Here is a 115,343-nt window from a genome sequence, read left to right on the forward strand (position 1 = left end):
CACTTGCACTATACGTTGTTCTTTTGATAGCGTTGAAAAGCTTGTTGCCTTGAACGCCCTGAGCAAAAATATTGAAATCAAAATCCTTATAATTCGCATTAAAGCTCAATCCATAGGAGAAATCCGGGTATGCACTGCCCGCAAAATAACGATCTTCAGGTCCGATTGAACCATTGCCATCGATGTCTACAAATTTGAAATCTCCTGCTTTTGCATTCGGCTGAATTTTTTGTCCATTGGCGTTTTTGTAATTATCAGCTTCGGCCTGACTCTGGAAGATACCATCTGTTTTGAGCACATAGTAGCTGTAGAGCGGTTGACCGACGGTAATAGAGAGCGGAGCCAATTCATTTCTGAAATTAGTACCCACAGCAATGGTGTTCAAGCCCGGTGCTAATTCTTCAACCTTGTTGTTTAATTTGGTTAAGGTTGCATTGATGGAATATGTAAAGTCGGAATTTCTTGAACTATTATAGGTCAATCCTAGCTCGATACCCCTGTCTTTGACTAAACCCGCGTTGATCGTTTGACTATTTAAGCCTGCTGTACCTGGTAGTGAACGGGTTAAGATCATTTTATTTGTTTCCTTAATAAAATAATCGGCGACTAAGTTAAAATGGTTGAAAATTCCCAAATCTAAACCTATATTAGTCTGTTTACTTTCAGCCCAAGTGAGGTTCTTGTTGGCCAGAATCGTTTGTACGTATCCTTTTTGTAAGGTCGGTGTTTGACCGAAATAACTTTGTGTCGATGCTAGTAGCGGGTTGACAGCTGCAGCTGACAAACTACCGAGATTACCTAAAATACCATAGCTACCGCGTAATTTTAATTGATCTAACCAGGTTACTGATTTTAAAAACTCTTCTTTGCTGATTACCCATCCTGCTGATGCAGAAGCGTAGTTTTTAAATCTATTTTCCTTTGTCAACATGGATGACCCATCGCGTCTACCAATCAACGATAATAAATATTTATCATTGTAACTGTAGTTTGCTCGTAAGAATAGCGAGGATATTGCTGTTGAAGCGTAGCCACTTTCTGAAGGTTGAATGGTATTGGCATTTGTTAAATAACGGTATTGTTTGGACTCATCGTCAAAACCTGCTCCGGAAGTATATAGATAGGTGTTTTTTGTCTTTTGAAAGGTATAACCACCGGTTAGGTCAAGTTGATGCTTGTCGAAAGAAGTTTTGTAATTTAAAACTTGTTCTGCTAGGATATCGTTTGCATCATCAGCTCGTTCAACCAGACTATTGCTCAAAACGGGTTTGCCTATTTCCGGACGTCGTGGTGTAAAACTTTTATATCTAGCGTTTGATTTAGTAATACTTAAGTTGGATCTGAATGTTAAGCCTTTTGCCAATTGGATGCTCGCATAAGGATTGACAACAAGGACATTGACCGGATTGTTGATGTCGATGCGCATCAGTTCGGCAACAGGGTTAATGATATCACCGTAATCGCCCGGGAATGGCCCTGGTAGACCGGCAAAGCTGCCATCAGCATTGTAAGGGGTTCCATTGGTTGGATAATAGATAGCCGATAATAGCGCTCCTGTATAATCGCTGCTCGTATTGGCACCATTTCCATTGGTACTGCTGTAGGATAAGTTTTCACCAACTTTCAACCAGGGGGTAAGTTGATGTTCTGAATTTATACGGAAGTTATAACGCTTGGTTTTCGTATTTAGGACAATACCTTCGGCGTTGCGGTAATTGAAACTGAGGTAAAAACTAGATTTTTCGCTACCACCATTAATTGCAGCATTGTAATCCTGTAGTGCTGCATTTCTAAAAACTTCATCCATCCAGTTTGTTTTGGTCACTAGACCCTCCGGGTATTTGGTCGGATCAAAAGCAGGTAGGATGGTCGTTCCACCATTTTTTGCAGCTGTTGCAGCGACTTCGGCACGTTGTTCGGCATTTAGCGGCTGTAATTTTCGCCAAGCGCTTTGTTGGCCTAACTTGGCATCAACGCTAATTTGCATCTGCCCTTTTTTTCCTTTTTTAGTGGTGATCAACACCACACCACCAGAAGCTCTGGCACCATAGATTGCTGCAGAAGCATCCTTTAATACAGAAATAGACTCAATGTCGTTGGGATTTAATTGTGGCGTACCTAGGAAAATGGAACCATCAATAACATAGAGTACACTTTCACCATTTATACCACCAGCACCGCGGATATTGATACGGGGTGAAGCAGTTGGGTCACCACCTTCGTTTGTGACAATAACACCTGGCGATTTTCCGGCCAATACTTCGCCAACGCTGTTGACAGACCTAGACGATAATTTGTCAAGTGAAACCAAGCTTACAGCGCCCGTTAATGTCTCTTTTTTCTGCGTTCCATAACCAACAACAACAACTTCGGATAGGGTCGAACGTTCTTCGCTTAGCGTTACATTAATAACTTCATTTTCGCCAACTGCGACTTCCTTGGAATGGAATCCGACCATCGAAAAAGAAAGTACAGCTTGCGGTCCTGCCTCGATTCGGAAGGCTCCTTTTGTATCTGTTGTCGTTCCAACCTGCGTACCAACTACTTTTACAGAAACACCTGCGATTGCAGTTCCCAATGTGTCCCGTACAAAACCTGTCACGATACGATCTGCCTTCATGTTTGCTTGTGTGTTCAAGATCACATAGTCCTCTTTTTCCACCGCATTGATTCCAAGCTTATTCAAAAGAGAGCGAACTGGTTCAGTTTTAAAACTGCCGCTTAAGACCGTGTTACGTTCTTGCAATAGATCAGGATTGTAAACAAAATGAAGGCCTGAAAGACTCTCGATTTTGTGTAGAATCACATCGAGTTTCTCGCCCTTGCTTATTTTGATGTTTACACTGCTTTTGTCCAGACGTTGGGCCATGCTTGGGGAGGCCATCAATGAACTGCAGAATACCGAAGTAATCGAAAATGCGATGCAGGGATACTTCATGATCCGATAAAAAGAGAATTCTCTTTTGAATGCAGGTGTTTTCATTTTTTTGTAATGATTAGGTAATGAATTACGCATGGTGACTAAGATGTTTTAGGTAAATTTTTAGACATTATTTGTGGACTTTAAATATTTTATCCTTTTCAATCGTACTGTACTTGAGGTGATGTAGGCTGCAGATGATATCCAGTATTTCTGCCGGATTTTGTGTGCTATTGAATGTGGCTGTTGTTTTTAAAGGCGAAAGTGAAGTGTCTTTTAAGATAATTTCGATGTTGTAGACATATTCCAGTCTTTTTACCACCTCCTTAAGTGGTGTTCCATCAAACGCAATGGCTACGGCTGTATTTTTTTCTACTAGGTTGCGCGATGATTGTTTGGTCTCTTTATCATAGCGTAGACTTTGGTTTTTGGTTAATATGCCGAGGATCTTATCATTTTGCTCCACAGCAACCTTACCCGTAGCGACGGTGACTTCGACTTGATCGGAAGCCTGATAGGCTTTTATCCGAAAAGAGGTTCCTAATACTTTAACTGCTAGCTTCGATGCAAGCTGTACCTGAAATGGATGCTTCTCGTCGTGGGCAATGTCAAAGAAGGCTTCCCCCTCAGTAAGTGCTATTTCACGGATATTGCCCTTGAATTTACTTGGATAGCTGATTTTTGAAGATGGTTCGAGGATAATTTCCGAACCATCTGCCAAGACAATCTTTTTATGTTCCCCTGCAAGGGTTGTTGTGACGATCTGCGCAGATGCTGTGATAGGTTGATTATTTACTTTCCAATAAAGAAGTCCTATGGAAGCAATCATTAAAATAGCGGCTGCTATTTTGAATACAGGTGAATACAGCAGGGAAGGTCGTTTACTTCCCTTTTCTGAAATACTGGACTGAATATTGGCCAATAATTGTTCGCGCAGTGCAGCTTTTCGTTCCTGCGGAACTTTTTTTGCAGCCTTATCCAGTTGGGCGTACCAATCTTCGACTTGCTTAATCTCGGCGGCGGTAGCCTCTCCATTTAAATATTTTTGCAGTAACTGCTTTGCTTTTTCTTCCCTCATTTGAATACATGTCACTTCAAATGGGAAATGGTACTAGTCGAAAATATTAGGAGTATATTAAATTATTGTTAACACTCAAAAAAAATGGAGGAACTGCCTAAGAGAGGCTTTTTTTGAGCAGTTTCATGGCCGAGGTAATTTGATTCTTGACAGTTTGTACGGAGACATTCAACTCGCTCGCAATTTCCTTGATAGACTTTTCTTGTTTTCGGCTCATGGTGACGACCAGTCGCATACGTTCGGGAAGCAGCATCAAAGCTTCTTCAACTTTTTGCTGCGCGTCTTTTAGGATCAGTAGGTCGTCCGCTGAATCCGCATATCGTTGGTTCATTAAAGTCGCTAGTTCGGCTTTATGTCCATCTTTAACTGTCGTATTCCGAAAATGGTTGATTACTTTGAATTTGACAGCTCCATGTAGATAGGCTGCAAGACCACCAGATATGATGACCTGCTCACGGTGTTCCCACAGCGAAATGAAGATTTCCTGGGTAATGTCCTGAGCCACATTTTCGTCGCCTATTTTCTTAAAAGCTGCATCAAATATGGCTTCCCAGTACAGATTAAAAATCTGTTCCATGGCAAAGTGGTCACCTCGCTTTAATGATGCTATCAATAATTCGCTCACAAGATCAGTTTTAATTGGACAAAGCTAATAACTCAGTATTCCTTTAAAGTTAATAAATCTTAAAGAGTATATTTTGTCTGTTATAAATTAATCTTGGGAATTATTGCTGAGATTGAGCGGTATATTTTTATTCTTTATATTCCTTGCCCGTAGCAATGTCAATAAAATAGCCGTCGTCCCGATTGCACTCATTTTTATATTGTACCCACCCGTTGGGATTGATGGTCATGTAGCTTTTGTTGCCGATTCGTTGTTTTGTCTTGTTGTTGTATAAAGTATAGCGACCATCTTTATGCTCCTGTAATGCAAAGATTTGTCGTTTACCATCTAAGGTTTCAATATGTTCGAAATCGGGGTTTATATCCCAAGTCTTTGTACTTGAATTCCATAGGCCTTTTGTAGGTTCTAGATCACCTCGTTTTACATCAATTAAATAAAGATCTTCTGATGAATCGATGTACTTTATTTTTCCGGTCTTCCAATTCTTTTCCAGGGCATTCGAGGTGAGTAACATGTGTTTGTCTGGCCAGACCAAATTACCCACCTGATCCAGGATATAGAAGTTCGGGGCTTTGATGGTGTCCAATAAGTTGCCATCTTTATCCATATATAACCAATCATAAGCCCAGATGGCATGATCGTAGTTAAATCTGCCTAGAATAAAATAGGGCGAATTAGTCACCGAATAAACTAAGGATATTTCTTTTAGAAAGGCAATCTGTGTCGCATTGGCTTGTCTAATTTGTTTTGGAAAAGCTTTGTCGTATTGTGGAAAGGCATATATGCTGCCTGTATTATTGTCCTTTAGTAGTTTGGGGATTGCTGGGCTGTAGCGCTCCTGATTGATAGAATCGAGCTGTATGGCCTCATTTTTCCAAAGAAGGTCTATTTTGTCTATGCCTGTCAAAGCGGATAAAACCGGTTTTTTGCTTCGGATATCAAGGATGGTAAAACTGTTTGCTGATGCTGGAATATAACGTCCGTTTTCCAAGGGCATTTCAATGTGTTCTTCTATTTTCTTAAGTTTTTGATCTTTTAGCAGATACAGGTTCCCATTGAGGATCAGATGCTTGTCGTTTAAGGGGTAAGTTGCAAGGTTATATTCGTTCTCATCGTAAGGAATATCTTTTTTCAGCAGAATCTGATTACTTTCCAATACCCGTATTTCAAGCTTGACATAAGTAGCTGTTTTCTTGATATAACTGCTTAGGATATTCCAGTCCCATTTCCAGAAGGGCAATTTCTTTTCATATTCCTGGCGTTTCATCAGAAGAGTCAGCTGCTTGAGGTCTAAGAGCTGTAAATCTGTGTCGGAATAATGTTCGATAAATTCACCTTCGCTGTTAATGATCCCCGTTTGATCCTTTTCATTGGCTACCAGTGCATATCCTGTGGACGTGAAAGGCTGAGCCCAATGGAACTCTTGGGATAGCTTCTTCTGGAATGCGCTGTCGACATAGACAAACTGCTTGTTTTTGGTTTGATAGGGAATCCATTTAACCCGGTCATTTTTTGTGATTATGGCGGATTCCTGTGCACATGCTGTGATACATAGCATAGTTGTTATACTTAGCAATAATGATTTGATCATCCTTTTTTCAATTAATTGAACCTGGTTGTTTGCAGCTCTCATGTTGTTGCAGTTGCTCGTGTTGATTGAGTCCGAATTGCAAATCGTACACGCTCTGAACCCCCTTGGTTTAGAAACTAAAGTAGTGGAAAACAGGCTTTGGAAAAATAGCCGATTTCAGTGATTATCTTGATGATTCAAAAGGAATGTAATTTTTCTTTTGCTGGACTCATAGTTATATCATCCAAGGATGTCAATATTGCGTATGCTTTTTTCTTTGAGCCGATTAATTTGGCTAATCGGCTCAAATTTTGTTTATATTTGAGCCGATTATAAGTTTAAATCGGCTCAAATTATGTATAACTGGCAATATAAAGAGTGGCCTAATTTCATTTATAGGCTTGAAGAGATTCAACCCATAGCGGTTGCATTTGCGCAAGAAATGGGGGCAATACATGGTTTATTAACAGGACTGAATGAAGAACTAAAACAGGAAGCATTTGTAGAGGTACTTATATCTGAAGCTATGAAAACCTCGGAAATTGAGGGAGAATATATGAGTCGAGAAGATTTAATGTCTTCAATTAAGAGAAATCTCGGTATTCAGGGCGATGTTGTTGTTCGTGATCGCAGAGTTGCAGGGATTGCAAAATTAATGACAACAATAAGAGATAGTGCCAATATTGAACTGACTCTCGATGTTATACTGAGATGGCATGCTATATTAATGGCGGGGTTTCCTCAAGTTAACGCTGGAAAGTGGCGTGTGGGGGAGGAGCCTATGCAGATAATTTCAGGTTCATATGGCAAAGAAACCGTTCACTATGAAGCTCCCCCGTCTGCTAACGTTCCAAAAGAGATGGAGCAAATGATTAACTGGTTTAACTCATACGAAGTTAAGGAGTCAGAATATATAATTGCTGCATTGGTCAAGACGGCTATCATTCATCTTTACTTTGAGTCAATTCATCCTTTTGAGGATGGCAATGGGCGAATAGGCAGAGCATTGGCCGAATATACGCTGTCGCACACATTAAAGTCTCCAGTCCTGTTGTCGATATCAAAAACTATTGAGAAAAACAAACAAGTTTATTACGATAATTTAAAAATTGCGCAGGCTAGTTTAGATATTACAGGGTGGATTAGCTACTTTACCAAAGTAATTTTTGAGGCACAAAAGGAAACCAGAGAGCTCATTGAGTTTACTGTAAGAAAAGCAAAATTTTTTGATAGAAACCGTGATCTATTGAATGATAGGCAAATGAAGGTTATCAATCGGATGCTCGAGCAGGGAATTGAAGGTTTTATTGGCGGGATGACTGCAAAAAAATATATTTCTATTACACGGACCTCAAAAGCTACTGCGACTAGGGATCTGCAAAGGTTGCAGGAACTGGGGATAGTTGAACAGTTGGGACATGGGAGATCTGTACGGTACGAACTCATACTTTCTTAACCCCGGGCATAAAGTCCTCGGTGCTTCTATTACTTTTTAGTAACCGGAACCAATAGGACCTGTCCTTTATTGGTTTGATACCAATATCTGTTGCCAAGGTCATCTTCGAAATCATAGTTCACCCGGGATTTATCAACCTTTTTGAAACTTTTTACATCTGGTCCGTTGAATATTTTATTGCCAATGAAAATATGTTTGGCATCCTTGGCGACGGCAAACTTGAGGACCTCAAAAGTCTTTGGATCTGCTTCTGAAAATATCTGTTGCTCATAATAGACATGATTTTTGTCGCGTGACCAGCGGGCTTTTCCGTTTGCTCCTTCCAATAGCTCGAAGCTATCTGCATCAACCTCTGAGTATCCAAATTTCTTACCCGAGATAATCACCAATTGGTCAATGATTACCATTTTCTCATTGAGGAATTTTATGTTGTTTGACGAAGGGAGTTCGATTTCCAGTATACCGATGCCTTGATAAGGCTCGTAGTAAAGCAGTGTATGGTTATCCAGTAGTACATATGCCGCATTGAGAGCCTTAACGTGAGCTGTTTTATAGTGGAGCGAAAGAATACCTTTGTTGGTGACTACCGAAAGCTGATTTTTATCTTTTACAAAGTTGTTGTTGACAACGCTGAAAGTCGCATAGTCGACGTGAAGGGGTTGATACTTATAAAAGTAATGTGCTTTGTCTTTAGCTAGTGCCGGCAGTTGATCATATAACGTCGTAAAAGTTGCCGGATCGGCTCCATCAATAATGGTGAGCTGGTTTTGGCTGCAATCGGAAGTAGCCGAAGCAAAACCTTCAAACTTGAATACGTGTTGTTGATCGACAGGAATCCTGTTTTTCAGTTGAAAGGTCTTTACGTCGACGAGTTGTTGGGGGCAGCCCATGAAATAGAGGTGATCTTTATCGCGGGCATAGACATCTTTAATCACTGAAAAACTAGCTACATCGGCAACGGTCTTTCTCGACCCTCTTTCAAAACCATTGCCGCCCGGTATAAAATAAATCGCGCCGTTCTTTTTATAGTAGTCTTCAGATAAAGGACTGACCTGCTCCTTGCAGGAAAGGAGTAGACTTATCAAAGCACTTAGGATTCCCATTTTTAAACTACTGTTCATAACTGTAAATGCTATGTTCTATAGCAATTATTAAAGATCTATTCCGCTAAAGATAACGGAAATATATAAGTAATCTGTCGATTGTTTACAATTCGCTTCTCGCTATTTATAATTCGTGTATTTAAAGCTCTATTGGATTTACTTATTGGCTATTTTTAAACATACACAAGTGAAATCTAAAAAAATAATTTGTTTTTAAATTGTTAATTTATATATTTGTATATATTAACTATATAATTGTATTGTTATTGTTTTTCTTGTAATTGAATTACAAAGTGTTTTAGTTATCAAATTACCAGCGGTAGCTCATCACTTTTTCACGAAATGAAAGTTTCGATACATTTTTAATTGTGGTGCTGGTATTTCCTAAAAAGCCAAGGGGCGAACGTCTATCTAATAAAACGTGTTGACCCTATGTAGTCTCCTTGGATATTATACTATCTTTTTTACAAATTAAGTATTGATTATTTGCAATAATGGTCTTTAACAGTTTGATCTGTTGGTCTGTTTTATTGCGCCGATTTTTTAACCTTAAATCATTTAGTATGGAAATTAATAGCCAATTAATTATTGATCGGCTTTCCCAGCGTATGGATCTCGATCGTGCCTATGTCGTTAAATATCAATTTCTCGATCAGGAATCGCATCATTTAGTTTTAGCGCTTAAACCCGTGAGTGGACTTTCACACAAAGTGCTAAAACCTATTGTGGAATTGTGCTTGATGGATCAGGAGAACATTTCATTTGAATTGATTTTTGCGCCAGAATTGAAGAATAAAATAAAGCTTGGGAGCTTATTTTATTGTTATGCGATCTTGCCTCAGCATGAGATTTTTAGTAGTACACGAAGTAGTTCTCTCATCATTAAAGGTAAGGAAATACGTGGCATATTGGATCTCTCGGAAAAGTATTATGAGAAGGCGACTGCTGTATCCGCGGAGTTTTTACAGGGAGCACAAACATTTGCAGAAATAGCCAATTATCCGCGTGCCTTATTTATGGTTCACCAAAGTTTGGAAAGTCATCTGAAACTGCTTCAAGTAATGGTAGAAGGTAAGGGAAATAATGTACATAGTTTTGACAGTCGAATTCGGAGCCTGCATACGCATTTTCCGATGTTCAAATCGGTCTTTATGGGAGAGGCAGACGAAGATAAGATGCGTTTTGCATTACTGGATAATTCTTTTAATGCCGTTAATCAAAATAGAGACCTGGATATTTCAGCCGTAGATGCTTCGCAACTATATGATCGTTGTCTCGTATTGCAGGCTGCAATAGAAAAGTTGTTCCGCTACTTTACGGAAGCCTTGCAGGCCGTATACGATGCGCTTGTGGCCGCAGAGGGCGCTGCTCAAGCGGCGCTAGAAAAGAGCAAGTTGGCTAAAATGAAGGAACAAGAGCAAGTTGAAGCTGGTGCAGACTTTCATAGTTTCCCTTGGCCAGCGCAATATCAGAGCGATGTACAGGAGTTGTTGCATCAGATCCACCAGGAAAATAACCCCGAACAAATGATGTTGCTCAATTATTATGTCAGCGATGCCCATGGAAAAGGGCTGTTTGATTTTCCTCGTCAGGAAAATGGAAAAACAGAAATCTACCTTGTTGTGATAAAAAAGAAATTGGGTCACTGTCACTTTCGAAAAGTCGCTTACGGTCAAGTTACTGCAGTTGTAGCTTTTATTAGCACAGATTTTCTGGCAACAAAATTGGATCTGGGTAGCCGTTTCTCTCATACCATCTGGAATGAATCTGTTGTTCTCTATCGCCATCCGCGTTATAAACCGACTTACTCGGTTGTACCTGTTGATTGGCATAGTACCTTATTTAAGACCTCAATTTCATGGGTGCGGAATTCAAAACTCATGCAGAATCTTTTGGCTGTTTTTTCTTCTGAAGGCCTTTCTAGTGCTCAATTGGCTGTATTATTTTTAAATCAGTTGACTTCTATTGGACTATATAGTTATCTATATCTCCGAATCGGTTATGCGCCAATGAATGTCACCATTGCAGATCTGGTGGATTGGACATGTATCTGTGATAAAAAGGTGAAAGAATTTTTTACAGCAAGAAATGAGGTGGAGGAAATATTGAATGCAGAGCTGTTAAAACAAATGAAAGGGCGAGTCTATGAGCTTCCTTCACCATTGGCTCAGCTTGATATGGACTATTTTAGGTCAAAAGCGAAGGAAATTACGGATTTCTTTGTCGATCTCTGCGATCAGAGCATACGGTATATGGAGCTGAAATCGGAGGTTAATTTCAATAAGCAATAAAAAAGGATTTATGGGAAATAGTGTTGAAAATCTGGGGCTATCAACAGATGTTGCTCCGATTATACCTGACAAAGAGAGGAATAGCTTTATTATTCCTTGGGAAAATCAAGAGGATCTTTATATTTCATCAAACTACTTTCTTAAGCTCTATAAAGGAGAAATACCACTGGAAGATTTCCACCTTTATAGTTACAGCGTTAGGATAATCAAAGTCAACAAGTTTAAATGGTCATTTTCTCTAAGAAGAGATGGAAATTATAAAAGCAAATATCTCAAAATTGATCTCGAGATCAAAGAAATCGGATTGAAGGTTAAGTGCGATTGTAAAAAGCGTCATGATAGTCTGTGTGATTATGTAATTATTGGACTTTATCGTAAGTTTTTACTCAGTAATAAATTCTTAAATGATTTATATGCAAAAGATATTGCCCTCCTACCCGAAAGTCAGCATAAGTTCTTTCAATTGGGTATTTCAAGGCTATATTACCGCAATGATAAGGTTTGTATTGAAAATCATAATCAATTTGGTCAGGTATATAATTACTTCGACCACCAGGAACTTGAATCGGAATTACTAGATGTAGCATCTGAAAACCAATGGCTAGGAAAGCTTGGGGCGCCTTTTCCGGACTTTATGTATGTTGTTCCTAGAGAGCGTCAGTTGGACGGACTGCCCTTTTTAATACCTTTTGAAATAGACAGTAAGATAAATTATTTAGGAGAATTTGGTAATGAGTTGGCGAATTTTGCTGATAGCGATGTTTTAAAAATCGATTTATGTCGTAAGATTCTAGCCTTTTCCAAAAGTCCACAAAGACAATTAGGGGATAGGGAAAAAGAAGACGTGCGAAATGACTTTAATCGTTTGGAGAAGGATTTTATCATCAGTGCTTGGCGTAAACTTTTGGAAGGAAAATCGGATCAAAGATTACGTGTTGCCTTTGTCGATAGAAATAATTTAAAAACTACAATTGAAAACTTCAAATATCCATCCAAATATCGTACAACTTATCGGAATGTGATTTTGGCGGGCGATGATCTTAGTGTGAAATTTCATTTGAAAGAAAGCAGCGATCACCTGCTTCTATCGTTAATTCTTGTCTACAGTGGAGAGGAGTTGAAAGACTATACATCCGAATGTCGGTCCAATTTCTTCTTTATCAATTTGAACGAAGATGAGTGTCTTTTTGTTGATAATCTTCAAAAGGAGTTTCTATTACGTTTCTTTTACAGTATTTCTACTAAAATCACGGTGTTAAAGAAGGACTATGAGGATTTCTTTACACATTTATTGATACCACTGTCAACATCGTTTCACATAGACCTTGAACCTTTAAACAAGGATACAGTTTTTATTTCTAATACCGCTCATCATGTGCCTCAATTTAAGGTTGTGGTGGAGAAAGACGACGATGATCATTTAAATTTCGAATTGAAAGCTACGCTGAGTGAAAAGGAAGAATATGTAATTCCATATGGAGGAAACTTGATTTTAAAACCGGAAAATGGAATCTGCCTGTATACGGAGAGAGATCTTGTTGGCGAGCATGAGTTTAATACCTTTATTGAAGCACAGTTGCCAAATTTGAAAAGCTGCACCAATAGAATGGTTAAGCGCTTGGAATGGCAGGCGCATAGCAACAGAAATAGACTGTATGAATTTATAAAAAAATGTAAGAGCAAGGGGTACAAAACTATTCTGAACAATATTTCAAAGGGAGCTTATTTGCTGCCACACCAACTGAAATGGGAAGTATTGGATATTCGTCAGGACAATAATGTATTTTCCATTTACATGATTTTCAAATTTGGAACAACGGCCTATTTACCGGGAGAGTTTGAAGAAAAGATCATAAACGACTACAGTAGCATCCAATTGGCAGATAAATCTTTCGGATATATTAAAGCCTCAGATAAAGCATTATTTGATGTGCTGTTTAATTATGCGCTGGTTGAAACCGACTGTCTTAAACTCACTTCAGCCCAATTGCTATCTTTCCAAACACGGCTGGATCGAATTGATCCCCGTATTATTCAAAATAGCCTAGCTGAACGTCGAAAGAAACTGTTGGATACGGATGAAATAGCCCTGTTGGATGTTCCAAAAGCGATCCAGGCAGAGTTGCGTCCTTACCAACAGGCAGGGTTTAGCTGGATGGTATTCTTAAGCGATTTTCAATGGGGCGGTATCTTGGCTGATGATATGGGATTAGGGAAAACATTACAGGCAATAACGCTTTTGGAATATTTCTATCAAAATAATCCAAAGGCAGCCCCCTCAATTATTATTGTACCCAATTCCCTACTATTCAATTGGCTGGCTGAATTCAAGAAATTTTCTCCAAATCGTCGAACATCTATTTATCATGGACAAAAAAGGAGGGAAGTCACGGAAATAGAGAACGAATCCATCTTGATTACAACCTATGGAACAGTTATGATGGAGCTTGACTTTCTTAAATCCCAGTCCTTTAGTTACATGATTTTAGATGAGTCGCAGGCGATAAAAAATCGTCATTCAAAAAGATTTAAATCGCTAACTGAGCTAAAGTCCTGCTATCGAATAGCGATGACTGGAACACCTATTGAAAATGGGGTGGAAGATATCTACGCACAAATGAGTATGGTCAACCCTGGTTTTTTTGGAACTTATGGCAGTTTCAATAACACTTATCGAGGGATCAAAGATGAAAATACAGCGCAAACAACTATCCTTGGGCTTCAAAAGATGATCCAACCTTTTATTCTTCGGCGTACAAAAAAACAGGTTGCCTTGGATCTTCCTGAAAAGACCGAGACAATTCTGTATATGGATATGCTTCCGGAGCAAAGAAAGATATATGATAAGGTCAGAAAGATATTCAAGGGGGAGATTGAAAGTAATCTGAATAGTGCCGATTCCACAAAATCCAAATTTTTGGCGATAGAGGCGCTGCAAAAACTACGACAGCTGTGCAATTCGCCCATGCTGATGAAAGATGGTGGCTTCGGTCATGATTCGATCAAATTGGATTTTATTGATGAGATCATGGATGAAGTAGCTCCGAATCATAAGATTCTTCTCTTTTCGGCGTATACGTCCATGCTAAAGCTCGTGGCACAACGAATCGAAAATAAGGGTATAGCGTATGCCTATCTTGATGGTAAAATGAATCAGGATCAGCGGCAAAATGCGGTCGAAAGATTTCAGAACGAGAACGGATGCCGTGTGTTTTTAATCAGCCTCAAAGCCGGAGGAACAGGCTTGAATCTGACCGCAGCTGATTATGTTTATATTTTGGATCCCTGGTGGAATCCCGCTGCCGAAGCACAGGCAATAGATCGGTGCTACCGCATTGGTCAGGACAAGCATGTCATGGCTTACAAGATTGTTTGTCGGGATTCCGTTGAGGAGTACATCTTAGCACTCCAAGAAAGTAAAAAACGAATATCCGAAGGACTTATTTTAGATGAAACGAATCTGATGAAATCGATCAGTAAAGAAGAGCTGCTTAAATTATTTGAATAACCAATTACAAAATAAATTATGAAAACAGAATCTATTCTAAAAACTTCCTATTCGGGAATGATGTATTCACACGATTTTCAGCTTTGGTACACCTATCTTAAGCGGCGTATTCAACAAGAGTGGAGGCCGGAGGAACTGTCGTTTTTACTGGGGAAAGCCGATCACGCTTATTTGGATTTTGAGAAAATGTATCAAGTTCGAAAATTTTTAATACAAGAGTCCATCCTGCTCGACCGCATCTATGCAAGTTCCTGCATAGAAGCGATGGAATTCCACCGTGAAAAATATGAAGTTTCCGAAGAGCGTCTCGTGCGCCTACATATCGAAGAGGATGAGGTAAAATGGAGTTATACGCTCGAATTACCTTGGCAGTTTGTAGCTGGAGATAATAAACCCGCTGCTCCAAAATTACAATTTGAAGAATGGAAGGCTGAAAAGGACCTTCAGATAGAATCGGATGCAATGTTGCATGTACGACAGAAAATTAACCTCCTTTTGGATGTGGATTTCTTCAGATCGGGGGCTTCTCCCTATCAGTTGTTTCGGAAAGTTAAGGATACGGGATTGGCTCACCTCCGGATTTATCCAAGACATTTGAAAAATGTACTGTATGGACTCATTCAGCAAAATAAATTGGTCATCATAAATGTGGAAGGAAGGTATTCTTTTTATCCAGTTGATAGAAAGGGAGAGCATGCAATATTTAATTAGTGGTGGTGAGAGATAAAACAACGTACACAGCATAACGCTATGTTAAGTTTGATCAACTTTGTAAAATACGACGATCAAAATGTGTAGACCTAGCTAGTCACTGGCAAGGTACCTATAGTGATTATAACATGCAATCAAAATGAATCGCTATATTTAAGCATGCACGCAAAACCCGAACAACGTAAAACATCAATAGTGCCGACATTATACAACGTCCTTGTTGGTACTATTGGTGTTTTTGCTATTTTGACAGTTTGTTTCTATCATAATGATCTGGACGTCGACGGTAATTTAACCGTAGGATTTCCCTGGATATTCTTTCGGAAAGGGAGTGGCTATAGCCTGGATCTTAATGAGCAGGTCGGATACCACGAATTTGAACCTCTAAAATTGATCGGCAATATTCTTTTTTCTGCAACACTGGCTCTGATGATCTTCTGGATATATCGCGCCACCATAGGAAAGCGCTAGAAATTTTATAAATTTCATAAAGAATGCCAAGAATACATTCGCTAGTTTCAGGCTCCTTGACTACAATAAATTATTCTCCTTAATAAGGTTTCTGTAATACTGTAAACTCTCCTCTAAATAAGAAATATAACTCTCTTTGTCGCGTAAAAGCTGCTTTTCGTTTGCTAAGGGTAATTTTTCTTGCTTTAACTGAGCTGTCGGAGAATTGATCAGACTATTCATATCCGTGTTTAATATATCCGCAATTTGCTGTAAACGCTCAATGTCTATCTTCGTTGTTCCGATCTCAAGATTCTGATAGGCTTTTAATGATATATATAATTGTTCAGCCATTGCCCGTTGGGAAATCTTGAGATATTTCCTACGCTCTTTAACGGCTTTGATAATTTCTTGTGATGTAACATTGCTCATGGTTAATAGAATGCAAATTAATGTGAATACAGGGTTTGGTATAAACAAAGATAAGTATTTTGAAAATATAATCTACTTATGTGGTAGTCTTTATTTTTATTTATTTAAAAACCACTGCTATCCTCCTCGTAAAGCCTTCTTCGTAAAGGCGTATTAAATCTTCATAGCACCATTTAATATAGGAACATTTTCTACCTAACTGTTGGAAATGAATAGTCAAACCACTTATTTTTGAATAGTCTACTTATTTGGTAGTTTTTATAAAATAATAAACATATGACTAAAGTATTTACATTGATTGCATCGCTCACTTTCTCTACAGCGATTATGGCGCAGCATAAAACTGTTCTGTTAAACGGTCAAGTGACTGGCTATACCGCGCAGGACAAAGCTTTTCTGAGCTATCGGAATGGTACACAACGTGTCGTAGATTCCGTCAACATTGGTTCAAATGGAACATTTCAATTCAGTTATACGATTGCTGATCCGACAGTAGCCAGCCTAGCGGTAGGTAAGACACTTGCCCTGGCTCAACGTTCAAAAAATCTAACACTTTATCTTGAAAACACAGCGATCAAGGTTCAATCCACCGATTCATTAAAAAATCCATTGATCCAGGGAGGGAATACAAATAAGGAGCTTAGCCAATTGAAGAAACGGCTGGAACAAATTGCTCCTTTGCGTGATGCGTTGAATACAAAATATTTTTCGGCGAGCCCAGAGCAACGAAATTCCCCAGAATTCAAAAAAGAAATTGAACAGCTCAGTGAGCATTATCAGCTTGAGAATAAGAAAATTCTGGAAGCCTTTATCTCAGAGAATCCTAATTCTTTCGTTAGCTTAGACCGGATTGCAGAAGTTGTTGGCTATGCTCCTGAGGCTGACGAACTAGACCGATATTTCAAACAGCTCAGTCCAGAAATACGTCATTCGGAAAAAGGAAAAGCTTTTGCACTACAGATTGATCAAACCAAGGCGACATCAATCGGACAGATTGCTCCGGCTTTTACCCAGGCTAACCCGGATGGGAAAAATATCTCCCTTGCCGATTATCGGGGTAAATATGTGTTATTGGATTTCTGGGCAAGTTGGTGTGGCCCCTGCCGTCAGGAAAATCCCAATGTCGTAAAAGCTTATCATGCCCTAAAAAATAAAAAATTTACCGTGCTCGGCGTATCTTTAGATCAACCTGGCAAAAAGAACAGCTGGCTAAAAGCTATTGCAGATGATAAATTAGAATGGGATCAGGTTTCGGACCTTAATTTTTGGGATAACCAGGTCGCTAAGCTTTATAATATCCGATCGATTCCTCAAAATTTTCTGATCGATCCCAATGGAAAAATTATTGCCAAAAACCTTCGTGGTGAAGATTTGGAACTCCAACTTTCTAAATATATCGTTGATTAAACGGTAAACATGCAGAATTTATGAAAAGACAGTTATCGATTTTATCCCGTAAAAAAAACATTTCCTCAACGACGGTCATTGTTGTTGACGAAAAATGGAAAGTGATTTTTATGCTACAACAGCTAACCTCAGCCTATATTTCCCAAGCACGAATGTGCATGCCTATTCCATATATGTAGGTCTAAACTACTCCCGCTATTTTATTCATTGACGATATGGGGTTTACCTCATGTTGTTCTACTTTTTTGTCGCAATAAGGGATGCCGAGCAAATGCCCCTAGGGTATTGCTTTGTCCCTGTGTGACATGCTACACTTTTATTAATCGAAAATTACAATGAAACAAAAATTAATCTATTTTTTGTTGGGAATCCTCTTTGTCACCCATGTCCAGGCACAGTCTGCTCGTAAAGTCAGCGGAATTGTATCTGCTGCGGATGGCACGCCTTTGGCTGGAGTTTCTATCCGGGTAGAGAACACAAAAGAAGCCACACAAACAGGTAGAGATGGTCAATATAGCATCCATGTCGCAGCTTCTGAAAAACTGATATTTAGCTTCATAGGCTATCAGGTCCGTCACATTGATTTAAAAGGACGATCAACGTTGGATATTGTGTTACTGAAAGAGGAGTCTGTCTTGGATGAAGTTGTGGTATCGGCAGGAGGAATTCTCCGAACTCCACGCGAGCAGGGCTATGCAACCACACAGGTTACCGGCGAAAACCTCACCCAGGGAAAATCACCGACTATTGCCGGAGGACTTCAGGGCAAGGTCCCAGGATTACAGATCAATCAGATCAGCAGTGGCGTAAATCCCAACTACAGGTTGGTGCTTAGAGGAAACAGATCTTTATTAGGAGACAATACGGCTTTGATCGTATTGGACAATGGGGTTGTAAGTAGCGATTTGCTCAACAATATTAATCCCGCCGATGTAGAGAATGTACAGGTCTTAAACGGCGCTGCCGGTGCAGCAGCATATGGGGCCGAAGGATCCAATGGAGTGCTTATCATTACAACAAAGAAGGGGCAGGCGGGACGTACCGCGATCAACTTGAGTAATACTTTTACGTTGGAAGAAATCAGTTTCTTCCCGAAGTTACAGGATAAGTTTGGCGCAGGGTCCACTTCGGGTGCACAGATCTACAACCCCGAAGAGAACCAACAGTATGGTCCAGCCTTCGACGGGTCTACGGTTGCGATTGGTAACCCGCTGGAAAATGGTGAACAGCAATACGGCATATATTCTCCGCGCAAAGATCGTTTTGATTTTTGGAATGTCGGCCGCAATAACCAAACCGATCTTTCAATCTCCTCCGGAAATGATAAATCTTCTCAATACATTGCCGGGCAATATCTTACCGGTAGAGGAACAACCCCTGGCGATAAATACAATCGGATCTCTTTTCGTTTGAACGGTACAAGAGCTTTTTATCCCAATCTGACCCTGGATTATTCAGCGAGTTATGTCGAGAACTTTTATGATATTACCTCAGCCACAAGCTCCATTTATACACAGTTAACACAGACTCCAGCCAACATTCCATTATTGAGTTACAAAGACTATGTCAATAATCCTTTTGCAACACCTGATGGCTGGTACAATCCCTGGTACTTAAATCCGTATTGGACAGCGGATAATTACCGATCGAAAACAAAAAATAGCTATTTGACGGCCAAAATTGAACTGAAGTATCGTCCGACAACTTGGTTGGAGTTTACCTATAGACCCTCAATTTCCAACCGATGGTATGATTCAAAATCTGTTTCACCCAAACAGACATACTCGAGCTATTCTGTCAATACCATTGGACGTACCAATTTAGCGGGAGGTGTTTCGGATACTGAATATAACAGTGCCCGTATCAACCATGATCTTCAGATAGGCATAAAAAAGGATGTCAATGATTTCTCTTTCAATTTTAATCTGACCGGTACTGCCATTAGTCGACGGTATAAATCGGTGGCTGTTTCGGCATCAGGTCTTGAAATTCCGGGGCTTTACAACGTGTCCAACCGAATCGGGGAAGCTGGCGCCAGCGAGTCGAATACACTGGCGCGTACATTTGCGGTATGGGGTGATCTCCTGGTTGGATACAAGGATTATCTTTTCTTACATGCTACAGGCCGTAACGATTGGACATCCGTACTCAGCAAAGCAAATAGGTCTTATTTCTACCCTTCTGTAGACCTGTCTTTTATTCCAACAGATGCCTTCAAGCAATTAAAAGACAACTCGATTGTCAATTACTGGAAGTTGAGAGGTGGTCTGTCGCGCACTGGCTATGTCAACGTGGATCCTTACTCGCTGGTACCTACCTTCTCCTCAGTTACAGGATATAGTAGCGGAACTTTCTTTTCTCAGGGAAGCCGGATTATTTCATCTAATTTAAAACCGGAGATTACAACAGGGGTAGAGTTTGGTACCGATTTTAGGTTGTGGGATAACCGCATTGATGCAAATATCACGTACTATCATACCGGAACAACAGGACAGGCGATTCCTGCCGGGATAGCAATTTCTTCCGGCTATTCTCAATTTTATGTCAATACGGGTAAAGTCACAAACGAGGGGATTGAAACTGCTCTGCATATCACGCCTTTTCGTAGCAGAGACTTTCAGCTAACGGTTGGGGGAAACTATACGCACAATAAAAATATTTTACAGGATCTTTACCCTGGACTAGATCGTATTTCCATTAATGGAAGTAGTGTGATATATGCACAGAAGGGCTACGAGCTGAATCAGATTATTGTTTCAGATTATTCCCGTGATGAGCAGGGCCGTGTCATTGTCGACTTAAATACGGGTTACCCTTCCGTGGCTTCTGAAAGCAAAATACTTGGCAATACCACACCACGTCACCGCTTGGGTCTTGATCTGTCTTTACGTTGGAAGGATTTCTCTTTCAGCACCCTTTTTGAATATCGTGGTGGATACAAATTTGCCGCTATAGACCTCGGTAGTACGCTTGATTTTGGCGGTTCATCGGCTCGAAGTGCCTACTACAACCGGGAGCAGTTTGTCTTTCCAAACTCTTCTTATTTAGATGCCACAAGTGGTCAATATGTGGCCAATGATCATATTACAGTTTCAGATGGCGGAGCTGGATTTTGGACTTCGGGTACATATAACAGAGGTGTGTACAGCAATTATGTGATTTCTGGAAATTATTGGAAGTGGCGCGAGGCCTCGCTTTCCTACCGCTTACCGCAGCATATCATTTCCCGCTTAAAAGGGGTGAAAGCTGCTTCAGTCAGCATCCAAGGGCGCAACCTATTGTTATTTGCCCCTAAGTCCAACGAATATACCGACCCTGATTACAGTGCCAATGATAACAATGCAATAGGAGTCTCGACAACAGGACAGACTCCACCGACACGCTATTTTGGGGCTACACTATCACTTACTTTTTAACTAGTGAACAATCATATACTTATTCTCAATGAAAAAATTACATTTGAAAAATATATTGTCCCTGGGGATCATCATTGCACTATCTTCTTGCTCACAATTGGATATCAATGAAAATCCCAATGCGGCAACCGAAGCAACAATAACACCCGACCTGGTATTGACCCAGGCGATTGCTGCCACGGCATCCAATATCGTTAGTTATCATTCATATGGAGCCTTTTTGGTGGGATATCAGCTTCCCGGTGGCGGGATTGGCGGGTATGGAGATACGTACACGTATAACATCACATCCAATACCAATGTGGGATTGTGGAATAATGTGTTCAACAATCTTCGCGATTACCAATTTATTATCAACTACACACAAAAAAGCCCCGAGTATAAATTCTTTGGCGATATAGCGCGCATTTTTAAAGTGTTCAATTATCAGCTGCTCGTCGATGCCTACGGGGATGTACCTTACACAGAAGCGCTGCAGGGGGATAATAACTTGGCGCCCAAGTTTGACGATGATGCAGTGGTTTATCAGGCATTGGTTACCGAACTCGATGCGGTTATTGCGGATATTAAGCAGTATAAGGGTGATCTAAGTTACCGAAGTCTAACGAAAAAGACCGATCCGGTGTTTGCTGGTAACTTGGACAACTGGATTAAGTTTGCCAACAACCTTAAGCTGCGTCTTTTGGTGCGAGCAAGGGGTACTTCTATTGACAGCTTTGTCCAATCGGCTTTTAGTAAGTTCTCGACGGATGGATTTCTGATCGATGATGTACTCGTCGATCCCGGATATCAGGCCACGGCAACACAGAACCCTTTGTTTGCAAGTTTTCATAGCTCAACTGCTGGTTCAATTTCAACGGCCGCCAATTATTATGTGCCTTCTAAATACCTGTTTACGTTCTATGACGGTCGTAAAATAACCGATGAGAAACGTGGCAAACTTACGTTCCGAAATTTTCCCAATACATCCATCGGTCAGCTTGGCGACGAAGTCAATAACCCCAATTCTGATGACTATGTGTGGTATGTTGGAACAGGAAGTGCAGATGCCCTAGGTGTATTGAAAGGACGTACTGCAGGTTTACCGATATTTCTTGCTTCGGAAACATATTTCTTATTGGCCGAGGCGGCCTTATATGGGCACGAGCTTAGTAGCTCGGCATCAAACAACTTCGAAAAAGGAATTTTAGCTTCATTTACTTATCTGGAAAAGAATGCGACCAACGCATTGGCAACAGGACAGGTGCCTGCAACTGATGCCGCGAATTATAAAACAGATAATAGCACAAATTATCTAGTCAATTATGCGTTAGCGACCTCGACCGCACAACGGTTGGAGGCTATCATCACGCAGAAATATATTGCCTTGAATTTTTTCCATGGTCATGAGGCCTGGAACGAATTTCGCCGCACAGGATATCCAAAAATTGTCAATGGTTCGCAAGTTGCCACGGAAACATTTGCATCGGTCCAATCGGGTTCGCCCCGCGCGGATAAACTTCCAATACGAAATCTTTATCCACAGACTGAAATAAATTTAAATGTGAACGTTCCCAAATTGACGAATGGATTTTCGGATCCAATCTTTTGGGATATCAATTGATCAACATCATCAACTAAAGCTTGAAAATCAATGAAAATAAATAAAAAATCAGTATTAGGCCTGACAGCGGTCACCTTGAGTATGGCGCTCTGGGGCTGTGTAAAAGAAAAAGGTGTCTTTGAAGATGGTGGAAGCTCAGGCATTGTGCAGCTTGTACTTCCTGCACGGACAAGCAGTACGGCAATTGCCCGTGCTGTAACAACTGTTTTTGAAGCCCTTGACGTGGTGACTCTTCCTGTAAAAGTTCAGTTGACAGGTGCACAGGGTGCCCCAGAAGACCTGAAGCTAACCTTAAAAATAAACGACAGCTCTGTTGATAAATACAACCTGGCCTGGCAATCTAAATACGAAGCATTACCTACGCGTTTATATGCCGTCGACACCTATGATGTTACTATACCCAAAGGGGCAAAAGAAGCTGTTTTAAATGTTAAAATTTATCCTCCACGTTTTACAGCTACCGATTTTACCAAGTCCTATGCGCTTGGCATCCAGATACAGACCGCGACAGGTGGAAAGATCAGCGGAAATTATGCCGAAGGGATCTATGCTGTATCGATAAAGAATAAATACGATGGTGTTTATGAGATCACAGGAACCTACCAGGACTATGTCAATGCTGCCTTTAAAGGAATTTATCCACAGACCGCAAATCTGGTTACACTCACAGGTAATACCACTGAAATTAATTATACAACCTTCAATAACGGTAGTTCTCCGCATTCCTATTATTTTAACGCGGGGGGATCAAATTCTTATTTCGGCAATTGGAGCCCGATATTCACGTTCGACAATGCAACAAATAAGGTCACAGCAGTGACAAACTATTATGGACAGGGTTCCAATAGTAGTGGACGGTATGGCGAGATCGACAATACGGCAAATAACTATTATGACCCAGCAACGAAAACCATACATGTGACGTATTATCTTGTCCAGCCTTCGGGACGTCGGGGAAAATTTACAGAGATCTATACGTTCAAGAAAACGCGTTAGTCCATACAATTACCAAAGCACTTTTTCAATATATTTATAGCAATTTTGCGCGGCGGCTGAGTACACAGCCGCCTTTTTAGTATTACCTTTTTGTTAAGTCTCGTCAGTTTGCTAACCCGGTTTAGTTAAAAACTGTTAATGTTTTGTTGACCCTGCCTTCATATAGCATTTGTAATCTTGTACCCATAAATCAAATGCGCTACTTATGAAATTTAAAGCCAACAATGTCTTTTGGTTGTTATGTACCATTGCAGCGAGCTCACCCGCTGTTCAAGCCAAACCGTTCACACTAACCACCTCGCAATTTACGTATGCACAGGGGATCGTCAAAGGCCGTGTCCTAGACGCCCAAGGAAACGCAATCGCAGGAGCAACCGTTCAAAATTTGAAAAGTAAAAAATCTGTTCAGTCTGACGAAAGAGGAAATTTCCAGATCGAAGCTGAAATGGGCGATAACCTGAGTATTTCCTTTATTGGATATAGCAGACTCGTGCAAGCTGTCAGCCAATCCAATGGGCAGATCTTTTCTCTAAAGACCGATGAAAACACGCTGGAAGAAGTGACCATCTCTATCGGTTATCAGCGGATCAGAAAGTCGGATGTCACTGGCGCAATCGCTAGCGTTAAGGCGGAAGAACTCAATCTGAGCGCACCAAAATTATCCCAGGCATTGGTTGGTAAAGTAGCAGGTGTACAGGTGATGCAGACAAGTGGCGCTCCATACGATGGGACCAAAATGCGCGTCCGCGGAATGGGATCGATCAATGCTGGTTCGGATCCATTGTACGTTATTGATGGATATCCAGCAGGAAACAATTTAAATATCAACCCCAATGATATTGAGTCTATCGATGTGTTAAAGGATGCCGCTTCTGCAGCGATCTATGGATCTCGTGGTGCTGGCGGTGTTGTATTGATTACAACCAAGCGGGGCAAGGAAGGTAAGAGTAATGTGGACTACGAAGTATTGGGTGGTTTCGGTCAGCTTTCCAAGAAAATCGATGTTTTAAATTCGGAACAGTTTATTGATCTCCTGATTGATGGTCGTAACAATTCGTATAAGGACCTTCTGGCTACGAAGGGGATTGCCTGGAGCGATAGTAGACGCTTTGATGATAATAAAACACGTATCGCCAATGTCGGAAATGCCGGCTCGGTGAGTATTCCCGAAGACTACTATGACTTCGCATCTGGTACAGCAAAAAAAGCGAAATATGATACGGATTGGCAGGACGCCTTGTACCGTAATGCACCTTTCCAACGTCATAATCTATCTACCTATGGCGGTAACGAAAAAAATCGCTATTTCCTCAGTGGATCTTATCAGAATCAACAAGGGATCATGCTCGGGACGGATCAAAAGGTCTTTAATTTCCGCGCCAATATCGATAGCAAAGTCAGCAAGAGATTGACCGTTGGTGCTAATGTTTCCTTCACGTATAACGACAATAATGAGGTGACTACTGGGCGCTACGATAGAAGTCCGTCTATGGCAGCATTAATCTATCTGCCGACATTGCCAGTTTATAATGATGATGGAACCTATGCTAAATACCTGATGGCTGATCTTTCGGCGAACAATTACGGTATCCAGAATCCAGAAAATCCACTGGCTTATGTTACAGAGATTAAAAACAACCGTCGTGGAAAAAGGGGGCTATACAACGCCTTTGCAGATTTTTCCATTATGGATGGCCTAAATCTAAAAGTAAACGGTGGACTGTCTACTTATGACGAAAAATATGATTATTTCCGTCCGACAAGTATATCCGATGGGAATAACAAACCGTTTTCACCGCAAGCGGTATCTGCAGCCTATGCAGATGCCAAGACAAAAAATGAATTGGACAAATTGCTGGAAACAACGCTAAACTATAACAAGACCTTTGGTGGTAAACTTCAGGTATCCGCTTTATTGGGCTATTCGGCTCAACGAACAGATTACGATTATCAAGGTGTGAGAGCCAATGGTTTTAATAATAATGCAATTGGGGAAATTACAGATAAAGGAGCCGATCCTTCTAATTTCCAATTGCTAAAAGACGATACGTTCAAACGCATTACAACGCTCCAGTCATATTTTAGCCGTGTAAGCTATAGCTTTGATTCCAAATATTTCCTTTCAGCTTCCATTCGTACCGATGGATCATCACGTTTCGGGCCAAATAACAAATGGGGAACCTTCCCATCGGTTTCAGGTGGTTGGACCCTCTCCAAGGAGGAGTTTTATACGGATTGGTTAGGACAACAGTCAACGGTCAAACTAAGAGCGAGCTGGGGACGTAGTGGAAATAATAATATTGGTGATTATCGCGCGTTATCCGTTATCAACTCGCCAGCAGGAGTTATTCTTGGCGATAAAGTGGAGACTTCCTATACAGCAAGTGATCTGTTCGATCCAAAATTGGGTTGGGAATCAACCTCGCAATACAACGCTGGCGTTGATCTCGGTTTGTTAAAAGGACGACTCAACATTATGACCAACTTCTACCTGAGCCGTTCCTTCAATTTATTATTCAATCAGCCACTATCCGCTGTATCCGGATCAACAACAATCTTGACCAATCTGCCAAATTCAAAGGTGCAGAACAAAGGTTTTGATTTGCAGGTTGATGCCACACTGATTCGCAAAAATGAATTTGAATTAGGATTCAGTGGGAATATCAATGTCAACAGAAATAAAGTGCTCGATCTTGGTGGGGCTTCTACCATCTTGACGAATGGTGCTGAACGCTCCTACTTAACGCATATTACACAAGAAGGAAGTCCAATTGGTATGTTCTACGGCTTTAAAGTTTTGGGTGTTGCCACGGAGGAAAACTATAAAACTGTCGCACCTTCCGCAGCTTCAACAACTCCGCTACAACCTGGAGATCTTTATTTTGAAGATGTTGACGGCAATGGTATCGTCAATGATGCCGATAAACGTGTGATCGGCAATCCGCATCCTAATTTCACCTATGGCTTTGCCGTCAACGCACGCTATAAGGCATTTGATCTACGCGCATCATTTAATGGCTCCCAAGGGAATAAAGTGCTGGATGGCTATGATTATTACCTCTACAATATGGAAGGTTCCGGCAATCAATATGCGGATGTCGCACATCGCTACCGTTCGGCTCAAAATCCGGGAAATGGTAAAGTATACCGTGCATCGCGTGGCGGTACGCAAAGTAACAGTACACGTCTTTCCGATTTTTACCTGCAGGACGGTTCATTCCTGCGTATGACAAATATTGCTTTGGGTTACAATCTTCCCAAGAGCCTAGCAGAAAAACTAACACTTTCTGGTGTAAGGGTCTACGCTACAGTGGACAATCCATTTACGATTTCTAAATATAAAGGCTACAATCCGGAACCGGATTATAACCAACGCGGCAACTTAACTCCAGGTGTGGATTATGGACTTTATCCATTGGTGCGATCGTATAACCTTGGTGTGAAAGTAACGTTCTAATTGCAGGATCAAGGAGCTATTATGCGTGGGAATATCAAGGAAACCTTCGTTTTGATAGCTCTAGTATTGTAAAACTAATCCTACGAACTGCGATTTGCAGTTACGTAGGCTGATGAAAAATAAAAAAATAACAGGATGAAAAAAAGATATATATTACCCTTTGTTTTGTTGGCATTGTCTTCATGTACCAAAGATTTCTTAAATCAGAAAAATCCCAATGCCGTCACGATCGATGATTACTTCAAGTCGGAAAATGATGTGCTTTTGGCTGTCAACGGCCTCTATCAATCACTTCGTTCGGGAAGCACGATCGGGGAATCGAGTACATTATATAACGAAGAACGTTCGGATAATTCAGGACGTAATGATAACCAATCCAATGCTGGGGAGCCTTTTCAATTCAATGACTTTTCGTTGCTGCCGAGTAATACCTATCTCAAGACACATTGGTCTGCTATGTATGCGGCAATCAGCCGCTGTAATGTGGTTCTGTCACATGTCGACGATGTGACTTTTACAAGTGCTGAATTAAAAGGACGGTATATTGCGGAAGCGAAATTCGTTCGTGCATTATTATATTTCCATCTGGTACGTAAATTCGGAGATATTCCATTATCTACCGTACAGGTGACCAGTAAAGAGCAAGCAAATGAATTAGCTTTTCGGCAAAAAGAGTCGATTGTGTACGAACAGATCATTAAGGATTTAACGGAGGCGTTGTCCAGCAATCTTCCCAATACACAAAAAGATTACGTTATCGGCAGAGCATCTAAATCGGCCATCAATGCAATTTTGGGGCAAGTATACTTAACTTTGGGTGCAACGCAGACATCGGGAAGTGCAGAAAATTTTGCGAAAGCAGAACAGTACCTCAATGCGGCCTACCAAATGCGAACTTTTGGTAAACTGAACGAAATCCCCTATGCGGATGTTTTCGATGTGACCAAGAAAAATAGCTGTAAAGAACTCGTTTTTCAGATTCAGTATAAACAGGGAGACCAAAACTATAGCTCAAGTATTGCCCGTAATTACCAGGCGCGAGGAGAAACCATCAATTCACGCTATAACTCGACCGGTGCGGGTGAAGTGGCAAAACTAGATTTGGTTAAAGATTACGAGCAAAGCGATATCCGAAAAGATTTCTCTGTGAAGTTTGCAACAAATGCCCAGGTTAACGATTGGTTTGTAACCAAATTTAGGGATAACAGTGACGCTGCCGGTACCAATGGTTGGGGCGGAAACGACTGGATCTTGATCCGTTACGCGGATGTGATGCTGTTGTTGGCCGAGGCCAAGTATCATCTGGGTAAGGATGCGGAAGCTATCGCGCTGTTAGATCAAGTACGTGAACGTGCCGGATTGCCTTCCTATGCTGCTTCCATGTTGAATACGGCTTACCGCAGTAAATATCCAACTTTAAAGGAGGCTATATTGCATGAACGCCGTGTGGAACTGGCATTTGAAAACCAACGTTGGTTTGATCTCATCCGTAATTACAATGCACAGGAACTGGTGACTTATTTCAAAACGAAAAGCCAGGCTGATTATGGAAATGCTAAAATCTCCAATATTTCGACAAAAGATCGATACTATCCAATTCCTTTTGATGAATATAAGCTGGATCCGACACGTATGTATCAAAATCCAGGTTATTAATCTGTTATCGAATGGATATGATAAAGAATATCAGAAAAATCTTGTTACTTGTCTTGGGAATATGCTGTATGCATATTTCCAAAGGTCAGGTAAACAATATGCCTATTGGTCCACAGGATTGGCTGATCAAGAAGAATTATTATGCATCCTATTTGCTTTTAAAAGATTCTGCCCTTATACAGGAGCTCGTCAGCTCCAAGCCGATAGCACAGGTATTGGAAAAACGGTTCGAACGTTTTAACAACAGCGCTAGCTGCGCCGATCTCATGTGCTATTTGAATGCTTTCAAATGGCAGGATAACGAAATCGACCTGTTGGCAGAGCAGCTGGCGGAGCAAATTGGTCATAACAAGAAGTTGGACCAGCTTGTTCAGGCGAGTCTTATTCCATCAATGACCTATGGTGTGTTGCATCATGAAACGGCAAAGGCCTATTTTACGAAAGCCTTGAAACAGGATTTAAAGGCAATGAATTATGTCGTGGACGTCTATGGAGGAGGTAAAAGTCCCAATTACCCCAAAATAGATTCGATCTCTTTCGATGTAAAACGTACGGCCTACCTTCACCTTTTGGACGATGTTCGCCAAGACATCCGAAAAGATATTCCAACGCATAAAACGGCATTTTTTATGACCATGATGACTGCTGTACGCTTGTTGGAAATTAATGAGCGGTGGGACGCGGCACAACTTGAGCCGCTGATTGAACTCGAAAACAAGAAAGCTTATGAAGCGGTCAAAAATACCGATTTCTCAAGCTATACCTATAGTCTGTTACTGACCTTAGGTGCAGGCCCCGAGCTGTATGGACAGCCTATTAGTCCTGGTGGAATGTTACGTGCGCGGATGGCAGCCCGAAGCTACTTTGAAAAATTGGCCCCTTTTATTGTGTTGTCTGGCGGTAAAGTACATCCCTATAAGACGCACTTTATTGAGGCAATAGAAATGAAAAAGTATCTGATTGAGGTAATGGGAGTACCTGAAGCGGCAATATTGATTGATCCACATGCAAGACATACCACGACAAATTTGCGTAATACAGCACGTATCCTGTTAAATTATGGTTTTCCGAAAGATAAATACGCCATCGTTAACAGTAGTAAAGCGCACATTGATGCGGTGGAAAAGATGGGCGATCGTTGCATGCGTGAATTGGGGTATATTCCCTATACATTGGGTAGACGAATTTCAGATGTGATCATCGAGTTCAAGGCAAAAGAAGAGGCTTATACGATCGATCCAGATGAACCCTTAGACCCCTAGCCGACTAACTGGGCCAGCTGTTGGTCTATTAACTGAACAGATCGGCTTTGTCTATTGCCTAATGGCAGTGCATGAAAAAGGCCCGTAGCAGTGCAAGCTACGGATCTTTTTTATTTTAATAGAATGGACTTCCCTTCTTTAGCCGAGCGTTTTGCCGCTTCCAGGATTTCGACTACCGTGACATTATTATGGATCGATCCAAGATCGTTTTCCGGCACCATAGCATCTTTCAGGACCTGTTCCAGATAGGCAATATGGTTCTCAAAATAGGAGACCGTAGTCGGTACATTCGTAGGATCATTCTGTTGTTTGTATTTGAAGAGCTCTTTATCATTTTTGGCGTAGAGCTGAGCCCTTGTGCCAAACACCTGCAGATCTTTAACACTGTATGGCCAAGCCCAAGAAGCTTGAATAATGCCCGTGCTGCCGTCACGGTAGCTCAGTATGATGGTGGCGTTGTCGTCTACCTTTGGATAAACCTCGGGTTTGAGCTGTTGTGTAAAGGCCGTCACTGAAATTGGCCTTTCTCCATTTTTGAGCCAGGTCATCAGATTGGCGCCATAACAACCAAAATCCATGATTGCACCGCCACCATTTTTTTTCGGATCAGTAAGCCAGTCGAGGAAGTAATTGCTACAGCCGATTTCTTTAGGTCCTTCGTGCCCGTCTTTTACAAGTATACGTGTGATTTTTCCAATTTCACCCTTGTCGACCAGCTGCTTCAGTTGTTGATTGCTTTTATACCAGGTCGTTTCGTAATTTACCAAAAAGGGTGTTTCGAACTGTTTGGACAAAAATGCAATACGTTTTGCGTCAGAAAGAGTCGTCGCAAGAGGCTTTTCTACCATGACAGGGATCTTGAGCGGGAGACAGGTCTCTGCGACGTCGATATGCTCATTGGTTGGATTGTAGGCAAGAACCGCATCCGGTTTGACATGTTTCAATAAACTGGGCAAGTCTTGATAAAAGATTGCGTCCGGTAAATTATACTGCGTTCGGATTTTGTTTGATAAAGCTGCATTCGGTTCAGCTATGCCGATAATATCGACTTTTTTATCCTTATATAAATTTAAAAGCAAGAATACGTGATCATGGTTGAGCCCTGCAACAGCCACTTTAAGTCGTTCACTGGCCAGTGCGGTTTGCTGGAAGAATAGGAGCAGGAAAACTAGGCGGATAAGATGCTTCATATGTTAAGTTTAGTCATTATAAATATACCGATTTGTTCTGAGGATATCCCTTGTAAACCCAGGTTACTTTGCGGTGCGATCGGATGATATCGGCAACAATGTCAAAATAGGTTTCTCCACGGCCAGCTTTTAGCTCATCGAGTTTCTTTTGAAAATGCGTTTGATTGAATGGTGATTGTGCGCCAAGCTTTCCCTGATAATAGGCCAAAGTTGTTTCAAGGCCCAATGACGTCCTGCTATGTGCAATATCCTTCCAAACAATGCAATGTGAAGCTGCGTCTTTGAAGGTCCCAAATCCACCGTAAAGCAGGTCGTCAAAGCCGTCTAGGCTTCCTATCTTCCAGCTTTCGCTGGACATGTAGACGGCATTAATTTCATCGTAAAAACTTGCAATATCGTTAATGTTACAGCCATCAACCACAGCCACGCCGAGATCGGGATTGCTTCCCGCAAGTTGCTTGAAATCCGTCCATAGATCCTTCGCAGGAAATATTAAGCCATCCTCTTTATCCTGCCATTTGCTTAACAATTGAACGAGTTCGGTTCTAATGGTACTGGGGGGATAGGTCAATGAAGACAAAAATGACCTTAATGCAGTGCTATCCGAATCACTGACCAAAAAATGCGCAAGTGTACCGACCAATTTTTTTTCAGCTGTTTTCATCACTGACCTTTATTTTTAATCTTCTAATAATAGTCTAACGAAATCGTTTGCGGTTTTTTAACAAAAAATCCTATACATTTAACGATACATTTAAGGATAAATCTAATGTTATGTTCTACCGATTTACGTGCTATAGTATATTAACCCTTGTGAATATACTCTTTACGTTTGGGATTCCTGTATTTGGGCAGCAACATTCTAACGTTATTGTCATCTTGAGCGACGATGGAGGTTATGATGATTTTGGTTGTTACGGCGGCAAGGAGGTCTACACCCCAAATATTGATGCACTTGCACAAAATGGGGTGCGTTTTCAGTCGGCATATGCCTCAGCGTCGGTGTGCGCCCCTTCTCGCGCGGGATTACTTTCTGGCCGATATCAACAGCGTTTTGGTTTTGAACATAATATTTCCAAACGTCCAACAGCGGGTGTCGCACCAGAGGACATCGGGATGGATACACAGGTAGCCACCATCGCCGACTTTATGAAGTATAACGGCTATAAAACTGTGGCCATTGGCAAATGGCATCAGGGGGATGGCCCACAATTTAATCCGCTTAAACGTGGATTTGATCATTTCTATGGTTTTATTGGCGGCGACCGTCCTTACTTCCCAATCCAGGGAGCCGTTAAGCCAACGCAGCTGCTTTATGACGATCAACGTGTAGTCCCCGAAGATTCGATTCGTTATTTGACAGAAACATTGACTGATAAAGCAATTTCGTATGTTCATCAGTATAGAAGCCAGCCTTTTTTTATGTATTTAGCATTCAATGCTGTGCATACACCCGTCGAAGCACCCCTGAAGACCATTGAAAAGTATAAAAATGTAGCCGATCCATTGCGACGGGCTTATCTGGCTATGTTGGACAATATGGATGAAAATATTGGACGTCTGGTCAACCATTTAAAGCAAGAAGGACTTTATGAAAACACCTTAATCATTTTTATGAATGATAATGGTGCGGCAACAAATAATGGTGCAGACAATGGGCAATTGCGTGGTTTAAAGGGATCAAAATGGGAAGGTGGAATTCGGGTTCCCCTTATTATGCAGTGGCCAGCCAAGCTACCGAAAGGGATAACATCCGATGCCATGGTATCGGGTATGGATATTTTACCCACGAGCATCGAGGCAATAAAAGGTAAGAAAATCCCTAGGCAGCAAATCGATGGCATCAGTTTGCTATCTTCCTATAAGGATGTGAAAAATGGGCACGACTATTTATTCTGGCGTCGAGGGATTGCACGTGCTGTGCGACATAGAGAGTGGAAACCGATTGTGGTTAAAGATGATCCGATATTATTGTTCAATCTTAGGGATGACCTTCGGGAACAGCACAATCTGGCCACGAAGTATCCTGAGCGTGTAAAGGAGATGCTGCATAAACTGACGGAATGGGAAAAGGGACTGGAGAATCCAAAATGGCTAAGCTCTGTATTGGACAATGATCAAAATCAACTGATGAAACACCGGATGGATGTCGTCGGACGAGCCGCAGAACGACAATATCCTTAAGTAAAGAATACTAAAAACAGATGAAAGGACTAATCCTATTTTTATTGTCCTTTGCCTTAGTTATGGCAAAGGCGCAGAACAGCGATATGTTTGTGCGTATTAAAAAGCATATATACGATGATGAATTAAGTGGCCCATTGCCCGGTGCAGATAAAACACGAAGCCTATGTAATCAACTGCGTGCGGACGGTACCTGGGCAGATATCGATTACAGCAGTAAGTCAATATCGCTTTGGCCTCCGGGAGAACATTTGGATCGATTAAGGACACTTATTGTTGCCTATGTGTCTCCGCAAAGTGCATCTTATCAGCAAAAATTACTTTACGATAAAATCCTGCTTGCGGCACAATATTGGGCGAATAATCGTTTTGAATCTTCGAATTGGTGGCATAACGAAATCGCTTCTCCAAAGGCCATCGGTGTTTGTCTGATCCTGATGAAATTTGGAAAGGAAAAAATTCCTACTACACTAGAGACTCCACTTGTTGAGCTGATGAAGCGTGGTGATCCTTACACAAAAACAGGAGCGAATAAAAGTGATATTGCCATGCACTATTTTTATCGTGCATTGATCTTGGAAGATGAAAATCTTTTAGCTGCTGCTATGGAGCAGCTGCTTTTTCCGATACAGCTTGTGAATGGCAAGGAAGGACTGCAATATGATTTCTCTTACTTACAACATGGCCCTCAATTATACATTGCAGGCTATGGGGAGGAATTTCTGAAGGGGATCTCAAAAGTTATGGCTTATGTGCGCGAGACACCGTATGCTGTTGATCAGAAAAAACTGGATCTTTTTGAACGTTTTCTCACAGAAACATATTTACCAATTATACGTTCGCGTTATATCGATTTTAATGTACATGGCCGTGGGATCTCACGCCCCAATATCTTGGAAAAGACACAGGAGACTGCCATATTAAAACAAATGAAGCTGATCGATCCAGCTAAAAATGCTGTTTGGAATAAAGCGCTGGCAAAATTGGATAGTGTGCAGCCTTTTGACGCCGAAAATATCGAGGCCCACCGTCATTACTGGAAAGGTGACTACACCACTCATTTACGTAAGCAATTTCATTTTAATGTTCGATTGGCCAGTAGCCGTACCAATAAATCGGAGTCTGGAAATGGAGAAAATATGCTTGGTCGTAATATGTCAGATGGTGCGACCAATATTCAGGTGTTTGGACCGGAATATTATAACATTATGCCTGTATGGGAATGGGATAAAATTCCTGGAACGACAACGCGCGATTATCCGGGCGACCTGGAGCTGAAAGAACAATGGGGAGCACTTGCTGCAAATAACTTTGCAGGCGGCGTAAGCAACGATAAGACAGGGGCTTCAGCTATGTCGGTCGATTACGACGGGGTCAAGGCTCAAAAAGCCTGGTTCTTTTTCGATCGGGAAATTGTTTGTTTGGGGGCTGGGATTCATTGTGCAGCGCCAGAAGCTGTGGTAACAACCTTAAACCAAACCTGGCTTAATGGACCCGTTGTCTGGAATGGAAAGGAAACGTCGATGCTCGATTCAGTACAGCGAATTGTCAAAAAAGGCGAATTTATAACCCATAATAATGTCCTGTATTATTTTCCAACAGCGATGAACGTTGGATTGACAACAAAGGATCAGGTCGGCTCCTGGTATCGTATCAACCGTTCCCGTTCCAAAGATGCTGTACATGGAAAGGTCTTCAAGCTCTGGTTTGATCATGCTGTTGCTCCGAACAATGCGAGCTATGCCTATATTGTTTTGCCTGGCACCAAAACTGTTGATAAAAAAGTAATGCAGCGCATAAAAATTTGGCAGAATACTCCGGATATACAGGCCGTGGAGCATAAAGGGAGCGGGATTCTACAGCTGGTTTGTTATCAAGCGGGAACGTACCAAGTTGGCGATTGGTCTATTAAGCTCGATCAACCTGCTATCATGCAACTGAACCTGCTGGAACCTAAAAAGATTCAGCTTGATATAGCAGACCCACTGCAAAAAGCCAAAATAGTGAAGGTTCAGCTTGTCAATAAACAGCTTCGAGTAAATCAATCTTTGGAGCTTTCGCTTCCACAGGGCGAGTACGCTGGAAGTACTGTAAGCAACCGAATCACTATCGGGAAGAAATAATCCGAATACAATTGGAAAGCTTATAAAAATACCAAGGGGAGATGTTAAATATCTCCCCTTGGTATTTTTTATTTTTTGAGTTGTTCCAACCGTGTCAAACCTTCCAGATAATAATAATCTGCATAGGTCAGCGGAACATCGATTTCCGAATGATGGGGTAAGCTTCCGACGCTATGTTGCAGTAAGAAACCACCATTGGTCGCATATTTGGCAAAATAGGTGCTTCCTGATAATGTTTGCAGGCTTTCCTGAGCAAATGTCAAATAGGATTTGCTTTCGGTGCCCGTGGTCAATGTTGAGAGTTCAATCAGTGCAGACGCAACAATGGCTGCAGCTGAGGCATCGCGCGGAACAAAATTCAATTTCAAGGAGGAAAAATCGGCATCCGATTTATAGCCTGGCTTTCCGGCATTAAAGTCCCAATACGGAATTTTATCTTTTGGAAGATTCGGATGGGTCATGTAAAACTTTGCCGCCGCTTTTGCCGTTTTAAGAAATTCTGGTTTTTTGGTCTCCCGGTACATCATGGTAAATCCATAAATAGCCCAAGCTTGACCGCGTGCCCAGGTTGAATTGTCGGCATAGCCTTGGTTGGTCTGTTGATGGATAGCATGGCCATTGCCATCGTAATCGACAACATGGTAAGTACTGTAGTCTTTACGAAAATGGTTTTTCATGGTTTGGGTGGCATGACTGATGGCCGCATCCTTGTACTTGGCATCTCCCGTCAAGTCGGACACATAACACAGCATTTCCAGGTTCATCATGTTGTCGATAATGACTGGATATTTCCATAGGGTCTTGCCGTCCCAAGATTTTTTTTCGTTCCATGATTTGATGACGCCCACCTGCGGATTATAACGCTTGAGCGCAGTATTAGCGGAATGGATGAGGATATCCTTGTAAGCGGCAACCTTTTTGGGATCGTTGAGGTATTTGATGGCATTGCCATAGGAACAATACATCACAAAACCAATATCATGATGTTGATCAAGGTCTTTGGCTTTTTCAAGCGCCTCCGTCCATTTGATCGCAGCAGCTTCGGTTTCTTTGTTATGGGTGTGGTTGTAGATATACCACAGTGATCCTGGGAAGAAACCGCCGGTCCAATCCCATTCGTCTGTGCCTACCAATTGTCCCGAAGGGCTCAATGTACGCGGGAACTTGTGCTGCTTTTCTGCTGCTTGTTCCAAGAACTGATATTGCTTTTCTGCTGCTTTAAAACTTGTGTCAATAAAGCTTGGTTTTTGATCCGTAAAGCTCAATGCGATCAGACTAGAAGCGATAACAAAAAGCGCTTTTAGACCAGGTTTTCTTTTTTTCATAACGGCTTATATTCTTAGTAAGTTACATAATAATTTCGATTCCTTTTATTTTATAGCCTTTTGGCGAATCGTAAAGGTGTATTTTCCAGTAGATTTGATGCTTTTAGCTGTGAGCTTGATGCGATAAAGTTCCTTACCCCAGACTTGACTCAAACGCGGGTCATCCTGAGGAATGACATCGTAGCTCGCTGTGAACTGACCCGCATCAAAGTGCAAGGTGGCGTGCCCATTATTGAGGAGGATTTCCCCTTTGCCAATTTTTGGTTCCTGAGCAACCAGAAAATGAATGATATTGGCCTGCTTAGGACCTGTGATTTTAAACTCATCCTGAATGTCCAGCCCATTTTGTACGAGGGTATAACTTCTATTCCAGTGCTCAACATTGGCCGACTTCGGATATGCTTTTCCAATATCAAGCTGGAATTTATTTTGTGCAGGCAGAAATGCCACATGTTCAGCTTTATATTCCTTTCCAAAAGATTGGTCGGCTCCATTGATCATCGGAACATTATGGTAAGCACTCTGCATCGTCCAGATACTGTATCTGTCATCGCTAAATGTTTTCTTTGTATAGGTGCCAACACCGGCATCAATGAACAGTGGTTGTTGGTCCTGGTATAAGATAAAACTCCCGACATCGTTATGGTTGTGACTTTCATTATTGAAACCACCTTTGGCGGCAAAGAAAAACGGACCCTTTTTTAGATATATAAATTGTGTTTCCGGATACCACTTCGCATTATTTTGAGGGAGCGCAGCGGTAACGTTCTCTAATTCCGGATAGCATCTCAGGTCCTCGAAGGCACGGAAAATATCCCTTGAAGGTTTGAAATTTGCAGTTTTGTCGCCGGTATTTTCCATATATCGGGCAAATTGCATCATCTCACTACTATTGACATCCTGTCCATAACGGTAGATCAACAGCGGATCGCCGCCACCTTTTGCCGAAGCATCGGCAAAATTAACGACCCATTTATCGCCGCCAATATAGGATTGTGCGATGTACTCGCCCATATCGCGAATTACAGGTTTATCAAAAATATTGATCTTACCCTTGGTGGCCAGCGAAAGTATTTTCAGATAATCGTACAGCTTACCCGCAGCATGTCCCCAATAGGAGGGGCCCTCTTCGCAGGCACCGTCTGTCTTAACATAGTTGATAAAGCGATCCACAGAAGACATCGTCTTATAAATCCCCGCCAGTTGAATATCGGGATTGTCTTCAATCAAAAGCAAGGCCGTAAGGACATTAAAGTTACACCATGGATTCCAGTTGTTGACCAGCTGTGTTTCCTTGAGTTCAAATGCCTGCCACCACATATCGTTGCGGTCTAGGTAGGGCTGTATAATGCGTTGTTGAATCTGTTGTTTAAGACGGATACTGATTTCGGGGTTTATTGTATTGAATGTATCGCGAAAGAAATAATGAACCCAGGAGAGGAGGGAGCCTACATCACCGGCCATCAGATCGACCACTTGTGTTCGTTCTTGCGGCAATGATCGCTTACTGGACTGAAAGGCCCCAAGGTGTGCCGAGAGCGACCATGTTGCCATTTCCGTCAATTGCCAACTACCATTTAGGATTTGGTCAACAAAGCGCCCCTGTCCTTCTGCAAGCTCCGCCAACAGTAGGTTGGTCAGTGCAGTACAATTTTCATTCATGGGTTTTTCCATGATGCTGCGGTTGCCTGAACGCTCATATTCGAGATAATCTGTTGCTTTAACGACTTGCCATTGGTAGCTAAGGGCCTCATTTCCCTTTTTGATTATACGGTCTTTAAAAGGAGCCATCAGCTTATCCCAGGCCGCCCGATCCGAATAAGCCGGATAGGGGACCCACGATTTGTCATTTCCTAGACTCGCTTTCAGGTTATCCTGCTTAAAGGCGCCAGTCAGGAGGTTCAGATCTTTCCCAAGCAGTCTTTGGGAAGAAAAACTGCTCAGGAAAAGAAATAGAATTACATACATTCTCATGATTACCAATCTTGATTTTGTGGTAGTAATGCCGGGTTCATTTCAATCTCTTGTCCTGGTATTGGCCAAAGCTTATGACGGCTTTGGTAACCCCGGGTGACGAGATTGTCTCCGGTAATACTTTTTTCGATGTAGTCTTTGGAAACGCTTTCTAAGAGGTTCCAGCGCTTAAGATCAAAATAACGCCATCCTTCACCTGCTAGTTCTACGGCCCGTTCGTGCTGGATACGTTTACTCATATCTGCTTTACTACCGACTGCCAAAAATGAACTGCCACTATTTAGCGCCGGCATTTTTGAACGGGTACGTACTTTGTTAAGCTCAGTAATCGCTTTGTCCAATTGATTGGACTCGTTGTACGCTTCGGAAAGCATCAAAAGTACATCGCCCAAGCGTATGATAGGGAAATTGATCGGTGTATGTGCGCGATCGGTAATGGCGCCTTTTAGGTTCCCTTCAGGAACAAATTTCCGCCATAAGTAGGTGTACCAACCCCGATTGTTGCGGATCTGACCAAAGTTTTCGTTGACTCCGGTTGCCAAAATCAACTGCATATCTCTTTCTTTATTGGCATTCCATCCTAAGTAATGTGAATAAGGTACGATAAGTGTTTGATTCATACGAGGGTCGCGGTTGGCATAGATCTGACGTAATTTCGCCGTATCAGGTACTTTGGTTAGCGTTCCACCTGATTGTGTCGACTCCATCGCCTGTTTTTTAACCGCATTATCCGTTGTATAGTTGGGGAAATAATCATTCCAGTTAAAGGGGCTTCCATCGCGGTTTTCGTAACGGTCTGCAAGGCGTGTGCTCGGCATACAGTTGTTCCAGTCACTACCAAAGGTTGAACGCGTTCCCATATAGAAGGCCATGGGCATACCATAAGGGAAACCCGTACCACCCATATTCTGAATGGCAAAAATCATCTCCGGCGATTGATCGCCATCCATGGTGAATAACGCGGAATAGCTTGTATTTAAACTGTAACCATAGGTGTTGGTCTTGTTGTAAACAATCTCTTCAAAATCCCGGATTGCTCCAGCCCAATCTTTATTGTAAAGGGCTACTTTCCCTCTCAAAGCATACGCAGCTCCTTTGGTGACCCGGCCATAATACTTGGCATCATAGCTTACCGGCAATTTCTCAATTGCATAGTTCAGGTCATTGAGGATAAACTTATTGACATCTTCTACAGAAGAGCGACTATTTTTAAGATCAGCGAAATCTTTGTTCAAGTCGACAGTTTCATCGTATATTGGTAAGGCGCCATAGAGATTGGTGAGCTGGAAGTACATCAGCGCACGTAAGAACTTCGCTTCCGCAATAAAGCCCTCCTGTTTGGCCTTGTCTATGGTCATGGGCTGGATATGCGCGATTGCATGATTACAGCGTTGGATCAGATCGTAGGCTGCTTGCCATCTATCCACAATAATAGATGAACGGTCGGTGAACGTTCCGCTGATCACCTCGCCCAAGCCCGGAGGATCATAGCCCAGGCCAATATCGGTAAGTCCATCGTAAGAAAATTGTAAGCCGAAGGTGGCTTCTTTTTTTAAGTCATTATAACAGCCCAGTACGCCAGCTAAGGCCTGGTCTTCATTTTGCCAGAATGTGCTAGCACTTACCTGACTATATGGTGTCGTGTCAAGCTTATAACAAGATGATAAAGCAATGCATCCGGCTATGAGTAGTGAAATCTTTTTCATGAGGTTTAATTAATTAAAAGCTCTTTTCAACTTTTGTTCATAATTTATCTGTTACAGGTCGGGAACATATCCTCTGTCGCACACCTTTCTCCTTAAAAGGATAAACTCACACCAAAAACAGCCTGTTTCATGGTTGGATAGTTGGTGCCGCTAACCTCCGGATCGAAACCCTTATATTTGGTTATGGTCCAGAAATTTTCAAGCGATGCAAAAACACGTAGATTTTGCACCTGTATCCGCTTCGTAATATCGTTTGGAACTGTATAGCCCAGCTGGATATTTTTTACACGGACGAATGCCTTATTCTGTAACCAGAAATCGCTGTTTTTGGTATTTCTTGTATCTGTATAAGGCAGCAATCGTGGGAATTTAGCATCTGTAGCACCTTCAGTCCATCGGCCATCAGCAATTTCCTGATTGATCTGGTAGCCCCAGCGAACAGTAGGTGTGTAATAGCCATCCGTCCAGACCACTTTGTTGCCCGCGTTACCTTGCAAGAAGACCGAGAAATCAAATCCTATATAATCGAATCCCATGTTAAAACCATAGGTCATGCGAGGCGCTGTACCATGGCCTACCGGAACCCTGTCATTGTCGTTGATGACGCCATCACCATTGGTGTCTTTATACAAAAGATCTCCTTTTTTAGGTGTACCATAGGATGCGAATGGATTGACTTTTTGATTGGTATTCGGATCGATTGGCGCATTATCGATCATCTGCTGTACGAGCTGCATATCAGCATCCGTCTGTAATATGCGATCGGTTAACAGGATATATTGGGTATTGATGGCATAACCTTCTTGAAGCAAATTGGAACCACTGATAGACTTGTCATTGCCTTTAAACTTGACTACTTTATTGTCAATAAAGGTAAAGTTGCCGCCAATATTGAATTTAAAGTTATCGCCAATTTTATCGCGGTAAGTTAAATTCAGCTCGACACCATTATTACGTACTTTGGCCGCATTGGTGCGTGGTATTGTTGCATTTCCGACAACCAACGGAGCGGGAAGATTGATTAAGATATTGTCCGTTACTTTGTTAAAGACATCGATCGAGCCGCCCAGTTTGTAATTGAATAGGTCAAAATCCAAACCAGCATTCAGGATATAGGTATTTTCCCAGGTCAAGAAAGGATTACTCAGCACTGTTTGCGCAAAGCCCACATAGAGCTGGTTATTTAATACATAGTTTGTGGGATTATAAAGCGCCAAATATTCATAATTGTTAATGTCGGCGTTTCTGCGGAAAGAGTCATCAGTGGTTCCATTATTACCCAAGGCACCATACGATGCGCGGAATTTCAGGTTGGGCATCCATTTGATGTCATAGAAGTCTTCTGAGGAAACCTTCCAGCCAAAGGAAGCCGAAGGGAACGTTCCCCATCTGCTTTTTCCGCTCATGAAACGCGATGAACCGTCTGTACGCAGATTGGCTTCCAAGAGATATTTGTCATCCCAGGACAGGTTGATCCGGCCAAAAAACGACCGCATAGCCCAGTCGGTCATATTGCCAGAAGCTGAGGCATCCATTGTCGCCGCGTTGAGAACAGTCAGGGATGGATCTACAAGATCGAGTTTGGATGCTGCAAACCAACCGTCCTTAAAATACTCCTGGCTGGCACCAACCATGACTTCATAGTTCAGTTTCTCAAACAGTTTGTTCTTATATTTAGCAATTCCGTCCATGTAATAGCGGTACGATTTGATCGATTCGTTGGTTACCGAAGAACGTCCTGTGCCAGCTGTTGCAACTGTATTGGTTAGAAAGTTCCAGCGGTCATTAAACACGGGTTGCGAATAGACGAAATCATCATCATAGGTATACGTGTAAGAACCCTCAATGGAAAGGCCTTCTATCGGTTTCAGTTTTCCGTAGAATCGTGATACAAAGCGGTTTTTGTTGATGTTACCTTTCTGCGCATACAAACGGTGGAGTACGTTGTTGGACTGTGGGTCGTCTTCCGGATTATTTGGTGAACCAAATCTGCCATCTGGCGCACGCAGTACCATGCCCGGAGTGCTTGCTGCAGCAAAGGTAAATACATCATTGATGATATTGGTGCCGATATCGGTTTTGGAAACGACCCCATTGATGTTGGCTCCCAAGGTTAACCAGGGTTTCACATCCGCTTCTAGATTGATACGGCCGGTATGACGTTTGTACGTTGCCTGTTCAATGATTCCAGGGTTGTCGAGAAGACCATAGGAGCCAAAGAACTTGATTTTGTCACTACCACCCGTAAAGGAAAGGTTATGGTTTTGGCTGATTTTGTTCTGGAAAAGCTCCGAAACCCAGTCTGTGTTGGGGTATTTCAATGGATCCTGACCCGCGTTCTGACGCCAGAGATCGATTTTTTCCTGCGAAAATATGGGCTTGGCATTTGGATCGCCGTTGCGATAGCCTTCATTGATCAGCTCCATATAGTTAGCATAGTTGGAAACCATTCCAATGGTGTTGGATGGTTTTTGACTTGAGAAATAATTGTTGTAAATAACTTTAAATTGCTCTGATTTACCTTTTTTCGTAGTAATGAGGATAACGCCATTTGCGGCTCTTGAACCATAAATTGACGCTGAGGCAGCATCTTTCAACACCGATATGCTTTCTACATCTTGTGGGTTGATTAGGTTCATGTCGCCAATAACGCCGTCGATCACGACAAGTGGGTTGGCATTATTGAGTGTTCCCTGTCCACGAACACGCAGTGTTCCCCCATCACTTCCCGGTCTACCTGAGCCCTGATTAACATATAATCCCGGCGCCTGCCCAGCTAGGCCAGCTGACAAGGAGGTTACAGGTCTGCTTTCTACCACCTCAGACATCTGGATGGAAGAGACCGAACCGGTTACATTCTCTTTTTTCTGTGTACCAAAACCGACAACAACAACCTCGTCAAGTCCCTTGGATTCATTTTCCAAGGTGATTGTAAGGGGGCTGCCGGCTTGCGCCTTAGTCTCGATACTTTTATAACCGACGCTGGTGAAAATTAATATTGCATCGTTCTGTTGACTTTTGAGTTCGAATGAACCACTTGCATTGGTCGATGTTGCTAGATTCGTTCCTTTAATCTGAACGGTGACATTGGCAATGCCTTTGCCGTCTTTGTCTACAACCTTACCCCGAATGGTTGTCTGCTGCATGGCCAGTGAAAGCTTGCTGTTTGTTTTAACAGGTGCAAATGGAGTCGCTTGTGTTGTCAGGCTAGATACGACCAACAAGCAGGATAATGGTATTGCCGGATACATCCAACGATTCTTCGAAACGGATGCGTTTTTGATCTTGATCATAGGCTTTTAGATTTAATTGGTCTGAAAAATAAATTTTCTATGAAGTGAATTTACAGTATTGGCAGAAAACAATAAGCACGTTTTCTCGCAATCGTTTTCGTAACAGCGCGCCGAAAAACCGAAAGATTTTTGGTTAATATTTGTTTAAAAATGTATGACTGCCGGGAGTATTTTGGATCATTAGTTCAAAAGTCGGTGTAGCGTTTAAAAGTAATTATCGTTAAATAAGGAAATTATGTAAACCTATTTCTTTCGTATGATGAATATCAAAAAAACCGCGTTATTGTTGTGTCTGTCACTTGGAGCATATACAGGCTATGCGCAGACAAAATGGAATGTAAAAGCTGGAGTTGCCTTTTCAAATGTGGATGCTAAAAATAAAGCGGGCGATAAGGCTAGCACGGCCGCGGTTGCAGGCCTGTATTTGGGACTCGGCCCGACATTACGCCTCAGTGAGTATTTCTTTTTAGAACCGGCCCTTGTATTCGCCAAACGGGGATTTGAACGAAATGAGGGAAATGTTATAGGCTGGGGTAAGGATTTTAAAGCACATACGTCTTATATCGAAATGCCTATCGATGTTGTTTTTAATGCTACGATTGGTGCAGGTAAACTGGAGGTCGGTATAGGCCCTTATATCGGTTATGGATTAGGTGGGAAATGGAAAACCTCAGGCCCTGTCCACTTAGGTGATATTGCCATTGGTGAGGAGGGCGATATTAAATTTACGAACGATGCCAGTGAAGGTGAATATGGAAGCTATAATCTTGGGAGACCTTTTGATTACGGCGCTCGTGCAAAAGTGAATTATCTTTTTAGGGAACATTATCTTGTCGGCATAGAAGTTCAGAAAGGAATTGCCAATTTGGAATCCAAATGGGGGGATTATAAATCTGGAGATGCTATACGTAACCGCTCTTTGGGTATTTCAGTTGGCTATCGGTTTTAGTGACTTGAAAACGGCGAATAATTAGTTGACGTTGTAGGAAGCATGAGCGCGTCTCATCAATCCAGTCGTTTGCCTTCAGCGCCTGCTGTCTGGAGACAAACGACTGGAAATAAATCTTTCCGTTGTACTTGCTACTCTTGCGAATTAGAATTCAATCCGGTAGTTAATGGTTGGAATAATACCAGTCCATTTTTGGGGTTCAATGATGCGTTTGCTGAAATTATAGTGCATGCCTACCGTGTTCTCTCTATTAAGTAGATTCTGAATATCCAAAATAAACAGATGGCTTACTTTTTTGCGATTAACCCGATAGCTCGATGAGAAATCAACACGTACGTAGGGATCGGCAGTCAGGGTATTGATGCGATCTTGGTCAATAACTTCTTCGTCTAAACGAAGCGATTCTTCTTCCAGAACAGGGGAATATTTTCTTCCGCCGGCATAAATAAATTTGGCATTCAGACCGAACAGATTATTTTTATTCTTTCCCACGGTCCATTCTTTCCCCATCAGCAAATTTCCTACATAACGTGTGTTGAATGTGGTATTGTACTCTTTACCATTAAGCGCCTTGAACTTCGAGTCAAAAAGGGAGGTTGTTGCCATGAAGTAATAGCCCTTGCTCAAAGACTTCTCAAGCGTGAGCTCAATGCCGTAGTTTTTACCGGTACCTTTATTGATAAGCTGACGGTAGCTTGATGTACCAATGGCTGCAATATCCGATACATTGAGTAAGGAGAAGTTGATGTCGGAATCGGTCGATACTGGGACATCATAAAGATGTTGATAATATATTTCTGTCTTAAATCGGAGTGTTCTGCTGAGGTTCTTTTCATAGCCAATAACAGCCTGGGCAGATTTGGTTGGCGAGAGAGTCTTGTTTGGTTCAAGGCTTGTTTGATCGCTACCCTTGGCAAAATAATAAGCCAAGGGCTCCAGTCGGTTATATAAGCCGGTTCCAAAGGAAATCGTTTGGTCTGTGGCAACATGCCAGGTAAGGCCAAATCTTGGCTCGATAGACCAGCTCTTGCTCAGCGCAAAGTAATTTGTATGTACGCCGGTGTTGAGCGTCAATTTTTCGTTTAATACTGTTTTTAACTGTGCAAAAGCATCATAAGTACTTGTATTTCCAGTCTCATTAATCCGCTCTGTCAATGCCGCTAGCTCGGTGTCGTAGGACAGCGCATAGAGGTCATAATGTAATAAACTTGCATTTAAGCCCGCTCTAATTGTGTTTTTATTGTTGGCACGATAGTTTAATGTACCTGCATAACGAAGAGCCGTATTCGTAAATTTGTCCTTGTGATATAGGCTGGAAGTATAGTCCCGTGTTAATGTATCGGTGCTATTGGAATTACGGCTAAGGGACATGGAAACAATGTTTGTAAAATATAATCTGTCGTTCGCAATGTACTGATGTTTTACTCCGGCACTTCCGGCATTAAATTTTACATCCAGATCCTGGGCATCTGTCCGTTCCTCCCATTTTTCGTAATTACGTTCAGCAGTTTGTTGGAGTTTTCCTAAGCCGCCTATACCGAATAAGGAAAAAGTTCCAGCCTTTTTTGTGGGAAATACAAAATTAAAAGAAAGATCCTGATATTTTGGGACGCCTGTGTCTGAAACTTTTACACCTACTTTTTCCAGGAGGCTCAAGGAAGAATAGCGGTAACTAATTAAATAGGAGGCGTCACTTCCTTTTTTGAAAGGCCCCTCTAACGTTGCTCCTACGCCCAGGACTCCGACGTTGAACGTGTATTCGCGTTTGTCTGTATTTCCTTTACGAAACCTCAGGTCAAAAACACCAGCCGTTGCATTGCTGTATTCCGCTGCAAGTCCACCGGTATAGAAATCAGACTTTCCCAATACCATGGTATTGAGCATACTGATTCCGCCGCCCGCAGCGCCTTCGGCCCCAAAATGATTGGGATTTACAATTTCGATACCTTCAAGTCGCCATTGTAAGCTTTTGGGGGAATTTCCGCGAACAATAATTTCATTGTCATCGCCGCCGGCAGCGACACCTGGAAAACTCTGTGCCATACGGGCGGGATCAAAAAAAGCTCCTGCATAACGATTTGTTTCCTCAGGAGAAAAGGAACGTCCACTCGTCATTGCCATCTGATTGAGCGGTTGTTTCCCTGCATTGGCGTAGACGATAGCCTCAGCTAATGCATTAGTTTGTGTCTCCATTTCCACATTAACCATATTCTCCCGGCCACTGGTGATAAGTAATTCCGTAAATTCTTCTGGTTTGTATCCGGCCATGCGAACTTGAAGCTGTTGACGCCCAACCGGAACTTGCTGCAGCCGAAATATGCCCTGTGCATCAGTACTTACAGACTTTGTCCCATCGCTGGATGAAATAACAATTGTGGCACCTGTAAGCGGTAATCTGGTATTTTTATCTATCACGGTTCCTTTGACAGTTTCGGTCACAACCTGATTTTTTTGCTTTGGTGATGCTGGTTGCTGGGCTAATGTAATCCCTGCTTGAAGCGATAATCCAATGAGTAAGATTGGCGATAGTTTCATAAAAGATTAGTTTTTATCTTTATGACAGCTGGCTTTCAATTTACCCTTAGCTTTTCCCTGATTTTTTTGTTTTTCACGCTACTTATGTGCATGATTCAATTTCAATTTACCTGTCATTGCAGGAAATTTTAGGTATTTTTATCAGGTGTAGTTATTAACATAAAGTGTGTTGATTATAAGTTTATTAACATTGTTATTAACATTTTTGTGGAGCTGTTTTTGGCCTAAATGCTTAATCGTGAAAAAATAGGAAATCCGCTATGTTTTTAACAAAATATCTGCTCTATACTAGAAAGTTAACATGTTTATTAACAATTCCTGGGATGGTTTTTTACAAACAGGAAGCGGATTGCATTCAAATGGCGCAGTTCATTCAAATGGCGCAGTTTATTCATATAGTAAAGTACATTCAAATAAAAGCTTCCCGAAAAATTAACATTTTGATAATCTGACGAACCTATCTTTGTGAGGTGAAAACTACCGAAGCCAATGTAGATAACCACCATGTGTTGCGTTTTAAAGAAGGTGACCCCACCGCTTTTGCCTATTTCTTTGAGCGGTATTGGGAGGATCTATACACTGTCGCTTTTCGTCACCTTCGGGAAGAGGATCAGGCAAAGGATCTTGTGCAGGAAGTTTTTATCCATATCTGGGAAAAACGATCGCTCGTGAGTACTGAATACTCCGATATAAAATTCTATTTCCACAAAGCCCTCAAAAACAAAATACTGAATTACTACGCCTCAGAGCGGGTACGAAAACAGGTCTTGGAGAATTCAATGGAACGCATGGAGGCTTTTTCCAATTTGGATAGTCAGGCTTTTGCTAGGTATAAGGCGCTGGAGACTATTGTAGATAATTCGATCGACAAATTACCTAAATTGATGAAAGCAGTCTACCTCATGCGTTCCGACAATTATTCGATCACACAAATTGCCAAGGAACTCAATCTGGCGGAACAGACCGTTAAAAACTACCTGTCAGAGGCCAAAAAGATCATGCGGTACGAATTGACAAGACGATTTGCCGACCATGATTCTATATTTCTATTGCTTGCGGGCAGCGCTCTCCTTTATGATTATTTAATATAAAGAACATATTTAATTAAAGTACTTTGCCCGCTTTGATCTGTATTAGTATAAAAATTAATGCAGGTGAATTTAGAACGTTTTAAACTTATCATAACAGATTATCTCGGAGGAAAATCGACCGAGGAGGAAAGAGGTCATGTTGACAATTGGTACGAGTCGATTTCAAACGATGATATTAATCCCTTTATCGATGCAAATCATCGGGAAAAAATCAAACAAGAATTATTTATTCGTGTAGGAATAGCTGAAGCACCTGTCAAGGAAAAGAAGATGCAAGCCATAGCGGTCAGAAAATTCTCTTGGCTTTCAGCTGCAGCGGCTATTCTGGTTATAGGAGGTATCAGTCTGCTATTTTTTCAGCATAACCCGATGTCGCTTTCCCAAAAGCAGACAGAAACGATCGCATTATTGACAGAAACGGTCACGGATGCGGGCGAACTGAAAGAAATTCAGTTGCCTGATGGGACATCCATTTTTTTAAATGGAAATACGCGTATTCGCTACGATCGCAAAAATTTTGCTTCAAATAGAAGATTCTTTTTAGATCGAGGGGAGGCATTCTTTCGGGTCAAACGGGATACCTTACATCCATTTAAGATAGAAACAGGCAGCGTTTCTGTCGCAGTCCTAGGAACATCCTTCAACGTTAACAATTCGATGTCTACTAAACAGGTGACGGTCGAAGTTAAAACGGGGCGTGTGCGTGTTGCAAATGCAAAAAATGGAGCGAACGATATGCTTACAGCAGGTAAGGCCGTACGGTATAGCGTAGCTCATAATGACTTTGAAACTTTCGATAGGGATCCAGCTTATATCAATCTTTGGACACAAGGCGGTTTGCAATTGAATAACATCGGCTTCAAGGAACTAAAAGAAGTAATCTATAATCGCTTCGGCGTTATGCTGCATACCGACAATCTGAATACTGATACATTTAATTATTCACTGATGATACCGCATGTACAGTCATTGGATCAAGTGCTGAATATCGTTTGCAATATTCATCAAATCAAATTTAGGAGGGAGAAAAATGGAATAATCTTATACAAATAAAGCTGTAGGGGTAGAACAGCATAATTTATCTGCTCAAGAAAAGTGCTCATCTGGCAAACCGCTAAATCGACCAGTGAGCACCCGAATATTCATGTTTAAAACATTCATACAAATATATGTATAAAATAATTAAGCTTACCGGCCTTGCGACAAAGCTTGCGCTCTGCTCCATGGTCTCTTGTGCTGTAACCAATAGCCATGCTGGAGGATTGGAAAAGATCAATCGCGCTTATTGGGATAATATCAATATTCATTTGTCTGGTGGCAACGCCGCGCTGGCGGTACTGCAGTTGTCAAAACAAACAGGTCAAGCCATCGGCTACGATCGGAGTATGCTCCAATTAGATCGGGTGTTAATTGCCGAAAAGAAATTCCAGAATGCGAGCTTCGAAGAAGTCCTTGCCTATATTCTGAACGGAACCAACATCAAGTCAAAAAGAGTCTCAGGCGGTATTGTTCTTGTGAAAAATACGGGTAGACAAGAATCTTATGATTTGAAATTGCAGCTTGTCGATCACACAAAACAGCCTATTGGGGGAGCTTCTGTGCATATTCCATTGACTGGACAGAGCGCCTTTTCGAATGCCAAAGGTGAAGTGACTATTCGATTAGCTGCCGGCGTATACGATGTACTGATAAGCCATGTTGGCTATGAAAAAAAAGAGTTGAAGGATCTCAAGCTCGATGCCAACACGACAGGTATACGTCAGGTGATATTAAATGAAGATGCGAACGAATTGGATGAAGTGGTGGTAACCGCATTGGGTATCAAACGCCAAGACCGTTCACTGGGTTATGCTGTCGGTAAAATTAAGGGTGAGGATATCAATCGGGTCAACAATGATAATTTTCTGGTTGGTATGGCCGGAAGAGTACCCGGGGTTTCGATTAGTTCTACTGGACCCACTGGTTCCAGCGTGAATATGGTGATTCGTGGGGCATCATCGTTAAGTACAGACAACCAGCCGCTATTTGTCGTGGATGGAGTGCCCTTGATGAATAGTTTAAATAATGTTGGTCAGATCGGTGACGACAACAAAGTGGATTATGGTAATGCAATTGCCAATATCAACCCCGAAGATATTGACAATATTTCCATCTTGAAGGGACCAAGTGCAGCGGCGCTTTACGGCTCACGTGCGGGTAATGGTGTGGTGCTGATCACAACCAAAAGTGGTAAGAATGCGGAGAAGATGACTATTGCTGTGACTAGTAATACAGTATTTGATATTCCTTATAAATTTATTGAGTTGCATAACAAATTTGCCAGTGGCACCTTGCCATGGCGGCCAGGCGACCTACCCGGCAATTTAGTTATTGAGGAGGAGTCGAGTGTTATGGTAGGCGCTGCGCTAGATAAGGGCTATAAAGCTGTCCAATGGAATAGTCCACTTGACGAGAACGGTAAACCCATTCCTACGGAACTAAAAGCGTACCCCAATAATATCAAAAACTTTGTTCAGACTGGAGTGACAAGCACCAATGGGATTTCCCTGAGCAACAGAAGCGAAAAACTGGACTATCGTTTCTCTTATTCCAATATGGCCAATAAAGGTATTATCCCCAATTCGGATCTGTTTAGAAACACCTTGAATATCAATTCGACCATGCGCCTGCGCAATAGCCTGACATTGGGCCTCTCATTTGATGCCAGTAGAAATAACTCCAACAATAGACCTGCTGGAAATCGCGGAACCAATCCGATGCAAGCGGCCTATGAAGTTGCGCCTCACATCAATATTCTGGATTTGCAGGATTATTGGCTGCCGGGGCAGGAGCAGATTCAACAGCGTTCACAGTCTATTGGCAACCACAATAACCCGTACTTCCTTGCCTATGGGGTGAACAATGCTTTTACAAGAGACCGTGTCTTTGGAAATCTACGGTTAGATTGGACCATCAAAAAAGATTGGACGGCCATGATTCGGTACGCAACGGATATCTATTGGGAAAACAGGGAAACAAAAATCCCTTATAGTTATACGAACGAACCTAGAGGTGCTTATGGAATTGTTAATCTGATGAACATGGAACAGAATATCGACTTTCTGACGGCATATACAAAGAAGATCACCGACTTTCAGATCACAGGATCATTGGGTGGGAATTTGCGGTATAATTGTGGTAAAACCGTGCAAAATACATCAAAGAATGGCGCTGGACTCATCACGCCGGGGCTCTATACATTGGCCAATATCAGTCCACTGAACCTGGATTTCTACAGCACAATTTCTGAAAGAGCGATAAACAGTGTTTACGGACTGATCAATCTAAGTTACCGGGATATGGTTTATTTGGATGTGACTGGTCGTAATGACTGGTCCAGCACCTTACCTGTAAACAATCGATCCTATTTTTATCCTTCGGCATCTCTAAGTGTGTTGGCCAACCAGGTATTTTCTTTGCCTAAAACGATCAATTTGGCTAAGCTGAGAGCGGGTATTGCGCGCGTGGGAAATGATACTTATCCTTATAATCTTTCCAATGTACTGAGTAATCCAGGTAGCTGGGGTGATGTATTGCGGCTAACACGTTCAGGATCACTCTTGGTTCCTAACCTGAAGCCCGAAATTGCCACATCTTACGAATTTGGCTTGGATCTGGGTATGTGGAATAATCGATTGAAGTTTGAAGGAACATACTATAAGCTGGAGAACAAAAATCAAATTATTTCAACAACCTTACCGGGATCAAGCGGTTTCAATTCGAAAAATATCAATGCCGGACTGCTAAGCAGCCGAGGTATTGAACTTGCTGTTTCCGGGCGACCTATTGCCAGGGAAAATTGGTCCTGGGACGTTGGTGTCAATTGGCATCGCAATCGTACACGTATCGATGAGCTTTCTGATGGTGTAGAATTCTATACCTTTTGGACCGACGGTCGGGGTGGGGCACGTACCTATGTCGGGGAAGAGATCGGGGATCTGTACGATTCCAAGTTAGTGACCGTGGAGGATCAGTCGTCGCCGTATTATGGTTTTCCCATTCTCAATAAAAATGGTTCTTGGCAGGCTGTACGGATCAATAATAGTCGCAACAAAATCGGAAATTTTAATCCCGATTTCACGATGGGCCTACAGTCAAGCCTTCGCTATAAAAAATGGACGATGAATATTGCCGCAGATATGCGTTTTGGCGGGAAATTTATGTCGCAGACTTATCGCTATTTCGAATCGAACCTAACCACGCAACGTTTTCTTGACCAAATGATCAATCCCAATGGGATGACAGGTGAAACGCTGCGCAATTATTTGGTCGATAACAATCTTGTTCGTGTACAGGGCAATCGTTATCCCATTGTTGGAGGACCAGGCGAAGAGTATGGTGGTTATCCGATCAGTGTGGGTGGTCTTGTTGGCAATTTTGGCGTGTTTAATCCTGGTGTTATCGCACAATATGATGATAAAGGTAATATCACAGGTTATACGGAGAATCTGGGTGGTGAAGGAACAAAATATATCGCTTATTCAGACAATTACCCCTGGGATTTTATGAATGCAGCGACATTTGATGCATCTTTTATCAAGCTTCGGGAACTTTCCTTTAGCTATGATTTAACAGGAAAATGGCTGAAGCGTCTTGGGATAGAAAATGGTAGCGTGGGTGTTTATACCCGTAACCTGATCTTATGGACCAAAGCAAAAGTAGGTATAGATCCGGAAATGGCCTTCCAGCCAGAAACTGGTGTTGGATTTAAACAGGGGATTGAGCGCTATAACGTTACCCCTTGGTCAATGCCTATTGGATTTAAAGTAAATGTGACATTTTAAATATACAACATAAATGAAAAATCAGTTGAAGAGATTCACCATGGCTGTAGTAGGTCTTGGTATAGTATGGAATATTTCAGCTTGTAAAGATCTGACTGAACTTAATATCAATCCAAACGGTGTAAGTGAGGAAGATGCCAATCCCAATCTGTTGTTACCGACAATATTGACAGGAGCAGCAAAAAAATACAATGAGTTGAGTTTCTCAGATCTTGGCGGAGTCATGCAGCACACGCAGTTTGATGCTTGGTTCAATTCACATAATGATTACGAGTGGACTGGAGGAATTTTGAGCTGGGATGCTTATTATGGCTTTTTACGTGACAATGAACTTATGCGTAAACGCGCGGAGAAATTGGGGCTAGATTTCCATAAAGGAGTTTCGCTGGTGATGCGCGCTTACTTATTTGGTTTGGTGACTGATCTCTGGGGGGACGCACCTTATACCGATGCCTTAAAAGCGGAACTGGGAGATGCTGTATATAATTTTCCGAAATACGATAGCCAGGAAATAATCTATAAGGGAATTATCGACGAGTTGAAACAAGCTAACGACCTTCTATCCCGTCCCGATGGTTCCTATGAGGTACTGGCTAATGCGGATGTTTACTTTGGCGGAAAAGCTTCAAAATGGCGCCGTTTTGCTAATTCGTTGGCATTACGGTATTATATGCGAATTTCAGCAAAGTCTGCGGACTTTGCCAAACAGGGGATTGAAAGTATTGTTGCCAACCCCGATAAATTTCCACTTATTACAAGTGCAAACGATGATGTGTTGATGGATTTTGTTGGTAATAATGCAAATGACTCCTGGCCGTCAAATACCGTTTATGATGCCAGTGGAAGTAATTTTAGACGCATGAAAATGTGTGCAACATTAGTTGAACGGCTGCAAGAACTGGGCGACCCTCGTCTAGCGGTTTGGGCGAAAAAGATAGAGATCCCTATTGAAATCCGTAATACTGAACCTGCAGGTACAGATAAGATCGTCAATGGTGTCCGGATTGTATCACCGGATGTTGTCAAAGGTATTTCGGTGGATACCGATAAGGAGTATGTTGGACTGCCGCCAAGTGTTTCTAAAAATCCTTCAGCCTACAATCTCAACCCAACACCAGGGCAGACCTCAATCAACCCGCATGTTTCTTACCTGAATGATAGCTATCGTTCGGCGAAGGGAAGTTTATTAAAAGCACGATTGCTTTCTGCTGCCGAAGTTAATTTTATTTTGGCTGAAGCGGCTTGGAAAGGATGGGGGATGCCTGAGTCAGCGAAGACCTATTATGAGCGTGCTATACAGGAGTCGCTGGCAAGCTGGGGAAAGGCTGCAGACTATTCCAATTATATCCGTCAGAAAGGTGTGACGTTTGAAAATACCCAAGTGCAGATTATCGAACAAAAATGGATCGCCAGTTGGACAACTGCCGCACAGTCCTGGTTTGATTACCGTCGCACAGGGTACCCCGCTTTAAAGGCCGGCCCCGCAGCCATTCGAACACAGCTTCCTGTTCGCGTACCTTATATGCAAACCGAAATGAGTGTGAATCAGAAAAATGCTGAAGAGGCCTTGAAACGTATTGAAAAGACCGCTTATTCACAAGCGGATTATGAAAATAGTGCTTGGTCAAAACCTTGGTTATTGCAAGGGACAAACAAGCCCTGGTAATTCGTAATCATCAATTAAAAGTTATTAAACATAACAATCAAATCGATTCATAAAACAATATCACCATGAAAATCAAACATATTCTTCTAGCTGTAGTACTATGCTGCACTTTATTGGAAGGGAAAAGCCAGACGGATAATAACGCCAAACAACCTGATCGGATTACGTTGACCTGGTCCGATAATCCCAGCAATACACAGTCTGTTTCTTGGCGGATCAATGCGGATAGGACTAAAATCATTGGTCAGATTGCCGAAGAACAGAGCAATCCGGAACTTGAGAAAAATGCAACTACAATAAATGGAACAGCGCTATCTCTCGAGCGAGGACAGCAAGAGGATGCTTATGGACAGGTAACCTTCCGTGACCTGAAACCCGGTACAGTTTATGCCTATCGCGTTGGAGATGGCAGCAATTGGAGTGCCTGGAACCAATTCAGAACTGCGGAGCGTTCAGGCGCGTTTTCATTTATCTATTTGGGTGATGCGCAGAACGACCTACGTTCACGTTGGGCACGTGCCATTCGTCGTGCTTTCCAGCAGGAAGCAAATGCTCGTTTTATTGTTCACGCGGGCGATCTGATCAATCGTTCAAATGCGGATGAGGAATGGGCAGAATGGCATGAGGCCGCAGGATTTATTCATCAGATGATCCCTGCTGTTCCAACACCCGGGAATCACGAGTACCGTCGCGATTCGTTGGGGAAACTTGTCTTGGATCCGCATTGGAAAGTACAATTCAACTTGCCGAAGAATGGACCTGAGGGAATGCAGGATGCTGTTTATTACCTCGATTATCAGGACCTTCGTATGATCTCTCTAAATTCGCAATTGATTATGCTGGATTCGACTGCAGCAGCAACGCAGGAAAAATGGCTTGAAAAAGTACTGGCATCGTCAACAAAAAAATGGAACATTGTTGTCATGCACCATCCCGTATACTCCACGGCAAAAAATCGTGACAATACCATCTTGAGAGAACGTTTCAAACCTATTTTCGAGAAATATGGTGTCGATTTGGTCCTTCAGGGGCACGATCATACCTATGCTCGTGGCGGGCTGGGTAAAAAGCGACCTGTCTATCTCCTGTCTGTAGCGGGGCCTAAGATGTATGAATCAGATTCTGAGCGCTGGATGGAAGTTGCAACCTCACAGACGCAATTGTATCAGGTGATCAAACTGACCGCTGATAAACTGTATTTTTCAAGCTACAAGTTGAATGGGCAGTTGTTTGATTCATTCGAGTTGTCGAAAAAGGAGAACGACATAGACGGAAGGTGATCCATTCAAACCGGATTACTTTCCGTCAATATAGGTGCAGGATTCAATCCATGACGCGATTAAGATGTAACTGCTGCGAGATCGCCGGTTTCTAACGCATAACAAAAAGAGATTGCTTAAAATAATAGCTATACAACAATGAAAAATATTATATTTTCTACTATCTTGTTGAGTATGATAGTAAGTTCTACAAGCCATTTATATGCTCAGTCGAAAGATTTAATAACCAAGTTAGATCAACAGAGTTTACACATAGCTGCCCACCGGGGAGCTCATCTGGAGCAACCGGAAAACTCGATTGCCGCTATCGAAGAGGCTATTCGGCAGGGGGCTTCCGTGGTAGAGGTGGATGTAAGGGCAACCAAAGATGGTGTACTTGTGCTGATGCACGATAAAACAGTCAATCGCACGACAATCGGGCAAGGAGAGCTCGCCAAACAGACTTATGCCGAGCTTCAACAGCTCCACTTACGCAAAAAGGCAAATGGTGAAGCCTCGGATCATGTTATACCAACCCTATCGGAAGCTTTGCGCGTTGCAAAGGGAAAAATTATTGTTGACCTCGATTTTAAAGAAGATCGCAAAGAGTTTATTAAGAAAACCTATGAACTTGTTGAACAGGAGGGAATGGAAGACCAAGTGCTGTTCTTTCTTTACGATTACAAAGACATGCCCAAGATTTACAAATTCAATCCAACGATAACACTTTTTCCGAGGGCACGTAGTATGAAGGATCTTGAGGCCATACTAAAGATGAAATTAACCTCAATTGTCCATCTTGATGAATCATTTACTGATACCGAAAAACTTAATGCATTGCGCAAACAGGGTATTTATTTTTGGATGAATAGTTTGGGGGAATATGACGACAAAGCAGAACAGGAAGGAAAGGAAGCTTATCGATCTTTTTTGGAGAAATATCCTTTTGTACGTCTTATTCAAACAGATCATCCGAACTTGTGGCGCGAAGTGCTTTCCGGTTCTTAGTCTATTTTTATCTGTTTAGTTAATAATAATTAATTTATTGTAGCGATATTGGTAGGATGATCGTCATACAGCTATAACTAATGGAAACCGCAATGAATAAATTATTTACGGGAAGTTTTGCTATCCTCTTTTTACTGACGAGCTGCAGTAAGGAAAATGAAGTGACTGTACCTATGGATGTTCAAAAACAGCTGGAAAGTTTTGAATGGAGCCCTATCGTGTCTGTGAAAGGTACGGCAAATGAGCAGCATAAGTATAAACTGAAAGATTGTGAAAAGGATAATGTGTATACGTTCACATTTGCTGAATCAGCGAATAAGTTCACTGTCAATCGTGGTAAGGAACTATGTGGGGATGATAAGCTAACATTTGAAAGTTTGATTTTTGCTGAACAACAGCATCGCGCTTTTATCTATGATAAAGAGAAGAAAAGTATCAAGTTTGCCGACAGTAGCCCTTACCAAAGTTATGAGGTACAGATTGATGCTGATCAGCTCATATTGATTTCGCGCAATGATAATCCGCTAGCATACGCAGCTCCAATTGAATACTATTTTCAAGGTAAGCGGGTGGCTGCAAAAAAATAAGTAGTATATTTCCTTTAATACTCAAAAGAAAGACGGCTTGCCGTCTTTCTTTTTTTAGTTATATATGGATAAAATCCCATTCTACTGATTGGATCAATTTTCCCTGCTCCCTGATGTCATGCCGATCTCGCAATGTGCTAGAGCGAACCTTGTGTTTTTTGCAATTTGTTTTCCTTCAGTTGAGTAGTTAATCTAAATCAGACCGTTGATCTCACTGTTTTACGTACATGTAATTTAAACCGATGCTGCGAAATATAGATGGTTAAAAGAATTAGGAATCAAAATTTAACTTGATTATTTAGGCTAAATCGTTAATTTAGTGTTTTGGAAACCGGTTGCATAAATGTAGTGAATTAATAAAACCGGATCCAATTAATGAATAAAACTAGAAAAATAATAATCCACTTATGAAAGTCCGTATATTACTGATGGCCGCAATGACGACATTGCTCTGCCCACAACTTCAAGCCCAGCAATTGCCTTATAAGAATAGTACCTTACCTATTGAAAAACGGGTAAGTGATCTATTGGGAAGAATGACTGTGGAAGAGAAAGTCGGGCAACTGAGCAAATTGCTGGGCTGGGACATGTATAGCAAGAGCGGAAAAAAGGTTACAATCAGCAATAAATTACGAAAGGCGGTAAAAGAACAGCATATCGGATTATTATGGGCGACTTTACGTGCCGATCCTTGGACACAAAAAACCTTGCTGAATGGGTTGAGCCCAGTAGAAGCTGCGCGTGCTACAAATGCGATCCAACGTTATATGGTGGATAGTACACGACTGGGTATTCCATTGCTGTTATCTGAGGAGGCGCCACATGGACATATGGCTATTGGAGCAACGGTGTTTCCTACGGCAATTGGGCAGGCGAGTACATGGAGCCCACAGTTGATTCAGGATATGGCTTCAACAATCGCGATGGAGACTTATGCCGTGGGTGGTAAAAACGGTTACGGTCCTGTATTAGATTTAGCACGAGATCCGCGTTGGTCGCGTACTGAAGAGACCTATGGGGAGGATCCCTACCTTATTGGACAAATGGGAAGTGCTATGATCCGCGGTTTTCAAGGGGAAAAGTTAGGTGAGCGGGATAAAATAATAGGTACTTTAAAGCATTTTGTTGCTTATGCGGCTCCTGATGGCGGCCACAATGGTGAGTCTGTATCGTTTGGCGAGCGAAGCTTGAGACAGTATTTTCTGCCGCCTTTTGAGCGTGCTGTAAAATCGGGAGCTGGGTCGGTTATGACGGCATATAATAGCATTGATGGTATTCCTTGTTCAGCCAATTCCTGGTTGTTGAATGACATCCTACGGAAAGACTGGGGATTTACGGGCTTTGTCGTATCGGATCTATTGAGTATATCAGGGCTCAATGGAGGTCATGCAACAGCAGCGACTGCAGAAGAAGCTGCTTCACAAAGTATACATGCCGGATTGGATGTTGATCTAAGCGGGACTGGTTATGGTTCAAATCTGCTTAAGGCTGTTCAACAGGGGCTGGTTGAACCTGCCGTTCTCGATACAGCAGTGGCCCGGGTACTTCGTATGAAATTCAATCTTGGTCTTTTTGATCATCCTTATGTGGATGAAAAAATGGTAGCGCAAAAAGTCGCTACGACGCAAAATAAAACGGTGGCAAGACAAGTGGCACGCGAGTCGATTGTTTTGCTTAAAAACGATCAGCATATCTTACCCTTAAGTAAATCGTTGAAACGAATCGCCGTTATAGGGCCAAATGCCGATAATCCTTATAATCAGCTGGGCGATTATACTGCTCCACAGGCCGATGGTAAAGTGCAGACTTTGCTGACCGGAATCCGGGCGGCAGTGGATAAAAATACCAAGATCGATTATGTCAAAGGATGTGCGATCCGTGATACCAGCAATTCCGATATTGCTGCTGCTGTTGCAGCTGCAAAGCAGGCCGATGCGGTGGTTTTAGTACTCGGAGGTTCGAGTGCACGTGATTTTAAAACGTCGTATCAAGCAACTGGGGCGGCCAATGTTGATCCCAATACGGTAAGTGATATGGAGAGTGGAGAAGGATTTGACCGCGTTTCCCTGGATATGATGGGCGATCAGATCAAGTTGCTGAAAGCGATACAGGCTACCGGAAAACCCCTTGTACTTGTTACGATTATGGGAAGACCATTGAACTTAAATTGGGCTGCTGACAATGTACCAGCAATTGTGAATGCATGGTACCCAGGACAGGAGGGAGGCTTGGCAGTTGCCGATGTCTTGTTTGGCGACTACAATCCCGCTGGAAGATTACCGATTTCGGTACCTCGTTCGGTCGGCCAGCTTCCTGTACATTACAACCATACAAAACCTAAACATCACGATTATGTGGAGATGTCGGCCAAACCATTGTATGCTTTTGGTTATGGGTTGAGCTACAGTAGTTTTGATTACTCCAATTTACAGGTCTCTTTGAAGGAGGCTGAACATGATTTCGCTTGCACAGTGTCATTCGATGTCGTCAATAACGGTAAATTGGCTGGCGATGAAGTCGCACAGCTGTATGTTGTGGATGAAGTAAGTTCGGTCGTGACACCGGTCATGCAATTGAAGCGATTTGAACGTAAAAACATTGCAGCTGGAAAGAAAGAACGTTATTCTTTTCAATTGACCAAGGAGGACCTCAAATTATGGAGTCCAAGCAAGGTATGGAAGATCGAGAAAGGAAAGTTTAAATTCTTGGTTGGAGCATCTTCCGATGATATCCGACTAAAGGGCGAAATGGAATTAACGAGAGATTATTAATCCTAAACCGCAAACAATACTATAGGGCTGCCCAATTTTGGACAGTCCTTTTTTTTATTTGAGCACAATATGTTTGATACTTTTCCTGTTCCAGGTATAGGTGATGTGGATAAGACCATTTGTGTCCTGAATAATTGTTGGATAAGAATACTCATCATTCTTAACCCCATCTTCAAGGGTTAGAACATCTTTCCACTGTAAGCCATCCTTTGATATGGCGACATGCAGTTTTGTGCGTCCTTCCCACCAGTCGTTGCCAGCGATAGCCGGATTGAAGACGATCATCAATAAACCATTATTTAAACGGATGGCGTCGGTGGCAGAATTGGGATTGAGCAGGTTTGTGGCTTGCCAGGGGCCCCAGGTAAGGCCTTCATCTGCTGAGAATGCTGCCATCACTTTATTTTCTTTACTTCGACAGAGCACCTGAATGCGTCCATCTGCGTGTTGGATCACACTGGGCTGAATAACCTGGATACTGGTATCTGGGCGTATTGCGCTGACGGACCAAGAGCGGCCATGATCGCGGCTGATTTCCAGGTGTGCTTTCCAGATTTCTGTTTTGGATTCCGTGCTGGAGGGGGAGAGCAGCAGTCCGTTTGTCAAGGTGAGCGGTTTATTCTTGATAGGCCCCAATATACCTTCAGGTAACTGCTGCGGTGCTGACCAGCTGGTTCCCTTATCAATCGAATGTTTGACATAGCCTTTCCATTCTCTGGGGTTGGGGCCTATTTTATAATACAAAGATAAGGTGTCACTGTGCGGGTATTGATAGAAAACAGGATTCCATGTTGGAAAGCGGTTGTCACCAAGGATACCGTCTGCAATCTGTACAGGACGCTGCCATTGTCCATGACTATACAGTGAACTCCATATGACAACATCGGGGTTAGATTCATGAGTACCACCAAACCAGGCTGCCAATAAACTGTCTTTTCCGATAACTTGAATCGTGGAGGCATGACATTGCTGGAATGGAACCTGACCTGTTTTAAAAATTTGCTCTGACACCAGGATCTGAGGTTTATACGTTGCACATGAGGATACAAAAAGAAGGATAAATAATGGAAATAGGTTGATTTTTTTCATTGGAATTTAAGGTTCTAAAACCCCTATAGTTTGTTGATGACTTATTTTCTTATTCCTGAGCAGCTTTGGGGATGTTAAATGTTCAGGCGATCATCGGTAAACAATGACCTTGTTAAATGATAAAATTCCGTTGGATCGTATCCAACGGAATTTTATATTATTTGCCTTGCAATTGAATTGCAGTAGCATAGCTAAAACGTGTACTAGGACTTCTCAAGGTAATTTGGTTACCACGTTGAGACCAGTCCAATTTACCTTTATGACCTAGAATAGCAATCTTTTTTACGTTAAAATTGTCGGGTACTTGAAAGACGTATTCATTGGGCTGCTGGTAAGTGTCACCTTCAGAAAGATGGAATACATTGACCACTTTACTGTCTTTGCTTCTGGTGTAGTAATAGTCACCTTGGTGATAAGGAGCAATGGTACGTGTTGCAAACACTGCAGTTTGATTGATTTTCATCCAGGCTGCCAGCTCGTTCAAGCGATCGTATGCAGCCTGATCGTAATCTCCTGTAGGGCCAGGGGCTATGTTCAATAAGTAGTTTCCGCCGCGAGAAATAATTTTTACCAATGTTTCAACAATCTTTTTGGTTGGTTTGTATTGGTCGTTGGGCACATAGCTGAACGAATTACCCATGGTGATGCAACTTTCCCATGGAATATCCAACGGATGTTCAGGAATCGCTTGTTCGGGAGTGACATAATTTTCCCAGTTTCCAGGTACCGTACGGTCAACGACGATAATACCCGGTTGATTTTTTCTTGCCATGCCACCGATGCGGTCCATGTCAATATTCTGATCCATTTTGATCGTCTGTTGCCAGTCAACAGATTTGTCAACCGTTTCTAAGGGGCGGACCTGGCCACCATCCAACCAAAGGATATCGACTTTGCCATATTCGGAAGTCAGCTCGTTGATTTGATTGTAGGTAAAGTCTTTGAATTTTTGCCAGCGATCCGGATATTTTTTAGGATCGTAATTTACATTTCTGTCTTTTGGCGGAAAGTAGGACCACCAGTAGTAATCGGAGTGCCAGTCCGGTTTGGAGAAATAGGCGCCAATTTTGAAGCCGTCATTGCGGAATGTGTTGAAGATTTCTTTGGTTACATTGGCCTTTGGGTTTGTCGAAAATGGCGTTTTAGCAGAGGTGATTTTATAATCCGATTCTTTGGTATCGAACATGGCAAATCCATCGTGATGTTTGGTTGTAAAGACGACATATTTCATGCCGGCAGCTTTAGCGGCATCGGCCCATTTTTGTGGATTAAAATCTGTTGGATTAAAGGTAGTCTGTAGATTTTCGTAGTTCTTGAGGTATTCAAAATAGGTTTTACCATGTTCGGGTTTGCGTTGCGTCCAGCCTTCATCTTCAGGACAGATACTCCAGCTTTCGACGATTCCCCATTGACTATAGGTACCCCAGTGCATGAAAAGACCAAACTTCATATCTTGCCATTGTTCGAGATTTTCAATCACTAGAGGATCTGTCGGTTTTTGATAGCCATTAGATACGTTATGTGCTTGGCCAAACGCTAATGTTGCGCTTGAAGCAATCAGCGCGGTGGATATAATGGTTTTTAGTTTTTGCATGGATAAAGATAGTGAAAATGATAAAAAGAAGGCCACCTTAGGTGGCCTTCTTGTAGATAGATGTAGCTTTTGCGTTAATTTACGTCCCAGAAGAGTTTGGTGTCAAGCTTATCTTTGCTTTTTACAGCGTCATAATTTGCGCCATTTAAATTCACTTCTGTTGCGGGGATATTCCATCTCGCAGGGACAGTTTTTTGAATATCAGATACTTCTGTTCTAAAAGTAAATACAGGGTAATTTAATCTTCTTACTTCCGCCCAGGATTGTAAAGGTTGAATAACATTGAAATGTAGCCATTTTTGAGTAGCGATTAATTGAATGTTATTTGTTCCCCAACCAATATTTGAAATATAGGTATTAATCTGATCTTCTGTTGGTTGAGTTGCGGCAGTAGTCGTATTATCTTTGCTCAATGCTCTGATTGCAGGGAATAGTGCGATGGATTGTTTTATACCCTGTTCGAAGGCTGATTTTGCAGCAGCATTATTTCCAGTCCTGTTGTAATACTCAGCAAGTAAATAATTGACTTCCGATGCCGTGATCAATAACCCTGGGAAATATTCATTTCTCGAGTAAGTAGAACGATTATAGATGGCAATCTTACTTGGATTAGCTGGTGTTCCGGAAATCAAAGCAGTTTGTTCTGCACTCGTTAGAGACTGATCTAGCCCAATATAAGCCCCATTTGCACCTTGTCCAGGTTCAAAAATAAATGGTAATCTCGGGTCTGCCTTTGACACCATGTTGTCGATCATTACTTTCCCGGCAATATTGGCGTTCCAGCTTTCTAAACCATCTCTAAATCCTCTCGCATTGATATCAGATCCTGAATTGAAGACACTGATGTCGATATTATCTGCATTGGTGAGAGTTAAAGGATAAGTTGATTGATTTCCAACAATGTCGGCCAGCTCTTGGTTTGCTCTTGCTGTAAAAGTAGAGGCAGCACTGACGCGAGTCAACATACGTAGGCGAAGGGAATTACAATATTTTTTCCATAGTGTAATATCACCTTTGTTTATTAAATCCTGGGTTTTAAAAGACGTGGAAACACCTGAAGTTAGTGCTGGCAACGTATTAAGCTCGGTACTGATGGATTTTAGGTCATCCAGCATAGCTTTATATATTTCTTCTGCAGTATCATATTTAGCATACGAGCTCGGATAATTTCCGCCATTGGTACTCAACATGCCTGCTTGCGACCAAGGGATGTCTCCATGTAAATCAACAACTTGTTGCGTTTGATCATAAAAGAAAATTTTCGCTGCAAGGTAAAATATGCGTAGCTGAGTTCGCTCTGCTTCTGGCAAAGCTGTGTATACTTTTTCAAATTCTCGATATTGTGCAAGACCTGCATAATAAGTATTCCAACGATCCTGGATAGAAGCACCTCCAGGTATCAATTGATTATTCTCGTTTGCCCATCCCGTAGCTTGAACATAGCGATTAGCAGTCGATCGGAGGATAACAAAGTAATTCCAGTAACTTGGTACAACCAGTTCTCTGTAGGAATAGGTAATTCCTGCGAACTGTTTGTCGGCTGACACTTCACTTATTTTTCCTGGATCTCTATATAACTCATCAAAAGATGATTTACTACAAGAGGTTATTGCTGTAATACCCGCGGCACATAGACCAGCAAGTAAGATGTGTTTTTTGATTTTCATAATTTTAGAAACTTGCGCGTAACATTAAACCATAAGTTCTTGTTGCTGGACCTGAACCAGCATTGGTAATTTGTTGTGACCAGTGTGAACCACCTGTCATTTGTTCAGGATCGAGGTGTTTGGCGGTTCTGTAGATGAAGAACAAGTTTCTTCCAAAGGCCGATAAACTGATGTTTTTCGCTTTTAACTTGCGAGCGAAATCTTTCGGAAGTCTATAAGCGAGCGAAAGTTCACGCATCTTGATATAGTTGTTTTTCTCTACATAAAGTTCATAACGAGAGTTTCCGCCATATTGTGGGCCACCCCAGTTATAGGTTGAATTGAAGTAGGTCGCTTGGGAGATGATATTCGCGTTTTTAGTACCATCTAATAAAACCCCGTCCAATAACATACCATCATGATAAACCGTTTCTCCATTAGGTCCAGTGGAACCAGTAGTAGCAATTCCTTTTCCTCCAGACAAGTAGTAACTCAATCCACCATGTTCGGCGTCCATACCCTCTAAGGTTTCTTCTAGCAAACCTCTACTTTTCATCCAGTTGATACCGGTAGGCATAATATGTCCTCCCCAGCGGAAGTCAATTAGAGCGTCCAAAGTGAAATTTTTGTAACTAAAGGAGTTGATGAACCCACCAATTGCTTTAGGCATGGCATTACCAACTTTTTTGTACGTTGTGTTGTCCAATTGATATAAACCATTTGCGTCAACAATCATTCGTCCTTGATCATCTGTTTTTACCGGCCGAGCGTAGATATCACCCAATGGTTCTCCAACTCTCGAAATAATCTTAGCTGCATCACCATCAATAAATCGGTGCTCTAATTCGGTCGCACCGCCTGCTAATTGCTCGACCTTGTTTCTGTTGAACGCAAGGTTAACGGTTGTATTCCACTTGAAGTTTTCACTTTGAACTGGTGTACCGTTAACAACAAATTCCCATCCTTTGTTACGTAATGTACCTACGTTTGCAACAATAGAGCTAGCACCTGTCGTCATTGGTAAAGAGAAATCTAGGATCTGATCTTTGATCTGGCCATTGTAATAAGTAATGTCAAATCCTAATCGGCCTTTTAACAATCTAGTTTCTAAACCAAATTCGATCTCATGCTTGGTCTCAGGTTTAATGCGCTCATTTCCGAAGCCGGAGGTTGGAACCTGTGTATAAATCACAGATCCTGTTCCTTGATCGCCCAGTGTTTTTTGAGAGAAGCTCAAGGCGCTTTGGAAAATATTAGGATAATTTCCCACAATTCCCCATGAGCCTCTTAATTTCGCATAATCGAAGATTTCCGGGAGTTTAAACGCATCAGATAAGATTAAACTTGAGTTGACCGATGGATAATACAAAACATTGTTATCTGGGTGCATCTGTGAAATAAGCTCACGACGTAATGTCCCTTCTACATACCAATAGTCTTTAAAACTAAAATTTAAAGTTCCAAAAGTTGCATCTCTTAATGACCAAACCCTAGCTTGTGAGCTTCTGGAATCATTAACGGAGGCTGATAGATCATACCAATTGCGTTGAGATAATCCACCGTTAGTCCAGCCACTAACCGAAAAATCCTGATTTTTTGTCGCAGTATAGCCTACTGCAGCTCCTAACTTAATGTCCTTATTAATTTGTTTTTTATAGGAGGCAAGAAGGTCGGTGTAATAAATGTTTTGATTTTGATTCTTTGTCGTAAATCCTGATTCGGTGTCAAAACCGTAAAGTAATGGGAAGCGATTAGGGCTGCGATCTTCAAATCGTGCTGATGTAACGTCAGCAGAGAATCTAGCGCGAACAGATAAATCGTCTGTTATTTGATAAGTATTCGTAAATGAACCAATTAAACGGTTTGAATATTCATCACTTGTTTTAGCTCGAGTATTCCAATAATAATCTAATACATCGACTTTATATCCGTTGTGTATTAGATTTTCACCTGGGGTAAGACTTTGATTCGTTCCAGTTACATATTTGTAACCTAGGCTTGTTTGATAGCGATCTGCATACCAGTCTGGGTTATCAAATGTGGAAATCATCCCCGTAAAATTGTTAATCAAGCGATCCGTCATAAATGGTCTGTTATGCGTATGCTGATTGATATAATTAACGACAACATCGGTTGTCAGTTTATTCCACAATTTAAATGTTGAGTTAAAATTGACAATGTTCTTTTTGTTATACGAATCGAACGACGTCATCTGATTATCTTGACGCGTAAGGGAGAAACGAACATTTGACGTTTCTGTTGCGTGGCCTAACGCGAGATTAAGGGATGTATTGTTGGGATTGTTGAAAAACTTTCCATAAGCATTCTGAGCTTCATAAGGCCGCACCTTACCGTCCCATGTTACCGTTGGTAGTCCATCAAATTTAGGCCCGAAGTTTACCGTTGCGGGTAAAACACCTCTTGTAACTCCATCAACAGCCCTATCAGCACCATAATAGAAAAATTTATCTTCAGCCTGTCCTCCATTTGCATAAGCTAAGCTATAGCCTGGCCCCCGTACATTTTGGAATTTGGGTAGGTATGCAATTTGATCATGCGTATAGTTTGCATTAAAATCAATTGAAAAGCCTGTACCCCCCTTATTTGATTTTGTTGTGATAAGGACAACACCATTCATTGCTTCAGATCCATATAATGCAGCAGCTGAAGCGCCTTTTAAAATGGATACTGTTTCGATATCCTCAGGGTTTAAATCCTCAAGGCCATTACCACGAGCACGTTGGTCGCCCCAATAATTGGAGTTATCAAATTTATTTTGGCGCATAGGTACCCCATCAATAATGACTAATGGTTGTGAACCTCCTGTGATAGAGTTAATACCACGAATATTGATATTTACGCCTGAGGTCGCTCCCCCTGGAGCAGTTGTGATGCGTACGCCCGGTGCTTTACCATATAATGCCCCCGCAAAGTTTGGTGAACCGGTTTTTGTTAGTTCTTTGGAATCAATCGTACTCATGGCATAACCAAGCTCTCTCGGGGCTTTTTTGATACCCATGGCAGTAACAACAACTTCTTCCAGGTTGGATTGGTCGCTGGTTAAGCTTACGTTGATTGTTTTGTTGGAACCAACCACAACTTCTTGGGATTTGTAGCCCACCATGGAGATGCGCAAAGTTTCACCTGTTGAAGCTTGGATTGTGAAAGATCCATTGCCGCCAGTTTGGGTGCCTCTGCTGGTTCCTTTTACGGAGACAGTGGCGCCAGAAATTGGTCCATTAGCATCTGAAACTATTCCAGAAATGCTTTGCTGCGCGTAGAGCGATGTAGCACTGAAAAGTGTACATAGCGCCAATCCTGCAGTTTTTTTGTAAAATAGACTCATGTTTTAGGTGTTTGTGTAAAACGTTAGTTAATTATGTTAGTAATATATTTTTCGATGACTAAGGCAGTTGTCCCCTTTTGTTGCGCCCTTTTATGCAGTGTGGAAATTGCCAATGTTGTCTTCCTTGAAATCTTCGGAATGCTATATTCATTAATGGCCACTTGAATATGAGGCGCCAAAATGTCCCCGATTTCGGCTCCCCGGCCACTGATGATTATTTTATCCGGATTGAGGATATGTATTAACGTCGAAATTCCCTTGCCAAGTAAATAGCCAACTTTCCCAATGTTGTTGATTGCTACCTGATCTCCGATTTGGACAGCTTCAATTAATGCGTCGATTTTATTGATGTGTTCATGGGCTAGTTTATCATAAATGGAATATTCTCCATTCTTTATATCCCGCTCGGTATTTCGAATGGCTGCACTAATGGAAGCTTCGACTTCAAGACAGCCGCGTTTGCCACATGAGCATAAGGTTAATGTATCGGAAAGTGGAATATGGCTGAATTCGCCGGCATAACCTGATGTTCCCTTGAAGATATCATCATTGATGAGTATTCCTAAGCCTACACCCCAGTTTAGATTGATCACGAGCGAGTGGGATGAATCTTTTGCTTCACCAAATTTCCGTTCCGCTAGGGCGATACAACGTGAGTCATTGTCAATGATGGCCGGAACCTTAAATTTTTGCTCAAATAGTTTTCGAATGTTATATAAGGGCGAATCTTCATTGTACGATTCATTGAGACCTGTTTCCGAATCAACAAAACCAGGCATACTAATTCCAATACCGATTACTTGTGTAATGTTGATCTGGTTGGAAATGATGAAATTGTTCAATGCTTCCAGAATGGACTCCGTTGCCTTCTTATCTCTAAGGTCGATTGGAATATTATTTTGCGACGAAATTGTTTCAGCCTTGAGATTTGAGGAAGATATGGATGTATAGAATTGATCAATAGACACGCTAATAATACTTTGCTGTAAATTTTCATTAAGCATGTATTGTATAGCTTTTCTTCCACCTGTGGATGCTGCATAACCTTTTTCGACAACAACATTTCGTGTCAAAAGATCATTGATCTGCTTGGTGACAGAGGGGATGCTTTTCGATAAAGAGTTTGCAATGTCTGCAATCGGTTGCATCGGCCTGTAATACAAAATTCTCAAAATTTCGCCGCCCATAATTTAGTTCAATTGTATTAGTATAACTATTGGTTTTCTCTAAGTTTCATAATGGCTGATAAAAATCATTTCATCGCGCCTTGGTTTTTCATAGTAACTTGCTTATAGATCATCAATATGTTTAGATTCTCATAAGCATTGTATGTTAAAGATAAACACACTTTGTGTTAAGTTCAAAATTCTTTTTAAAATTTTTAAAAAGAATTTGATGATAATGTGTTTTTGCTCAAAAGAAGGCTCTTTTTTTTATCGATTAAAGAAAGGTTGGGTCAGTATTGTAACGAAATTGCTATAATATTAAAAGGTTTTTTGGGGAGAAGCTCCGAATGGTATCTCGAAATTATCCGTTTTTTTAGGGGAGATTGTAATATTATAACCGACTCTATCTTCGATTATTTATGATATAGCAAAACAAAAAGAGCCTGGTATTACCAGGCTCTTTCAAAATCTCAGGACAATTGCTCGCGAGATTTCATTCGTTTAATGTGTGATCATCTATTTGACGTCCCAGAAGATTTTAGTTGTTCTTGTATCATTTGCTTTAACAGCATCGTAATTAGAACTATTATTTGAAATCTCTTGGGTAGGATATAATAAACGTTTAGGAGGATTTGCGTAATTAGCCAATCCAGCCACAGGATATGTCAATATTGGATATCCTGTACGTCTCAATTCAGCCCAAGCTTGTTGTGCCTGTAAAAAACCATAATGTAACCATTTTTGAGTCCATATTAATTCTAGGTTCTTTGCTTGAGTTGTTGAAAAGCTGATAGTCGATTTGTCTACAAAGTCATTGATGACGTCATCGGTAGGTTTTTTCTCTGTTTTCAGTCCTGAAGTATTTAAATTATTTAAATAATAATAGAAAGAAACGGATTGTTTAACAGCGACATCGTAAGCATCTTTGGCTGCATTACTTGCTCCCCATCTTAATAACGCTTCAGCTTTATTGAAATTGGTTTCAGAAGCGGTAATGACAATTCCCGGCAAAGCATTGTTGTCGAAGATAGTTGCCGAATCCAACACAGCGTAGTCTTGATAATTCTTCTCCATATCCGCTGAAGTAAAGGAAATTGGCATTGCTCTATACTCTTTGTTCTGAACAAACTTACCGTCTACTGTTTTTCCGAATTTATCATAAAGTACCGGAATACGTGGATCATTCGCTGGTAACATCACTTTGTTCAACATATGATCTGTTGCGAATTGGTTAGGACCTTCAATCAAAGCCTGTCTCAATGTTCCGGTATAGTTGGTTAGCGGCTGCAATAAGATGTCTTCATTTCTGGGGTTATAGTTTGCCGTTGCGCCACCATCTGCCAATGGATATTGTGTTGGGTTATTCAGCATTTCAAGTACTTCAGTTCTTGCTTTTGCCTCATCAACAAAAGAAATGCGCATCAATAGACGCAGGCGAAGTGAATTGGCATACTTACGCCATTTCGCAACATTCCCGCTATTCAAGATATCGTATTTTGAAAAATCGGGATTGGTCGTTGCTGTTGATAAATACGTGTTGATATTTTTCAATTCGCTGATGAACTGATTGTATAATTCTTTTTGCGCATCAAACTTTGGCTTAATAATCGTACTTGTTGTTGGTAGACTACCGGCTTCACTGAAAGGGATATCTCCAAAGTTGTCAACAAGTTTAGATGCTTCGTCAAACAATACAATTTTGCCCGTTTGGATAAAGATCTCTTTACTTGCTTTCTCCGCTTCAGGAAGTTCAGCGTATGCTTTTTCCATGCTTCTTGTGATACCCAGTACACCAGGAGCATAAAAATCCGTCCAATATGCATAAGAGTAGCTATCGTTCGGCTGATACATGGTATTTGACGGATAAAAAGACGCTGTCTGCGTATATACTGCCTGATTGGACAGAATAAATGTACGGTAGTGGTAATAAGCTGGTCTTACACGATCATTATTTAGCATTTCGGCAAAGAACGCCGGAATATTTGCTTTTGTCGATGCATCTGGGTTTTGAAACTTGTCGTCAAGTTGTGATTTACAGCCGACCATCGTCGATAGGGCCGAAACCAAAGTTAATATAGAAAGAAAAGTTTTTTTCATGATTCTCGTGGGTAAAAAATTAAAAATTAGCATTCAATGAAAAACCGAAACTTCGGGTAGCAGCAGATGAACCAACGTCTACACCTTGTGCCCACCATTTGTTACCTACTGGAGCTTCAGGGTCAAGATTTTTCAATGTACGGTAGAAGTAGAATAGATTTCTGCCCAATAAAGAAACCTTTAAGTTGTTAATTTTAAGTCTTTTGGTGAAACTGTCTGGAATACGGTAACCAATAGACAATTCTCTTAATTTGATAAAGTTGTTGTCGTAAACGGCACCTTTTTCAGTCCAAGAATCTGCACCCCATCCGAATGTGTTCATGTAATATTCTGCAGCACTCAAATGTACATCGTTTGCTTTTCCTGTATTGGCGTTAACACCTTGCAAAGTCACTCCATTTTCGCGATATGGTAAGGTGTTTTCATATAGACCAGCACTCATGCCGTATTTGAGGTTTTCGGATACCATTTTACCTCCAAAACGATAATCAGCAGTAAAGTCTAACATAAAGTTTTTATAGGTAAATGTATTGGTCCAACCGCCTATCGCTTTTGGCATAATGTTGCCAGCATATTTGTACTTGGTTTTGTCGATCACATAGAGTCCATCGTCAGAGATCAAATTATTGCCGTTTTGATCTTTGGCAATGTCATAAACGTAAATATTTCCTAATTTCTCACCTTCTTTTGCCGTAATCTTCAAAGAGTTTTCATCGGCAGAGTAGAATACCAATTCTTCAACGCCCGGTGCTAGGGTTTTAACTGTCGACTTATTAAATGAATAGTTTAGTCTAGAATTCCAGGTAAAGTTTTCATTTTGAATTGGGGTACCGTTGATAGAAAGCTCCAAACCGTTATTGGCAATTTTTCCTATATTCAAAATTTGGGAAGTAGCCCCTGTAGAGGCTGGTGTTGTAAGTCCTAAGATCTGGTCGTCGATATAGTTGTTGTAGTAACTAACATCCAATCCTAATCTATTTTTTAGAAACTTCAATTCCATACCGACCTCAACCTCATATTTACGCTCAGGACGTAGATTGAGATTTCCATAATTGTTTCTGTAGGTCAATGATGGAACAGCGCCATTGATCGTCAATAATGGATTCTGGTTGTAAGCGATATTTGCTTCGTAGATTGCTGCATCATTACCAACAATACCGTAGGAAGCGCGAAGTTTACCGTAGGAGAACTTATCAGACTTTATATCGAAAGCATCGCTGAAAATAAAGCTACCACTAACCGAACCATAGCGATAATTATTGTTCGATGAAGGTAGTGTAGAAGAATATTCAGAACGATAAGTACCGTCTAAGTAAGCGAATCCTTTATAGCCAATATTTAAGGAACCAAAGTAGGCATATTTTAGCATTTCCTTTCTGCTATTTGAAGTTGTTGCCTGCGCGTAACTGTTGCTTAAGCTAAACCAGTTTTCTGTGACAAGACCACCTGCTGTACTTGACGATTGATCATCATAACGCTCTGATCTCGATTGGAAACCCACGCTCGCTGAATAGTCGAAATCTGCATTGATTTTGTTGCTATAGGTTGCCATTACATCACCATACAGGATCGAATAGACTCCTTTTGAAGTTGCGAAGCCTCCAGAACTGCTGGTAGTTGAATTGTAAGCCGTTGCATATTCGTTGTATTGCTTGTTGATGCTCGTTGCAGAAGTTAAGTCATTACCGATTCTTCCGCGGAGTTTCAAGTGATTTACAACATCCCAGTTTAATGTGGCACTTGTTAAAATCCTATTTTCGGTCTCATCATAACTGTTTTTGTATTGATTCCAAAAATAATCTAAGAGGTTGGAAGCCCTCATCGTGTATTTGAAGTCTTCAGGACGTCCTGTTCCAAATTTGGAATATTTGTAGCCGTCAGTGGTTTGATACGCATTTTTCATGGCAGACATATCTTCTGTTCTGCTGAAAAACCCGTCGAAACTTCCAAGTACCTGACCCAACAGATAGGTTCTGTTGTGGGTATTGGTATTGATAAAGTTAGCGACGATATCGGTCGACAATTTGTCGCTAAGTTTTAGCGTGCTATTAAGGTTGAAGGTATTTCTGTTTTGTTTACTACCAGGGCTCGTACTTTTATAGTCCATTCTGGTCGCACTCAAACGGTAGTTAATTTTCTCTGTTTGGTTTGAGATACCAACGTTAATATTGGAATTGTAGCCTTTGTCAAATACGTCGTAGTAGTTATTTTCACGTGCTTTGTATTGACGTACCTGTCCGTCCCACCACATAACATCTTCGCCAGTGAATTTTGGACCAAAACTTCCGTAGGATCTATAGTATGGCCTTCTTCCCGAAGGAGAATTAGCATCTGTAAACCAACCTTCGGCAGACGCGCCGTTAGCGATGTTTGTCGCTGCGTCGTAACCGGGTCCATAAATATTTTGGAACTTCGGTAAAAAGGCTGCTCTTTCGATTGATCCATTATAGTTGAAGTCAATTCCTAGACCTCTTCCTTTTGTGCCTTTCTTTGTTGTAATAACAATTACCCCACTTGCAGCGTCCGAGCCGTATAGTGCACTGGCTGCAGCACCTTTTAAGATGGAAATATTGTCGATATCAGCGGGGTTGATGTCCAGCATACCATTACCCCTAATACGTTGATCGTCCCAATAATTATTATTGTTTGCACCAGTCGCACCACCTTGTTGATCGTTACGGATGATGATACCATCAACAACATAGAGGGGCTGACGTTGATAGTTTAATGAATTGATACCACGGATTTGAACGTTAACCGCACTGGCAGAACCACCCGGAGCAGTGGTGATTTTCACACCTGGGGCTTTACCGTATAGTGCTGATCCAAAGTTGGTGTTACCCGCTTTAGTGATTTCCTCTGCTTTGATATTGCTAACTGCATATCCTAGCGCCTTAGATTCGCGCTTGATGCCCATCGCTGTGACAACAACTTCATCTAAAGCCGAAGCGTCCTGATTTAAGGATACTTTAATCGATTTAGCGGAAGTAACCGTAACTTCTTGGGTTTGGTAACCCACAATAGAAATACGTAATACTTCTCCTGGGGATGCTTGAATGGTAAAAGCTCCGCTTGCATTTGTTTGGGTTCCTTTGGCAGTGCCCTTAACAGAAACTGTCGCTCCTGAAACTGGACCTTTGGCGTCAGTTACTGTACCAGTAATGGTTTGTTGTGCGTAAAGCGAAGTGGCGCTAAATAGCGTACACAATGCTATACCCGCTGCTTTTTTGTAAAATAGACTCATTTTTTAATGATTAGTATGAATTACAATAAGTAAATGATTAGTGTGGTTATTATTTTGTTAAAATTTTATTAATGTGATTTTCGACTACAATCGCTGCAGTACCTTTGATTTGTGCATGTTTGTTTAAAGATGACATTTGAACATTCGTTGTTTTTGCAATTTCAGGAATGCAAAATTCATTGATGGCAATTTGTATTTGTGGATTCAAAATTCGTCCCAGTTCTGCACCTCTTCCGCTAACGATGATCTGTTTTGGATTCAGAATATGGATAAGTGTTGATATGCCTTTACCTAGCATATAACCTATTTTTCCTAAATTATTGATAGCGATTTGATCGCCCACATTCGAAGCTTCAATTAAGGCGTCTATTTTGTTGAGTTTACTTTTTACAAAGGTGCTATAAATCGAATATTCGTTGTTTTGGATATCAGTTTCCGTACTTCGAATGGCTGCGTCTAAGGAGGCTTCTACCTCCAGGCATCCCCTTTTTCCGCAAGAACATAACGTGTTGTCATCCGAAAGTGGGATATGACTAAATTCTCCAGCAAAACCTGATTCGCCTTTAAAAACAGAGCCATTGATAATAATGCCCAATCCGACACCCCAATTTAAATTGATGATGAGTGAATGATCAATATCTTTTGCTGATCCAAACTCTTTTTCTGCGATAGCAATACATCTGGAGTCATTCTCTATCACAGTTGATATTTGGTATTTTGCTTCTATGCTACTTTTGATACGGTATAAAGGATGATTATGGGGATAAGATTCATTGACACCCAATTCAGAATTGACAAATCCTGGTATACTTAGACCAATACCAATTATTTTGTCCCTTTGGATTCCCGATAGTTCCAAAATCGATTCAATTTCGTCCAATAGTAAATCAGCAGAGTTGCTGGACTTCAATTCTAGGGGAACATCACGGTGTTCGATAATCGTCTGTTGATTAAGATCTGTTAATGTAAATGTGGAAAAATGCTGATCGGTTGAAATCGTCAAGATATAAAAATTCAGTGCTGGATTAATTGCGAACTGCAAAGGACGTCTTCCGCCGGTAGATTCTGCAAAACCACATTCAACAATTATTTTTTCTTCAAGTAAACGATTGATTATTTTTGTAATGGAAGGTGTACTCTTAGCGAGTTTTTTGACCAACTCTGCAATAGAAAGCGCAGAATCAAAATAAAGGTTTTTCAATATTTCTTTTTCCATTAGTTCGTGTGGTTTCTAAAAGTTGATTAAACTTTTGTTAAAGATATGTTAAATCGCATGTAAGATCAAAATACTTTTTAAAAAAATTTAAAAAGTTGCGGCTATGCTTTGTTTTTTTTGTTTTTGTGTAACAATTTGTATTCCTGTTTGTGCCATTAAATCATAGATTATGCATAAAAATGAATATCAAATAGCTTATATTTACCTTTTAATTATACAATCTGATTATGAAACAACGCTATTACTCCTTGGATGTCTTTCGTGGGGCTACTGTGGCACTGATGATTATGGTGAATAATCCGGGGACATGGGCTCATATGTTTGCGCCGCTAAAACATGCAGAATGGCATGGTTGCTCGCCTACAGACCTGGTTTTTCCTTTTTTTCTTTTCGCAGTGGGTAATGCCATGTCTTTTGTTATCCCACGATTACAGGAAGCTGGTCCGGCGATATTTTGGCAAAAAGTAATTAAACGGACGGTCTTAATTTTTGCGATCGGACTTTTTATAAACTGGTGGCCTTTCGTGAAATGGGATGGCGCAGCCCTTGTGTTGAAGCAATGGGTAGACGGAGCGGACCCGAGCCGTGGAATTCGGATTTTCGGAGTACTGCAGCGCATTGCCGTAGCCTACTGCTTTGCGTCAATTCTCGCCTATTATTTTAAGGAAAAAACGATAATCTGGATCTCGACGATTATTCTGTTGTTATATTGGGCAATTTGTGCAATAGCCGGAGGAGCAGATCCCTATAGCTTAGAAGGTTGGTTCGGTACACAATATGATATTGCCATTTTAGGTTTACCGCATGTTTACAAAGGGGAGGGGGTACCCTTCGATCCCGAAGGACTGATGAGCACATTACCGACGATTGTTCAGGTCGTCTTTGGGTATTTAGTTGGTGTATTTATAAAAAAACAAGGTCAGGTGGATTGGTTGTGGTCTAAAGTACCGCCCTCTAATGAGCCTCATTTTAAATTGCTGGCGGGCATGTTTGTGACCGGATTTATTTTAGTCGTCCTGGCTTGGATATGGGCTTTGGGTTTTCCGATCAACAAAAAAATATGGACAAGTTCCTACGTACTTTATACCACAGGTTTGGCAACCATCACACTGGGGGGTATGATCTGGTTTATTGAAGTGCAGGGTGTAAAAAATAAATTGACACAGTTTTTTGATGTTTTTGGTAAAAATCCTTTATTCATCTTTGTCTTGAGTGGTATTCTACCGCGCTTTTTGGGATTATTCCGTATTCCTGATGGTGTAAAAGAGGATGGTACACAAAAATACCTCGACGCTTTTGCCTGGTTTTATAAATACGTTTGCGCAAAAGTTCCTGGAATACCGGAAGTTGGTTCTTTTGTGTATTCGCTATGTTTCCTGGCGTTGATGTGGGTAATCTGCTATTGGCTGGATAAAAAGAAAATTTATGTAAAGGTGTAGCATCAGCGCGATGTTTGCTTGTTAAATTATTTTGGCACTCAAAGATTTTTGTTATCTTTGCAGCCAATTAATAAAATTTTTAACGCTTTAATATTATTCAGGAAATGTATTTAAGTAAAGAGTACAAAGCTGATATCTTCGCAGAATTTGCTGGATCAGCTACAAACACAGGATCTACTGAAGGTCAAGTTGCTTTATTCACTAAGAGAATTGCTCACTTAACTGAGCACTTGAAAAAAAACAGAAAAGATTTCGGTACACAACGTGCCCTACAAATGTTAGTAGGTAAACGTCGTTCATTATTAGCTTATCTTTACAAAAAAGATATCAACCGTTACCGTGCGATCATTAAAGGTCTAGGTTTACGTGATATCATCAAATAAGCTTTAATACAAAGGTGTTAAGAAAGCCATCCAAATTTTGGGTGGCTTTTTTGTTTTATAAAACGCTCGACTTTCTTGATCGAAAACCATGGTGTAGGAAGTAATGGAAACAAGTTAAAACCATGTTCTTGCCAGGTTCGTCCCGTAAGCAGCTTGAGTCCACAGTGAGTCCACGGTGAGTCTACCTTTTAAGGTGCTTTCATTGTGCAGCCATGTTTTTTACAAGTCGGTAGCAAGTCGAACTTAGCCATAACTTTTCTATAATTAATTTAAAGGAAGTACCTTGAAAACTGCAAGACCTGAAATTTATCTTAAGAGGATTTATGTTTTGGATAATTTCTTCGGTAATCAATCACAAGGCAGAATCGGCTGCTTGAAGAAGATAGAAATTGAAAGGCTTTGTAGGCAAATGCTGCGACGCGTTAGTATTTGCTTATTTAGCCGAATGTTAATTGCATTAATCTTAATATTTTAATTTACCTTTGTGCTGAAATCTAATGTATTTAAAATATTGGCATGCTGCCAACAAGATGAAAAGCATGTCGCAAACAAGATTAAATGAATTACAACGAAATTAAAACAACCATCGATATGGGTAATGGCACCCAGATCGAATTGTCTACAGGTAAATTGGCAAAACAAGCCGATGGTGCTGTAGTATTAAAACAAGGTGATACGATGTTGCTTGCAACGGTCGTTTCAGCTAAAGAAGCGAAATCTGGGGTTGATTTTTTACCTCTTTCTGTAGATTATCAAGAAAAATACGCGGCAACTGGCCGTATTCCAGGAGGTTTCTTACGTCGTGAAGCTAGACTATCGGATTATGAGGTATTGATCTCACGTTTGGTAGACCGTGCATTACGTCCTTTGTTCCCTGAAAACTATCACGCAGATACACAAGTGGCAATTAGCTTGATCTCTGCAGATAAAGATATTATGCCTGACGCTTTAGCAGGTTTGGCTGCTTCTGCAGCTATTGCTGTTTCTGATATTCCTTTTAATGGACCAATTTCTGAAGTTCGCGTTGCGAAGATTGACGGTCAATTGGTGATCAATCCAAAATTATCTGAACTTGAAAAAGCAACGCTAGAATTTATCGTTGCTGGTTCTGCACAAGATATTGGTATGGTTGAAGGTGAAGCGAAAGAAATTTCTGAAGCTGAAATGGTAGAAGCAATTGCTTTTGCTCATGAAGCGATCAAAAAACAAGTTGCTGCTCAAGTAGAACTGGCTAATTTAGTTGGTAAAACGGTTAAACGTGAGTATAACCATGAGCCTGAAAACCTTGAATTGAGAGATGCTATTTTTGCAGCTACTTACGATAAGGTTTACGCTATTGCAAAATCTGCTTCTGCAAAACATGACCGTTCTGAAAACTTCGCAAAAATCGCGGAAGAGTACAGAGCAACAATGCCAGAAGAATTGGATGATGATACAGCTTTCTTGTTTAAAAAATATTTCCACGATGTTCAGTATGATGCTGTTCGTAACCTTGTCTTAGATGAAGGAATTCGTCTAGATGGCCGTGATGTACGTACTGTACGTCCGATCTGGTCTGAAGTGGATTACTTGCCTGCTGCACACGGTTCGGCAGTATTCACACGTGGTGAAACTCAATCATTGACTTCGGTTACTTTAGGTGCTAAAGACGATGAGCAAATGATCGATGGTGCTTTTATCAACGGTTATAACAAGTTTATTCTTCACTACAACTTCCCTGCATTCTCTACAGGTGAGGTAAGACCTAACAGAGGTCCAGGCCGTCGTGAAGTTGGTCACGGTAACTTAGCAATGCGTTCATTGAAACAGGTACTTCCTGCAGACAGTGAAAATCCATATACTATCCGTGTTGTTTCTGATATTCTGGAGTCAAATGGTTCTTCTTCTATGGCAACTGTATGTGCTGGTACATTAGCACTTTTGGATGCCGGTGTGAAATTGAAAGCGCCAGTTTCAGGTATTGCCATGGGATTGATTTCTGATGAGAAAACAGGTAAATATGCGATCTTATCGGATATCTTAGGTGATGAAGATCATTTAGGTGATATGGACTTTAAAGTAACGGGTACAGAAAAAGGTATCGTTGCTTGTCAAATGGACTTAAAAATCAATGGTTTGAAATGGGAAGTGTTGACGCAAGCTTTGGATCAAGCAAAAGAAGCGCGTTTACACATCTTGGGTGAGATGAAGAAAACAATTTCTGCTCCTCGCGAAGATTACAAACCACATGCACCACGTATCGTTCAATTGTTGATCGATAAAGAATTTATTGGCGCTGTAATCGGACCAGGTGGTAAAATTATCCAAGAAATGCAACGTGAGACCGGTGCTACAATTTCGATCGAAGAAGTTGATAATAAAGGTGTTGTTCAAGTATTCGCAGATAATAAAGCGGCTATTGATGATGCAGTAGGTCGTATCAAAGCGATTGCTTCTAAACCAGAGATTGGTGAAACTTACGAAGGTAAAGTGAAATCAATTATGCCATTCGGTGCTTTCGTTGAAATCATGCCTGGTAAAGACGGTTTATTGCACATCTCTGAAATCGACTGGAAACGTCTTGAAACAATGGACGGTATCTTCAAAGAAGGTGATAAAGTAACGGTTAAATTGTTGGATATCGACAAACAAGGTAAAATGAAGCTTTCCCGTAAAGCTTTATTGCCTCGTCCGCCGAAAGAAGACAAACCAAAGCAGGATAAACCTGCTGGCGAAGCTCCTGTAGCTGGTGCTGGTCAAGAATAAGTTTATTCTTTAAATGATATGAAAAGCTCGCTTTACGCGGGCTTTTTTTATGGAAAATAAAACTTAGCTGCATCTTTATCCTATGAAAAGTATACTTCGTTTGCTTCTTTTGAAATCCAGTCCGATTCTGGTGTTTGTCCTCATTCATGTGTCAGTTTATGGTCAGCGGTCTTTTGGGGATAAATTTCAGAAGCTGTCTGCCACTGTACAGCATTATGCACATAAAAATAATATGATTTTGCCCAAGGGGCATTATGAGTTTTATAAACTGGATCGTGCCATTTTGTGGTCCTATAAACAGGATTTATTTTGGCCTCTTAATAGGTTAATCTTAAAGGATAAAGCTATCAGGGATTCAATGACAGACGAGCTTTACATTAATTTTGATCGGGAATATAACCGCTTTGTGATGGATATGTATGAAAGCCCTTATAAATTTAACGAGGCAAGACCATTTGAAGCACTTTCCGTGCAAGGTTCATTCAGAGGTGGGATGTCATCGTTTGTGGAACGTTTGTCCAAGTTTTTATTGGATCATCAAGGACGCTGGGGCCTCAATCTGTCTTCTTTTACCTTATATATGGATCGGGAGCTTAGTGATGTGCCCTTAGCATACGATGGTGAGCCAGAAGTGGTGAAATTGCTCAAGCAATTTTTTGAGGAGGCCAAGATTCCCCATAAACCCGGTATTTACTATGGGAACCCGATGTACTGTTCGTATCGATTTGACTGGGTGACTAATAAAAATAAAGAGATTACACTCGATTGCTCGGCATATAATGACTATTTTAATATACTGTTTAGTGAAACGAAGTTATATGCGCTGGGCGGGACATGGGATAGCATGAAGGGACAAATGTCTTTTTTTTATGATCGTAAGAATAGCTGGAAACAGTTTGCTGCCCGGCGGGATGTCAAACGAATTTTGGATTTTTTAAAGGAGGAGACTGCTGTTAATCTATTGAAACTACATCATGATAGTAAAAGATTTAGTGGCGATTATTGGCTGGATGTTGCGGTGTTGAAATAAGGGGGGGGTATTTTAAGAAGGAAATAGAAACAAATCAGGCTGTCAATTCGACAGCCTGATTTGTTTTTTATAACATGATAACACCTTTTATCTTCGCTACTTCTTTGTAGTAGTAGATCACCTGATCGGCGTCTTTAACGTTCAAGTTTACCGTAATTGAAGTATACTTCCCTGTTTTGGAATCCTTAAAATCAAACTGTGCACCTGTGTCATCAAATACGCTCTGGATCTGATTGAAGTGGTCCTGATCTTTTGGTAAGATAAATTTATACGTATAGTCCTTTGGAAATGTTTCTAAGTCTTCCAAACGCTCTTTAAAAGTTTCATAGAAGTCTTTTGGATTATCACCTCCGTCAGGGATATCTTGTATATTGATGTTTTTGTAATCTGCCATGTTTTGTTTCTCCTTAAATATGTTATTAAGGTATTAACAAATATTAATCCAGTAATGTTTTACTGACAATTTTTCAGTTAATTATCGTCAATGTTTGAAGGCCAATCGGCTTTGTTTTTACCAAAGTTTTTGTTTGGCGTAGCACTCATCTCGATTTCCATCTGTCCACCTGCTAAAAGTTGCGCATGTGTAATGAACGTTTTGGCGTAAGGCTTGCCATTTAACTTGATCGATTTGATATATTGATTGGCTTTGCCTTGGTTTTTAACATCGATCGCTAACGTTTTGCCATTCGGTAGATTGATATTCGCATGTTGCATCATCGGCGAGCCGAAGACATAAACACCACTCATTGCATTCAGTGGATAGAAGCCCATTGCCGAGAATACATACCATGCGCTCATTTGTCCGACGTCATCATTTCCACATAGACCAGCTGGACTGTTTGTGTAAAACTCAGTCATCGCTTTACGGACTAAGGCTGCACCTTTCCAAGGTTGTCCCGCGTAAGCATACAAGTAAGGGATGTGGTGATTTGGTTCGTTACCTTGCGCATATTGGCCGATTAGTCCTGAAATATCCGGTGAAGCTTCACCACCAAGATCCGATGACATGGTCGTAAAATAATCCAGTTTTTTCAAAAATTTCTCCTCGCCACCGAAAAGATTGATCAGACCTTTGACATCTTGGGGTACTAACCAGGTGTATTGCCAAGCATTACCTTCGCAATAGTCATTCTCGCGGTGTTTGGCCATGAGGGGGTCGAAAGGTCTGCGGAACTCGCCATTGGCTTTTTTACCGACGAAATGACCTACCTCTTTGTCAAAATATTGCTCGTATAGTTTATAGCGTTTTTTGAAATAAGCAGCGTCTTCTGTTTTACCCAGTTTTTCGGCAATTTTATACGCACCAAAGTCAGCAATCGCATACTCTAATGCCCATGCTACAGACTCATTAGGCATGCTGTCGATAGGGATGTAGGTCAGTTCACGCGCATATTTCAGACCGTGATCATTACCCATTGCTGTGGTCTTAACAGCTTCCCACATCAAAGGATAGTCTTTCTCGTCAATAATTCCTTTTAAGAAGGCGTCAGCAATCACTGGAATTGCAGGTAATCCAACCATTGTATTGGTTTCATTGCCTTGTAAGTGCCACATGGGTAATTTACCTTGTTGTTGATAGATCGCCAACATGGTTTTGATAAAATCCTGGTTGATTTTACGGTCCTCCAAGATCGTCATCAAAGGATGAAGACCACGGTAAGTATCCCAAAGCGAAAATACCGTATGGTTGACAAAATCCTGTTTTTCATATACTTGTTTGTCAGTCCCTAGGTAATCGCCATTTGCATCGTTGAAGATGGTAGGAGCGAAGTAGGTGTGGTATAATGCCGTATAGAAGATTGTCTTCGTATCTTTGTCGGCTTCAAATTGAATCTTATTTAAGGTTTTGTTCCAACGTTGATCGGCGTCTTGCTTTACTTTTTCAAAATTCCAGCCTGGAATCTCGGCGTTGATGTTGTTCAGCGCATTGGTCGAGCTTACCGGAGAAATACCGACTTTGAGTTCGATGGTTTTATTTTTAACAGCATCAAAGAATAAAGCCGCTTTGATTGCCTGTCCTTTGAATGTTGTTTGGCCTAATTTTTCTTCTTTACCGTTGAAAAATCTTACTTTTTGTATCGGTTGGGAAGTTCTGATGGCAAAATACAATTTTTGGTCAGTCGCCCATCCTGTTGAAAAGCGGTAACCAACAAAGGTCGAATCGTTCACCTGTTTGATGTAGGTGTCTGTCGGTTTATCCCAATTGATATGGTAACCTAAATCGACCAAAATATGTGCATTGTCTGTTTTTTCATAGCGATATTGATGATAACCAACACGTTCGGTGGCTGTCAGGTTGGCCTGCACCTGATAGTCATCTAAATAAGCGCTATAGAATCCCGGTTTTGCTACCTCATTTTCTTTTTTGAAGGAAGAGCCATAACCTGTATTCATTTTGTTGAATTCTGCGGGCGTTAATTGTAATTTTCCGTTAGCAGGAACGATCATAAGGTCGTTGAGGTCACCGATACCTGTTCCGCTCAGGTGGGTATGTGTAAAACCCAAAATTTCCTGGCTTTTGTAATTGTATCCACTGCACCAATCCCATCCATTGAACTTGTCCCAAATCTGTGGAATTTGAGTAGGCCCCAATTGCACCGCACCTAAAGGTACATTCGCACCAACAAAGACGTGGCCATGATCCGCGGACCCAATAAAGGGGTTGACATATTGTGTAAGATTTTGCTGGGCTTGCGCACAAAATGGTAAAATTAGTGTGCCCAACACTGTTTTGAGTAGTTTATTTCCTGTCATAGGTTTTTGTTCGGGTATTTGAAAACTGCTTAAAATTAGTAAATAAAACCTTTTAGCGCAATTTTATTATTATTTTAGTAAATTGTCGTTAAATTTTTTACTTTAGTAATCTTCGTAATAAAAAACTTAACAAACCTACTACTACTACATGAAGAAACGTATTCTGATCAGTGATATCGCAAAGGCCTTGGGGATTTCTGTAACTACTGTGTCCTTTATTTTAAATGATAAGGCAAAAGAAAAGCGTATTAGTGAGGCTTTGACTAAGCGGGTTTTGGACTATGTCAAAAAGGTCGGCTATAAGCCCAATGAATTGGCAAAAAGTCTCCGCACAGGGAAGACGAAGATTCTAGGTTTGATTATCGAAGATATTTCCAATCCTTTTTTTGGGAATATAGCACGCCTGATCGAAAGTAAGGTCTATGAGCAGGGCTATCGTATTATTTATTGTAGTACCAACAATGATGTAGAAAAAGCGAAGGAGTTGATCCAGATGTTTTACGATCGGCAGGTGGATGGTTTTATTATTACACCTTCCGATGGTTTGGAAGATACCGTAAAGCAGTTACAGCAGAATAATATCCCGGTTGTGCTCTTCGACCGATATTTTCCGGGGCTTGAAACAGACTATGTTGGGGCCGACAATTTTCAGGGGGCCTTTGATGCAAGTAACCATTTGTGTCAACAAGGTTATAGACGTATCGGATTTGTATCGCTCTACTCGGATCAAACTCAAATGAAAGAGCGTTCAGATGGCTATATGAAAGCTATGGATAATAATAAGCAGCAAAGTTTTATCCAGAAGATCCAAATGGATGCTTCGGATGAGGAGGCGATGGAATCTTTGCGGGAGTTCATCTGTGAAAACAGGCTGGATGCTGTTTTGTTCTCCACTAACTATTTGGCGATTTCGGGCTTGAAGGCCGCTAAAAAATTCAACTTTACGATGCCAGCAGTCATTGCTTTTGACGACCATACAGTTTTTAAGTTGGTAGAACCTGCTATCACAGTTGTTTCGCAGCCGATCAAGGACATTGCTGAGAACCTGATTAATATTTTGTTGCTTCGTCTTCAGGGTAAAATAAAAGCAACACGTAGAATGGTGTTGCCTTGTGAACTGAAAGTTCGTGAGTCGACTAAAGTGAAAGTTACTTCGTAGTATCGGCTACAAATTTCATTGAAATAGAATTAACGCAGTGACGCGTGTTTTTTGTCGTAAAGCCTTCTCCGAGGAATACATGGCCTAAATGCGCGCCACATGTGCTACAAAGGATTTCAGTGCGGCGACCATCGGCATCGGTGATCCTTGTAATTGCTCCAGGAATCTCATCATCAAAACTTGGCCAGCCACAGCCAGATTCAAATTTCGACTCCGAACGGTATAGCGGGCTGTCACAACGGCGGCAGATATACGTTCCTTTGAGCTTATTGTCTAAAAGTTCACCCGTAAAAGGCCGCTCAGTTCCCTTGTGTATAATAATGTATTCCTCTTCTTTACTTAGCGGGTTGTATTTTTTGTTTGTTTCCATGTCTGTCGTATGTTAGTCGTTGATTTTGACAGGAGCGGTCGACTGGGATCAATCTATTCCTTTATATAAAAGAGCATCTCTATAAAAGTAGTATCATCCAGATTCTTTCATTTTCAGTCTGGGAATTGATCCTGGCCCGGTCTCCATTCATCTTGATAAAGTTACGGAAATAAAGACGAAAAAAAACTTTTTGTGTTCCTCGTGATCGTCAATTTTGGGTATTTTAAATTGTCATGGAATTGTCTTATATTTGAATGGCTATCCAAATGAAAAGTTGTAGCGATGGAACTACTTTAATAGCTTAATGCTGTTTTTATCCTTGTTTAAACGCATTTGTTTAGAATGATTATAAATTGATATTAAAGGTCACAAAATTGTCAGCGATTTGTTAATAAATCATACTTTTGTGGCATTGTTAGGGGGGTAGTGGCTCCTTTAACCATGGGAGTTAATTTTTTACATTCACAAATAAATAGTATAAAGTGCTAAATATGAGAACTATCTCATCCGTTTTGGGAAGCCTTGCGAGGGTGGTGTCAACGAGTTTGATGCTATTATTTGCCGTTACGACGTTGCATGCGCAAGATGTCAAGGAAGGTGAAAAAATCTTCAAATCTAAGTGTACATCCTGTCACGCCATTGACAGAAAAGTGGTTGGTCCTGCTTTAAAGGGGATTCCAGAGACGAAAGACGAAGCTTGGTTAATCAAGTGGATCAAGAACTCTCAGGCTTTAATTGCGTCTGGCGATGCTGATGCAGTTAAAATCTTCGAAGAGAACAACAAGCTTGTGATGACTTCTTTTACTGATTTATCTGACGATCAGATCAAGTCGGTATTAGCGTATATCACCGATGCTTCTAAGGAGAAACCGAAAGAGGCTGCTGCTGGTGGTGCTGGCGCTAAAGATGATAACGCGTCTATGTTCATGATTTTGGGCTTGATCGCAGTTGTTGTTTTGGCTGTAGTGGTTATCGTGGTGTTGAATCGTGTGATCCGTACCTTAGAAAATGTAATTGCTAAAAACCAAGAAGCTATTGCTGCGCAACAAGAGCCAGAAGATAGCCAACGTTTTGTGAAGTTTGCGAAAGCATTCGTTAAAAACAAAAAGTTGGTTGGCTTTACAGTCTTGATGTTAGTTGCATTATTAGCTGTAGGTGGTTGGAAGACCATGTGGAACGTTGGTGTTCACCAAGGCTATCAGCCGGTTCAACCAATTAAGTTCTCGCACCAAATCCACGCTGGTGTTAACAAAATTGAGTGTCAATACTGTCACGGTGGAGCATTTAAATCTAAAAATGCGTCTATTCCATCGGCCAACGTATGTATGAACTGTCACAATACAATCACTGCATCAGAGCATTATGATGGTGAGATTTCTCCGGAAATTGCTAAAATCTATCGTGCATTGGATTGGAATCCTGATACGCGTACTTACGGTAACAATCCGAAGCCAATTCAATGGGTTCGTATCCACAACTTACCTGACTTTGCTTACTTCAACCACTCACAACACGTTGTGGTAGCTGGTGTTGAGTGTCAAACTTGTCACGGTCCAATCCAAAATATGGAAGAAGTATACCAATACTCTCCATTGACGATGAAATGGTGTGTTGATTGTCACAAAAAGACAGATATCAAATCGGATAACAAATACTATGAAGATTTGATCAAAGCACACGAAAGAATTAAGAAAGGTGAGAAAATGACTGCAGCCATGATCGGTGGTCTTGAGTGTGGTAAGTGTCACTATTAATAATTATTTGAAATACGCAATCTTATATACAGCTTAAATGGATAGCAATAAAAAATATTGGAAAGGTTTGGAAGAGTTAAATCAAACTCCTGCTTTCGTTGAAGGAAGCAAGGGTGAGTTTGCCGAATCTATTCCTGTAGAAGATGTATTAAACGAAGCTGGCTTGAGTACTAAAACTCCTCGCCGTGACTTCTTGAAAGCATTAGGATTTGGTTTGGGTGCTGTTTCTTTAGCGGCTTGTAACCGTACTCCTGTGCATAAGGCAGTTCCTTATTTGATTAAACCTGAAGAGGTAACTCCAGGTATCCCTAACTATTATGCTTCGACGTTCAACGGTCAAAGTATCTTGGTTAAAACGCGCGAAGGTCGTCCGATCAATGTTGAGCCTAACCCGAATGCAATTGGTTTGAACCAAGGTTTGGATTCAACGACTGCTGCTTCTGTATTGGATTTATACGATGAGTCCAAATTGAAACAGGCACAATTGAAAGGTCAAGATGTAGAGTGGTCTAAATTGGATGGGGAAGTTGTTAAAGCTTTGAATGCAGCAGCATCTTCTGGTAAACAAATTACGATCGTTTCTAACACCGTAAACAGTCCTTCAACGTTGGCGGCTATCGCTGCTTTCGCAACGAAATTCCCAACAGTTAACCATGTACAATACGATGCTGTATCTTACAGCGGTATTATTGAGGCGAATAAAGCTTCATTTGGGAAAGCTGTTGTCCCTTCATACAATTTTGAAAGGGCAAATGTGATTGTTTCCGTTGCAGCTGATTTCTTAGGAACTTGGTTAGCAGGTGAGGAGCATACACAACAATACGCTAAAAACCGTGATTATAAATCGTTGAAAAACGGAAAAATGTCACGTCACGTGCAATTTGAGTCTGGTCTTTCGATGACTGGTACAAATGCGGATGCTCGTATCGCCATCAAACCTTCGGAAGAAGGAGCTACATTGGTTGCTTTATATAATGCAATCACTGGTCAGTCTTTGGCTGGTGCCACTGCAAACAAAAAAGCACAAAAAGGTGTCGCTCTAGCAGCGAAAGAATTGGTGAACAGCAAAGGCGCAGCAGTTGTTGTTGCTGGTTCTAACGATGTCAATGTACAGGTATTGGTCAATGCAATTAACGTTGCATTAGGCGCGTACGGTACAATCATCGATTTGGATAACTATTCTAAACAATACCAAGGTTCAGATTCTTCGTTCCAAGCTTTCTTAGCAGCTGCGAAATCAGGTCAAGTTGGTGTTGCGTTCTTCTTGAATAGCAACCCGGTGTATGATTACTTCAAAGCAGAAGAAGTAAAAGCAGCGTTGAAACAAGTTCCTTTCACCTTATCGTTTTCGCAACGTGCGGATGAAACAGCTTCTGAATTGACAGCGATCGCTCCAGCAAGTACATTCTTGGAGTCTTGGGGTGATGCGAATCCAAAAGAAGGTTTGTTCTCGATCGTTCAACCAACAATTAATCCTGTTTTCAAAACACGTCAAGTTGAACAAAGCTTGTTGACTTGGGCAGGAAATGATACCGATATGTACAACTTCGTTAAGAACTTGTGGTCTACACAAATCTTAGCGGGTTCTACGAAAAACTGGGATGCTGTATTGCAAACTGGTTTTGAATATAAAGGTGCTAAAGCGGCAACAGCTCCTGCATTTACAGGAAATGCTGCAGCGGCAGCTTCAGCAATTGAGGCATCAAGCAAAGCGATTACAGGTGAGTTTGAATTGAAACTTTATGAGCCTGCTGGTCTTCGTGACGGTCGTTACGCGAACAACGCTTATTTACAAGAACTGCCTGACCCTGTTTCTAAAGTAACTTGGGATAACTACGCTGCTCTTAACCCGAAAGATGCTGAGAAATTAGGATTGGGTGAAGACGGTAAAGTGACTGTAAAAGCAAATGGTGTTGAATTGGAATTGCCAGTTGTACAACAACCTGGTCAAGCACAAGGAACAGTTTCAATTGCTGTAGGTTACGGCCGTACAAAAGTTGGTAAAGCAGGTAATGAAGTTGGTAAAAACGCGTTCCCTTTTGCTTCTATCATCAATGGTACAGTACAAGGTGTTGCTAAAGCAACTGTAGCGAAAGCGTCTGGAACTTACCAATTGGCACAAACACAAACACACCACACGATCGAAGGTCGTAACGTGATCCGTGAGACGACATTTGCGAAATATCTGAAAGATCCTAACTCTGAGGCAGGACGCTTTACAGATAATCACAAAACATACGATTTGTGGAACAAATATGAGCAACCTGGTCACAAATGGGTGATGGCAATCGACTTGAACGCATGTACGGGTTGTGGTGCTTGTATCGTTGCTTGTAACGTTGAAAATAATATTCCTGTTGTAGGTCGTGATGAGGTTCGTCGTCGTCGTGAAATGCACTGGTTACGTATTGACCGTTACTATACAATCGAAGGAAAAGATCAAGATCTTACAAAAGAGAAAGAAATTGCGAGAGCTTCGGCTGATTTAGATTTCGAAGATATCACTGTTGTTCACCAACCGATGTTGTGTCAACACTGTGGTCACGCACCTTGTGAAACGGTTTGTCCAGTATTGGCAACAGTACACTCTTCAGAAGGTTTGAACCACATGGCATATAACCGTTGTTTTGGTACACGTTACTGTGCGAATAACTGTCCTTTCAAAGTTCGTCGTTTCAACTGGTTTGCATACTGGAATGATTCACGTTTTGACAACTACTTGAACAATGAGTTCACACAATTGGTATTGAATCCAGATGTTGTTACTCGTTCACGTGGGGTAATGGAGAAATGTTCAATGTGTATCCAACGTATTCAAGCAGGTAAATTACAAGCTAAGATTCAAAATCGCAAAGTTAAAGATGGCGATATCCAAATGGCTTGTCAACAAGCATGTTCTGCAAATGCAATTATCTTTGGTGATGCTAATGATCCAGAATCAGAAGTATCTAAAGCATTACGCAACGAGCGTGTTTATTACGTACTTGAGGAAATCAATGTTCAACCGGGTATCGGTTATATGACAAAAGTTAGAAACACTTTTGAGGCGTAATCTTGTACAATATTTGAAATAAAAATACTATGTCATCGCATAACGAATCAATATTAAGAGAACCATTAATGACCGGTAAGGACATTACGTATGCAAAAATTACGGATGATATCTTACTACCGGTTGAAAATAAACCGAATAAAGCATGGTGGATTGGTTTTACCGTTGCTGTATTAGGTGCTTTATTATGGGTAGTTAGCGTTAGTTATACCTTTTGGACAGGTATCGGCGCTTGGGGTCTGAATAAAACTGTAGGCTGGGCTTGGGATATCACCGACTTCGTATGGTGGGTAGGTATCGGTCACGCGGGTACGTTGATTTCAGCTGTATTATTAATCTTCCGCCAGAACTGGCGTAATTCAATCAACCGTTCTGCAGAGGCGATGACGATCTTTGCGGTAATCTGTGCGGCGACATACGTTGTAGCTCACATGGGGCGTCCTTGGTTGGCTTATTGGATTTTCCCACTTCCAAATCAATTTGGATCACTTTGGGTAAACTTCAACTCTCCTTTGGTGTGGGATGCGTTTGCGATCTCGACTTACTTTACAGTATCTTTGGTATTCTGGTACTGTGGTTTGTTGCCGGATATCGCGACAATTCGTGACCGTGCTACTGGATTAAAACAAAAAATCTATTCTGTATTATCATTCGGATGGAATGGTTCTGTTAAGACTTGGCAACGTTTTGAAATCGTGTCATTGATCTTGGCCGGTATTTCTACGCCGCTGGTACTTTCTGTACACACGATCGTATCCATGGACTTTGCAACTTCGGTTATCCCTGGATGGCATACAACGATCTTCCCGCCGTATTTCGTGGCTGGTGCGATCTTCTCGGGTTTCGCGATGGTACAGACTTTATTGTTGATCTTACGTAAAGTAATGAACTTTGAGAACTACATCACGATGTTCCACATTGAGTCCATGAATATCATTATCATGACAACGGGTTCAATCGTAGGTGTGGCTTATTTGACAGAGTTGTTTATCGCCATGTACTCTCGTTCAGAATACGAAATGTATGCTTTCGAGAACCGTATGTTGGGTCCATACGCTTGGGCTTACTGGTCAATGATGACTTGTAACGTAATTTCTCCACAGTTATTCTGGTTCAAAAAAATCCGTACAAGTATTCCAATCTCCTGGATCTTATCGATTGTTGTAAACATCGGTATGTGGTTTGAGCGTTTTGTAATTATCGTGACTTCATTGCACCGTGATTACTTGCCTTCATCTTGGGCAATGTTCTACCCAACTTGGACAGACGTAGGTATCTTTGTAGGTTCAATCGGATTATTCTTTACATTATTCTTGTTGTTCTTACGTTTCTTACCAGGTATCGCTATCGCCGAAGTGAAATTGTTGTTGAAATCATCTTCATTACAACATAAAACGAAATTGGCTCAAGAAGGCGCATTCCCTGAGGAACAAGTGAAGTACTTCCAAGAGTCATTAGAGAAATATGATTCAGTGACAGAAGAAGAGATTAAAGAATTATCAGTTAGAAAATAATCAGCAATGAGCAATACAAAATATATATTAGGTAGTTTTGCGGATCCCGATGAAATGATGCATGGGATCGACAAATTGCAAGCAAACAATATAAGTATTTACGACTGCTTTACTCCGATGCCTATTCACGGCATCGAAGCAAAGCTGTGTGTGAAACCTTCTCGCTTGCCTATCGCAGCATTTTGCTTTGGAGCATTAGGAACGACATTGGGTTTTAGTTTGTTGTATTATACAATGGCATATGATTGGCCGATGAATATCGGTGGTAAACCATCTTTTGGTATGCCAAACTTTGTTCCAGTTACATTTGAGGTTACGATCTTATTGTGTGCCTTGGGTATGGTTGCCACGTTTTTCTTCCGTAACCACTTATTTCCGGGACGTACACCTCGTGTAATGGACTTGAGAGCAACAGATGATCGTTTCATCCTTGCAGTAGATGCCAATGAAAATACAGATCACGCTTTGATCGATAGCTTATTGAAAGAAGCTGGTGCTGTTGAAGTTAAGTACAATGATAGAAAATATGTTAGCTATGAATAAGAAGAATTTACTTGGAACGCTATGCGCAGCTGTGGCATTGACAGCACTTGTTTCTTCTTGTGGTGACAAAACAACTCGTAGTACAGGTTTAGAGTTTTCTCGTAACATGTACGATCCGCTTGCTTTCAATCCGGATCAACCTAATGCGAATTTTGCTGATGGAAAAACAGCACAAACACCTCCTAAAGGTACAGATCCAATTGGTTTCACTCGTTTTGAATACGCCAATACATTAGAGGATTATGAACGTGCAGGAAGAGAAGTAAAAAGTCCTTTGGTCGTAAATGCCGAAAATCTTGAAAAAGGTAAAGCTTTGTTCACAACTTATTGCTCTATATGTCATGGAGTAGAAGGTAAAGGTGATGGTCCTATCACAAAAGATCGTAGCGTGACTGATTCAAGAGGTACTCGTCAATTAGAGAACTTTCCTCCGCCACCATCTTATCATAGAACAGATGCGGCGAGCTCTTCACGGGGTGGTTTGATGGCTGACTTGACTGATGGTAAAATTTACCATACAATTTATTACGGACACAACTCGATGGGATCACATGCATCTCAATTGTCTCCAGAGGAGAGATGGAAAGTTGTTATGTATGTTCACGAATTACAAAAGAAATAATCTAACATCAGATATATAAATGGGAACTCACAGTCATCATCACGATTATAATTTCAACGAGCGATACGAGTTTGCTGGCAAAGCTAAAATGTTCAGTATTGTCGCTGTTGTACTAGGCGTAGCTGCTGTAGCTTTCGGGTTGCTTTCGGGCGATCACGTTACTGTAGAGCGTACTTATGCCAACTTGTTATTGATGGGTTATTACTTTACATGTGTATGCGCAGCTGGAACATTCTTTGTTGCCTTGCAATATGTAACACAATCTGCATGGTCTGCAGGTTTGGTACGTATACCTCAAGCTATGGCGAGTGTTTTACCAATTGCATCATTAGTCTTATTAGTTATCGTAGGTTTAGGTTTAACCACACATAACTTATATCACCATTGGAATGCAGATGGTATTACTGATCCGCATAGTACAAATTTTGACCCTATTATCGCAGGTAAATCTGCTTATTTAAATGTTCCATTCTTCTTGATCCGTCAGGTGGTATTTTTGGGTACATATAGCATTTTTGCTGTTATTTTTGCGAAACTTTCTTATAAAGAGGATTTGGAAGGCGGATTGACTTCTTATAAAAAGTCATTCAAATTGTCAGCAATCTTCTTGGTTATCTTTGGTTTTACTACACCAATCTGGTCTTTCGATACAGTAATGTCTTTAGAGGCACACTGGTTTTCGACGATGTTCGGTTGGTATAACTTTGCAGCAATGTGGGTAAGTGGTATTTCATGTATCACGATCATTGTTGTTGTATTGAAGAAAGCTGGTTATATGAACTGGGTAAACGAAAATCATTTACACGATTTGGGTAAATTGATGTTCGGTTTCTCTATCTTCTGGACTTACGTTTGGTTTGCACAATTCATGTTGATTTGGTATTCAAACATTCCAGAGGAAACAGTTTATTTCTACAAACGTTGGGAACCTGAATACAAACCTTGGTTTTGGTTGAGTATTATCATTAACTTTGTGGCACCATTGTTACTATTAGTGGATCGCGATGCTAAACGTAAACAAAACGTGATGTTATTCGTAGCGATTCTATTATTGGCTGGTCACTGGCTAGATTATTATATCATGATCATGCCTGGTACTGTTGCTGAACATAGAGGATTTGGTATCATTGAAATCGGAACTGCACTTGGTTTCTTAGGTTTGTTCATCTTCTTAGTGATGAGTAAATTGAGTAAACAAGCATTGGTGCCTAAAAATCATCCTTTCTTGGATGAGAGTTTGCATCACCAGATATAGTTTCACTTTTAAAGGAAGGTTACGTAAAAACGTTATAAAAGAAATGAGCTTTAAATTAAATAATAGATTCAAATCCATCTCGGGTTTTGTGCTTGCACTAGGATTGCTTTTTGCGACTCCTATCCTAGCAAGTCAACAAGATACAGTAGCATCTGATTCTGCTAAAGCGGCGACTACAGCAGTAGCTGCCCCTGCAGCAACGGATTCGGTTGCAAAGGATACAACAGCGGCAGCAGGTACTGCTGCTGTTGCATCTGCTAGTTCTTCTACAGAAGCTAGCGCTGCTGCTCCTGCTGTTGAAGAAGTGAAGCAAATAGACCCTCAGGTTTATAAAAACTTCACATATTATGTCTTGTTATTCTTGGTTATATGTACAGTTGTTGCCGTTATCGGTAAAGTACTTTCGATCTATGAATTGACAAGAAAGATGAACGGTAAATACAATCCGTTTGCGAATAACACATTTCAATCGGCATTGTTATTCATTTTCTTGGTTGTATTCCTTTACGGTGTATATTGGTCGTATGTACACTGGGGAGCCGCTTATTGGAGATCGGCAGTAACTGAGCACGGTGAGCGTATTGATACGATGTTTATCATTACGACAGCAATTACAACGTTTGTATTGGTTATCACACACATCTTGTTGATGACATTTACATTCTTGTACCGCATGCGTGCAAAACGTCAGGCTTATTATTATCCTCATAATAATGCAATCGAGAAGTTGTGGACAATCGTTCCTGCTGTTGTTTTGACAGTATTGGTATTGTTCGGTTTCTTTACATGGAGATCAATCACAAATATTCCTGAGGATCTTCAAAAATCAGCTTTACAGGTTGAAGTACTTGGAGAGCAATTCCAATGGAATGTTCGTTATGCTGGCTCGGACGGGATTATTGGTAAACGTAATTATAAAATGACTACGCCAACGAACCCGTACGGTATTGACTTTAATGATAAAAATTCTTGGGATGATATTCAAGGATCTGAGATCTGGTTGCCTGTAAACAAACCTGTACGTTTCCATATCGTTTCAAAAGATATTATTCACTCTTTCTACATTCCTGATTTCCGTGTTCAGATCAATGCGGTACCGGGAATGACTAACTACTTCCAATTCACACCTACTGTAACCACAGAAGAGATGCGTGATCGTTTGGGAGACTATAACTATGACTTCGTGATGTTGTGTAATAAGATCTGTGGATCTGGTCACTACAACATGCAAAAGAAAGTGGTTGTCGTAACTGAAGAGAAATATAAAGAGTGGTTAGCTAAACAAAATAAGTATTTTACTGAGGATTTGCAAAAAGAGTTCAGCGGTAAAACAGCTAACGTGAAAAAGGATAGCGTACAAGTTACAGCATCTTTGAACTAATTAAGAATTTTTGAATATAAAATCGAATATGTCAAGTACAGTAATATCGCATAGCGCTGAACATCACGATTCGCACGGCCATCATCACGAGGAGTCGTTCATCAGAAAGTATATCTTTTCGGGTGACCACAAGATGATTGCTAAGCAATTCTTGATCACTGGTATCATCATGGCAGTTTTTGCGATGCTTTTATCAGTATTATTCCGTATCCAATTAGCATGGCCGGATAAAGAGTTCCCTATATTAGAAGTATTCTTGGGTAAATGGGCTGAAGGCGGTCGTATAAAACCGGAGTTTTTCCTTTCCTTGGTAACCATTCACGGTACCGTTATGGTATTCTTCGTGTTAACGGCTGGTCTATCAGGTACTTTTAGTAACTTATTGATTCCATATCAAATCGGAGCACGCGATATGGCATCTCCTTTTATGAACATGTTATCTTACTGGTTGTTCTTTGTAGCATCAGTTATTATGGTTGCATCGTTCTTCGTAGAAAGTGGACCTGCTTCTGCTGGTTGGACAATCTACCCACCACTATCGGCTGTTCCTACTGCAATCGCAGGATCTGCAACTGGTATGACTTTGTGGTTGGTGAGTATGGTTCTATTTGTAGCTTCACAGTTGATCGGTGGTATTAACTATGTAAGTACAATTTTGAACATGCGTACAAAAGGAATGGACTTATGGAAAATGCCTTTGACAATCTGGGCGTTCTTCTTAACGGCTATCGTCGGTATGTTGTCATTCCCAGTATTGGTTTCTGCGGTTGTTCTTCTGATTTTTGACCGTGCAGCTGGTACGTCATTCTATTTGTCGGATCTTGTTGTTCAAGGACAAATATTACCGAACGAAGGTGGTTCACCAATTTTGTTCCAACACTTGTTCTGGTTCTTAGGTCACCCTGAGGTATATATCGTTGTTATGCCTGCTTTAGGTTTAACTTCTGAGGTTATTGCAACCAACTCACGTAAACCAATCTTTGGTTACCATGCGATGGTTTACTCGTTGATCGGTATCACCGTATTATCGTTTATCGTATGGGGTCACCACATGTTTGTAACGGGTATGAATCCATTCTTGGGTGGTGTATTTATGATTACTACATTGATTATCGCGGTTCCTTCGGCTGTAAAAGCGTTTAACTATCTGGCTACGTTGTGGAAAGGTAATATCCGTTTCACTCCGGCGATGATGTTTGCTATCGGTTTGGTATCATTCTTTATCTCTGGTGGTTTGACAGGATTGTTCTTAGGTAATGCGGCTTTAGATATCAACTTACACGATACGTATTTTGTTGTTGCCCACTTCCACTTGGTTATGGGATCAGCGTCAATCTTCGGTATGCTTTGTGGTGTTTACCACTGGTATCCTAAGATGTTCGGTCGTATGATGAACACGAAATTAGGTTATTTACACTTCTGGTTGACTTTTATTGGTGCTTACATGGTATTCTTCCCAATGCACTTTATGGGTATTGATGGTGTACCTCGCCGTTACTATGCATTTACAGAATTTGCTTTCATGGCGAAATGGGTTTCTGTAAACAAATTGGTGACTTGGGCTGCGATCATTGCGGCTTTAGGTCAGGTAGCTTTCTTGTGGAACTTCTTTACTTCGATTTTCTTCGGTAAAAAAGCACCACAAAACCCTTGGCAGTCAAACACATTGGAATGGACTACTCCGGTAGAGCATATCCACGGTAACTGGCCAGGAGAGATCCCGACTGTACACCGTTGGCCTTACGATTACAGTAAGCCAGGTCATGGTGAGGATTTTATTCCTCAAAGTGTTCCTTTCTCTGAAACGATGAGCTCTAACTTGCCTCACGATTTTGAAGGAGATGAGGAAGCAGAGCGTATCCAAGCAGAATGGAATGCTCAAAATGGTAGAAAAGACTAATAAAATCTTATAAAGTAGCGTCGGGAAAATCGACGCTACTTTATATAAGTTTATATTTTAAGAGGTAGGGGTAGTATTATGTTTCCAGCAGCTGAAAAGCGATTTGTAAAGACCAATTTTATAACGATCATCGTATTGTTTTTGGTCATTATTGCTGGAGGGGTTGTTCGGAGTACAGGGTCAGGAATGGGATGCCCAGATTGGCCAAGATGTTTTAACCGCATTATTCCTCCTACTGATATTTCTCAGTTACCTCAAGGATATGAACAACATTATAGTGAAGGAAGAGCAAAAAAGAACGAACGTTTCGCACGGATAGTAGAATTTTTCGGCGATAAAGAAATGGCCTATAAGCTCCGTACCGATAAAAGTATTTTACAGCATGAAGAATTTAATGTTGCAAAGACTTGGACGGAATATATCAATCGGTTGGTGGGCGTTGTTTCTGGATTTTGTTTGTTGTTTACGGCTATTTATTCTTTCACCTATTTGAAGTCGAAAAGTTCGATCGTTGTTTGGTCAGTGATTAATCTTTTTGTTGTTGTACTTCAGGCTTGGTTAGGATCGATTGTTGTATCGACAAATTTGATGCCCTGGATTATTACAGTACATATGCTCTTAGCACTTGTAATTGTTTGTATTAGTATTTATACTTATTTCAAAGCAGTTACTTTACGAAATAAGACCTTATTGGTCAATCGTTCTTCGAGTATATTAAAAGGACTTGCTATAGTATCTATTTTGCTGATGCTAACACAAGTAATAGTTGGAACGGGGGTTCGGGAAGAGGTTGATTTATTAACCGGTTCATCGGTAGCTCGTACTGATTTTATAACAACTATTGGCCAACAGTTTGAATTACATCGCTGGTTGGCATATTGTTCTTTGATTTTAGTTATTGTATTATTCTTTTTGGTCCGCACAAGTTTTAATACGGTTTCTAAGCAATATAAATTTGCTTTAATCGCATTGATTCTCGTGGGTATCCAAATGCTATCAGGAATTATCTTAGCTCGATTTGCAATACCTGCATTTGCACAGACGACGCATTTGGTGGTGGCTACGCTCTTATTTGGTGCACAGTTCTACCTGATGTTATTGTTAAATAAGCAAAGGCACTAATCTTGGAATTCGGGATGTTTATGTTTAAAAGTTCGTGTTTAATTACACTGATAGTAGGAGGTCTCTTTTAGTTATGAAAGAATTTATTTCAGATTTCAAAAAGCTTGTTAAGTTGAGACTTACATTGACGGTCGTATTTTCGGCGTCAATTGCTTTTCTGATAGGATCAAAACAACAGGGTGATATATTCTGGTTTAACTGGTTATTGTTGACTGTCGGTGGGTTTCTGGTTACAGGCTCCGCAAACGGATTCAATGAGATCATTGAAAAGGATTTGGATAAACTGATGAAACGTACGGAAGACAGACCGTTGCCATCAGGCCGGATGACGACAGGACAAGCTTTGGTATTGAGTGTCTTTATGGGCATCTTAGGAACCTTGGTGCTTGTTCGACTGAATTTTGTCGCTGGTCTGCTGTCGGTTTTTTGTATTCTTCTTTATGCATTTATCTATACACCATTAAAAAGAAAATCACCAATAGCAGTGTTTGTCGGAGCGTTTCCGGGTGCATTTCCGCCATTAATTGGTTATTATGCAGCTTTTTCGCAAGATGATCTAGCCTACTATAGTGGACATAACGAAGCGGCAATTATTATTATTCCCTTTGTGTTGTTTGCTATTCAGTTTTTATGGCAGTTTCCACATTTCTGGGCAATTGCCTGGGTTGTGGACGACGACTATAAATTAGCGGGTTTTCGCTTATTGCCGACGACAAAACGTGATAAGATATCGGCTTTTATGGTATTCATTTCAGGTTTGTTTATGATACCAGCAGGTTTTATACCGTATCATTTTGGCTTTGGTGGAATTTGGTTTACGATTGTATCCGTGGTCGGCGGAATAATGTTTGGTTATTACGGTTATTTGTTGTTTAAGAATTGTGATATTCCTTCAGCGAAGAAAGTAATGTTTACCTCATTTATCTATTTGCCTGTGACACAACTCGTATTATTGCTTAACTTTATTCCGTTGAAATAATGTTAGATATACAAGCACAAACTGACGAGAAGTTAGTACAGAGAAAAGCCCAAAAGTTCAACCTGTGGTTGGGTATGTTGGGTATGTTCATGATGTTTGCAGCGTTATCCAGTGGTTTCATTGTATATACAGCGAGCGGCGTGGACAAAGGGATTAAGACCCTTTTGCCAAATGCACTTTTATATAGTACCTTGGTGATTGTGGTGAGTAGTCTGACGATGTTTTTAGCACATAGAGCGGCTAAAAATGGGGAGTCTTCCAAACAGCGGTTGTTTTTGATAGCAACTTTTATTTTGGGAGTTGTATTTTTTGCCTTGCAAGTTCATGCTTGGAATGTATTGATCGATAGGGGTGTTTATTTTGTGAATAACAATGCATCACAATCCTTTATTTACGTTTTTATCTGGATGCACTTGGCGCATATTATTGCGGGGTTGATCGTTTTGATTGGCGCTATTATAGGAAGTAACAAACTTCCTAAGGACGGCAATCTTTTCCGCATGGATCTTGCCAGTATTTTTTGGCATTTTCTCGATCTTTTATGGATTTATATATATGTTTTCTTACTTTTGAATCAATAATAGTAAACAATGAGTACAACAGTATCGCAATTGGATAAGGTAAAAACTGGTCCATGGAATGGTGGAAAATCACCTTGGAACTTAGAGTATGGAAAAATCATGATGTGGTTTTTCTTGGTAGGGGATGCCTTCACATTTTCGGCATTTTTGGTTTATTATGGCGCACAACGCTTTTCTCATCCAACTTGGCCTGACCCAGATAAGATCTTCCAATCTATCCCTGGAATTGCAGAGCATGGTCAACCGTTGGTATTTGTCGGTTTAATGACCTTTATTTTGATTATGTCTTCGGTAACTATGGTTTTAGCCGTGGAAGCTGGTCACCGCAATCAAAAGAATGAAGTTGTTAAATGGATGCTTTGGACTATTTTGGGCGGTATCTGTTTCGTTGGTTGTCAGGCTATCGAGTGGACTCACTTACACCACATGGGTTTCTGGTTTGGTAAAAACCCTGCGACAGGTTTGGAAGGTGATGCCATTAAAACAGCATTGATGCCATATTTTACGCATGATATTTCTTATACTTCAGCGTTGCAATTTGCTAACCTGTTCTTTACAATTACTGGTTTTCACGGATTCCACGTTACTGTGGGTATTATTTTAAATATCATCATCCTATGCATGACTTTAAATAATACATTTGAAAACCGTGGTTCTTACTTAATGATCGAAAAAGTAGGTTTATATTGGCACTTTGTGGATTTAGTATGGGTATTTGTATTTACATTCTTCTACTTAATCTAATTACGCAATAAATAATTTTAGATAGCTATGTCACAATATCAAGATAATATCGCTCATGGAGAGCATGCTCACGAAGGTGGGATGGATAAAAAAGCCATCTGGAGAGTATTTGGAGTGCTTTTAGCGCTTACTTGTCTGGAGTTCTTAATTGCATTGGGCTTTGTGCACCATTGGCAAATTCTAACTAAAGGGGCGTTAGTAAATACTATTTATATCGTGCTTACTTTAGTTAAAGCTTATTATATCGTTGCATTCTTTATGCACTTGAAATTCGAGAAGTCGAGCTTCATTGTTACCGTTGCAATTGTCTTTATTTTTATTATTTATTTTATTGTCCTGATGTTGGTTGAGGGAGGTTTCTTGGCAGGTGCTTTTCAAGAGCATCAATTGTTTCCAAATAAATAGATAAAGTGGATAATGGATAATAATACTGGACAAAAGAAAGGTATTAAAACTATATTGATCCTGGCAGTAATTCTTTTACTGCCGGGATTTTTATATTTTATACTAAATAAAAGCGGTTCGAATAGCTACACCTCCTTACCAATTTTTGGGAAAAAGGAAGTGCCGGGAACAACACATCGAAAATGGGGACGTGATATTCCCGATACCATCTACCATACAGTGACGCCTGTTGATTTTGTGAATTACGATGGTAAGAAAGTGCATTTGTTGGACAATGATACAACACTCTCTGTAGTCCACCTGATGTATTCTAGGGACGCTTCCTTATCAAGGACAATGATTAAGCGATTAGATCAAATTGCTAATCGGTTTATTCAGAATCAGAAAGTTAAGTTGTATTCTATCACGGTTGATACAGCCTATGATACACCTGATGTATTAGCGAAATACGCGAAAGTTTACAAACCCTGGACCAAATCTTGGTTTTTTGTGACAGATCCTTCTGTTGATATCTTTAAATTTGCTAAAGAAAGTCTATTGCAGGACGCGCTTGTCAACAATGATGGCAATAAACCATTCATTATTGGCTCTAATTATCTTTTACTCGATACAAAAGGACGTATAAGAGGGATATATGACATCAACGTAAAGACAGATGTCGACCGCCTGGAAGATGAAATTAAATTATTATTGGTCGAGGAAATCCGAAACCATCCAGCAACAATAGAACAAAAAAGATAGTTATATCATGGAAGAGAGTCTGAATAAAGAGAAAAAGTACAGTAAATGGATTTGGTTGTTATCTATCGTTATACCGATAGTGGTTGCTATCCTCTTTACGGTGAATTTACAAAAGCTGGGTTATGATGTGAAGCCACTAACATTTTTGCCCCCGATCTACGCAGCTATCAATGGGATTACCGCTGTATTGCTGTTTTGGGCGGTAGCAGCGATAAAGAAAGGGAATAAGTCATTGCACGAACGTTTAATAAAATTGTGCATTGCTTGTTCTTTAGCTTTTCTGGCGATGTATGTTGCTTATCACATGACTTCAATCGAAACAAAATATGGTGGCGAGGGAATTTTGAGACCGATCTATTTCTTTATCCTGATCACGCATATTTTGCTTTCCATTATCATCATCCCCTTTGTACTCTTTACATTTGTTAGAGGCATATCGGGTTCTTATGAACGTCATAAAAAGCTTGCCCGTATTACTTATCCCATGTGGCTTTATGTAGCTGTTACCGGGGTGATCGTTTATTTGATGATCTCTCCGTATTATATTGGTTAGTGGTAAGATTTGAGGGTCAAGGTATTGTGATGAAATACAATGGCACGCCGGATTCGAGTTGTTTAATCTGGTTTAATAATTAAATGAAATCGGATGCGATGGAGACTATATTCCATGTATCCGGGAGTATAAACAGTATCGGATTAATCAGTTGATTTGTATCGGCTAGATGGATCTTTAAAAAATCATTTGCATATGAAGCGTATCTGGATTTATCAGGCAGATCGTCTGCTAACGGCAGCAGAGGGACAAGAGATTGTTACTGACCTAGAAGCTTTTGCTGAACAGTGGAAAGTACATGGAAAACCACTTTCTGCTTCCGCAGAATTGCGGGATAATCTTTTTATCATCCTTAAAGTGGACGAAGATGTCGCGGCTGCATCAGGTTGTTCTATTGATAGTTCGGTTCGATTTTTAAAAGGAGTTGAATCTAAATACGGTATTCAATTATTTGATCGCATGCAATTTGCGTATAAAGGGGATCAAGGAATAGGCGTGGTTAACCGTGACGGATTTGAGAAGCTACTGGCAGACGGTACCATCAATGATAATACCTTAGTATTTGATAATACCATTACCCATGAACATCAAATGGAGAATGCTTGGGCAGTGCCCTTCCATCAAAGCTGGCATAAACGACTTTTTAAATAAGTCAAGCACAGTCATTCAATAAAGTTCATAGTAACACTAAAAATGCCCCAAAAAGTTAGACACTTATTTGGGGCATTTTTTTGAGCAAAAAATAGAAATACGATTTCGGCTTTAAGTTACGCTTAGGAACGATGATTTGTCGCGGACAATTGCTTGGCTTATTCCGGAATGGTATAATGGTGCATGTATTTTGCAATCGCATTTGCGCGTCTATTGACATAAGCAGAAGGGTTACGGGCATCCCATTCTCTTGGGTTTGGCAGTATGGCTATAATCAATGCGGCTTGTTTTTTTGAAAGATTGCTGCCTGTTTTGCTAAAATAATACGAAGCTGCCGCATCGGCACCATAAACTCCCTGTCCCATTTCAATCACATTGAGATAAACTTCGAGGATTCTTTTCTTACTCCAAAAGGTCTCAATTAGAATTGTAAAATAGGTCTCAAAGCCTTTTCTCAACCACGAACGGCCTGGCCATAGAAATACATTTTTGGCTACCTGCTGACTGATTGTACTTCCACCACGTAATTTTTTTCCTTGTGCATTTTTTTTGATGGCATTCTGAATTCCTTGCATGTCGAATCCCCAGTGTGTCATAAAATGGGCATCTTCTCCTGCAATGGCTGCTAATTTTAAGTTGTCCGAAAGTTCATCGTAATCCAGCCAGTTTTTTTCCAGTTTAAATCCTTTGCCCTGCTCTTTTAGTTCAAACCCACGTTGAATCATCAACCAGGTGATGGGAGGATTGACGAACCTTAAGCTAATGACCCAAAAGAGTGAAATACCAATAAAATAGAGCACTACCCGTGTCGCAATGCGCAGGATCGGAGATTTTATGGACTTCAATGGGTTGAAGGATTTTTTTTTGAAGGTATTTTGTTGTTTGCTGGACGTATTTTGTTTACCAGATCTTTTGATGGCCATGACTAATTTTTTTCGGATACAAACTTAGCTTATATTCTTGTTTAATGGAAATGATTTTGTCGAGAAGTTGAGTGTATCGTTTGCCAAAGCGACGATATTATCCTATTTTTACGCTTCATAAAAATTGATTTACAAGTTGGCAAAAGAAAAGAAAGTGACCCCATTGATGCAACAGTATAATGCGATCAAGATTAAGTATCCTGGAGCGTTATTGTTGTTCCGTGTTGGCGATTTTTACGAGACATTTGGTGAGGATGCAATCAAAGCTGCCCAGATTTTGGGCATTGTTTTGACGAAGCGTGGTAATGGCTCGGAATCGGAAACCGCATTGGCTGGTTTTCCTCATCATTCGTTGGAGACCTATCTTCCAAAATTGGTGCGTGCCGGCCAACGGGTGGCGATCTGTGATCAGTTGGAGGATCCTAAGACGACAAAAACAATCGTTAAGCGTGGTGTGACAGAGTTGGTTACCCCTGGCGTTTCCTACAATGACAATATTGTTCAGCAGAAATCGAATAATTATTTAGCGTCAATCTTTATCGAAAAAGAGCGGATCGGTATTTCTTTTCTTGATATTTCAACAGGTGAATTTTTGGTTGCTCAGGGAAGTGTTACCTATATCGATAAATTGCTTCAAGGTTTTAAGCCAACGGAAGTCATTCTTTCCAAAAAACAGAGCAAGGATTTTGTAGAACAGTTTGGGTCGCATTATTATACTTATTTTCTTGACGAATGGCCGTATACGGGAGACTATGCTACAGAAACATTATTGAAGCATTTTGAGGTTTCGTCGATGAAAGGATTTGGTGTTGATCGTATGCCTGCGGGGATTGTTGCTGCCGGTGTAGCTTTACATTACTTAAACGAGACCGAGCATCGTAACTTACAACACATTTCTACGCTTTCGCGTATCGAAGAAGATCGTTTTATGTGGCTGGATCGCTTTACGATCCGCAATTTGGAATTAATCGGTTCGTTGAATGAAAATGCTGTAACCCTTTCTGATGTATTGGATCATACATCCAGTCCAATGGGAGCGCGCTTGCTCAAGCGCTGGATTGTGATGCCGTTAAAAGACAAGAAAAGTATTCAGGAACGATTGAATGTGGTGGATTTCTTTGTTGCTGATCGCAATTTAAGGGATGAGTTGATTGGTCAGATCAAGCAGGTGGGGGATCTTGAACGCCTAATTTCCAAGATAGGACTACAAAAAGCGAATCCGCGGGAAATCGTGCAATTAAAACGGGCTTTATATGCGATAGAAAAGTTGAAGGAACTTACAGATCGTAAAGATGCCAACGCGCTACAGACCATATCGGAGCAATTGGATGCTTGTACAGTTATCCGAGAAAGAATAGAGCTGCAGGTTCAGGCCGAGCCCCCAGTGGCAATCAATAAGGGTAGCGTAATTGCTGATGGCGTTGATCCCGAATTGGACCGATTGCGTAAAATTGCCTTTGGCGGTAAGGATTATTTGCTTGAGATTCAAAAACGGGAAGCTGAACTCACTGGAATTCCTTCCTTGAAAATTGCATTCAATAATGTCTTTGGTTATTACCTGGAGGTTACCAATACCCATAGGGATAAGGTTCCTACGACGTGGATACGTAAACAGACGCTGGTGAATGCTGAACGTTACATTACGGAGGAACTGAAAGAATATGAAGAACAGATTCTAGGTGCTGAGGAGAAGATCCAAGCACTGGAGAATAGATTATATGCAGACTTATTGCTTTCCATTGCTGAATATATCAAACCTATTCAGCTCGATGCACAGCTGATTGCTAAGCTGGATGTGTTGCTTAACTTTGCGGTTGTAGCAGAGAAAAATTATTATGTAAAGCCTGAAATCAGCGAGAGCAAGATCTTGGATATTAAAGGCGGAAGACACCCTGTCATTGAAAGAAACCTGCCAATAGGCGAGGACTATATTACCAATGATACGTTCTTGGATCCAAAGACTCAACAGATTATTATTATTACGGGGCCTAATATGGCCGGTAAATCGGCGTTACTCCGTCAGACTGGATTGATCGTGTTGATGGCGCAAATTGGTTGTTTCGTACCGGCAAAAGAAGCAAAGATCGGTCTGGTTGACAAAATTTTCACCCGTGTGGGTGCTTCTGACAATCTTTCTTCTGGAGAATCTACGTTTATGGTAGAGATGAATGAGACGGCGAGCATCATGAATAATTTATCAGACCGTAGTCTCATTCTTTTAGATGAAATCGGTCGTGGTACAAGTACCTATGACGGTATTTCTATTGCTTGGGCTATTGCTGAGTTTTTACACAATCATCCCGCAGCCAAAGCAAAAACATTGTTTGCAACGCATTACCATGAATTAAATGAGCTGACAACTTCATTGGATCGTATTAAAAATTATAATGTGACGGTGAAGGAAGTCAATAACAAAGTTATTTTCTTGCGGAAGCTCGTTCCAGGAGGCTCAGAACATAGTTTTGGTATTCATGTGGCAAAGCTCGCGGGGATGCCACAAAAGTTGCTGAATCGTGCCAACCAGATCCTGAAAAGATTGGAGCAGGAGCGAACTGGTGGGGAGCAGATTAAGGATAGTATGCGTAAGATTCAGAAACAGGCCTACCAATTGCAAATGTTTTCCATTGATGATCCTGTCTTGAATAAGATCAGGGATATGCTGAATAATCTGGATGTTAATTCGCTTACTCCAGTTGAGGCATTAATGAAGCTGGATGAGATACAACGCCTGCTAAAGAATTAAATCTTCTTTTGGACTTGTACACCTGATCTCAAGTGGGACTTGTTTTCTTCGATTTGAACACGCCAGATCATGTTTTTTAAAACAGAACATCATCTGGCGTATTTTTTTCTGAAAGTGCCTGATCTTATTGGTCAGAGAGAACCTTGAGCTCGCTTTCATTGTTGTTGATGTCTGCGAAGTCATGAAAGTTTTTGAAGGGCTATTGCTTAAAACCTGAAAAATAGTTCCAAGCTTCCGTAATTCGCCTGTATTGGGATCAATACCTTACTGCTGGCATCATAAGGCGCGTAATGATAGCCGAGTTCGAAACCAATGTACTTTTGGTTTTTCATGCGAAATAGGGATGCGAGACCAAGTCCTAAGTGCACATTATTGATGGTTACCATACGATCGGTGTATCCACCATCATAATAATAACCATCCGGATCATAATAACCAGAGGAATAAGCGCTTTCTGTAATGCCGGTATCTGTAATATCTATGCCAAGGATACCTTTTGGAATCAGTATAAATTTGTCGTTGTCAAAAACTTTGTAACCTACAGCACCGCCCATAAATGCGGTCGCTGAAGAATTGACCGAAACATTGGAGCCATCGTAATTGTAATCAATATTGCGGTCGTTTGAGTTGATGCGCACCTTGAAGCCACCTTCAAAAATAAATTTTCTTTCTAGCGAGCTCATCAGCATAAATCCAAAGCTTACGTTGGTTCCGAAAATTTTGTTGGCTCCACCAAGTGGGGTGACTACGCCGATTGAAGGAACATAGCCAAGTTTGGCTTTTTGTCTATCTCTGTACACTTTGGGTGCTGGAAATGGCTGTTGATTATCTTGTTCATCAGCTTGTCGGCCTTGCACGGCACTGGAAACGTCAGTATCTGAAAAAAGCTGTAAAATATCTTTTTCCTGATCCGTTAACGTGTAACTGTCAGAAACAAGGAGTGCTTGTGCCCTTACTTTGATGAGGCCATCCAGTGGATGCCGCAATGGGTAAAAATTGTATTTTTCCTTATGCTGTTCGTATTGCGTTGAGAAATCGTCCCGGTCTGCCGCATCCAGTCTTTGTAGAAAGCTTTTATCAAATTGACTGTTCCAATAGAGGTCAATCGCTGCAGTACTATTTTTCTTTTCAATGATTTGCATAAGAATGCGTAACCGTTGTACAAATTCATTGATACCACAGCTTGCCTGTATACTATTAAGTAAAGGGTCAATTTTGTCAAAGTCATTGTTGTTTAAGGCTTGCGTCAAAAGGGGAAGTGTCTCAACGGTATATCGTTCACAATTTTCCTGTCCATACAATAGTTTTGTGGGAAGGACACAGCTCATAATCAATATCATAAGAGCAAGCTGACGGATATTCATGGCTTATATAGATTTGTTGCTGACTAAATTAGCAAATAAATCGCAGGTTACATGGGTTTGTTTGTGCCAAAGGTCCTAAAAGTTTTATCTTTGGCGTATGGCGTCGATATTTCGGTTTAAACAATTTGAGGTTGATCAGTCTGACTGTGCGATGAAGATCAATACAGATGGTGTTTTGTTGGCTTCATTGTCGGAGATAGAACCTGTAGAACGTGTCTTGGATGTGGGCACAGGCACTGGAGTCATTGCCTTGATGTTGGCTCAGCGTCTTGGGAATAGCCAGATAGAAGCTGTTGAAATCGACGCTTTGGCTGCGTTGATGGCGGATAAAAATTTTCGCAATTCCATTTTCCGTGAACGCCTAACGCTACATGCTAGTTCCTTTCAGCAACTGGATACAACAGGAAATTATGATTTGATTGTATCAAATCCACCTTTTTATACGGATTCGTTGCATAATCCGGATGAACGGAGGAAACTGGCTAGACATACGGATCTGGATTTTTTCTTTGAACTGTTGGATTTCGCCTCTATATGCTTATCGAATCGGGGGAAATTAATCCTTATCCTTCCAGCGGCATTAGCGGATACCTTAGTCAGTATTTCTACAGAAAGAGGTTTACATTGTTCTACTGAAGTTCGGATAAGTTCCTTTGAAGGAGAATCGGTGCTACGTAAGATCGTAACCTTTGAACGGAGGCCTGTTGAGTCGGTTGCAGTACGTGAGTTTGTTATTTATGCTGCTAAAGGTATTTATTCAGAAGCATATCGCACGGCCCTGGCACCTTATTTTTTAGCTTTTTAAATGATGACAAAGATCGGATTACTCTCAGATACACATTCTTTTTTAGATGAAGCGGTATTTACTCATTTTGCAGCCTGCGACGAGATTTGGCATGTAGGCGATTTTGGTGATGTGGATGTTGCAGATCGGTTGGCGGCTTTTAAACCGCTGCGCGGAGTTTATGGTAATATTGATGGTCAAGAAATTCGTTTACAATTTCCAGAAGATTTGAGGTTTAAATGTGAGGAAGTGGACGTCTTTATGACACATATTGGTGGTTATCCCGGGAAATATACCCCACGTATTAAAGGGGAATTGATGAAAAATCCGCCGAAATTATTTATTACTGGACATTCCCATATTCTAAAGGTTATCTTCGATCCTAAGATTCAATGCCTTCACCTCAATCCAGGTGCAGCGGGTAAGCATGGTTGGCATAAAGTGAGGACATTGATGCGATTTGATATCAACAAAGATAAAATTGAAAATCTTGAGGTTATAGAACTGAACGAGCGTTAGATGGGGTTTTCTTTAATCTTTTTTGAGCTTTGAAAGCTGGATGATATATGGTGTGATGGCAAAGCGATCGTGGATACATTTGGTTCCCATGTAATGGGTCCAGAAATTTGCGCTACTTCTGTATAGTCGAATGGATTTCGTTACTGAAATGGATCCCATGAACACTGCGAATATGATGTAATGGTTCCGTTTCGGGAGTTTTATAAGAGTTTTCTCAATGCTATAGTGAATCACGAACTTCAAGAAGAAAGTTCTTCAAACGCTCCAATGAATCTACAACACGTTGATTTTCTTTTGCCTCAGATTTGTTGTCACGCAGGTAATCACGTGCCCCCTGTAGTGTATAACCTTTATCTTTAACCAAATTGAAGATGATCTTTAAATTGGCAATATCTTCTTGCGTAAATAAGCGATTACCCTTTTTATTTTTCTTAGGCTGTAGAATATCAAATTCACGCTCATAAAAACGTATCTGGGATGCATTTACATCAAACATTTCTGTAACTTCTCCCATTGTATAATACAATTTATTTATTTCACGCTCTTTGTACGGCATATCTTCACAATTAATCTATAGCAAACTTAATAAAAATTCCTATTCAAAAAGAAATTTTTGCGATCTCTTATCGAATCAAGGACTGAACGATAGATATATAGTACAATTCATAAGACGCCAATAATAATTGTGTATAAAGGTAAATTTTTCTAAGTTTGAGTCGTTTGAAAACGGTCTAGACATCCTATATGATCATAGTTAGCAAATTTTGGACAAATTTCTTCTCTTTTGGAAAAGCTAATGCAATTACTATTTATCCTTTTATCTTTCTGAAAAGTACTTTTTTTAAACAGAAGGACGACTTGATTCGTCATGAGCGTATACATTTGCGACAAGCGCTTGAATTAGGTATTCTCTTTTTCTATGTTTGGTATCTTCTTGAATTTGCCGTTCATTTTATTCAATTTCGGGATTTTGATAAAGCGTACCGGCGTATTTCGTTTGAGCGGGAAGCTTATGAGAAGGAGGGTGAAACGGATTATCTGTCCAAAAGAAAAATATGGGCTTTTTGGCGATATCTTTAAAAAGACGGTTGATTTATACGTTCTATATATCCGACAAGAGGTCGCAGGCACAACAGTTATGGGGCGAAAAAAGAAAGCGGTACCAAGAATATTCTTGGCACCGCTTTCTTTTATATCCTGACAATGATTATCCCACTAATTTAAGGTAGGTAGCCACTTGGTTTTTTAACTGTCTACGGTCGACAATGAAATCCAAAAATCCATGCTCGAGCACGAATTCCGAAGTCTGGAATCCTTTTGGAAGATCCTTTTTAATTGTTTCTTTAATGACACGGGGTCCGGCAAATCCGATTAACGCACCAGGTTCTGCGATATTTATATCACCCAACATCGCGTAAGATGCTGTAACTCCCCCTGTAGTAGGGTCGGTCAATAAACAAACGTAAGGAAGTTCTGCTTTTGCCAATAACGCTAATTTAGCCGAAGTTTTAGCCATTTGCATCAATGAAAATGCGGCTTCCATCATCCGTGCACCACCTGATTTGGATATTAACATAAATGGAATTTTATGCTCAATACAGTAATCTATCGAACGCGCGATTTTTTCGCCCACGACAGATCCCATTGATCCGCCGATGAAACTAAAGTCCATACAAGCGATCACGATATCTTGACCATTCATCTTTCCATGGCCAGAACGTAAAGCATCTTTAAGACCTGTTTTGGCTTGACTTTCCTTTAAACGTTCAGGGTATGGCTTTGAATCGAAAAATTCTAATGGATCACCAGAATTTAGATTAGGAAATAGTTCTGTGAATTCGTTATTATCAAATAAAATTGAAAAATATTCTTTGGAGCCAATTCTTAAGTGGTGGCCACAATATTGACAAACATAGTCGTTTTCTACTTGTTCAAGATGCAACAATGGTTTTTTACATGTAGGACATTTGTTCCACATACCATCAGGTGCTTCTTTTTTATTAGCGGTAGCTGTGCTAATACCAGCTTTTTCTCTTTTAAACCAACTCATACGATAGTTCTTATTCGATTACAAACTTATATAAATTTGCTTTTATATACAATTATAATTGTGTTGAATGTACATGCCAAGCGATTAAAACGCCTTGTGTAACAGGGCTTCTATAAATAGGGAAATTGGGGGTAACAATTGGGATATATAAGATATTTGGTTGATTTTTAGGTTAGAATTGAATTTCAGACCAGCGGATTAGTCAAAAAAAATGGGCATAAAAAAAGGGTAAGCTACTCCTATCGCACCGCTCAACCAAATACCCTTGCTTTGTTCCCAACCTGGGGGAGTCAATGGGAGCTGGTCGTAGAAGACTTACCCGCCACAAAAGTAGAAAAAAAAACAGTTTTAGGAAAGAAAAAACACCTTTTTATCTTATTCGGTTGATTATCATGGTAATAAATTGCATTTGATATCTTTTCATAGCACCAATTTATGGCGGAGTAGATTTGGTATTTGTGTAAAACAGCTAAAAATGGCGTGAAAAAAGCGCTTGACGAAGTCCATTTGCCGTAAATGTTCTTTTCAAAATGTCGGAAAGTTGCATAATCTGGCGTATGGAAGATCGACTTTGAATAAGCATAATCGGCTAATTTTGCCTATTCAAAGTCGATCTCATTTTTGGAATTACATTTTCTCTTGGCTGTATTCACCCAATAGGGAATAATAGCCAAATAAACCGAGTCCAATGGAGATTATGGGGGTCAAAATGCACAGGATAATGATTCCAAAAACGAGATCTTCCTGATGTCCCGTTGATATCTTTGGCAGGGCCAGTTCAAAAATGGAAAAATAAGCAGTAAACAATGCTAAAACGATCCAAAGTATGCCGAGGAATTTTTTGAGATTATTCATGTGTTGCGGGAGTTGATTTGTTGTTGATATAGATACTGCCTATGATAAAACATACAATGGCAATGATAATAGGGTACCACAAACCTGCAAGATAGAATTGCGGGGTATTTGATGCTTCGGCATTTGTCGTTAAGTATGTCGATACAGCCGGAAGGAGTCCGCCGAATATTCCATTGCCAACATGATAGGGTAAGGACATGGATGTGTAGCGGATTTTTACGGGGAACAGTTCAACAAGGAATGCTGCAATGGGCCCGTACACCATCGTAATATAAATCACTTGTATAAAGATCAGCAGGACGAGCAGCATATAGTTTTTGCCTGCAATATGGACTGTGGTTTTGGTTGTTTGCTGCCCTTTCAGTTTACCGGATTGATGAATCATGCTGGCTGTTGTAACTTCCGTCTGGTCCTCATATTGTGTCTTGATGATGGAAATGGTTTCTGCAGTTTGTAATCCATGAGGGTTCTCCGTTGTTTCGTTCACCTTGACTTTCTGTTCGGTATTGGAAAGTTGGTACATGGATTCGTAAATCGGACGATAAGTCAATACGGCAAGTAACATCCCACCAAGCATGATCCATTTTCGTCCAATTTTGTCACTAAGCCACCCAAATACGACAAAAAATGGCGTTCCCAAGAGTAAGGCGATGCCGAGGATGGTATCGGCCTGGTCAGATTGAAGGTGCATGACCGTTTTCATGAAACTCATCGAGTAAAACTGTCCGGTGTACCAAACAACGCCCTGCCCCATGGCTGCACCAAATAGCGCGAGCAGCACAAATTTGAGGTTGTAGCGGTTGCCAAAACTTTCTTTTAGCGGATTTGTACTTGTTTTCCCTTCCGCTTTGGCCTTGCTAAATTCGGGTGATTCCTTCATCTTCTTACGAATAAGATAGGAAACGTATACCATGACTAAAGAGAGGAGGAAGGGAAGCCGCCATCCCCAGGAATCAAATTGTGATTCGCTGAGAAAGCCTTTGGTAAGGAGGATGACGACCAGAGATATGAAAAGGCCAAAAGTAGCTGTTGTTTGTATCCAGGATGTCCAATAGCCCCGCTGGCCCAATGGAGCATGTTCGGCGACGTAAGTTGCCGCACCGCCATATTCTCCGCCTAGGGCAAGACCTTGCAAGAGACGAAGGATCAACACGAGCAGCGGTGCCCAAAAACCGATACTTTCATAACTGGGGATGCAACCGATGAGAAATGTTGCGCCGCCCATGAGCATTAAAGTTACCATAAACGTATATTTTCGACCGATAATATCGCCTAGTCGGCCAAAAAATAGAGCTCCAAATGGCCGGACGACAAATCCTGCAGCAAATGTGGCTAGGGTTGAAAGAAAAGCAGCAGTTGGATTTTCTGCCGGAAAGAATTTGGTGGAAATTACAATGGATAGGCTGCCAAAAATGAAAAAGTCATACCATTCAATAAGCGTTCCCATGGAGGAGGCTCCGATGACTTTCCAGATGCTTTTTGTATTGTTTTCGTTCATTAATTTTTGGTTTTTGGTTGGATATAAATGTACATTTTAATTGCGCTCCAAACGGCATTTCGGCGCTGTTGCATGATCGGAAAAGAGCTAATTCTTTTGAATTTCGGTCTGTCCGACTATTTTATAGCGTTTTCCGGGTAGGCTGTGAATGAGTGACTGCATTTCAAGTTCCAATAGGATTAAGGCCAATTTACTTTGTGGCCATTTTGTGAGGTCAATCATATGGTCTATTTCTAATTGTCCCTTTTGCTGAATGAGCGTAAAAAGGAGTTGTTGATCTTTTGTCAATGTCAAAGGAAGGCTAAGCTGTTGACCAACAGCTTTTGTACTGATTTCCCAATTCATGAGGTATTCCAGATCCTGAAGACCTCTAATCATATGCGCACGGTTGGTTTTGATGAGGTAATTGGTGCCTTCAGAACTTTTTTCGTAAACGGCTCCTGGAAAGGCACATACATCGCGATTGTAGCTGTTGGCTATTTCGGCGGTAATCAAAGCACCTCCTTTAATTGCAGCTTCTACAACAATGGTGACATCCGCCATACCGGCTATAATGCGATTGCGCATAGGGAAGTTACTGCGTTCAGGTAATGTGTTGGATGTAAATTCTGTCAATAAACCTCCTTGATCTAGCATTTTTGTGGCAAGTTCACGATGGGATGCCGGGTAAATGCGATCGAGACCATGCCCTAATACAGCAACGGTGGGAATATTATTTTTTAGTGCGTTGCGATGTGCTAAAGCATCAATACCATAAGCAAGACCGCTTACGATTAAGGTGTCTTTGGAACCATTCATAGCCTCTAGCAGATCTTCGCATATTTTCTGGCCATAATAGGTTGCATGTCTAGTACCGACGATACTGATAACTTTGGTGTTGTTAAGTGGTTTATTTCCTTTATAATAGACGACAAGCGGAGCGTCTTCACATTGTCGTAGCCTATTTGGATAATTCTGGTCTTCCAGCCATAACGCTTGTATCTGATGTTTTTCGATAAAAGCAAGTTCTTTTTCACAGGCAGACATATAGCTTTTATTGTGTATGGCTTCTGCGATCGATTCCCGTATCCCAAGAATTTGCATCAAATCTTTTTTTGAGTAAGCAAA

General features: G+C 40.9%; 80 protein-coding genes and 1 other RNA gene (2 of these 81 running past the window's edge). 49 read left to right on the forward strand and 32 right to left on the reverse strand.

Annotation, left to right across the window (positions count from 1 at the left end; translation table 11 throughout):
* The 4 genes from B3P16_RS15030 to B3P16_RS15045 all read right to left on the reverse strand — a co-directional run.
* Nucleotides 1-2,983 carry the 5' portion of a SusC/RagA family TonB-linked outer membrane protein gene (locus B3P16_RS15030; RefSeq protein ID WP_286752263.1) on the reverse strand. It extends 362 nt beyond the left edge of the window, so the window shows 2,983 of its 3,345 coding nt (coding positions 1-2,983); it begins with the start codon at nucleotides 2,981-2,983; its stop codon lies beyond the left edge, outside the window.
* Nucleotides 2,984-3,050: 67 nt separating this feature from the next.
* Nucleotides 3,051-3,998: a FecR family protein gene (locus tag B3P16_RS15035; protein ID WP_286752264.1), complete on the reverse strand. Its 948-nt coding sequence runs from the start codon at nucleotides 3,996-3,998 to the stop codon at nucleotides 3,051-3,053.
* 97 nt (nucleotides 3,999-4,095) lie between these two features.
* A complete protein-coding gene (locus B3P16_RS15040) occupies nucleotides 4,096-4,623 on the reverse strand; it encodes an RNA polymerase sigma-70 factor (protein WP_156167646.1) in 528 nt (175 codons plus the stop codon).
* A 127-nt stretch (nucleotides 4,624-4,750) separates the two neighbouring features.
* Nucleotides 4,751-6,214, reverse strand: a complete 1,464-nt coding sequence (locus B3P16_RS15045) for a hypothetical protein (protein WP_286752265.1) — start codon at nucleotides 6,212-6,214, stop codon at nucleotides 4,751-4,753.
* A gap of 334 nt (nucleotides 6,215-6,548) precedes the next feature.
* Between B3P16_RS15045 and B3P16_RS15050 the strand changes: the two genes are divergently transcribed.
* The gene (locus B3P16_RS15050) at nucleotides 6,549-7,649 is read left to right on the forward strand and encodes a Fic family protein (RefSeq protein WP_286752266.1); all 1,101 of its coding nucleotides are present in this window, start codon (nucleotides 6,549-6,551) and stop codon (nucleotides 7,647-7,649) included.
* Between the two features lie 29 nt (nucleotides 7,650-7,678).
* Here the strand turns inward: B3P16_RS15050 and B3P16_RS15055 are convergent, their stop codons facing one another.
* Nucleotides 7,679-8,752, reverse strand: a complete 1,074-nt coding sequence (locus tag B3P16_RS15055; RefSeq protein ID WP_286843428.1) for a DKNYY domain-containing protein — start codon at nucleotides 8,750-8,752, stop codon at nucleotides 7,679-7,681.
* 563 nt (nucleotides 8,753-9,315) lie between these two features.
* Between B3P16_RS15055 and B3P16_RS15060 the strand changes: the two genes are divergently transcribed.
* The 4 genes from B3P16_RS15060 (at nucleotide 9,316) to B3P16_RS15075 (ending at nucleotide 15,733) form a co-directional block, all read left to right on the forward strand.
* Nucleotides 9,316-11,043 carry a hypothetical protein gene (locus tag B3P16_RS15060; RefSeq protein WP_286752268.1) on the forward strand — a complete coding sequence of 576 codons (1,728 nt, stop codon included), beginning with the start codon at nucleotides 9,316-9,318 and terminating at the stop codon, nucleotides 11,041-11,043.
* A gap of 10 nt (nucleotides 11,044-11,053) precedes the next feature.
* A complete protein-coding gene (locus B3P16_RS15065; RefSeq protein ID WP_286752269.1) occupies nucleotides 11,054-14,551 on the forward strand; it encodes a DEAD/DEAH box helicase in 3,498 nt (1,165 codons plus the stop codon).
* 18 nt (nucleotides 14,552-14,569) lie between these two features.
* Nucleotides 14,570-15,262 carry a hypothetical protein gene (locus B3P16_RS15070; protein WP_046674172.1) on the forward strand — a complete coding sequence of 231 codons (693 nt, stop codon included), beginning with the start codon at nucleotides 14,570-14,572 and terminating at the stop codon, nucleotides 15,260-15,262.
* Nucleotides 15,263-15,421: 159 nt separating this feature from the next.
* Nucleotides 15,422-15,733 carry a hypothetical protein gene (locus B3P16_RS15075; protein ID WP_286752270.1) on the forward strand — a complete coding sequence of 104 codons (312 nt, stop codon included), beginning with the start codon at nucleotides 15,422-15,424 and terminating at the stop codon, nucleotides 15,731-15,733.
* 60 nt (nucleotides 15,734-15,793) lie between these two features.
* On the opposite strand, the gene B3P16_RS15080 is transcribed toward B3P16_RS15075, so the two are convergent.
* A complete protein-coding gene (locus tag B3P16_RS15080; RefSeq protein ID WP_286752271.1) occupies nucleotides 15,794-16,144 on the reverse strand; it encodes a helix-turn-helix domain-containing protein in 351 nt (116 codons plus the stop codon).
* A 276-nt stretch (nucleotides 16,145-16,420) separates the two neighbouring features.
* Between B3P16_RS15080 and B3P16_RS15085 the strand changes: the two genes are divergently transcribed.
* The 8 genes from B3P16_RS15085 (at nucleotide 16,421) to B3P16_RS15120 (ending at nucleotide 29,941) form a co-directional block, all read left to right on the forward strand.
* On the forward strand, nucleotides 16,421-17,551 hold the full coding sequence (locus tag B3P16_RS15085) for a TlpA disulfide reductase family protein (protein WP_286752272.1): 1,131 nt from the start codon (nucleotides 16,421-16,423) through the stop codon (nucleotides 17,549-17,551).
* Nucleotides 17,552-17,571: 20 nt separating this feature from the next.
* Nucleotides 17,572-17,730: a hypothetical protein gene (locus B3P16_RS15090; protein ID WP_286752273.1), complete on the forward strand. Its 159-nt coding sequence runs from the start codon at nucleotides 17,572-17,574 to the stop codon at nucleotides 17,728-17,730.
* A gap of 156 nt (nucleotides 17,731-17,886) precedes the next feature.
* On the forward strand, nucleotides 17,887-20,967 hold the full coding sequence (locus tag B3P16_RS15095; RefSeq protein WP_286752274.1) for a SusC/RagA family TonB-linked outer membrane protein: 3,081 nt from the start codon (nucleotides 17,887-17,889) through the stop codon (nucleotides 20,965-20,967).
* Between the two features lie 28 nt (nucleotides 20,968-20,995).
* A complete protein-coding gene (locus B3P16_RS15100) occupies nucleotides 20,996-22,570 on the forward strand; it encodes a SusD/RagB family nutrient-binding outer membrane lipoprotein (RefSeq protein ID WP_286752275.1) in 1,575 nt (524 codons plus the stop codon).
* 30 nt (nucleotides 22,571-22,600) lie between these two features.
* Nucleotides 22,601-23,566 carry a DUF1735 domain-containing protein gene (locus B3P16_RS15105; RefSeq protein WP_046674167.1) on the forward strand — a complete coding sequence of 322 codons (966 nt, stop codon included), beginning with the start codon at nucleotides 22,601-22,603 and terminating at the stop codon, nucleotides 23,564-23,566.
* 205 nt (nucleotides 23,567-23,771) lie between these two features.
* Complete coding sequence (locus B3P16_RS15110; protein ID WP_286843430.1) at nucleotides 23,772-27,023, forward strand: SusC/RagA family TonB-linked outer membrane protein; 3,252 nt, start codon at nucleotides 23,772-23,774, stop codon at nucleotides 27,021-27,023.
* Between the two features lie 135 nt (nucleotides 27,024-27,158).
* Nucleotides 27,159-28,679, forward strand: a complete 1,521-nt coding sequence (locus B3P16_RS15115) for a RagB/SusD family nutrient uptake outer membrane protein (RefSeq protein ID WP_286843431.1) — start codon at nucleotides 27,159-27,161, stop codon at nucleotides 28,677-28,679.
* 11 nt (nucleotides 28,680-28,690) lie between these two features.
* The gene (locus tag B3P16_RS15120; RefSeq protein WP_286843432.1) at nucleotides 28,691-29,941 is read left to right on the forward strand and encodes a YdcF family protein; all 1,251 of its coding nucleotides are present in this window, start codon (nucleotides 28,691-28,693) and stop codon (nucleotides 29,939-29,941) included.
* A 110-nt stretch (nucleotides 29,942-30,051) separates the two neighbouring features.
* On the opposite strand, the gene B3P16_RS15125 is transcribed toward B3P16_RS15120, so the two are convergent.
* Both B3P16_RS15125 and B3P16_RS15130 read right to left on the reverse strand, forming a co-directional pair.
* Complete coding sequence (locus B3P16_RS15125; RefSeq protein WP_286843434.1) at nucleotides 30,052-31,131, reverse strand: Gfo/Idh/MocA family protein; 1,080 nt, start codon at nucleotides 31,129-31,131, stop codon at nucleotides 30,052-30,054.
* Nucleotides 31,132-31,147: 16 nt separating this feature from the next.
* A complete protein-coding gene (locus B3P16_RS15130) occupies nucleotides 31,148-31,795 on the reverse strand; it encodes a hypothetical protein (RefSeq protein WP_286843436.1) in 648 nt (215 codons plus the stop codon).
* A 110-nt stretch (nucleotides 31,796-31,905) separates the two neighbouring features.
* On the opposite strand from B3P16_RS15130, the gene B3P16_RS15135 reads away from it, so the two are divergent.
* A complete protein-coding gene (locus B3P16_RS15135; protein ID WP_286843438.1) occupies nucleotides 31,906-33,315 on the forward strand; it encodes a sulfatase-like hydrolase/transferase in 1,410 nt (469 codons plus the stop codon).
* Nucleotides 33,316-33,335: 20 nt separating this feature from the next.
* Complete coding sequence (locus B3P16_RS15140; protein ID WP_286843439.1) at nucleotides 33,336-35,438, forward strand: polysaccharide lyase 8 family protein; 2,103 nt, start codon at nucleotides 33,336-33,338, stop codon at nucleotides 35,436-35,438.
* Nucleotides 35,439-35,506: 68 nt separating this feature from the next.
* Here B3P16_RS15140 and B3P16_RS15145 read toward each other — a convergent pair whose 3' ends face one another.
* From B3P16_RS15145 to B3P16_RS15160, 4 genes are all read right to left on the reverse strand, one after another.
* Complete coding sequence (locus B3P16_RS15145) at nucleotides 35,507-36,763, reverse strand: glycoside hydrolase family 88 protein (protein WP_286843440.1); 1,257 nt, start codon at nucleotides 36,761-36,763, stop codon at nucleotides 35,507-35,509.
* A gap of 45 nt (nucleotides 36,764-36,808) precedes the next feature.
* Nucleotides 36,809-38,737, reverse strand: coding sequence for a heparinase II/III domain-containing protein (locus B3P16_RS15150; protein WP_286843441.1), 1,929 nt, complete (start codon nucleotides 38,735-38,737; stop codon nucleotides 36,809-36,811).
* Between the two features lie 2 nt (nucleotides 38,738-38,739).
* Nucleotides 38,740-40,443 (reverse strand): RagB/SusD family nutrient uptake outer membrane protein, encoded by a 1,704-nt coding sequence (locus B3P16_RS15155; protein WP_286778514.1) that lies wholly within the window; start codon nucleotides 40,441-40,443, stop codon nucleotides 38,740-38,742.
* A gap of 92 nt (nucleotides 40,444-40,535) precedes the next feature.
* Complete coding sequence (locus B3P16_RS15160) at nucleotides 40,536-43,736, reverse strand: SusC/RagA family TonB-linked outer membrane protein (protein ID WP_286843442.1); 3,201 nt, start codon at nucleotides 43,734-43,736, stop codon at nucleotides 40,536-40,538.
* Between the two features lie 256 nt (nucleotides 43,737-43,992).
* On the opposite strand from B3P16_RS15160, the gene B3P16_RS15165 reads away from it, so the two are divergent.
* Nucleotides 43,993-44,685, forward strand: coding sequence for an outer membrane beta-barrel protein (locus B3P16_RS15165; RefSeq protein WP_286843444.1), 693 nt, complete (start codon nucleotides 43,993-43,995; stop codon nucleotides 44,683-44,685).
* 144 nt (nucleotides 44,686-44,829) lie between these two features.
* On the opposite strand, the gene B3P16_RS15170 is transcribed toward B3P16_RS15165, so the two are convergent.
* The gene (locus B3P16_RS15170) at nucleotides 44,830-47,220 is read right to left on the reverse strand and encodes a TonB-dependent receptor (RefSeq protein WP_286843446.1); all 2,391 of its coding nucleotides are present in this window, start codon (nucleotides 47,218-47,220) and stop codon (nucleotides 44,830-44,832) included.
* A gap of 470 nt (nucleotides 47,221-47,690) precedes the next feature.
* Here B3P16_RS15170 and B3P16_RS15175 point away from each other — a divergent pair, with 470 nt between their 5' ends.
* The 8 genes from B3P16_RS15175 (at nucleotide 47,691) to B3P16_RS15210 (ending at nucleotide 60,425) form a co-directional block, all read left to right on the forward strand.
* Nucleotides 47,691-48,311 (forward strand): RNA polymerase sigma factor, encoded by a 621-nt coding sequence (locus B3P16_RS15175; RefSeq protein WP_286843448.1) that lies wholly within the window; start codon nucleotides 47,691-47,693, stop codon nucleotides 48,309-48,311.
* 63 nt (nucleotides 48,312-48,374) lie between these two features.
* The gene (locus B3P16_RS15180; protein ID WP_286843449.1) at nucleotides 48,375-49,364 is read left to right on the forward strand and encodes a FecR family protein; all 990 of its coding nucleotides are present in this window, start codon (nucleotides 48,375-48,377) and stop codon (nucleotides 49,362-49,364) included.
* A gap of 116 nt (nucleotides 49,365-49,480) precedes the next feature.
* The gene (locus B3P16_RS15185) at nucleotides 49,481-53,134 is read left to right on the forward strand and encodes a SusC/RagA family TonB-linked outer membrane protein (protein WP_286843450.1); all 3,654 of its coding nucleotides are present in this window, start codon (nucleotides 49,481-49,483) and stop codon (nucleotides 53,132-53,134) included.
* Between the two features lie 13 nt (nucleotides 53,135-53,147).
* A complete protein-coding gene (locus tag B3P16_RS15190) occupies nucleotides 53,148-54,800 on the forward strand; it encodes a SusD/RagB family nutrient-binding outer membrane lipoprotein (RefSeq protein ID WP_286843451.1) in 1,653 nt (550 codons plus the stop codon).
* 65 nt (nucleotides 54,801-54,865) lie between these two features.
* Nucleotides 54,866-56,080 carry a purple acid phosphatase family protein gene (locus B3P16_RS15195; protein WP_286843452.1) on the forward strand — a complete coding sequence of 405 codons (1,215 nt, stop codon included), beginning with the start codon at nucleotides 54,866-54,868 and terminating at the stop codon, nucleotides 56,078-56,080.
* A 138-nt stretch (nucleotides 56,081-56,218) separates the two neighbouring features.
* Nucleotides 56,219-57,067, forward strand: a complete 849-nt coding sequence (locus tag B3P16_RS15200; RefSeq protein WP_286843454.1) for a glycerophosphodiester phosphodiesterase family protein — start codon at nucleotides 56,219-56,221, stop codon at nucleotides 57,065-57,067.
* A 92-nt stretch (nucleotides 57,068-57,159) separates the two neighbouring features.
* Entirely contained in the window at nucleotides 57,160-57,654 is a 495-nt protein-coding gene (locus tag B3P16_RS15205) for a hypothetical protein (RefSeq protein WP_286843455.1), read from the forward strand.
* Between the two features lie 407 nt (nucleotides 57,655-58,061).
* Nucleotides 58,062-60,425 carry a glycoside hydrolase family 3 N-terminal domain-containing protein gene (locus B3P16_RS15210; RefSeq protein WP_286843456.1) on the forward strand — a complete coding sequence of 788 codons (2,364 nt, stop codon included), beginning with the start codon at nucleotides 58,062-58,064 and terminating at the stop codon, nucleotides 60,423-60,425.
* Nucleotides 60,426-60,479: 54 nt separating this feature from the next.
* Here the strand turns inward: B3P16_RS15210 and B3P16_RS15215 are convergent, their stop codons facing one another.
* The 8 genes from B3P16_RS15215 to B3P16_RS15250 form a co-directional block, all read right to left on the reverse strand.
* Nucleotides 60,480-61,514, reverse strand: a complete 1,035-nt coding sequence (locus tag B3P16_RS15215) for a sialidase family protein (protein WP_286843458.1) — start codon at nucleotides 61,512-61,514, stop codon at nucleotides 60,480-60,482.
* Between the two features lie 157 nt (nucleotides 61,515-61,671).
* On the reverse strand, nucleotides 61,672-63,108 hold the full coding sequence (locus tag B3P16_RS15220; RefSeq protein ID WP_286843459.1) for an alpha-L-fucosidase: 1,437 nt from the start codon (nucleotides 63,106-63,108) through the stop codon (nucleotides 61,672-61,674).
* Nucleotides 63,109-63,182: 74 nt separating this feature from the next.
* Nucleotides 63,183-64,775 carry a SusD/RagB family nutrient-binding outer membrane lipoprotein gene (locus B3P16_RS15225; RefSeq protein ID WP_286752300.1) on the reverse strand — a complete coding sequence of 531 codons (1,593 nt, stop codon included), beginning with the start codon at nucleotides 64,773-64,775 and terminating at the stop codon, nucleotides 63,183-63,185.
* 4 nt (nucleotides 64,776-64,779) lie between these two features.
* A complete protein-coding gene (locus tag B3P16_RS15230; protein WP_286778519.1) occupies nucleotides 64,780-68,100 on the reverse strand; it encodes a SusC/RagA family TonB-linked outer membrane protein in 3,321 nt (1,106 codons plus the stop codon).
* A 23-nt stretch (nucleotides 68,101-68,123) separates the two neighbouring features.
* Complete coding sequence (locus B3P16_RS15235; protein WP_286752302.1) at nucleotides 68,124-69,248, reverse strand: ROK family protein; 1,125 nt, start codon at nucleotides 69,246-69,248, stop codon at nucleotides 68,124-68,126.
* Nucleotides 69,249-69,782: 534 nt separating this feature from the next.
* Entirely contained in the window at nucleotides 69,783-71,363 is a 1,581-nt protein-coding gene (locus tag B3P16_RS15240; RefSeq protein ID WP_156167642.1) for a SusD/RagB family nutrient-binding outer membrane lipoprotein, read from the reverse strand.
* Between the two features lie 19 nt (nucleotides 71,364-71,382).
* Nucleotides 71,383-74,607 carry a SusC/RagA family TonB-linked outer membrane protein gene (locus B3P16_RS15245; protein WP_286752303.1) on the reverse strand — a complete coding sequence of 1,075 codons (3,225 nt, stop codon included), beginning with the start codon at nucleotides 74,605-74,607 and terminating at the stop codon, nucleotides 71,383-71,385.
* A gap of 49 nt (nucleotides 74,608-74,656) precedes the next feature.
* On the reverse strand, nucleotides 74,657-75,823 hold the full coding sequence (locus B3P16_RS15250; protein WP_286752304.1) for an ROK family protein: 1,167 nt from the start codon (nucleotides 75,821-75,823) through the stop codon (nucleotides 74,657-74,659).
* A gap of 227 nt (nucleotides 75,824-76,050) precedes the next feature.
* Between B3P16_RS15250 and B3P16_RS15255 the strand changes: the two genes are divergently transcribed.
* The 4 genes from B3P16_RS15255 (at nucleotide 76,051) to B3P16_RS15270 (ending at nucleotide 81,420) form a co-directional block, all read left to right on the forward strand.
* Nucleotides 76,051-77,262 (forward strand): acyltransferase family protein, encoded by a 1,212-nt coding sequence (locus tag B3P16_RS15255; RefSeq protein ID WP_286843460.1) that lies wholly within the window; start codon nucleotides 76,051-76,053, stop codon nucleotides 77,260-77,262.
* Nucleotides 77,263-77,366: 104 nt separating this feature from the next.
* Nucleotides 77,367-77,645 carry a 30S ribosomal protein S15 gene (gene rpsO, locus B3P16_RS15260; protein WP_046674145.1) on the forward strand — a complete coding sequence of 93 codons (279 nt, stop codon included), beginning with the start codon at nucleotides 77,367-77,369 and terminating at the stop codon, nucleotides 77,643-77,645.
* Between the two features lie 558 nt (nucleotides 77,646-78,203).
* Entirely contained in the window at nucleotides 78,204-80,390 is a 2,187-nt protein-coding gene (gene pnp, locus B3P16_RS15265; RefSeq protein WP_286843461.1) for a polyribonucleotide nucleotidyltransferase, read from the forward strand.
* Between the two features lie 82 nt (nucleotides 80,391-80,472).
* Nucleotides 80,473-81,420 carry a hypothetical protein gene (locus tag B3P16_RS15270; RefSeq protein ID WP_286843462.1) on the forward strand — a complete coding sequence of 316 codons (948 nt, stop codon included), beginning with the start codon at nucleotides 80,473-80,475 and terminating at the stop codon, nucleotides 81,418-81,420.
* A 67-nt stretch (nucleotides 81,421-81,487) separates the two neighbouring features.
* Here the strand turns inward: B3P16_RS15270 and B3P16_RS15275 are convergent, their stop codons facing one another.
* Complete coding sequence (locus B3P16_RS15275; protein WP_046674143.1) at nucleotides 81,488-81,814, reverse strand: DUF493 domain-containing protein; 327 nt, start codon at nucleotides 81,812-81,814, stop codon at nucleotides 81,488-81,490.
* A gap of 77 nt (nucleotides 81,815-81,891) precedes the next feature.
* Nucleotides 81,892-84,174, reverse strand: a complete 2,283-nt coding sequence (locus tag B3P16_RS15280) for a GH92 family glycosyl hydrolase (protein ID WP_286843463.1) — start codon at nucleotides 84,172-84,174, stop codon at nucleotides 81,892-81,894.
* 148 nt (nucleotides 84,175-84,322) lie between these two features.
* Between B3P16_RS15280 and B3P16_RS15285 the strand changes: the two genes are divergently transcribed.
* A complete protein-coding gene (locus tag B3P16_RS15285; RefSeq protein WP_112373823.1) occupies nucleotides 84,323-85,333 on the forward strand; it encodes a LacI family DNA-binding transcriptional regulator in 1,011 nt (336 codons plus the stop codon).
* On the opposite strand, the gene B3P16_RS15290 is transcribed toward B3P16_RS15285, so the two are convergent.
* On the reverse strand, nucleotides 85,323-85,703 hold the full coding sequence (locus tag B3P16_RS15290) for a methionine-R-sulfoxide reductase (protein WP_046674140.1): 381 nt from the start codon (nucleotides 85,701-85,703) through the stop codon (nucleotides 85,323-85,325). The two genes, B3P16_RS15285 and B3P16_RS15290, sit on opposite strands and share 11 nt — an antisense overlap.
* Before the next feature lie 491 nt (nucleotides 85,704-86,194).
* Here B3P16_RS15290 and B3P16_RS15295 point away from each other — a divergent pair, with 491 nt between their 5' ends.
* The 16 genes from B3P16_RS15295 (at nucleotide 86,195) to B3P16_RS15370 (ending at nucleotide 103,500) form a co-directional block, all read left to right on the forward strand.
* Nucleotides 86,195-87,457: a cytochrome c3 family protein gene (locus B3P16_RS15295; protein ID WP_070563536.1), complete on the forward strand. Its 1,263-nt coding sequence runs from the start codon at nucleotides 86,195-86,197 to the stop codon at nucleotides 87,455-87,457.
* A gap of 37 nt (nucleotides 87,458-87,494) precedes the next feature.
* Nucleotides 87,495-90,509 carry a TAT-variant-translocated molybdopterin oxidoreductase gene (locus B3P16_RS15300; RefSeq protein WP_286843464.1) on the forward strand — a complete coding sequence of 1,005 codons (3,015 nt, stop codon included), beginning with the start codon at nucleotides 87,495-87,497 and terminating at the stop codon, nucleotides 90,507-90,509.
* Nucleotides 90,510-90,538: 29 nt separating this feature from the next.
* A complete protein-coding gene (nrfD, locus tag B3P16_RS15305) occupies nucleotides 90,539-92,023 on the forward strand; it encodes an NrfD/PsrC family molybdoenzyme membrane anchor subunit (protein ID WP_046674137.1) in 1,485 nt (494 codons plus the stop codon).
* Nucleotides 92,024-92,029: 6 nt separating this feature from the next.
* On the forward strand, nucleotides 92,030-92,566 hold the full coding sequence (locus B3P16_RS15310) for a DUF3341 domain-containing protein (RefSeq protein WP_286843465.1): 537 nt from the start codon (nucleotides 92,030-92,032) through the stop codon (nucleotides 92,564-92,566).
* Nucleotides 92,550-93,188: a c-type cytochrome gene (locus tag B3P16_RS15315; RefSeq protein WP_286833372.1), complete on the forward strand. Its 639-nt coding sequence runs from the start codon at nucleotides 92,550-92,552 to the stop codon at nucleotides 93,186-93,188. Before B3P16_RS15310 ends, B3P16_RS15315 begins: the two co-directional genes overlap by 17 nt.
* A gap of 19 nt (nucleotides 93,189-93,207) precedes the next feature.
* The gene (locus B3P16_RS15320) at nucleotides 93,208-94,443 is read left to right on the forward strand and encodes a quinol:cytochrome C oxidoreductase (protein WP_112373821.1); all 1,236 of its coding nucleotides are present in this window, start codon (nucleotides 93,208-93,210) and stop codon (nucleotides 94,441-94,443) included.
* 43 nt (nucleotides 94,444-94,486) lie between these two features.
* Nucleotides 94,487-95,824: a cytochrome c oxidase subunit II gene (locus B3P16_RS15325; RefSeq protein ID WP_075991042.1), complete on the forward strand. Its 1,338-nt coding sequence runs from the start codon at nucleotides 94,487-94,489 to the stop codon at nucleotides 95,822-95,824.
* 28 nt (nucleotides 95,825-95,852) lie between these two features.
* Nucleotides 95,853-97,724 (forward strand): cytochrome c oxidase subunit I, encoded by a 1,872-nt coding sequence (locus tag B3P16_RS15330; RefSeq protein WP_172462307.1) that lies wholly within the window; start codon nucleotides 95,853-95,855, stop codon nucleotides 97,722-97,724.
* Nucleotides 97,725-97,802: 78 nt separating this feature from the next.
* Nucleotides 97,803-98,846 carry a COX15/CtaA family protein gene (locus tag B3P16_RS15335; RefSeq protein WP_115047216.1) on the forward strand — a complete coding sequence of 348 codons (1,044 nt, stop codon included), beginning with the start codon at nucleotides 97,803-97,805 and terminating at the stop codon, nucleotides 98,844-98,846.
* A gap of 73 nt (nucleotides 98,847-98,919) precedes the next feature.
* Entirely contained in the window at nucleotides 98,920-99,825 is a 906-nt protein-coding gene (cyoE, locus tag B3P16_RS15340) for a heme o synthase (RefSeq protein ID WP_112373819.1), read from the forward strand.
* A complete protein-coding gene (locus B3P16_RS15345; RefSeq protein ID WP_112373818.1) occupies nucleotides 99,825-100,406 on the forward strand; it encodes a cytochrome c oxidase subunit 3 in 582 nt (193 codons plus the stop codon). The genes cyoE and B3P16_RS15345 overlap by 1 nt, the downstream gene beginning before the upstream one ends.
* Nucleotides 100,407-100,415: 9 nt before the next feature.
* A complete protein-coding gene (locus B3P16_RS15350) occupies nucleotides 100,416-101,150 on the forward strand; it encodes a cytochrome c oxidase subunit 3 (protein WP_046674128.1) in 735 nt (244 codons plus the stop codon).
* 27 nt (nucleotides 101,151-101,177) lie between these two features.
* On the forward strand, nucleotides 101,178-101,555 hold the full coding sequence (locus B3P16_RS15355; protein ID WP_112373816.1) for a cytochrome C oxidase subunit IV family protein: 378 nt from the start codon (nucleotides 101,178-101,180) through the stop codon (nucleotides 101,553-101,555).
* 12 nt (nucleotides 101,556-101,567) lie between these two features.
* Nucleotides 101,568-102,296, forward strand: a complete 729-nt coding sequence (locus tag B3P16_RS15360; protein WP_286752310.1) for an SCO family protein — start codon at nucleotides 101,568-101,570, stop codon at nucleotides 102,294-102,296.
* 7 nt (nucleotides 102,297-102,303) lie between these two features.
* A complete protein-coding gene (locus tag B3P16_RS15365; protein WP_286770789.1) occupies nucleotides 102,304-102,849 on the forward strand; it encodes a DUF420 domain-containing protein in 546 nt (181 codons plus the stop codon).
* A 195-nt stretch (nucleotides 102,850-103,044) separates the two neighbouring features.
* Nucleotides 103,045-103,500 carry an ABC transporter ATPase gene (locus tag B3P16_RS15370; RefSeq protein WP_286843466.1) on the forward strand — a complete coding sequence of 152 codons (456 nt, stop codon included), beginning with the start codon at nucleotides 103,045-103,047 and terminating at the stop codon, nucleotides 103,498-103,500.
* A 158-nt stretch (nucleotides 103,501-103,658) separates the two neighbouring features.
* On the opposite strand, the gene mtgA is transcribed toward B3P16_RS15370, so the two are convergent.
* On the reverse strand, nucleotides 103,659-104,423 hold the full coding sequence (gene mtgA, locus B3P16_RS15375; protein ID WP_112373813.1) for a monofunctional biosynthetic peptidoglycan transglycosylase: 765 nt from the start codon (nucleotides 104,421-104,423) through the stop codon (nucleotides 103,659-103,661).
* 136 nt (nucleotides 104,424-104,559) lie between these two features.
* On the opposite strand from mtgA, the gene mutS reads away from it, so the two are divergent.
* Nucleotides 104,560-107,166 (forward strand): DNA mismatch repair protein MutS, encoded by a 2,607-nt coding sequence (gene mutS, locus B3P16_RS15380; protein ID WP_286843467.1) that lies wholly within the window; start codon nucleotides 104,560-104,562, stop codon nucleotides 107,164-107,166.
* A gap of 206 nt (nucleotides 107,167-107,372) precedes the next feature.
* Here mutS and B3P16_RS15385 read toward each other — a convergent pair whose 3' ends face one another.
* Nucleotides 107,373-108,530, reverse strand: a complete 1,158-nt coding sequence (locus B3P16_RS15385; RefSeq protein WP_286843468.1) for a hypothetical protein — start codon at nucleotides 108,528-108,530, stop codon at nucleotides 107,373-107,375.
* 97 nt (nucleotides 108,531-108,627) lie between these two features.
* On the opposite strand from B3P16_RS15385, the gene B3P16_RS15390 reads away from it, so the two are divergent.
* Together B3P16_RS15390 and B3P16_RS15395 are read left to right on the forward strand one after the other, a co-directional pair.
* Entirely contained in the window at nucleotides 108,628-109,335 is a 708-nt protein-coding gene (locus B3P16_RS15390; RefSeq protein WP_286843469.1) for a tRNA1(Val) (adenine(37)-N6)-methyltransferase, read from the forward strand.
* Nucleotides 109,336-109,338: 3 nt separating this feature from the next.
* Nucleotides 109,339-109,833 (forward strand): metallophosphoesterase family protein, encoded by a 495-nt coding sequence (locus B3P16_RS15395; RefSeq protein WP_286843535.1) that lies wholly within the window; start codon nucleotides 109,339-109,341, stop codon nucleotides 109,831-109,833.
* Between the two features lie 220 nt (nucleotides 109,834-110,053).
* Here the strand turns inward: B3P16_RS15395 and B3P16_RS15400 are convergent, their stop codons facing one another.
* Nucleotides 110,054-110,389, reverse strand: a complete 336-nt coding sequence (locus B3P16_RS15400) for a MerR family transcriptional regulator (RefSeq protein ID WP_046674120.1) — start codon at nucleotides 110,387-110,389, stop codon at nucleotides 110,054-110,056.
* Between the two features lie 188 nt (nucleotides 110,390-110,577).
* Between B3P16_RS15400 and B3P16_RS15405 the strand changes: the two genes are divergently transcribed.
* Nucleotides 110,578-110,913, forward strand: coding sequence for a hypothetical protein (locus tag B3P16_RS15405; protein ID WP_070560697.1), 336 nt, complete (start codon nucleotides 110,578-110,580; stop codon nucleotides 110,911-110,913).
* Nucleotides 110,914-111,040: 127 nt separating this feature from the next.
* Here the strand turns inward: B3P16_RS15405 and accD are convergent, their stop codons facing one another.
* From accD to dprA, 5 genes are all read right to left on the reverse strand, one after another.
* Entirely contained in the window at nucleotides 111,041-111,883 is an 843-nt protein-coding gene (gene accD / locus B3P16_RS15410; RefSeq protein WP_070560696.1) for an acetyl-CoA carboxylase, carboxyltransferase subunit beta, read from the reverse strand.
* 223 nt (nucleotides 111,884-112,106) lie between these two features.
* An RNA gene (gene ffs, locus B3P16_RS15415) (signal recognition particle sRNA small type) lies at nucleotides 112,107-112,204 on the reverse strand.
* A gap of 306 nt (nucleotides 112,205-112,510) precedes the next feature.
* Complete coding sequence (locus tag B3P16_RS15420; protein ID WP_286775278.1) at nucleotides 112,511-112,738, reverse strand: DUF6814 family protein; 228 nt, start codon at nucleotides 112,736-112,738, stop codon at nucleotides 112,511-112,513.
* Nucleotides 112,731-114,236: an MFS transporter gene (locus B3P16_RS15425; RefSeq protein ID WP_286843471.1), complete on the reverse strand. Its 1,506-nt coding sequence runs from the start codon at nucleotides 114,234-114,236 to the stop codon at nucleotides 112,731-112,733. Before B3P16_RS15425 ends, B3P16_RS15420 begins: the two co-directional genes overlap by 8 nt.
* 87 nt (nucleotides 114,237-114,323) lie before the next feature.
* Nucleotides 114,324-115,343: the 3' portion of a DNA-processing protein DprA gene (dprA, locus tag B3P16_RS15430; RefSeq protein ID WP_286767335.1), read on the reverse strand. 99 nt of this gene lie beyond the right edge of the window; the window shows 1,020 of its 1,119 coding nt (coding positions 100-1,119); the start codon falls outside the window, past its right edge; it ends in the stop codon at nucleotides 114,324-114,326.

Source organism: Sphingobacterium sp. UBA7631 (assembly GCF_002483935.1).
In the GTDB taxonomy this organism is placed as follows: Bacteria; Bacteroidota; Bacteroidia; order Sphingobacteriales; family Sphingobacteriaceae; genus Sphingobacterium; species Sphingobacterium multivorum.

Bases quoted from the DNA above. Each gene is read 5' to 3' on its own strand.
- B3P16_RS15065 (WP_286752269.1), top strand. From the start codon at position 11,054: ATGGGAAATAGTGTTGAAAATCTGGGGCTATCAACAGATGTTGCTCCG.
- B3P16_RS15395 (WP_286843535.1), top strand. From the start codon at position 109,339: ATGACAAAGATCGGATTACTCTCAGATACACATTCTTTTTTAGATGAA.
- B3P16_RS15155 (WP_286778514.1), bottom strand. From the start codon at position 40,443: ATGAAAAAGATTTCACTACTCATAGCCGGATGCATTGCTTTATCATCT.
- B3P16_RS15205 (WP_286843455.1), top strand. From the start codon at position 57,160: ATGAATAAATTATTTACGGGAAGTTTTGCTATCCTCTTTTTACTGACG.
- B3P16_RS15150 (WP_286843441.1), bottom strand. From the start codon at position 38,737: ATGAGAATGTATGTAATTCTATTTCTTTTCCTGAGCAGTTTTTCTTCC.
- B3P16_RS15285 (WP_112373823.1), top strand. From the start codon at position 84,323: ATGAAGAAACGTATTCTGATCAGTGATATCGCAAAGGCCTTGGGGATT.
- B3P16_RS15245 (WP_286752303.1), bottom strand. From the start codon at position 74,607: ATGAGTCTATTTTACAAAAAAGCAGCGGGTATAGCATTGTGTACGCTA.
- B3P16_RS15235 (WP_286752302.1), bottom strand. From the start codon at position 69,248: ATGCAACCGATTGCAGACATTGCAAACTCTTTATCGAAAAGCATCCCC.
- B3P16_RS15405 (WP_070560697.1), top strand. From the start codon at position 110,578: ATGATCATAGTTAGCAAATTTTGGACAAATTTCTTCTCTTTTGGAAAA.
- B3P16_RS15280 (WP_286843463.1), bottom strand. From the start codon at position 84,174: ATGACAGGAAATAAACTACTCAAAACAGTGTTGGGCACACTAATTTTA.
- B3P16_RS15190 (WP_286843451.1), top strand. From the start codon at position 53,148: ATGAAAAATCAGTTGAAGAGATTCACCATGGCTGTAGTAGGTCTTGGT.
- B3P16_RS15160 (WP_286843442.1), bottom strand. From the start codon at position 43,736: ATGATCAAGATCAAAAACGCATCCGTTTCGAAGAATCGTTGGATGTAT.
- B3P16_RS15035 (WP_286752264.1), bottom strand. From the start codon at position 3,998: ATGAGGGAAGAAAAAGCAAAGCAGTTACTGCAAAAATATTTAAATGGA.
- pnp (WP_286843461.1), top strand. From the start codon at position 78,204: ATGAATTACAACGAAATTAAAACAACCATCGATATGGGTAATGGCACC.
- B3P16_RS15350 (WP_046674128.1), top strand. From the start codon at position 100,416: ATGAGTACAACAGTATCGCAATTGGATAAGGTAAAAACTGGTCCATGG.
- B3P16_RS15390 (WP_286843469.1), top strand. From the start codon at position 108,628: ATGGCGTCGATATTTCGGTTTAAACAATTTGAGGTTGATCAGTCTGAC.
- B3P16_RS15345 (WP_112373818.1), top strand. From the start codon at position 99,825: ATGTTAGATATACAAGCACAAACTGACGAGAAGTTAGTACAGAGAAAA.
- B3P16_RS15135 (WP_286843438.1), top strand. From the start codon at position 31,906: ATGTTCTACCGATTTACGTGCTATAGTATATTAACCCTTGTGAATATA.
- mtgA (WP_112373813.1), bottom strand. From the start codon at position 104,423: ATGGCCATCAAAAGATCTGGTAAACAAAATACGTCCAGCAAACAACAA.
- B3P16_RS15095 (WP_286752274.1), top strand. From the start codon at position 17,887: ATGAAACAAAAATTAATCTATTTTTTGTTGGGAATCCTCTTTGTCACC.
- B3P16_RS15225 (WP_286752300.1), bottom strand. From the start codon at position 64,775: ATGAAAATCAAAAAACACATCTTACTTGCTGGTCTATGTGCCGCGGGT.
- B3P16_RS15310 (WP_286843465.1), top strand. From the start codon at position 92,030: ATGAGCAATACAAAATATATATTAGGTAGTTTTGCGGATCCCGATGAA.
- B3P16_RS15295 (WP_070563536.1), top strand. From the start codon at position 86,195: ATGAGAACTATCTCATCCGTTTTGGGAAGCCTTGCGAGGGTGGTGTCA.
- B3P16_RS15270 (WP_286843462.1), top strand. From the start codon at position 80,473: ATGAAAAGTATACTTCGTTTGCTTCTTTTGAAATCCAGTCCGATTCTG.
- B3P16_RS15385 (WP_286843468.1), bottom strand. From the start codon at position 108,530: ATGAATATCCGTCAGCTTGCTCTTATGATATTGATTATGAGCTGTGTC.
- B3P16_RS15420 (WP_286775278.1), bottom strand. From the start codon at position 112,738: ATGAATAATCTCAAAAAATTCCTCGGCATACTTTGGATCGTTTTAGCA.
- B3P16_RS15330 (WP_172462307.1), top strand. From the start codon at position 95,853: ATGTCAAGTACAGTAATATCGCATAGCGCTGAACATCACGATTCGCAC.
- B3P16_RS15365 (WP_286770789.1), top strand. From the start codon at position 102,304: ATGGAAGAGAGTCTGAATAAAGAGAAAAAGTACAGTAAATGGATTTGG.
- B3P16_RS15100 (WP_286752275.1), top strand. From the start codon at position 20,996: ATGAAAAAATTACATTTGAAAAATATATTGTCCCTGGGGATCATCATT.
- B3P16_RS15045 (WP_286752265.1), bottom strand. From the start codon at position 6,214: ATGATCAAATCATTATTGCTAAGTATAACAACTATGCTATGTATCACA.
- B3P16_RS15215 (WP_286843458.1), bottom strand. From the start codon at position 61,514: ATGAAAAAAATCAACCTATTTCCATTATTTATCCTTCTTTTTGTATCC.
- B3P16_RS15370 (WP_286843466.1), top strand. From the start codon at position 103,045: ATGAAGCGTATCTGGATTTATCAGGCAGATCGTCTGCTAACGGCAGCA.
- B3P16_RS15115 (WP_286843431.1), top strand. From the start codon at position 27,159: ATGAAAAAAAGATATATATTACCCTTTGTTTTGTTGGCATTGTCTTCA.
- B3P16_RS15110 (WP_286843430.1), top strand. From the start codon at position 23,772: ATGAAATTTAAAGCCAACAATGTCTTTTGGTTGTTATGTACCATTGCA.
- B3P16_RS15400 (WP_046674120.1), bottom strand. From the start codon at position 110,389: ATGCCGTACAAAGAGCGTGAAATAAATAAATTGTATTATACAATGGGA.
- B3P16_RS15060 (WP_286752268.1), top strand. From the start codon at position 9,316: ATGGAAATTAATAGCCAATTAATTATTGATCGGCTTTCCCAGCGTATG.
- B3P16_RS15185 (WP_286843450.1), top strand. From the start codon at position 49,481: ATGTATAAAATAATTAAGCTTACCGGCCTTGCGACAAAGCTTGCGCTC.
- B3P16_RS15105 (WP_046674167.1), top strand. From the start codon at position 22,601: ATGAAAATAAATAAAAAATCAGTATTAGGCCTGACAGCGGTCACCTTG.
- B3P16_RS15090 (WP_286752273.1), top strand. From the start codon at position 17,572: ATGAAAAGACAGTTATCGATTTTATCCCGTAAAAAAAACATTTCCTCA.
- accD (WP_070560696.1), bottom strand. From the start codon at position 111,883: ATGAGTTGGTTTAAAAGAGAAAAAGCTGGTATTAGCACAGCTACCGCT.
- B3P16_RS15210 (WP_286843456.1), top strand. From the start codon at position 58,062: ATGAAAGTCCGTATATTACTGATGGCCGCAATGACGACATTGCTCTGC.
- B3P16_RS15140 (WP_286843439.1), top strand. From the start codon at position 33,336: ATGAAAGGACTAATCCTATTTTTATTGTCCTTTGCCTTAGTTATGGCA.
- B3P16_RS15075 (WP_286752270.1), top strand. From the start codon at position 15,422: ATGCACGCAAAACCCGAACAACGTAAAACATCAATAGTGCCGACATTA.
- B3P16_RS15425 (WP_286843471.1), bottom strand. From the start codon at position 114,236: ATGAACGAAAACAATACAAAAAGCATCTGGAAAGTCATCGGAGCCTCC.
- B3P16_RS15085 (WP_286752272.1), top strand. From the start codon at position 16,421: ATGACTAAAGTATTTACATTGATTGCATCGCTCACTTTCTCTACAGCG.
- B3P16_RS15325 (WP_075991042.1), top strand. From the start codon at position 94,487: ATGAGCTTTAAATTAAATAATAGATTCAAATCCATCTCGGGTTTTGTG.
- B3P16_RS15230 (WP_286778519.1), bottom strand. From the start codon at position 68,100: ATGAGTCTATTTTACAAAAAAACTGCAGGATTGGCGCTATGTACACTT.
- B3P16_RS15125 (WP_286843434.1), bottom strand. From the start codon at position 31,131: ATGAAGCATCTTATCCGCCTAGTTTTCCTGCTCCTATTCTTCCAGCAA.
- B3P16_RS15240 (WP_156167642.1), bottom strand. From the start codon at position 71,363: ATGAAAAAAACTTTTCTTTCTATATTAACTTTGGTTTCGGCCCTATCG.
- B3P16_RS15315 (WP_286833372.1), top strand. From the start codon at position 92,550: ATGTTAGCTATGAATAAGAAGAATTTACTTGGAACGCTATGCGCAGCT.
- B3P16_RS15320 (WP_112373821.1), top strand. From the start codon at position 93,208: ATGGGAACTCACAGTCATCATCACGATTATAATTTCAACGAGCGATAC.
- B3P16_RS15170 (WP_286843446.1), bottom strand. From the start codon at position 47,220: ATGAAACTATCGCCAATCTTACTCATTGGATTATCGCTTCAAGCAGGG.
- B3P16_RS15275 (WP_046674143.1), bottom strand. From the start codon at position 81,814: ATGGCAGATTACAAAAACATCAATATACAAGATATCCCTGACGGAGGT.
- B3P16_RS15220 (WP_286843459.1), bottom strand. From the start codon at position 63,108: ATGCAAAAACTAAAAACCATTATATCCACCGCGCTGATTGCTTCAAGC.
- B3P16_RS15080 (WP_286752271.1), bottom strand. From the start codon at position 16,144: ATGAGCAATGTTACATCACAAGAAATTATCAAAGCCGTTAAAGAGCGT.
- B3P16_RS15120 (WP_286843432.1), top strand. From the start codon at position 28,691: ATGGATATGATAAAGAATATCAGAAAAATCTTGTTACTTGTCTTGGGA.
- B3P16_RS15200 (WP_286843454.1), top strand. From the start codon at position 56,219: ATGAAAAATATTATATTTTCTACTATCTTGTTGAGTATGATAGTAAGT.
- B3P16_RS15360 (WP_286752310.1), top strand. From the start codon at position 101,568: ATGGATAATAATACTGGACAAAAGAAAGGTATTAAAACTATATTGATC.
- B3P16_RS15250 (WP_286752304.1), bottom strand. From the start codon at position 75,823: ATGGAAAAAGAAATATTGAAAAACCTTTATTTTGATTCTGCGCTTTCT.
- B3P16_RS15165 (WP_286843444.1), top strand. From the start codon at position 43,993: ATGATGAATATCAAAAAAACCGCGTTATTGTTGTGTCTGTCACTTGGA.
- B3P16_RS15070 (WP_046674172.1), top strand. From the start codon at position 14,570: ATGAAAACAGAATCTATTCTAAAAACTTCCTATTCGGGAATGATGTAT.
- B3P16_RS15055 (WP_286843428.1), bottom strand. From the start codon at position 8,752: ATGGGAATCCTAAGTGCTTTGATAAGTCTACTCCTTTCCTGCAAGGAG.
- B3P16_RS15130 (WP_286843436.1), bottom strand. From the start codon at position 31,795: ATGAAAACAGCTGAAAAAAAATTGGTCGGTACACTTGCGCATTTTTTG.
- B3P16_RS15335 (WP_115047216.1), top strand. From the start codon at position 97,803: ATGTTTCCAGCAGCTGAAAAGCGATTTGTAAAGACCAATTTTATAACG.
- B3P16_RS15145 (WP_286843440.1), bottom strand. From the start codon at position 36,763: ATGAAAAAAAGAAAACCTGGTCTAAAAGCGCTTTTTGTTATCGCTTCT.
- B3P16_RS15195 (WP_286843452.1), top strand. From the start codon at position 54,866: ATGAAAATCAAACATATTCTTCTAGCTGTAGTACTATGCTGCACTTTA.
- B3P16_RS15050 (WP_286752266.1), top strand. From the start codon at position 6,549: ATGTATAACTGGCAATATAAAGAGTGGCCTAATTTCATTTATAGGCTT.
- B3P16_RS15290 (WP_046674140.1), bottom strand. From the start codon at position 85,703: ATGGAAACAAACAAAAAATACAACCCGCTAAGTAAAGAAGAGGAATAC.
- nrfD (WP_046674137.1), top strand. From the start codon at position 90,539: ATGTCATCGCATAACGAATCAATATTAAGAGAACCATTAATGACCGGT.
- cyoE (WP_112373819.1), top strand. From the start codon at position 98,920: ATGAAAGAATTTATTTCAGATTTCAAAAAGCTTGTTAAGTTGAGACTT.
- B3P16_RS15255 (WP_286843460.1), top strand. From the start codon at position 76,051: ATGAAACAACGCTATTACTCCTTGGATGTCTTTCGTGGGGCTACTGTG.
- rpsO (WP_046674145.1), top strand. From the start codon at position 77,367: ATGTATTTAAGTAAAGAGTACAAAGCTGATATCTTCGCAGAATTTGCT.
- B3P16_RS15355 (WP_112373816.1), top strand. From the start codon at position 101,178: ATGTCACAATATCAAGATAATATCGCTCATGGAGAGCATGCTCACGAA.
- B3P16_RS15300 (WP_286843464.1), top strand. From the start codon at position 87,495: ATGGATAGCAATAAAAAATATTGGAAAGGTTTGGAAGAGTTAAATCAA.